Source organism: Nocardia sp. NPDC059691, from assembly GCF_042733915.1.
In the GTDB taxonomy this organism is placed as follows: Bacteria; Actinomycetota; Actinomycetes; order Mycobacteriales; family Mycobacteriaceae; genus Nocardia; species Nocardia sichangensis.
In genome coordinates this window covers 1-111,033 of record NZ_JBHWFB010000001.1, presented here as the reverse complement: position 1 = coordinate 111,033, position 111,033 = coordinate 1, and the positions used below count along the sequence as shown (strand labels likewise).

At 68.8% G+C, this 111,033-nt stretch carries 115 protein-coding genes and 1 riboswitch (1 of these 116 only partly in view); of the genes, 52 read left to right on the top strand and 63 right to left on the bottom strand.

The genetic code is table 11. From position 1 onward, the window contains the following. Together pta and ACFV2O_RS00570 are read left to right on the top strand one after the other, a co-directional pair. Window positions 1-806: the 3' portion of a phosphate acetyltransferase gene (pta, locus tag ACFV2O_RS00575; protein WP_379250086.1), read on the top strand. Its footprint begins 1,267 nt before the window's first position; only the last 806 of its 2,073 coding nucleotides appear in the window; the start codon falls outside the window, past its left edge; its stop codon occupies window positions 804-806. A 102-nt stretch (window positions 807-908) separates the two neighbouring features. After that, a complete protein-coding gene (locus ACFV2O_RS00570; RefSeq protein WP_379249138.1) occupies window positions 909-2,114 on the top strand; it encodes an acetate kinase in 1,206 nt (401 codons plus the stop codon). Here ACFV2O_RS00570 and ACFV2O_RS00565 read toward each other — a convergent pair. Genes ACFV2O_RS00565 through ACFV2O_RS00555 form a run of 3 tightly spaced genes read right to left on the bottom strand, consistent with a single transcriptional unit; the run spans window position 2,111 to window position 7,294 of the window. Continuing rightward, window positions 2,111-4,942 carry a tetratricopeptide repeat protein gene (locus tag ACFV2O_RS00565; RefSeq protein ID WP_379249136.1) on the bottom strand — a complete coding sequence of 944 codons (2,832 nt, stop codon included), beginning with the start codon at window positions 4,940-4,942 and terminating at the stop codon, window positions 2,111-2,113. The two genes, ACFV2O_RS00570 and ACFV2O_RS00565, sit on opposite strands and share 4 nt — an antisense overlap. A gap of 7 nt (window positions 4,943-4,949) precedes the next feature. After that, a complete protein-coding gene (locus tag ACFV2O_RS00560; RefSeq protein ID WP_379249134.1) occupies window positions 4,950-5,933 on the bottom strand; it encodes a glutamate ABC transporter substrate-binding protein in 984 nt (327 codons plus the stop codon). Next, window positions 5,930-7,294 carry a hypothetical protein gene (locus ACFV2O_RS00555; RefSeq protein ID WP_379249132.1) on the bottom strand — a complete coding sequence of 455 codons (1,365 nt, stop codon included), beginning with the start codon at window positions 7,292-7,294 and terminating at the stop codon, window positions 5,930-5,932. The genes ACFV2O_RS00560 and ACFV2O_RS00555 overlap by 4 nt, the downstream gene beginning before the upstream one ends. A gap of 186 nt (window positions 7,295-7,480) precedes the next feature. On the opposite strand from ACFV2O_RS00555, the gene ACFV2O_RS00550 reads away from it, so the two are divergent. After that, window positions 7,481-8,173 (top strand): NUDIX domain-containing protein, encoded by a 693-nt coding sequence (locus ACFV2O_RS00550; protein ID WP_379250084.1) that lies wholly within the window; start codon window positions 7,481-7,483, stop codon window positions 8,171-8,173. A 9-nt stretch (window positions 8,174-8,182) separates the two neighbouring features. Here the strand turns inward: ACFV2O_RS00550 and thiE are convergent, their stop codons facing one another. Then, window positions 8,183-8,881: a thiamine phosphate synthase gene (gene thiE, locus ACFV2O_RS00545; RefSeq protein ID WP_355071580.1), complete on the bottom strand. Its 699-nt coding sequence runs from the start codon at window positions 8,879-8,881 to the stop codon at window positions 8,183-8,185. A gap of 56 nt (window positions 8,882-8,937) precedes the next feature. On the opposite strand from thiE, the gene thiO reads away from it, so the two are divergent. Genes thiO through ACFV2O_RS00530 form a run of 3 tightly spaced genes read left to right on the top strand, consistent with a single transcriptional unit; the run spans window position 8,938 to window position 11,004 of the window. Beyond that, window positions 8,938-10,011: a glycine oxidase ThiO gene (gene thiO / locus ACFV2O_RS00540; protein WP_379249130.1), complete on the top strand. Its 1,074-nt coding sequence runs from the start codon at window positions 8,938-8,940 to the stop codon at window positions 10,009-10,011. Further along, complete coding sequence (gene thiS, locus ACFV2O_RS00535; RefSeq protein WP_355071584.1) at window positions 10,008-10,226, top strand: sulfur carrier protein ThiS; 219 nt, start codon at window positions 10,008-10,010, stop codon at window positions 10,224-10,226. The genes thiO and thiS overlap by 4 nt, the downstream gene beginning before the upstream one ends. Further along, the gene (locus tag ACFV2O_RS00530; RefSeq protein WP_379249128.1) at window positions 10,219-11,004 is read left to right on the top strand and encodes a thiazole synthase; all 786 of its coding nucleotides are present in this window, start codon (window positions 10,219-10,221) and stop codon (window positions 11,002-11,004) included. Before thiS ends, ACFV2O_RS00530 begins: the two co-directional genes overlap by 8 nt. Before the next feature lie 393 nt (window positions 11,005-11,397). Here the strand turns inward: ACFV2O_RS00530 and ACFV2O_RS00525 are convergent, their stop codons facing one another. Together ACFV2O_RS00525 and ACFV2O_RS00520 are read right to left on the bottom strand one after the other, a co-directional pair. Beyond that, entirely contained in the window at window positions 11,398-12,384 is a 987-nt protein-coding gene (locus tag ACFV2O_RS00525; RefSeq protein ID WP_379249126.1) for an aldo/keto reductase, read from the bottom strand. A 138-nt stretch (window positions 12,385-12,522) separates the two neighbouring features. Next, window positions 12,523-12,978 (bottom strand): DUF6194 family protein, encoded by a 456-nt coding sequence (locus tag ACFV2O_RS00520; RefSeq protein ID WP_364424621.1) that lies wholly within the window; start codon window positions 12,976-12,978, stop codon window positions 12,523-12,525. Between the two features lie 84 nt (window positions 12,979-13,062). Here ACFV2O_RS00520 and ACFV2O_RS00515 point away from each other — a divergent pair, with 84 nt between their 5' ends. The 4 genes from ACFV2O_RS00515 to ACFV2O_RS00500 all read left to right on the top strand — a co-directional run bounded on the left by ACFV2O_RS00515 (window position 13,063) and on the right by ACFV2O_RS00500 (window position 16,958). Next, window positions 13,063-13,755: a MerR family transcriptional regulator gene (locus ACFV2O_RS00515; RefSeq protein ID WP_379250082.1), complete on the top strand. Its 693-nt coding sequence runs from the start codon at window positions 13,063-13,065 to the stop codon at window positions 13,753-13,755. A 222-nt stretch (window positions 13,756-13,977) separates the two neighbouring features. Then, the gene (locus ACFV2O_RS00510) at window positions 13,978-14,922 is read left to right on the top strand and encodes an ATP-binding cassette domain-containing protein (protein WP_364424617.1); all 945 of its coding nucleotides are present in this window, start codon (window positions 13,978-13,980) and stop codon (window positions 14,920-14,922) included. After that, the gene (locus ACFV2O_RS00505; protein ID WP_379249124.1) at window positions 14,922-15,683 is read left to right on the top strand and encodes an ABC transporter permease; all 762 of its coding nucleotides are present in this window, start codon (window positions 14,922-14,924) and stop codon (window positions 15,681-15,683) included. The genes ACFV2O_RS00510 and ACFV2O_RS00505 overlap by 1 nt, the downstream gene beginning before the upstream one ends. A gap of 354 nt (window positions 15,684-16,037) precedes the next feature. Beyond that, window positions 16,038-16,958 carry an adenylate/guanylate cyclase domain-containing protein gene (locus ACFV2O_RS00500; RefSeq protein ID WP_379249122.1) on the top strand — a complete coding sequence of 307 codons (921 nt, stop codon included), beginning with the start codon at window positions 16,038-16,040 and terminating at the stop codon, window positions 16,956-16,958. Window positions 16,959-16,979: 21 nt separating this feature from the next. On the opposite strand, the gene ACFV2O_RS00495 is transcribed toward ACFV2O_RS00500, so the two are convergent. Continuing rightward, window positions 16,980-17,138 carry a hypothetical protein gene (locus ACFV2O_RS00495; RefSeq protein WP_356962800.1) on the bottom strand — a complete coding sequence of 53 codons (159 nt, stop codon included), beginning with the start codon at window positions 17,136-17,138 and terminating at the stop codon, window positions 16,980-16,982. A 181-nt stretch (window positions 17,139-17,319) separates the two neighbouring features. On the opposite strand from ACFV2O_RS00495, the gene ACFV2O_RS00490 reads away from it, so the two are divergent. Genes ACFV2O_RS00490 through ACFV2O_RS00460 form a run of 7 tightly spaced genes read left to right on the top strand, consistent with a single transcriptional unit; the run spans window position 17,320 to window position 26,396 of the window. Continuing rightward, window positions 17,320-19,035, top strand: coding sequence for an acyclic terpene utilization AtuA family protein (locus tag ACFV2O_RS00490; RefSeq protein ID WP_379249120.1), 1,716 nt, complete (start codon window positions 17,320-17,322; stop codon window positions 19,033-19,035). Beyond that, window positions 19,032-20,183, top strand: coding sequence for an acyl-CoA dehydrogenase family protein (locus ACFV2O_RS00485; protein WP_379249118.1), 1,152 nt, complete (start codon window positions 19,032-19,034; stop codon window positions 20,181-20,183). Before ACFV2O_RS00490 ends, ACFV2O_RS00485 begins: the two co-directional genes overlap by 4 nt. Next, a complete protein-coding gene (locus ACFV2O_RS00480) occupies window positions 20,180-21,778 on the top strand; it encodes a carboxyl transferase domain-containing protein (protein ID WP_355071600.1) in 1,599 nt (532 codons plus the stop codon). Before ACFV2O_RS00485 ends, ACFV2O_RS00480 begins: the two co-directional genes overlap by 4 nt. Window positions 21,779-21,783: 5 nt before the next feature. Then, a complete protein-coding gene (locus ACFV2O_RS00475; protein ID WP_379249116.1) occupies window positions 21,784-23,829 on the top strand; it encodes an acetyl/propionyl/methylcrotonyl-CoA carboxylase subunit alpha in 2,046 nt (681 codons plus the stop codon). Then, window positions 23,829-24,989, top strand: a complete 1,161-nt coding sequence (locus ACFV2O_RS00470; RefSeq protein ID WP_364424606.1) for an acyl-CoA dehydrogenase family protein — start codon at window positions 23,829-23,831, stop codon at window positions 24,987-24,989. Before ACFV2O_RS00475 ends, ACFV2O_RS00470 begins: the two co-directional genes overlap by 1 nt. Before the next feature lie 10 nt (window positions 24,990-24,999). Continuing rightward, window positions 25,000-25,776 (top strand): enoyl-CoA hydratase family protein, encoded by a 777-nt coding sequence (locus ACFV2O_RS00465; RefSeq protein WP_355071604.1) that lies wholly within the window; start codon window positions 25,000-25,002, stop codon window positions 25,774-25,776. 5 nt (window positions 25,777-25,781) lie between these two features. Then, window positions 25,782-26,396 (top strand): TetR/AcrR family transcriptional regulator, encoded by a 615-nt coding sequence (locus ACFV2O_RS00460; protein WP_355071605.1) that lies wholly within the window; start codon window positions 25,782-25,784, stop codon window positions 26,394-26,396. Here ACFV2O_RS00460 and ACFV2O_RS00455 read toward each other — a convergent pair. After that, a complete protein-coding gene (locus ACFV2O_RS00455) occupies window positions 26,367-27,716 on the bottom strand; it encodes a glycosyltransferase 87 family protein (RefSeq protein ID WP_379249113.1) in 1,350 nt (449 codons plus the stop codon). The two genes, ACFV2O_RS00460 and ACFV2O_RS00455, sit on opposite strands and share 30 nt — an antisense overlap. 318 nt (window positions 27,717-28,034) lie before the next feature. Next, complete coding sequence (locus ACFV2O_RS00450; RefSeq protein ID WP_379249111.1) at window positions 28,035-28,400, bottom strand: hypothetical protein; 366 nt, start codon at window positions 28,398-28,400, stop codon at window positions 28,035-28,037. A gap of 243 nt (window positions 28,401-28,643) precedes the next feature. Here ACFV2O_RS00450 and ACFV2O_RS00445 point away from each other — a divergent pair, with 243 nt between their 5' ends. After that, window positions 28,644-29,408 carry an SDR family oxidoreductase gene (locus ACFV2O_RS00445; protein WP_379249109.1) on the top strand — a complete coding sequence of 255 codons (765 nt, stop codon included), beginning with the start codon at window positions 28,644-28,646 and terminating at the stop codon, window positions 29,406-29,408. Window positions 29,409-29,560: 152 nt separating this feature from the next. Here ACFV2O_RS00445 and ACFV2O_RS00440 read toward each other — a convergent pair whose 3' ends face one another. Continuing rightward, window positions 29,561-31,861: a glycosyltransferase family 39 protein gene (locus ACFV2O_RS00440; protein ID WP_379249107.1), complete on the bottom strand. Its 2,301-nt coding sequence runs from the start codon at window positions 31,859-31,861 to the stop codon at window positions 29,561-29,563. After that, window positions 31,858-33,120 (bottom strand): glycosyltransferase, encoded by a 1,263-nt coding sequence (locus tag ACFV2O_RS00435; RefSeq protein WP_379249105.1) that lies wholly within the window; start codon window positions 33,118-33,120, stop codon window positions 31,858-31,860. The genes ACFV2O_RS00440 and ACFV2O_RS00435 overlap by 4 nt, the downstream gene beginning before the upstream one ends. A gap of 116 nt (window positions 33,121-33,236) precedes the next feature. On the opposite strand from ACFV2O_RS00435, the gene ACFV2O_RS00430 reads away from it, so the two are divergent. Then, a complete protein-coding gene (locus tag ACFV2O_RS00430) occupies window positions 33,237-33,983 on the top strand; it encodes a TetR/AcrR family transcriptional regulator (protein WP_355071614.1) in 747 nt (248 codons plus the stop codon). Window positions 33,984-34,124: 141 nt separating this feature from the next. Here the strand turns inward: ACFV2O_RS00430 and thiD are convergent, their stop codons facing one another. Further along, window positions 34,125-34,970, bottom strand: a complete 846-nt coding sequence (gene thiD, locus ACFV2O_RS00425) for a bifunctional hydroxymethylpyrimidine kinase/phosphomethylpyrimidine kinase (RefSeq protein ID WP_355071616.1) — start codon at window positions 34,968-34,970, stop codon at window positions 34,125-34,127. Window positions 34,971-35,060: 90 nt separating this feature from the next. Between thiD and ACFV2O_RS00420 the strand changes: the two genes are divergently transcribed. Continuing rightward, window positions 35,061-36,197: a GTP-binding protein gene (locus tag ACFV2O_RS00420; protein ID WP_379249102.1), complete on the top strand. Its 1,137-nt coding sequence runs from the start codon at window positions 35,061-35,063 to the stop codon at window positions 36,195-36,197. A gap of 44 nt (window positions 36,198-36,241) precedes the next feature. Here ACFV2O_RS00420 and ACFV2O_RS00415 read toward each other — a convergent pair whose 3' ends face one another. Together ACFV2O_RS00415 and ACFV2O_RS00410 are read right to left on the bottom strand one after the other, a co-directional pair. Continuing rightward, the gene (locus ACFV2O_RS00415; protein ID WP_379250152.1) at window positions 36,242-36,448 is read right to left on the bottom strand and encodes a hypothetical protein; all 207 of its coding nucleotides are present in this window, start codon (window positions 36,446-36,448) and stop codon (window positions 36,242-36,244) included. Between the two features lie 232 nt (window positions 36,449-36,680). Continuing rightward, entirely contained in the window at window positions 36,681-37,121 is a 441-nt protein-coding gene (locus ACFV2O_RS00410) for a hypothetical protein (RefSeq protein WP_364424584.1), read from the bottom strand. 638 nt (window positions 37,122-37,759) lie between these two features. On the opposite strand from ACFV2O_RS00410, the gene ACFV2O_RS00405 reads away from it, so the two are divergent. Continuing rightward, entirely contained in the window at window positions 37,760-38,086 is a 327-nt protein-coding gene (locus ACFV2O_RS00405) for a hypothetical protein (RefSeq protein WP_355071624.1), read from the top strand. On the opposite strand, the gene ACFV2O_RS00400 is transcribed toward ACFV2O_RS00405, so the two are convergent. From ACFV2O_RS00400 to ACFV2O_RS00385, 4 genes are all read right to left on the bottom strand, one after another. Then, the gene (locus ACFV2O_RS00400; protein WP_379249100.1) at window positions 38,081-39,520 is read right to left on the bottom strand and encodes a hypothetical protein; all 1,440 of its coding nucleotides are present in this window, start codon (window positions 39,518-39,520) and stop codon (window positions 38,081-38,083) included. The two genes, ACFV2O_RS00405 and ACFV2O_RS00400, sit on opposite strands and share 6 nt — an antisense overlap. A 101-nt stretch (window positions 39,521-39,621) precedes the next feature. Beyond that, window positions 39,622-39,915: a hypothetical protein gene (locus ACFV2O_RS00395; RefSeq protein ID WP_379249098.1), complete on the bottom strand. Its 294-nt coding sequence runs from the start codon at window positions 39,913-39,915 to the stop codon at window positions 39,622-39,624. A 326-nt stretch (window positions 39,916-40,241) separates the two neighbouring features. Then, window positions 40,242-40,610: a hypothetical protein gene (locus tag ACFV2O_RS00390; protein WP_379249096.1), complete on the bottom strand. Its 369-nt coding sequence runs from the start codon at window positions 40,608-40,610 to the stop codon at window positions 40,242-40,244. A 281-nt stretch (window positions 40,611-40,891) separates the two neighbouring features. Then, complete coding sequence (locus ACFV2O_RS00385) at window positions 40,892-41,083, bottom strand: hypothetical protein (protein ID WP_379249094.1); 192 nt, start codon at window positions 41,081-41,083, stop codon at window positions 40,892-40,894. Window positions 41,084-41,256: 173 nt separating this feature from the next. Between ACFV2O_RS00385 and ACFV2O_RS00380 the strand changes: the two genes are divergently transcribed. Further along, window positions 41,257-41,445: a hypothetical protein gene (locus tag ACFV2O_RS00380; protein WP_379249092.1), complete on the top strand. Its 189-nt coding sequence runs from the start codon at window positions 41,257-41,259 to the stop codon at window positions 41,443-41,445. Window positions 41,446-41,485: 40 nt separating this feature from the next. Here the strand turns inward: ACFV2O_RS00380 and ACFV2O_RS00375 are convergent, their stop codons facing one another. Continuing rightward, on the bottom strand, window positions 41,486-42,109 hold the full coding sequence (locus ACFV2O_RS00375; RefSeq protein WP_379249090.1) for an NAD(P)-dependent oxidoreductase: 624 nt from the start codon (window positions 42,107-42,109) through the stop codon (window positions 41,486-41,488). 106 nt (window positions 42,110-42,215) lie between these two features. Then, entirely contained in the window at window positions 42,216-43,298 is a 1,083-nt protein-coding gene (locus ACFV2O_RS00370; protein WP_379249088.1) for an epoxide hydrolase family protein, read from the bottom strand. An 86-nt stretch (window positions 43,299-43,384) separates the two neighbouring features. On the opposite strand from ACFV2O_RS00370, the gene ACFV2O_RS00365 reads away from it, so the two are divergent. Next, complete coding sequence (locus ACFV2O_RS00365) at window positions 43,385-44,029, top strand: TetR/AcrR family transcriptional regulator (RefSeq protein ID WP_379249086.1); 645 nt, start codon at window positions 43,385-43,387, stop codon at window positions 44,027-44,029. Window positions 44,030-44,091: 62 nt separating this feature from the next. After that, complete coding sequence (locus ACFV2O_RS00360) at window positions 44,092-44,499, top strand: VOC family protein (protein ID WP_379249084.1); 408 nt, start codon at window positions 44,092-44,094, stop codon at window positions 44,497-44,499. Between the two features lie 37 nt (window positions 44,500-44,536). Here the strand turns inward: ACFV2O_RS00360 and ACFV2O_RS00355 are convergent, their stop codons facing one another. Next, on the bottom strand, window positions 44,537-45,331 hold the full coding sequence (locus ACFV2O_RS00355; protein ID WP_379249082.1) for a thioesterase family protein: 795 nt from the start codon (window positions 45,329-45,331) through the stop codon (window positions 44,537-44,539). A 149-nt stretch (window positions 45,332-45,480) separates the two neighbouring features. After that, window positions 45,481-46,725, bottom strand: coding sequence for a KasA/KasB family beta-ketoacyl-ACP synthase (locus ACFV2O_RS00350; protein ID WP_379249080.1), 1,245 nt, complete (start codon window positions 46,723-46,725; stop codon window positions 45,481-45,483). Window positions 46,726-46,764: 39 nt separating this feature from the next. Here ACFV2O_RS00350 and ACFV2O_RS00345 point away from each other — a divergent pair, with 39 nt between their 5' ends. Then, a complete protein-coding gene (locus ACFV2O_RS00345; protein ID WP_379249066.1) occupies window positions 46,765-47,322 on the top strand; it encodes a TetR/AcrR family transcriptional regulator in 558 nt (185 codons plus the stop codon). 181 nt (window positions 47,323-47,503) lie between these two features. Here the strand turns inward: ACFV2O_RS00345 and ACFV2O_RS00340 are convergent, their stop codons facing one another. Beyond that, entirely contained in the window at window positions 47,504-47,965 is a 462-nt protein-coding gene (locus tag ACFV2O_RS00340; protein WP_379249064.1) for a MarR family winged helix-turn-helix transcriptional regulator, read from the bottom strand. Window positions 47,966-48,022: 57 nt separating this feature from the next. On the opposite strand from ACFV2O_RS00340, the gene ACFV2O_RS00335 reads away from it, so the two are divergent. Next, entirely contained in the window at window positions 48,023-48,424 is a 402-nt protein-coding gene (locus tag ACFV2O_RS00335) for a VOC family protein (RefSeq protein ID WP_379249062.1), read from the top strand. A 108-nt stretch (window positions 48,425-48,532) separates the two neighbouring features. On the opposite strand, the gene ACFV2O_RS00330 is transcribed toward ACFV2O_RS00335, so the two are convergent. The 9 genes from ACFV2O_RS00330 to ACFV2O_RS00290 form a co-directional block, all read right to left on the bottom strand. Then, window positions 48,533-49,018, bottom strand: coding sequence for a nitroreductase/quinone reductase family protein (locus tag ACFV2O_RS00330; RefSeq protein WP_379249060.1), 486 nt, complete (start codon window positions 49,016-49,018; stop codon window positions 48,533-48,535). 283 nt (window positions 49,019-49,301) lie between these two features. Further along, the gene (gene thiC / locus ACFV2O_RS00325; protein WP_379249058.1) at window positions 49,302-50,954 is read right to left on the bottom strand and encodes a phosphomethylpyrimidine synthase ThiC; all 1,653 of its coding nucleotides are present in this window, start codon (window positions 50,952-50,954) and stop codon (window positions 49,302-49,304) included. Next, a riboswitch (TPP riboswitch) is annotated at window positions 50,944-51,066 on the bottom strand. Its footprint overlaps the gene before it by 11 nt. Before the next feature lie 89 nt (window positions 51,067-51,155). Continuing rightward, entirely contained in the window at window positions 51,156-51,602 is a 447-nt protein-coding gene (locus tag ACFV2O_RS00320) for a hypothetical protein (protein ID WP_355071648.1), read from the bottom strand. 161 nt (window positions 51,603-51,763) lie between these two features. Continuing rightward, window positions 51,764-52,942, bottom strand: a complete 1,179-nt coding sequence (gene fahA / locus ACFV2O_RS00315) for a fumarylacetoacetase (RefSeq protein ID WP_379249056.1) — start codon at window positions 52,940-52,942, stop codon at window positions 51,764-51,766. After that, window positions 52,939-54,135, bottom strand: coding sequence for a homogentisate 1,2-dioxygenase (locus ACFV2O_RS00310; protein WP_379249054.1), 1,197 nt, complete (start codon window positions 54,133-54,135; stop codon window positions 52,939-52,941). The genes fahA and ACFV2O_RS00310 overlap by 4 nt, the downstream gene beginning before the upstream one ends. Before the next feature lie 65 nt (window positions 54,136-54,200). Next, on the bottom strand, window positions 54,201-54,827 hold the full coding sequence (locus tag ACFV2O_RS00305) for a TetR/AcrR family transcriptional regulator (RefSeq protein ID WP_355072123.1): 627 nt from the start codon (window positions 54,825-54,827) through the stop codon (window positions 54,201-54,203). 71 nt (window positions 54,828-54,898) lie between these two features. Next, window positions 54,899-55,729: an exodeoxyribonuclease III gene (locus ACFV2O_RS00300; RefSeq protein ID WP_356962759.1), complete on the bottom strand. Its 831-nt coding sequence runs from the start codon at window positions 55,727-55,729 to the stop codon at window positions 54,899-54,901. Window positions 55,730-55,761: 32 nt separating this feature from the next. Then, window positions 55,762-56,763: a GNAT family N-acetyltransferase gene (locus ACFV2O_RS00295; RefSeq protein WP_379249052.1), complete on the bottom strand. Its 1,002-nt coding sequence runs from the start codon at window positions 56,761-56,763 to the stop codon at window positions 55,762-55,764. Further along, window positions 56,753-57,343: a peptide deformylase gene (locus ACFV2O_RS00290; protein ID WP_355071656.1), complete on the bottom strand. Its 591-nt coding sequence runs from the start codon at window positions 57,341-57,343 to the stop codon at window positions 56,753-56,755. Before ACFV2O_RS00290 ends, ACFV2O_RS00295 begins: the two co-directional genes overlap by 11 nt. Window positions 57,344-57,524: 181 nt before the next feature. Between ACFV2O_RS00290 and ACFV2O_RS00285 the strand changes: the two genes are divergently transcribed. Next, entirely contained in the window at window positions 57,525-57,878 is a 354-nt protein-coding gene (locus tag ACFV2O_RS00285) for a DUF3263 domain-containing protein (protein WP_355071658.1), read from the top strand. A 53-nt stretch (window positions 57,879-57,931) separates the two neighbouring features. Here the strand turns inward: ACFV2O_RS00285 and ACFV2O_RS00280 are convergent, their stop codons facing one another. Further along, window positions 57,932-58,234, bottom strand: coding sequence for a hypothetical protein (locus ACFV2O_RS00280; protein WP_379249049.1), 303 nt, complete (start codon window positions 58,232-58,234; stop codon window positions 57,932-57,934). Here ACFV2O_RS00280 and ACFV2O_RS00275 point away from each other — a divergent pair. The 4 genes from ACFV2O_RS00275 (at window position 58,227) to ACFV2O_RS00260 (ending at window position 61,925) form a co-directional block, all read left to right on the top strand. Further along, the gene (locus ACFV2O_RS00275) at window positions 58,227-58,484 is read left to right on the top strand and encodes a LytR C-terminal domain-containing protein (protein ID WP_379249047.1); all 258 of its coding nucleotides are present in this window, start codon (window positions 58,227-58,229) and stop codon (window positions 58,482-58,484) included. The genes ACFV2O_RS00280 and ACFV2O_RS00275 overlap by 8 nt on opposite strands. 162 nt (window positions 58,485-58,646) lie before the next feature. Then, window positions 58,647-59,333 carry a superoxide dismutase family protein gene (locus ACFV2O_RS00270; RefSeq protein ID WP_355071662.1) on the top strand — a complete coding sequence of 229 codons (687 nt, stop codon included), beginning with the start codon at window positions 58,647-58,649 and terminating at the stop codon, window positions 59,331-59,333. 11 nt (window positions 59,334-59,344) lie between these two features. Beyond that, the gene (locus ACFV2O_RS00265; RefSeq protein ID WP_355071663.1) at window positions 59,345-60,490 is read left to right on the top strand and encodes a glutamate--cysteine ligase; all 1,146 of its coding nucleotides are present in this window, start codon (window positions 59,345-59,347) and stop codon (window positions 60,488-60,490) included. 76 nt (window positions 60,491-60,566) lie between these two features. After that, window positions 60,567-61,925 carry a DUF5933 domain-containing protein gene (locus tag ACFV2O_RS00260; protein WP_379249045.1) on the top strand — a complete coding sequence of 453 codons (1,359 nt, stop codon included), beginning with the start codon at window positions 60,567-60,569 and terminating at the stop codon, window positions 61,923-61,925. Window positions 61,926-61,939: 14 nt separating this feature from the next. Here the strand turns inward: ACFV2O_RS00260 and mnhG are convergent, their stop codons facing one another. From mnhG to ACFV2O_RS00195, 13 genes are all read right to left on the bottom strand, one after another. Further along, window positions 61,940-62,275 carry a monovalent cation/H(+) antiporter subunit G gene (gene mnhG / locus ACFV2O_RS00255; RefSeq protein WP_379249043.1) on the bottom strand — a complete coding sequence of 112 codons (336 nt, stop codon included), beginning with the start codon at window positions 62,273-62,275 and terminating at the stop codon, window positions 61,940-61,942. Next, the gene (locus ACFV2O_RS00250) at window positions 62,272-62,532 is read right to left on the bottom strand and encodes a monovalent cation/H+ antiporter complex subunit F (protein ID WP_356962749.1); all 261 of its coding nucleotides are present in this window, start codon (window positions 62,530-62,532) and stop codon (window positions 62,272-62,274) included. Before ACFV2O_RS00250 ends, mnhG begins: the two co-directional genes overlap by 4 nt. After that, on the bottom strand, window positions 62,529-63,095 hold the full coding sequence (locus tag ACFV2O_RS00245) for a Na+/H+ antiporter subunit E (protein ID WP_379249041.1): 567 nt from the start codon (window positions 63,093-63,095) through the stop codon (window positions 62,529-62,531). Before ACFV2O_RS00245 ends, ACFV2O_RS00250 begins: the two co-directional genes overlap by 4 nt. Further along, window positions 63,092-64,696, bottom strand: a complete 1,605-nt coding sequence (locus tag ACFV2O_RS00240) for a Na+/H+ antiporter subunit D (protein ID WP_379249039.1) — start codon at window positions 64,694-64,696, stop codon at window positions 63,092-63,094. The genes ACFV2O_RS00245 and ACFV2O_RS00240 overlap by 4 nt, the downstream gene beginning before the upstream one ends. Continuing rightward, the gene (locus tag ACFV2O_RS00235) at window positions 64,693-65,070 is read right to left on the bottom strand and encodes a Na(+)/H(+) antiporter subunit C (protein WP_364424538.1); all 378 of its coding nucleotides are present in this window, start codon (window positions 65,068-65,070) and stop codon (window positions 64,693-64,695) included. The genes ACFV2O_RS00240 and ACFV2O_RS00235 overlap by 4 nt, the downstream gene beginning before the upstream one ends. Further along, a complete protein-coding gene (locus ACFV2O_RS00230; RefSeq protein WP_379249037.1) occupies window positions 65,067-67,970 on the bottom strand; it encodes a Na+/H+ antiporter subunit A in 2,904 nt (967 codons plus the stop codon). Before ACFV2O_RS00230 ends, ACFV2O_RS00235 begins: the two co-directional genes overlap by 4 nt. Before the next feature lie 110 nt (window positions 67,971-68,080). After that, window positions 68,081-69,382 (bottom strand): hypothetical protein, encoded by a 1,302-nt coding sequence (locus tag ACFV2O_RS00225; protein WP_379249035.1) that lies wholly within the window; start codon window positions 69,380-69,382, stop codon window positions 68,081-68,083. Between the two features lie 131 nt (window positions 69,383-69,513). Then, window positions 69,514-71,778 carry an AAA family ATPase gene (locus ACFV2O_RS00220; protein ID WP_379249033.1) on the bottom strand — a complete coding sequence of 755 codons (2,265 nt, stop codon included), beginning with the start codon at window positions 71,776-71,778 and terminating at the stop codon, window positions 69,514-69,516. Between the two features lie 75 nt (window positions 71,779-71,853). Continuing rightward, window positions 71,854-72,288: a hypothetical protein gene (locus ACFV2O_RS00215; RefSeq protein WP_379249031.1), complete on the bottom strand. Its 435-nt coding sequence runs from the start codon at window positions 72,286-72,288 to the stop codon at window positions 71,854-71,856. A 73-nt stretch (window positions 72,289-72,361) separates the two neighbouring features. Beyond that, the gene (locus ACFV2O_RS00210) at window positions 72,362-72,715 is read right to left on the bottom strand and encodes a UBP-type zinc finger domain-containing protein (protein ID WP_379249029.1); all 354 of its coding nucleotides are present in this window, start codon (window positions 72,713-72,715) and stop codon (window positions 72,362-72,364) included. After that, window positions 72,712-74,202, bottom strand: coding sequence for an ATP-binding protein (locus ACFV2O_RS00205; RefSeq protein ID WP_379249027.1), 1,491 nt, complete (start codon window positions 74,200-74,202; stop codon window positions 72,712-72,714). The genes ACFV2O_RS00210 and ACFV2O_RS00205 overlap by 4 nt, the downstream gene beginning before the upstream one ends. A gap of 14 nt (window positions 74,203-74,216) precedes the next feature. Beyond that, the gene (locus ACFV2O_RS00200; RefSeq protein WP_379249025.1) at window positions 74,217-75,884 is read right to left on the bottom strand and encodes an FAD-dependent oxidoreductase; all 1,668 of its coding nucleotides are present in this window, start codon (window positions 75,882-75,884) and stop codon (window positions 74,217-74,219) included. Between the two features lie 53 nt (window positions 75,885-75,937). Then, entirely contained in the window at window positions 75,938-76,138 is a 201-nt protein-coding gene (locus ACFV2O_RS00195; RefSeq protein ID WP_355071685.1) for a hypothetical protein, read from the bottom strand. Window positions 76,139-76,346: 208 nt separating this feature from the next. On the opposite strand from ACFV2O_RS00195, the gene ACFV2O_RS00190 reads away from it, so the two are divergent. Continuing rightward, window positions 76,347-76,802 (top strand): SRPBCC family protein, encoded by a 456-nt coding sequence (locus ACFV2O_RS00190; RefSeq protein ID WP_356962737.1) that lies wholly within the window; start codon window positions 76,347-76,349, stop codon window positions 76,800-76,802. 63 nt (window positions 76,803-76,865) lie between these two features. On the opposite strand, the gene ACFV2O_RS00185 is transcribed toward ACFV2O_RS00190, so the two are convergent. Continuing rightward, window positions 76,866-77,894: a beta-ketoacyl-ACP synthase III gene (locus ACFV2O_RS00185; protein WP_355071688.1), complete on the bottom strand. Its 1,029-nt coding sequence runs from the start codon at window positions 77,892-77,894 to the stop codon at window positions 76,866-76,868. Window positions 77,895-78,113: 219 nt separating this feature from the next. Between ACFV2O_RS00185 and ACFV2O_RS00180 the strand changes: the two genes are divergently transcribed. The 7 genes from ACFV2O_RS00180 to ACFV2O_RS00150 all read left to right on the top strand — a co-directional run bounded on the left by ACFV2O_RS00180 (window position 78,114) and on the right by ACFV2O_RS00150 (window position 83,420). Further along, window positions 78,114-78,386 (top strand): GlsB/YeaQ/YmgE family stress response membrane protein, encoded by a 273-nt coding sequence (locus ACFV2O_RS00180; protein WP_356962735.1) that lies wholly within the window; start codon window positions 78,114-78,116, stop codon window positions 78,384-78,386. A 103-nt stretch (window positions 78,387-78,489) separates the two neighbouring features. Continuing rightward, complete coding sequence (locus tag ACFV2O_RS00175) at window positions 78,490-79,218, top strand: phosphatidylserine decarboxylase (RefSeq protein WP_379249022.1); 729 nt, start codon at window positions 78,490-78,492, stop codon at window positions 79,216-79,218. Continuing rightward, window positions 79,218-80,165, top strand: coding sequence for a CDP-alcohol phosphatidyltransferase family protein (locus ACFV2O_RS00170; protein ID WP_379249020.1), 948 nt, complete (start codon window positions 79,218-79,220; stop codon window positions 80,163-80,165). Before ACFV2O_RS00175 ends, ACFV2O_RS00170 begins: the two co-directional genes overlap by 1 nt. Window positions 80,166-80,311: 146 nt before the next feature. Then, window positions 80,312-81,226, top strand: a complete 915-nt coding sequence (locus ACFV2O_RS00165) for an RNA polymerase sigma-70 factor (protein ID WP_379249018.1) — start codon at window positions 80,312-80,314, stop codon at window positions 81,224-81,226. Window positions 81,227-81,308: 82 nt separating this feature from the next. Beyond that, window positions 81,309-82,397 carry an NAD(P)/FAD-dependent oxidoreductase gene (locus ACFV2O_RS00160; RefSeq protein ID WP_379249016.1) on the top strand — a complete coding sequence of 363 codons (1,089 nt, stop codon included), beginning with the start codon at window positions 81,309-81,311 and terminating at the stop codon, window positions 82,395-82,397. Between the two features lie 55 nt (window positions 82,398-82,452). Further along, on the top strand, window positions 82,453-83,178 hold the full coding sequence (locus tag ACFV2O_RS00155; RefSeq protein WP_379249014.1) for a Clp protease N-terminal domain-containing protein: 726 nt from the start codon (window positions 82,453-82,455) through the stop codon (window positions 83,176-83,178). Window positions 83,179-83,183: 5 nt separating this feature from the next. Further along, window positions 83,184-83,420, top strand: a complete 237-nt coding sequence (locus tag ACFV2O_RS00150) for a hypothetical protein (protein WP_379249012.1) — start codon at window positions 83,184-83,186, stop codon at window positions 83,418-83,420. Here the strand turns inward: ACFV2O_RS00150 and ACFV2O_RS00145 are convergent, their stop codons facing one another. Together ACFV2O_RS00145 and ACFV2O_RS00140 are read right to left on the bottom strand one after the other, a co-directional pair. Further along, the gene (locus ACFV2O_RS00145) at window positions 83,421-84,095 is read right to left on the bottom strand and encodes a suppressor of fused domain protein (RefSeq protein ID WP_379249010.1); all 675 of its coding nucleotides are present in this window, start codon (window positions 84,093-84,095) and stop codon (window positions 83,421-83,423) included. A gap of 59 nt (window positions 84,096-84,154) precedes the next feature. Beyond that, window positions 84,155-86,212 (bottom strand): NAD(+) synthase, encoded by a 2,058-nt coding sequence (locus ACFV2O_RS00140; RefSeq protein WP_364424508.1) that lies wholly within the window; start codon window positions 86,210-86,212, stop codon window positions 84,155-84,157. A 189-nt stretch (window positions 86,213-86,401) separates the two neighbouring features. Here ACFV2O_RS00140 and ACFV2O_RS00135 point away from each other — a divergent pair, with 189 nt between their 5' ends. Beyond that, window positions 86,402-86,695 carry a hypothetical protein gene (locus tag ACFV2O_RS00135; protein ID WP_355071706.1) on the top strand — a complete coding sequence of 98 codons (294 nt, stop codon included), beginning with the start codon at window positions 86,402-86,404 and terminating at the stop codon, window positions 86,693-86,695. A gap of 212 nt (window positions 86,696-86,907) precedes the next feature. Further along, window positions 86,908-88,533, top strand: a complete 1,626-nt coding sequence (groL, locus tag ACFV2O_RS00130; protein ID WP_355071708.1) for a chaperonin GroEL — start codon at window positions 86,908-86,910, stop codon at window positions 88,531-88,533. A 75-nt stretch (window positions 88,534-88,608) separates the two neighbouring features. Here groL and ACFV2O_RS00125 read toward each other — a convergent pair whose 3' ends face one another. Continuing rightward, complete coding sequence (locus ACFV2O_RS00125) at window positions 88,609-89,607, bottom strand: SMP-30/gluconolactonase/LRE family protein (RefSeq protein WP_379249007.1); 999 nt, start codon at window positions 89,605-89,607, stop codon at window positions 88,609-88,611. A gap of 122 nt (window positions 89,608-89,729) precedes the next feature. Here ACFV2O_RS00125 and ACFV2O_RS00120 point away from each other — a divergent pair, with 122 nt between their 5' ends. Continuing rightward, the gene (locus ACFV2O_RS00120) at window positions 89,730-90,182 is read left to right on the top strand and encodes a MarR family transcriptional regulator (protein WP_355071711.1); all 453 of its coding nucleotides are present in this window, start codon (window positions 89,730-89,732) and stop codon (window positions 90,180-90,182) included. Window positions 90,183-90,242: 60 nt separating this feature from the next. Here ACFV2O_RS00120 and ACFV2O_RS00115 read toward each other — a convergent pair whose 3' ends face one another. After that, the gene (locus ACFV2O_RS00115) at window positions 90,243-91,361 is read right to left on the bottom strand and encodes an MFS transporter (RefSeq protein ID WP_379249005.1); all 1,119 of its coding nucleotides are present in this window, start codon (window positions 91,359-91,361) and stop codon (window positions 90,243-90,245) included. Between the two features lie 100 nt (window positions 91,362-91,461). Here ACFV2O_RS00115 and ACFV2O_RS00110 point away from each other — a divergent pair, with 100 nt between their 5' ends. Beyond that, entirely contained in the window at window positions 91,462-91,782 is a 321-nt protein-coding gene (locus tag ACFV2O_RS00110) for a helix-turn-helix transcriptional regulator (RefSeq protein WP_355071715.1), read from the top strand. Window positions 91,783-91,795: 13 nt separating this feature from the next. Here the strand turns inward: ACFV2O_RS00110 and ACFV2O_RS00105 are convergent, their stop codons facing one another. Beyond that, window positions 91,796-92,479, bottom strand: coding sequence for a ZIP family metal transporter (locus tag ACFV2O_RS00105; protein ID WP_355071716.1), 684 nt, complete (start codon window positions 92,477-92,479; stop codon window positions 91,796-91,798). A 54-nt stretch (window positions 92,480-92,533) separates the two neighbouring features. On the opposite strand from ACFV2O_RS00105, the gene ACFV2O_RS00100 reads away from it, so the two are divergent. The 3 genes from ACFV2O_RS00100 (at window position 92,534) to ACFV2O_RS00090 (ending at window position 95,205) form a co-directional block, all read left to right on the top strand. Further along, on the top strand, window positions 92,534-93,358 hold the full coding sequence (locus ACFV2O_RS00100; RefSeq protein ID WP_379249002.1) for an HAD-IIA family hydrolase: 825 nt from the start codon (window positions 92,534-92,536) through the stop codon (window positions 93,356-93,358). A gap of 308 nt (window positions 93,359-93,666) precedes the next feature. After that, window positions 93,667-94,299, top strand: a complete 633-nt coding sequence (locus ACFV2O_RS00095; RefSeq protein ID WP_355071720.1) for a TetR/AcrR family transcriptional regulator — start codon at window positions 93,667-93,669, stop codon at window positions 94,297-94,299. A 48-nt stretch (window positions 94,300-94,347) separates the two neighbouring features. Beyond that, the gene (locus ACFV2O_RS00090; protein ID WP_379249000.1) at window positions 94,348-95,205 is read left to right on the top strand and encodes an alpha/beta fold hydrolase; all 858 of its coding nucleotides are present in this window, start codon (window positions 94,348-94,350) and stop codon (window positions 95,203-95,205) included. A 21-nt stretch (window positions 95,206-95,226) separates the two neighbouring features. Here the strand turns inward: ACFV2O_RS00090 and ACFV2O_RS00085 are convergent, their stop codons facing one another. After that, window positions 95,227-97,284: a prolyl oligopeptidase family protein gene (locus tag ACFV2O_RS00085; protein ID WP_379248998.1), complete on the bottom strand. Its 2,058-nt coding sequence runs from the start codon at window positions 97,282-97,284 to the stop codon at window positions 95,227-95,229. Between the two features lie 33 nt (window positions 97,285-97,317). After that, complete coding sequence (locus ACFV2O_RS00080; RefSeq protein ID WP_379248996.1) at window positions 97,318-97,860, bottom strand: hypothetical protein; 543 nt, start codon at window positions 97,858-97,860, stop codon at window positions 97,318-97,320. 222 nt (window positions 97,861-98,082) lie between these two features. On the opposite strand from ACFV2O_RS00080, the gene ACFV2O_RS00075 reads away from it, so the two are divergent. From ACFV2O_RS00075 to ACFV2O_RS00065, 3 genes are all read left to right on the top strand, one after another. Continuing rightward, window positions 98,083-99,057 (top strand): membrane dipeptidase, encoded by a 975-nt coding sequence (locus ACFV2O_RS00075; protein ID WP_355071725.1) that lies wholly within the window; start codon window positions 98,083-98,085, stop codon window positions 99,055-99,057. A 73-nt stretch (window positions 99,058-99,130) separates the two neighbouring features. Beyond that, window positions 99,131-100,534 carry a dihydrolipoyl dehydrogenase gene (gene lpdA, locus ACFV2O_RS00070; RefSeq protein ID WP_379248994.1) on the top strand — a complete coding sequence of 468 codons (1,404 nt, stop codon included), beginning with the start codon at window positions 99,131-99,133 and terminating at the stop codon, window positions 100,532-100,534. A gap of 126 nt (window positions 100,535-100,660) precedes the next feature. After that, window positions 100,661-101,368 (top strand): polysaccharide deacetylase family protein, encoded by a 708-nt coding sequence (locus ACFV2O_RS00065; RefSeq protein ID WP_379248992.1) that lies wholly within the window; start codon window positions 100,661-100,663, stop codon window positions 101,366-101,368. Between the two features lie 378 nt (window positions 101,369-101,746). Here ACFV2O_RS00065 and ACFV2O_RS00060 read toward each other — a convergent pair whose 3' ends face one another. Beyond that, the gene (locus ACFV2O_RS00060) at window positions 101,747-102,175 is read right to left on the bottom strand and encodes a PPOX class F420-dependent oxidoreductase (protein WP_379248990.1); all 429 of its coding nucleotides are present in this window, start codon (window positions 102,173-102,175) and stop codon (window positions 101,747-101,749) included. A 36-nt stretch (window positions 102,176-102,211) separates the two neighbouring features. After that, the gene (locus tag ACFV2O_RS00055) at window positions 102,212-102,610 is read right to left on the bottom strand and encodes a helix-turn-helix domain-containing protein (RefSeq protein ID WP_356962711.1); all 399 of its coding nucleotides are present in this window, start codon (window positions 102,608-102,610) and stop codon (window positions 102,212-102,214) included. Between the two features lie 96 nt (window positions 102,611-102,706). Between ACFV2O_RS00055 and ACFV2O_RS00050 the strand changes: the two genes are divergently transcribed. Continuing rightward, on the top strand, window positions 102,707-103,558 hold the full coding sequence (locus ACFV2O_RS00050; protein ID WP_364424486.1) for an SDR family oxidoreductase: 852 nt from the start codon (window positions 102,707-102,709) through the stop codon (window positions 103,556-103,558). A gap of 174 nt (window positions 103,559-103,732) precedes the next feature. Here the strand turns inward: ACFV2O_RS00050 and ACFV2O_RS00045 are convergent, their stop codons facing one another. Next, entirely contained in the window at window positions 103,733-104,110 is a 378-nt protein-coding gene (locus ACFV2O_RS00045) for a VOC family protein (protein ID WP_379248988.1), read from the bottom strand. A gap of 128 nt (window positions 104,111-104,238) precedes the next feature. Between ACFV2O_RS00045 and ACFV2O_RS00040 the strand changes: the two genes are divergently transcribed. Then, a complete protein-coding gene (locus tag ACFV2O_RS00040; protein WP_379248986.1) occupies window positions 104,239-105,015 on the top strand; it encodes a TetR/AcrR family transcriptional regulator C-terminal domain-containing protein in 777 nt (258 codons plus the stop codon). Here the strand turns inward: ACFV2O_RS00040 and ACFV2O_RS00035 are convergent. After that, window positions 105,012-105,545, bottom strand: a complete 534-nt coding sequence (locus ACFV2O_RS00035; protein WP_379250080.1) for a carboxymuconolactone decarboxylase family protein — start codon at window positions 105,543-105,545, stop codon at window positions 105,012-105,014. The two genes, ACFV2O_RS00040 and ACFV2O_RS00035, sit on opposite strands and share 4 nt — an antisense overlap. Window positions 105,546-105,773: 228 nt before the next feature. Between ACFV2O_RS00035 and ACFV2O_RS00030 the strand changes: the two genes are divergently transcribed. Beyond that, window positions 105,774-106,646: an NERD domain-containing protein gene (locus tag ACFV2O_RS00030; protein WP_356962705.1), complete on the top strand. Its 873-nt coding sequence runs from the start codon at window positions 105,774-105,776 to the stop codon at window positions 106,644-106,646. 4 nt (window positions 106,647-106,650) lie between these two features. Here the strand turns inward: ACFV2O_RS00030 and ACFV2O_RS00025 are convergent, their stop codons facing one another. The 5 genes from ACFV2O_RS00025 to urtB are packed head-to-tail and all read right to left on the bottom strand — an operon-like array spanning window position 106,651 to window position 110,917. Then, complete coding sequence (locus ACFV2O_RS00025) at window positions 106,651-107,352, bottom strand: GntR family transcriptional regulator (protein WP_379248984.1); 702 nt, start codon at window positions 107,350-107,352, stop codon at window positions 106,651-106,653. Window positions 107,353-107,360: 8 nt separating this feature from the next. Continuing rightward, window positions 107,361-108,053, bottom strand: coding sequence for an urea ABC transporter ATP-binding subunit UrtE (urtE, locus tag ACFV2O_RS00020; RefSeq protein WP_355071742.1), 693 nt, complete (start codon window positions 108,051-108,053; stop codon window positions 107,361-107,363). Further along, window positions 108,046-108,900, bottom strand: a complete 855-nt coding sequence (urtD, locus tag ACFV2O_RS00015) for an urea ABC transporter ATP-binding protein UrtD (protein ID WP_355071744.1) — start codon at window positions 108,898-108,900, stop codon at window positions 108,046-108,048. Before urtD ends, urtE begins: the two co-directional genes overlap by 8 nt. Beyond that, window positions 108,897-110,036 (bottom strand): urea ABC transporter permease subunit UrtC, encoded by a 1,140-nt coding sequence (gene urtC / locus ACFV2O_RS00010; RefSeq protein ID WP_379248981.1) that lies wholly within the window; start codon window positions 110,034-110,036, stop codon window positions 108,897-108,899. Before urtC ends, urtD begins: the two co-directional genes overlap by 4 nt. Further along, window positions 110,033-110,917: an urea ABC transporter permease subunit UrtB gene (gene urtB / locus ACFV2O_RS00005; RefSeq protein WP_379248979.1), complete on the bottom strand. Its 885-nt coding sequence runs from the start codon at window positions 110,915-110,917 to the stop codon at window positions 110,033-110,035. The genes urtC and urtB overlap by 4 nt, the downstream gene beginning before the upstream one ends. Between the last annotated feature and the right edge of the window lie 116 nt (window positions 110,918-111,033).

Genomic DNA, 111,033 nt, shown 5'->3' with positions numbered 1-111,033 from the left:
AACTCGGGGTGGACATCTCCGCCGCGCAGGTGCTCGACCCACGCAACTCCGGCTACCTGGACGAGTTCGCCGCCGAATACGCCGAACTGCGCAAACACAAGGGCATCACGCTGGAGCGCGCCCGCGAAACCGTCGCCGACATCTCGTATTTCGGCACCATGATGGTGTACAAGGGGATCGCCGACGGCATGGTCTCCGGCGCGGCGCACACCACGGCGCACACCGTCCGCCCGTCGCTGGAGATCATCAAAACGGTGGAAGGCGTCTCCACCGTCTCCAGCGTGTTCCTGATGTGCCTGGCCGACCGGGTGCTCGCGTACGGCGATTGCGCGGTCGTGCCGGATCCGACGGCGGAGCAGCTGGCCGATATCGCGATCTCGTCCGCGGCGACCGCCGACCGCTTCGGCATCGAGCCCCGGGTCGCGATGCTGTCGTACTCCACCGGCGAATCCGGTAGCGGGGCGGACGTGGACAAGGTGCGCGTCGCGACGAAGCTGGCGCGCGAGCGCGCACCGAAGTTGCCGGTGGAGGGGCCGATTCAATACGACGCCGCGATCGAACCGACCGTCGCCGACGCCAAGCTGCCCGATTCGGAAGTCGCCGGGCGCGCCACGGTGTTCGTGTTTCCCGACCTCAATACCGGCAACAACACCTACAAGGCGGTGCAGCGCAGCGCGGGCGCGATCGCGATCGGCCCGGTGCTGCAAGGTCTGCGCAAGCCGGTCAACGACCTGTCGCGCGGCGCGCTGGTGGCCGACATCGTCAACACCGTGGCGATCACCGCCATCCAGGCGCAGGACAGCTGATGGGTGCGTTCGCCGTCGCGGCGCGGGCGCGTCGCGGAACAAGCGCGTGGTGATCGTGGTTGCCGAGCGAGTGCGACGCGACCGCGGGACACGGGAGGCGTGATGAGCAAGAGGGCCGAGGGCATGGTGCTGGTGATCAATTCCGGCTCATCGTCCATCAAATACCAGCTGGTGGACCCGGATTCGGGCGTGGTCGCGGCCGCGGGCGTGGTCGAGCGGATCGGCGAGGACGACGGTGGGATCGAGCATCGCGCCGACGGCTCGACCACCGAGCGCCGCGAGCGGATCGCCGACCACGCCGCCGGGCTGCGACTGATCTTCGACACGTTCGCCGCGACGGGCCACGACTTGGTACGCGAAGGCGTGCGGGCGGTCGGGCACCGGGTGGTGCACGGCGGCGAGGTGTTCTACCGGCCCACCCTGATCGATGACGACGTGGTGGCCGCGATCAGCGAACTAGCCGCGCTGGCGCCGCTGCACAATCCGGCCAACGTCGCCGGGATCGAGAGCGCGCGGGCGCTGTTGCCGGGCGTGCCGCAGGTCGCGGTGTTCGACACGGCGTTCTTCCACGGCTTGCCCGCCGCCGCGAAGACCTACGCCATCGACGCCAAAGTGGCGGCCGCGCATGGCATTCGGAAGTACGGCTTCCACGGCACCTCGCACGAATACGTGTCCGGCTGCGCGGCCGACTTCCTCGGGCGTGACCCCGCCGAGCTGAACCAGATCGTCTTCCACCTCGGCAACGGCGCGTCGGCGTCGGCCATCCGCGGCGGTCGTCCGATCGATACCAGCATGGGCCTCACGCCGCTGGAAGGCCTGGTGATGGGCACCAGGTCCGGTGATCTCGATCCCGGCATCGTGGCGCATCTGGCGCGGTCGGCGCACCTGGACATCGATGCGATCGACACGCTGCTCAACCGGGATTCCGGGATCAAGGGCCTGTCCGGCGTGAACGACTTCCGCGAACTGCGCCGTCTCATCGACGGCGGGGACGAGGCCGCGCGGCTGGCCTACGACGTGTACATCCATCGGCTGCGGCGCTACCTCGGCGCGTACCTGATCGACTTGGGCGGCGTCGACGCGATCACCTTCACCGGAGGAGTCGGCGAGAACAGCCCACAGGTGCGGGCCGACGCCCTGGCCGGTCTCGGCGCGTTCGGCATCGAGGTGGATCCCGCGGCCAACACCGCGGAAAACCGTGCCGCGCGGCGTATCTCCCCGCCCGGCGCACCGGTCGCGGTGCTCGTGGTGCCGACCAACGAGGAACTGGCCATCGCCCGCGCCGCGCGGCACGTGGTCGACGGCTAGATCCAGGTCTTCGCGCGAATGAGGTTGGCCAGGTCGACGAGCGCGTAGCGATGCCCGCGGTTGGGCGCTCCGCGAGCCAGCGAGCGCAGGCCCGTCTCGGCGCCCGCGCGGAGTTCGCGTTCGGTGAACGGCGCGCCGAACAGTGTGGCATCGGGACGCTTCGGCGTGTTGCCCGCCTGGAGCCACGCGAGGGCCGCGCCGAGCACCAGCACCCGCATCTGCACCGCGCGACTCTCGCCCGCGGGCAGGCTCAGCATCCGAGACGCCGAGATGTGCAGGGTGGCCTCGTCGAGTTCGGCTATCGGCGCGGCGGTGAGCATCAGCAGCACCGCCGTCATCCGCGCGGTGGTGAAATGCCGTGACGCGGCGGGGACGGCGTCCAGCGCCTGCACGGCCTCGGCCACCCGCTCGTCCGCCGCCAGCTGCCTGGCCAGCCCGAAGGCGGCGCTCACCACGGTGCGGTCGGTGCGCCAGACGGTCTCGTAAGCTTGCTCGGCATAGCTGCGCCACTGTTCGGGATCCGGCGAATCCCAATGCTGAAGTATGAGTTCGGCCGTTGCGGCGAGCGCCAGCTGGGGGGCGAGTTCGCCGGGGAGCACCCGGAAGACCTCGTCGAAGTCGGTGAAGGCGCGCTCGTACTCCCGGTCGAGCAATTCGGCCATGCCCCGAAACCAGCTCACCCGCCACTCCCGTTCGGGCAGCCGCGCCAGCAAGTCCAGCACCGTGGCGGACTCGCGCAGATCGAGCCGCACGCGCGCCTCGGCGAGGGTGAGTTCCAGCTCGAGCGTCTCCGGGGCGTTGCCGGGATCGGCTTCGGCTCGCTCACGTGCGTGTCGCAGCGCCTCCAGCGCGTGGGCGGGCTCGGGATGCACGGCGGCCGAGAGCAGGGGCGCGGACGGGTCGGCCGGATCCAGCAGCGGAATCGGCAACGCCGCCACCACATCGCGGGCGTCGAGCAGGCTGCTGCGGGGGCGGCCGTCGGTGTAGGCGTCGGTTTGGCTGATCAATTCCTCGGTGCCGAAACTGGACCGCGGCGGCGTGAAGACGGTGGACAACTGCGGGTGTTCGGTCTCGGTCTCCAGCGCGAGGATCTCCCGCAGCACGCCCGACATCTGGGCGGACATCGCACGGGCGGAGGGAAAGCGGCGCTGCGGGTCCGGGTCGGTGGCGCACAGCAGCAGACGATGGAAACACTGGTAGCGAGCCAGCACCGGCTGGTCGGCGGGGTCGGGCAGGCCGTCGAGGTACCGTCCGTGCTCCGAAGGCATGTTCAAGGTGAGCACGGCCAGCGTGCGCCCCACGGTGTAGACGTCGGAGGCGACGGTCGGGCCCGTACGCGCGATCTCCGGCGCCTGGAACCCTCTGGTGCCGTAAAGGTTTCCGTACGCTTCGATGGTGGCGACGGCCCCGAGATCGATCAGTTTGACCTGGTCGTCGGTGACCATCACGTTGTCGGGCTTGAGGTCGTTGTAGGTCAGGCCGGTCGAGTGCAGGTAGTCCAGCGCGGGCAGGATCTCGAGCAGGTAGGCGATCGCCTCGGTGACCGGCATGCGCTTCGGGCGTTCGTAGGAGTCGAGGATGTCGCGCAGCGACCGGCCGCCGACGTACTCCATGACGATGTAGCCGACGGGTGTGCCGTCCGCGCCGGTGTGCTCGACGAAGTTGTAGATCTTGACGATGCTGGGGTGCGCCACCTCGGCGAGGAATTGGCGTTCGGCCATGGCGACTGCCTGCGCTTCGGCGTCACCGGCGTGCAGCAGGCCCTTCAGCACGACCCAGCGGTCGCTGACATTGCGGTCGATCGCCAGGTAGATCCAGCCGAGTCCGCCGTGCGCGATGCAGCCCTGGATCTCGTACTGTCCCGCCACCATGTCGCCCGGGTACAGCGTGGGGCGGAAGTCGAAGGGCGCCTCGCAGGTGGCGCAGGTGCCCGCCGTGGTCGCGGGCCGGGTCGCCGTCGCCCGGCCGACCGGTTTGCCGCAGCGCCAGCAGAATCGCCTGCCTTCGGAGACCACCGCGTTGGTGAGCACGGCGTCGCGGGGATCCGCGGGTGTCACCGTCGGGATCGGCACCAGACCGGCGCCCAGCCGCCGGACCGCAGGCCGGGTCCGCGCGGTGCGCACGCTGCGTCCGGAGGTGCGCTGCGGAGCCGACGCGGGTTCGGAATCCGTGCGTCGCGTCTGATCCGATGTCGCCGCGTACGCCGCCGTGCCCTGGGTTCCGCCCGGGTCCGGTGTCTCCTGCCTTTCGGCGGGGTCGCGTAGCCACGCGGCCGTGCTCGATGCCGTTTCCGGGCGGTTCACCTGCGATCGGGTCGCGTCCGAATCCGCCTCTTCCGCCGACTGTTCCGCATCGGCGGGCGGGGTTTCGCGTTCCGTGTCCGGTGGGTTGTCCCGCGTGGGCGGGCCATGCTGCTCCGCGCCGGTGCGGTCCGGTGTGTCGTCGGTGGACGAGGCCGATTCCCCGGCGTCGCGCACGGCAGGGTTCCGTGGGGTCTGCGCGTCCTCGGGCGGATCAATGTTCTCGACGCGGTTCAACGCGACTGTGCCGAACGAGGTCGCCGCACGACCGATCGGCGTTAACGTGGTGTGCTCGATTTCTTCGGCCGCAACCGTTTCCGGCTCGCCCGCACCCGCGCGCCGCCCCGTTCCCGTGGCGTGAGCCCCCAGTTGTCGCGGGTCCGCGTGGTCTCCACGCGACGGTTGCGCCACCGCCGCGTTCTGCTGCCGCCCGGCCGCGCTGGATCCACCCTCGAACACAGCGGCCGGGCCGGGCCCTACCGCGGCGTTCTCGTCCGGGTCGGGCTCGGGGGCCTGCCGTGTGCTCATCGACCCGTCAGTCCTGATACGTAGGGGCGGGTGGAGCGGGTACGGGGCCGAGGACGGTGAGATATTTCTGGTACAGCCCGACCCAGGTGCCGTCGTTGCGGATACGTTCCAGTGTGCCGTTGACGAAGCGGACCAGGTCGTCGTTGCCCTTGGTGATGCCGATGCCGTACGGCTCCTCGCTGATGCTGCCGCCGACCAGCTCGGTGTACGGGTCCTGCGCGGCCAGGCCGGCGAGCACGGCGTCGTCGGTGCTCACCGCGTCGACCTGGCGCTGTTGCAGCACAACCAGACAGTCGGCCCAGCTCGGCACGGTGAGGATGGTCGCGGCGGGCTGGTCGCGGCGCATGTGCTCCAGCGACGTGGTGCCCGAGACGATGCACACCCGTCGGCCCGCCAGATCGGCCAGGCTGCGGATCCCGGAGTTCTTCACCGCGAGCACCCGTTGGTTGGCGCGCAGATAGACGGTGGAGAACGTGACCTTCTCGCGGCGCTCGCAGTTGATCGTCATGGTCTTGGCGACCAGGTCGACGGTGCGGTTCTGCAACGCCGTCTCCCGCTCGGCGGAGCCGAGGCTGCGGAACTCGATCAGATCCGGGCTGCCGAGCAGATCGCGGGCCACTTCCCTGGCGATGTCGGCGTCGAAACCGACGATGGCGCCGGAGATCGGGTCACGGTAGCTGAACAGATTGCTGCCGGTGTCCAATCCGACGAGCAGCCTGCCGCGCGCCCGGATCGCGTCGATCGCCGCGCCGCGCGCGGCCGCGCCCGCTCCGGTCGGACGCAGGCTCGCGGTCGGGTCTCCACACCGCGACGTGCCCGGCGACGGCGGGACCGGCGAATCGGTGAGCACCGGAACGGCCCTGGCGGGCAACGGGGGATCGGTGTACTTCGGCGTCTTGCCCGACACCGGCGCGCCGGAATCGCTCGCACAGCCGCTCGCCAGCGTCACTACGACGAGAGTGGCCACCAGAATGCCGCGCGCGGATCTCATCGGTACTCCCGAAGCCGGGGCCAGATGCCCAGTCCGACATAGCCTGCCGCCAGTATGCCGAGCACCATCGCGCCCGCGCCCAGGAAGTCCAGGGTGCGGGCCGCACGGGAGATCCTGTCGCGCAGCGTGTCCCTGGTGGCGGCGATGCCTTGCTCCAGCGAACGGTCCAGCGCCTCCACCTGCACGGTGACGTCCGCCGAGCCAGGTCCGGTCGCCACCACGGCCGCGCTGTTGAAATCGCCCTTCGCCAGCGCGTCGTTCATGCGCTGGTGCGCCACCCGCCAGCGCGCCAGGGCAGGCACGGCATTGCGCATCTCGTTCGCCGCGGGCGCGGAGCCGGGATACTTGCCGATCAGATCGGCCAGCCGTTCGATGTCCGCGTCGTAGGTGCGGTCGTAGTCGCCGGTCGCGTCGCGGCGCACCAATTTCAAGGTCTCCGCGGCGCGCGCCTGCTGCACCAGGATGCGGCTCTCGGTCAACCGGGAGGAGGGCACCGCGCCGTCGTCGCGAGCGCTGATCATCGCCGCCGCCGACACCGAGCCCGCGATCACCGTCCACGCGAGCAGGATCAGCATGGCCGCCGACGCGAGCACCAGTCCCGGGTTGAGCACCCGCCGCCAGCGTCGCGCCAGATCGCGCTGGACCCAGACCAGCACGCCGAGGGTGAGCAGCAGCAGGCCGATCGCGGACCACGGCGGGCGCACGTGGTTGCGCTGCGCGGCGGTCACCGCCGCCGAGCGATGATTGTGCAGTTCCTCGGCCATCGGTAGCAGCGTCGTCTGCATCTGGTTGGAGGCCTCGCTCAAATACGCGGCGCCGACCGGATATCCGCTGCGATTGTTCGTCCGTGCGGTTTCCACCAGACCGGAGTACACCGGCAGGCCGGTGACTATGCCGGTGCGCAGCCGCGCATCCGGATCGGCCGCCGCGTCGGACTGGGTGACCAATTCCGCCGACGCTTCGCCCAGTGCCTGCGTGTAGCGATCCCGCACCGCCTGCGGCTCCAGCCCGCCGGAGATGAAGGCGGTGCTCGCCGCTGCGTCGGCGATCGACAGCGAAGTGTAGAGCCGGAGCGCGGAATGCGCGTCCGGTTCGGTGTCGCGCAGCAACACATCCAGGCCCTGCTGTCGGTCACCGACCGTCGCGGCGGTCATCGAGCCCGCGGCCAGGCACAACCCGATGAGCAGCAGCCCGAGCGCGATCAGCCGTCCCGGTGAGGAATTGGCGAACGAACGCAGATTGGTCAGGTCGAGACGTTCGCGCACCACCGCGACGCTCAGGCCGCCCGGATCGTCCCGACCGGCGGGCTCGGGCGCGGACGACGGCCGGAGTTCGGCCGTCGTCGGCTCGGAGCTAGCCATGTCCACCTCCCCAGTTTGGGCCGCGTACGCGGATTTCTCGACGGCTGGACCGGATATCCGATCGATCCGTGCGTGTTGGTGCGGAGTTTATTGTGGTCGTACGGGCGCCGCGGCGTGTGAAACACCCCCGATTGGGAGGAGACGGCGGTGAGGCGCTGCCCGCGGCTGGACGAGGATGGGTACGACATGCGTGGTGACGGTGACGGTTGGTCGCATGGCCCGGACGGATTGCGGCACTGGGGGCGCTTCGGCGCCGCCGGACTGCTGCTGCGCGCTCCGCTGGCCGATGGCGGTTCGGCGGTGCTGCTGCAACACCGCGCGCCGTGGAGTCATCAAGGCGGGACCTGGGCGTTGCCCGGCGGGGCGCGGGACAGTCACGAGACGCCCGTGCACGCGGCGGTCCGCGAGGCGTGGGAAGAGGCGGGCATCGATCCGGCCGACGTCCGGGTGCGCGGCGAGCGGGTGACAGCGTCGGCCCTGAGCGGCTGGACCTACACCACGGTCGTCGCCGACGCGGTGATGACGCTGCCGACCACCGGCAACCGCGAGAGCACCGAATTGGCCTGGGTTCCCGAGGACGACGTCGACGCCCGCCCGCTGCATCCCGGTTTCGCCGCGTCCTGGCCCACTCTGCGCGCCGCACCGGCGCGGGTGCTGCTCGCCGAACTCGGCGACGATCGAGCCGTCGCCGCCGCCCTGCCGCGCACGCTCGACCTCGCCGACCTCGGTTTCGTTTGGCTGCATTCGGATCCGGCCGGTCCGGGCGACTACGCCAGGATCGTCGACGAGCCGGGCGTGCAGGCCGCGGAGCCCGCGTCGAACGGGAACACGGCGGTGGAGACCGCGCTTTCCTTCACCCGCGGACAGGTGCTTTCCTGACCGCGGCGCTCACGCGTTCGCCAGCAGCGCCGTTTTCAGCTCACGCGCCGCGGCTTCCGGATCGCGTGCCTCGGTGATCGCGCGCACCACGACGACCCGCTTCGCCCCGGCTTCCAGCACCTGCGCCAGGTTCTCGGCGTTGATCCCGCCGATCGCGAACCAGGGCCGGGTGGGATGGGCGTCCGCGGTGGAGCGAACCAGTTCGGGGCCCGCCGCCTGCCTGCCGGGTTTGGTCGGGGTCGCCCAGATGGGGCCGGTGCAGAAGTAATCGATGTGCTCATCGATCGCGGCGAGCCCGGCCTGCGCGCGATTGTGCGTGGATCGTCCGATCACCACGTCGGGCCCGAGGATTCGGCGCGCGTACCAGGGCGGCAGGTCGCCTTGGCCGAGGTGCAGCACGTCGGCGGTGGCGGCGAGGGCGATGTCGGCGCGATCGTTCACCGCGACCAGCCCGCCGTGCCTGCGCGCGGCGGCCTTCAGTTCGGCCAGCGCGCCGAGCTCGGCCCTGGCCTCCAGCGGGCCGAACTCGGCCTCGCCCGGTGATCCTTTGTCCCTGAGCTGGATGATGTCGACTCCGCCTGCGAACGCGGCCTCGGCGAACTTGGCCAGATCGCCCTTCTCCCGGCGAGCGTCGGTGCACAGGTACAGCCGCGCGTTCGTCAGACGCTCCCGCGGCGAGGCGGGTCGATTGGGGTGGGAGGGTTGCACGCCTTCGACCGTAGCCGCGCTACCGTGGGATGCGAAACAGGAGGCAGGTGGATCGGATGCGGACTCTGGCCGTCGTCGGTGGCGGCGCCGTCGGGCTCGCCGTGGCCTGGCGGGCCGCCGAGGCCGGTTGGTCGGCCACCCTGTTCGATCCGGCTGTCGCCACCGGGGCCTCCTGGGTGGCCGGGGGCATGCTCGCACCGCTGTCGGAAGGCTGGCCCGGCGAGGATCGGGTGCTCGAATTCGGCGCAGCGTCGCTGGCCCGCTGGCCGGAATTCGCCGCCCGGCTGGCGGACGCGACCGGCGTCTCGGTTTTCGTGGCGGACGAGACCATGACCGTCGCGCTGGACGCGGCCGACGCGGCCGACCTGCGCACGGTGGCCGATTGGGTCGGCGGACGCGGGCACGATCTGCGCCTGCTGGACCGCGCCGGAGTGCGTGAGCGAGAACCCGGCCTGGCCAGGACGGTGCGCGCCGCGCTGCTCGCACCCGCCGAACCCGCGATCGACAACCGCAAGCTGGTCGCCGCGCTGCGGCAAGCCGCCGAGGCGGCCGGCGTGGTGGTGCGCGCCGAGTCCGTAGACTCGCTGACGGAACTTCCGCACGACCAAGTCGTGCTCGCCGCGGGAGCCGCGTCGGCGGCATTGTGGCCGGAGCTGCCGGTTCGCCCGGTCAAGGGCGAGATCCTGCGCCTGCGGCAACGGCCCGGCGTCGCGCCGGCGCCGCGCCGGGTGATCCGAGCCAGAGTGCACGGGCGCGCGGTCTACCTGGTGCCGCGCGCCGACGGAATCGTCGTCGGCGCCACGCAGTACGAGGCGGGTTTCGACACCGCGGTCACCGTCGCCGGCGTCCGCGACCTGATCGCCGACGCGGAGGCGGTGTTCCCCGGCATCGGCGAATACGAACTCGCCGAAGCGAGCGCCGGTTCCCGGCCGGGCAGCCCGGACAATCTGCCGTTGATCGGCCGGCTCACCGACCGGATCGTCGCGGCCACCGGGCACGGCCGCAACGGCATGCTGACCCTGCCGCTCACGGTGGACGCGGTGGCGAGCCTGCTCGGCGGGGCAATGCTGCCCGAAGCGGAAGTAGCCGACCCGCAACGCTTTTCGACGACTGTAGGAGGAATTCGATGACGCTGTCATCCGTCCCCATCGGTGTCACGGTGAACGGCGACGAGCACGAGTTCGCCGAGCCGCTCACCGTGCGCGAGTTGCTGGAGCGCCTCGGACTGCCGTGCCGGGGTGTCGCGCTCGCGGTGGACGGAGCCGTGTTCCCCAAGTCGCGCTGGGACGAACCGGTCGGGCGCGGCTGGCAGATCGAGGTGCTGACGGCGGTTCAAGGTGGCTGAGGCTGCGACGGAATCCGCGCGGGCCGACGCCCCGCTGCGGATCGCGGACCGGGAGTTCGGTTCCCGCCTGATCATGGGCACCGGCGGCGCGGAGAACCTCGCCGTGCTGGAGGAAGCGCTGATCGCCTCCGGCACCGAGTTGACCACCGTGGCCATGCGGCGCATCGACGCCGCGGGCGGCACTGGTGTGCTCGACCTGCTGAAACGTCTGGACATCGCGCCGCTGCCGAACACGGCGGGCTGTCGCACCGCGGCCGAGGCGGTGCTCACCGCGCAGCTGGCGCGTGAGGCGCTTGACACCAACTGGGTGAAGCTCGAGGTGGTCGCCGACGAGCGCACCCTGCTGCCGGACCCCGTCGAACTGCTCACCGCCGCGGAACAACTCGTCGACGACGGCTTCGTCGTGTTGCCCTACACCAACGACGACCCGGTCCTGGCTCGCCGTCTGGAGGAGACGGGTTGCGTGGCGGTGATGCCGCTGGGCGCGCCCATCGGCACCGGCCTCGGCATCGGCAACCCGCACAACATCGAGATGATCGTCGCCGACGCGAAGGTGCCGGTCATCCTGGACGCGGGCATCGGCACCGCGAGCGACGCCGCCCTCGCCATGGAACTCGGCTGCTCCGCGGTGTTGCTGGCCACCGCCGTCACCAGGGCGAAGCGCCCCGAGTTGATGGCTGCGGCGATGGCGGACGCGGTGCGCGCCGGATACACCGCGCGCCTGGCCGGGCGCATCCCGAAGCGCTTCTGGGCCCAGGCATCGTCTCCGGGGCTGTGAGGCGTCGGGCTCGAGTCCAGAGTCTCGGGATGTCGATGACGGCTTTCGGATTTCCTGAACAGGTGGCGACACGACGCATGTGGCGACACCACTCGACGGACGAGCCCGGTCAGCCGCGCTGGGGAGCGGCGGTCTCCGCAATACGAGAGCGAGGGTAGCCACGTCGGAGGTGCCGCGATCATTTGGCGGGACGCTGGTCACCCTGGGGCTCAGTCGATGACGAAAAGGGATTCGCGTCAAGCCGTATCGCGTGCTCGGCCCTCACTCCGTCGGCGACTGATGGCGGGCCAGTCGCCCCCGGATCCAGCCGTTGACGGAAGCGGGTCTCGCCACGTCGTAGCGGGGGGCCTGCCATCACTCGGTGGGCGAGTCCGGGCGCGCTGGGTTCGGGCCTCAGCCGTTGACGAAGGTGAGGTTCGTCGCGTCGTAGCGGTCGCCCGCCACTTGCTCCGGCGGGGCGGCGGCCTCGATGGCGGCGAGGTCGTCGGCGGACAGCTCGATGGTCAGCGCTGCGAGGTTCTCCTCCAGGTACCGTTGCCGCCTGGTGCCGGGAATCGGCACCACGTCCTCGCCCCGGTGCTGCACCCAGGCCAACGCGAGCTGGCCCGCGGTGACACCTTTCGCCGCGGCCAGCTCGTTCAGCTCGGCGACGATCGCCAGGTTCCGTTCGAGGTTGCCGTCGGCGAAGCGAGGCTGGCTGCGCCGCACGTCGTTGTCCGCCAGACCTTCCACCGAGTTGTACCGTCCGGTCAGGAATCCGCGCCCGAGCGGCGAGAAGGGGACCAGGCCGATGCCGAGTTCACGGCAGACCGGGAGGATCTCCGCCTCCAAATCGCGGGTCCACAACGACCACTCGCTCTGCAACGCGGCGATCGGATGCACCGCGTGCGCGCGCCGAATGGTGTCCGCGCCCGCCTCCGACAGCCCGAGGTGCCGGACCTTCCCGGCCTGTACCAGTTCGGCCATCGCGCCGACGGTCTCCTCGATCGGCACCTGCGGGTCCACCCGGTGCAGGTAGTAGAGGTCGATGTGGTCGACGCCCAGCCTGCGCAGCGATGCCTCGCATGCCTGTCGCACGTAGGCCGCGTCGCCGCGGATGTGCGTGGGCTCGCCCAAGCGGTTGGCGAAGCCGAATTTCGTGGCGAGCACCACCTCGTCTCGCCGCCCTGCGACGGCCCGCCCGATCAGCTCCTCGTTGTGCCCCGCGCCGTAGAAGTCGGCGGTGTCCAACAAAGTGACCCCCAGGTCGAGGGCATGGTGCAGCGTCGCGATCGACTGCTCGTCGTCCGCGGCGCCGTAGCCGTGACTCATACCCATGCACCCCAGGCCCTGCGCGGAAACCGTCAGCCCACCGAGCCGCCGACTCGAAATGTCGTTCATGCTGCTACCTCCTGCACTCGAATTCGTCGGCCCCGACGCTAGGTGCTGGAGCGCGCTCCATGTCAACCATTCCCGCGAGTGGCACATGGTCGAAGGTCTTCTCGCACTTCGCCGCAACCATGTGCCACTCGCGGCGCCTCAACGGCGCTCGTGGCGGGAGCGGGCGAGGTCGTAGGCGGTGCGGAGGAGGGTGCGGGTGGGCGCGGTGGTTCGGGGGCCGGGGTTGATGACTGCCAGCCAGGCGGCGGATGCGTAGACCGGGTGGGGGATCACCGTATCGGTTGCGCTCGGATTGTCGGGGGTGGAACGTTCGCGGGGAGTGTGGCCGGTCCAGTGGGTGAAGGCTTCTTTCCCGGCGGCGATGTTGACGCGGAACGCATCTGGGCGGTCCAAGTCCGAACTTTCGTCGCCGGGATAGTTCTTCGTCACGATCGTCGCGAAGGGCTGGGTCGCCTTCGGTATCACCCCGTCCGGTGAGTAGTAGAAGAAGGTATCGCCCCAGCTGATCTCCGGTGAGCCGTCGCCGGGGCCGGGGCTGAGGGTGAGGACTCCGTCGAGGGTGGAGACGAAGCCGATGATCTCGTCGATGGTCACGTATTCCAGCGTTTCATTAAGGTGCTTGTGGAGACTTCGAGCAGGAGACGCATGGCAAATGGCGTGACAAGTCGCAACTCCACGATGCGCACGGCTGATGTGGCGCTGCGGGTCGGGTACTCCGTGCAGCAGATCCGCAACCTCGAACGCGACGGTGTGCTGCCGACGGCGATACGCACTGCGACCGGCTACCGCAGGTACGGCGAGGTGCATGTGCGTTCCGCACTCGCCTATCGAGCGCTGGCGGCGGGCGTCGGCCCCGTCGAGGCCAAGCGCATCGTTCGCGCCGTCCACGAGGGACCGGTACCTCAGGTACTGGCTCTGCTCGACGCGGCACATGCCCGGCTGGACCGGGAACGCACCGATCTGGCACTCGCCAAGCGGGCGGCGGAGGTGATCTCCGCCGAGCCGATCGCCGACGCGCGCCCTTCGGATGCGATGAGCGTCGCCGAACTCGCTGCCGCGCTGGGCGTGCGCCCGTCGACACTGCGGCATTGGGACGCGGAGGGACTCGTCGTCCCGGATCGCGCGACCACGCAGCGCACGCGGCAGTACTCTCCCACCCAGGTCCGGGATGCCCGGATCGTCCATCAGCTCCGCAGAGCGGGGTACCGCGTCGACACGCTGAAGACCTTGATGTCCGACCTGCCGCGCGGCCACCGATCCGATGACGTCGAGGCGGCGCTGGCGGCTCGGGACGCGAGCATCGCGGCTCGATCTCGCGCCCTGCTCGACGCGGCCGCCGCGCTCGCCGCCGTGTTCGCCCTCGCGGTGTAAACGCCTGTGATCCTGCCGCTCCGAACATCGGCAGCGCTGCGCGATCCGAGTGCGATCCCCGGTTACATCGCTCCGCTGCTGCGCGTCGCCGAACTACTCGGCCGTTGAGACTTCGGCCTCGACCCTTAAGGGATCCTGTTTCCCGTCCTCATCCTCGAGGATGATCCAACTCGGCACTAATTACCGACGCGCGCGCCCGCGATTTGGGGAATGCTGGGCGGCATGATCGAGCTGAAAGGCCTCACCAAGCACTACGGGCAGACCGTAGCGGTGCAGGATCTGACCTTCACCGTTCGCCCCGGGCAGGTAACGGGGTTCCTCGGACCGAACGGCGCGGGCAAATCGACCACCATGCGCATGATCCTCGGCTTGGACAAGCCCACCGCGGGCACCGCCTTGATCAAAGGCAGGCCGTACCACGAGCTGGACCATCCGCTGCGCACCGTCGGGGCGCTGCTGGACGCCAAGTGGGTGCATCCGAACCGGTCGGCGCGGGCTCATCTGGAGTGGATGGCCGCCTCCAACGACATCGCCAAGTCCCGGGTGGAGGAGGTGCTGCGGCTGGTCGGCCTGTCCGAGGTGGCGGGCAAGTCGGCGGGCGGCTTCTCGCTCGGCATGTCGCAGCGGCTCGGCCTGGCCGGCGCGCTGCTGGGCGACCCGGAGGTGCTGCTGTTCGACGAGCCGGTGAACGGCCTCGATCCGGAGGGCATCCTGTGGATCCGCCGCTTCATGCAGCGGCTGGCCGCCGAGGGCCGTACGGTGCTGGTCTCCAGCCATCTGCTGTCGGAGATGGCGCAGACCGCCGAGCACCTGGTTGTGATCGGGCGCGGCAAGCTGATCTCGGATTCCACCACCCAGGAGTTCATCGAACGCGCCTCGGAGCAGACGGTCCGGGTGCGCAGCCCGCAGCTCGACCAGCTGCGCAGCGTGCTCACCTCCAACGGCATGACCGTCAGGGAGGACGGCGCGAGTGCCGACGGCCCCGCGCTCATGGTGGCGGGCGTCTCCAGTGACGCGGTGGGCAAGCTCGCGGGCGAGAACAGCATCACGCTGTTCGAGTTGGCCCCGCAGCGCGCGTCGCTGGAAGAGGCGTTCATGCGGATGACCGGCGGCGCGGTGGAGTACCACGGCGAAGGCTTCGATCAGGTGATGGGAGGTGCGCTCTGATGGGCGTGCTGGCAGCGGAACGAATCAAGCTCACCTCGACCAGGTCGCCCTGGTGGTGCTCGGCGATCGTCATCGCCCTCGCGCTGGGCATGGCCGCCTTGCTCGCCTCGGTGGCGCGCGCGTCCTACGGCAAGGAAGGCGCGATCGACCTGACGGTCTCCACCGCGGTGGCCGGGATCAGCGGTTTCGGCGTGATGGTCCTGATGATCATGGCCACCCTGACCGTGACCAGCGAATATCGCTTCGGCATCATCCGGACCACGTTCCAGGCGACGCCGCACCGGGCCAAGGTCATCCTGACCAAGGCCGGGCTGGTCAGCGTGTACGGCGCGCTGCTGACCATCGCCTTGGCCTTCGTCGCCTACGTGGTGGCGAAAGCGATCAGCGGGCCGGACGCGGGCGCGGCGCTCACGCTGTCCAGCGCGGCCGACTGGCGCGAGGTCTACTCCATCCCGATCTACGCGTTCCTGTGCGTCGTCCTCGCGGTCGGCGTCGGCGTGCTGGTGCGGCAATCCGCCGCCGCGATCTCGCTGATCGTGCTGTGGCCGCTGCTCATCGAGGGGCTGCTCGGTGCGTTCGGCAGCTTCGGGCGCAATGTCACCCCGTTCCTGCCGTTCGCGAACGCGAACCATTTCATGAGCGCCTTCCCGTCCACGGCCAACTGGCACTGGGGACCATGGGGCAGCCTGCTCTACTTCACCGTCTTCGTCGCGATCGTCTTCGTCGCGTCGCTGGTCGTGGTGAACCAGCGCGACGCTTGAGACGAGCTCCCTTGACGACCCGAGTCGCCTTCCCTCGCCACTCGGGTTGACGGTGCGCCGACCTTGTCGGGAGGTCCGGCGCTCCCCCCACCGCCCGTCACTGCCCGGCGGACGGTGCCCTGATCGGCCCGGTGCGAACCCTCGCGCCGGGCCGATCGTGCGTGTGAACATCGAGGAAACTATGCCCCTTGCCGGTTCCGAGACCCCTTCTCGCCCGGGTAGCCTCGGTGCAGCAACCAGCTCGTTATCCAATGCCGGGCCCGACGGTGTGCTCGCTGAGGTTCGCAGCGGAGGTGGCACATGGTGATGATCGGTAACCTGCCGACGTCGGATCGGCTGAGATACCCTCGGGGCGTGCATGAAACACCTTCCGGCGGCGCCGAGCCGGGGTCGGGGCCGGAGGCCGAGGGAGGGGTACCGCCCGAGGTGGTCATTCCGTTGGAGCCGTCCGATTCGGACGATGCTCCCCGCCGTTCCGGCGGGTTACGGCGTGGCCAGATATCCGCGCTGGTGAACGCGGCGAATCAGCGGGCGGACCTGATCGGCGTGCTGCGCAGGGCACGGCAGCAGCTGCCGGGTGATCCCGCTTTCGGCGACCCGCTGTCGGTTTCCGGGCCCGGCGGTGCGCGAGCGGTCGCGCGCGCGGCGGACAAACTGGTCGGCGACGCACCGAGCGCCGCTCGGGAGATCGGCTTCGGCGCCTTGCAGGTCTGGCAGGCCGCCCTGGAGCGGATGGGACGCGGCAAAGGTAGCCAAGAAGTAACTGTTATGTTCACCGATCTGGTGGCCTTCTCGCGCTGGTCGCTGTCGGCCGGTGACGAGGCCACCCTGGAACTGCTGCGCAAGGTGGCCAAGGCCATCGAGCCGCCGATCGCCGAGCGGGGCGGCCACGTGGTCAAGCGCATGGGCGACGGGGTCATGGCGGTGTTCCCTTCGGCCGACCGGGCGGTGCGCGCCGCCGTGACCGCCAAGCGCAACCTGGCCGACGTGCAGGTGCGCGGCTATACCCCGCAGATGCGGATCGGTTTGCACACCGGTTCTCCGCGTGAGATCGGGGGCGACTGGCTCGGGGTGGACGTCACCATCGCGGCCCGGGTCATGGAGGCGGGCGGCAACGGCAACACCATGCTGTCGGAGGCCACGCTCCTGGGGCTGCGGCCGGAGACGCTGGCGGAGCTGGGCTTGGCGGCCAAGCCGTATCGCCGCAGCTTCTTCGCGGCGCCACTCAACGGTGTCCCCGACGACCTGCGAATCTTCCGGTTGTCGAGGGGCTGAGCGGCTGCCTCTCCGCTCGATCTATCCGAGCCACCAGGCCAGCGCGCCGCCCGCCGCGAGGGCGGCGCAGACGGCGAGCGCGATGGACAGCGGCCGGGCCGTCCTCCAGGTGGTGTAAACGCCGCCGAGCAGGAAGCCCGCCAGGGCGAACAGAACGATCACGGTGACGTCGCTGGACACGGTGCCATCTTGCTCCAGCCCACTCGGTCTCCCGGTGGCCGGGGCGGCGGGGCGGCAATTAACAAGCACGCATGCTTGCTTTTTTCTGACCCCGGTGTGATGCTGGTCGCGGAACGCGGACTTCACGGGTGCGGCATGCGGCTCATCCTGACGGTTCGCCGTACAGGAGGCATTCCCGCTGATGAGTATGCTGGCCGCCGACCCGGACGTGCTCCGGATCGGCAACTGTTCCGGCTTCTACGGCGACCGGCTCGGCGCCATGCGCGAGATGCTGGAAGGGGGACAGCTCGACGTCCTCACCGGCGACTATCTCGCCGAACTCACCATGCTGATTCTCGGCCGGGACCGGATGAAGGACCCGGACCTCGGCTACGCCAAGACCTTCGTCAAGCAGATCGAGGACTGCCTCGGGCTGGCGCTCGAACGCAACGTGCGCATCGTGGCGAACGCGGGCGGCCTGAACCCGGCCGGTCTGGCGCAGCGTCTGCGCAAGGTTGCCGCCGACCTCGGATTGGACGCCAAGATCGCGCACGTCGAGGGTGACGATCTCCTCGCGCGCGCCGGTGATCTCGGCTTCGGCGCGCCGCTGACCGCCAACGCCTACCTCGGCGCGTGGGGCATCGTCGAATGCCTGAACGCGGGCGCGGACATCGTGGTCACCGGCCGGGTCACCGACGCTTCGGTGATCGTCGGCCCCGCCGCCGCGCACTTCGGCTGGAGCCGAACGGATTACGACCGCCTGGCCGGCGCGGTTGTGGCCGGGCACGTCATCGAGTGCGGCACCCAGGCCACCGGCGGCAACTACGCCTTCTTCACCGAGCTCGCCGATCTGGGCAGGCCGGGTTTCCCGATCGCGGAGATCCGCGCCGACGGCGGCAGCGTCATCACCAAACACGCGGGCACCGGCGGCGCGGTCACGGTCGACACGGTCGAGGCCCAGCTCATGTACGAGATCCAGGGAGCGCGCTATGCCGGGCCCGACGTCACCTCCCGCCTGGACACCATCCGGCTCGACCAGGACGGCCCGGACCGGGTGCGGATCAGCGGCGTCACCGGTGAGGCCCCGCCGCCCCGGCTCAAGGTCTCGCTGAACACCATCGGCGGCTTCCGCAACGAGATGGAATTCGTGCTCACCGGTCTGGACATCGAAGCGAAAGCGGAACTGGCGCAACGGCAACTGGAGTCCTGGCTGCCGAGCCGACCGTCCGAGCTGACCTGGACCTTGGCCCGCCTGGACCGCCCGGACGCCGACACCGAGGAGCAGGCCAGCGCACTGCTGCGCTGCGTGGTGCGCGACCCGGACCCGAACAAGGTCGGGCGCGCCTTCTCCAACGTCGCGGTGGAGCTGGCGCTGGCCAGCTATCCGGGGTGCAGCTTCACCACCTTGCCGGGCAACGGTTCCCCTTACGGCGTGTTCACGCCCGGGTTCGTCGACGCCGCCGAAGTGCCGCACACGGCGGTGCTGCCCGACGGCGCCCGCGTCGAGATCGCCCCGGCGACGGAGACGGCCGAACTCGCCGCCGTCGACGAGCCGCCCGCTCCGGAACCGCTGCCCGCCGGGGAAACGCGCCGCGTGCCGCTGGGAACCGTCGCGCTGGCACGCAGCGGTGACAAAGGCGGTGACGCGAATATCGGTGTGTGGGTGCGCACCGACGAGCAATGGCGCTGGCTGGTGCACACGCTCACCGTGGAGCGCATCAAAGAACTACTCCCGGAAGTGGTTTCGCTGACCGTCACCCGGCATGTCCTGCCCAATCTGCGGGCGCTGAACTTCATCATCGAAGGCCTGCTCGGCCAGGGCGTGGCCTATCAGGCCCGCTTCGACCCGCAGGCCAAGGGACTCGGCGAATGGCTGCGGTCTCGTCACCTCGACATTCCAGTGGAGCTGCTGACATGACGAAACTCTGGGAAACGCCGGAACGACGCGAATTGCGATCCACGGTGCGCGGATTCGTGGAACGCGAGATCCTGCCGTACCTGGACGGCTGGGAGCGCGCCGGTGAGATCCCGCGCGAACTGCACAAGAAGGCGGGCGCGCTCGGCCTGCTCGGCGTGCAGTTCCCGGAATCCGCGGGTGGTTCCGGCGGCGACGGCGTTGACGCGATGATCGTCTGCGAGGAGATGCACCAGGCCGGTGCGTCCGGCGGGTTGTTCGCCTCCCTGTTCACCTGCGGCATCTCCGTGCCGCACATCATCGCCTCGGGCAACGCCGACCAGATCGAGCGCTGGGTGAAGCCGACGCTGGCGGGCGAGAGGATCGGATCGCTCGCGATCACCGAGCCCGGCGGCGGCTCCGACGTCGGGCACCTCACCACCACCGCGCGCCGCGACGGCGACCACTACATCGTCAACGGCGCCAAGACCTACATCACCTCCGGCGTCCGCGCCGACTTCGTGGTCACCGCGGTGCGCACCGGCGGGCCTGGCTCCGGCGGCATCTCGCTGCTCATCGTCGACAAGGACACGCCGGGCTTCACGGTCAGCCGCAAGCTGGACAAGATGGGCTGGCTGGCCTCCGACACCGCCGAACTGTCCTACGTCGACGTCCGGGTGCCGGTGGAGAACCTGGTCGGCCCGGAGAACTCCGGCTTCTACCAGATCGCGGGCGCGTTCGTCAGCGAGCGCGTCGGGCTGGCGGTGCAGGCGTATTCCAGCGCGCAGCGTTGCCTGGAACTGACGCTGGAGTGGGTGCGCAATCGCGAGACCTTCGGCCGCCCGCTGATCAGCAGGCAGGCGGTGCAGAACACGGTCACCGAGATGGCGCGTCGGATCGATGTGGCCCGCGTCTACACCCGGGATGTGGTGCAGCGCAGCGCCGAAGGCGAGACCGACCTGATCGCCGAGGTGTGTTTCGCGAAGAACACCGCGGTGGAAGCGGGCGAGTGGGTGGCCAACCAGGCCGTCCAGTTGTTCGGCGGCCTCGGTTACATGCGCGAATCCGAGATCGAGCGCCAGTACCGGGATATGCGCATCCTCGGCATCGGCGGCGGCACTACCGAAATACTGACCGGACTGGCGGCGAAGCGATTGGGGTACCAGTCATGACCATTCTGCGCAGCACCTTGGACACCGCCGCGCCCGAGTACGAGGCGGCCGCGGAGGCGATGACGGCCAAGCTCGCCGAGGTCGACGCGGAGTTCGCCAAGGCCATCGCGGGCGGTGGGCCGGACAAGCTGGCGCGGCATCGCAAGCGCGGCAAGCTGACCGCGCGCGAGCGCATCGAACTGCTCGTCGACGAGGACTCGCCGTTCCTGGAGTTGTGCCCGCTGGCGGGCTGGGGCAGCGAATTCCACGTCGGCGGCAGCACCATCGCGGGCATCGGCATCGTGGAGGGCGTCGAGTGCATGATCGTCGCGCCCGATCCGACCGTGCGCGGCGGCACCTCGAACCCGTGGACGCTGCGCAAGACGTTGCGGATCAACGACATCGTGCGGGAGAACCGGCTGCCGGTGATCTCGCTGGTGGAATCCGGCGGCGCGGATCTGCCCACACAGAAGGAGGTCTTCGTCCCCGGCGGCCGGATGTTCCGCGACCTCACCCAGGCGTCGGCGGCGGGTATCCCGACCATCGCGCTGGTGTTCGGCAACTCCACCGCGGGCGGCGCGTACATACCAGGCATGTCCGATCACGTGGTGATGATCAAGGAGCGCTCCAAGGTGTTCCTCGGCGGTCCGCCGCTGGTCAAGATGGCCACCGGTGAGGAATCCGACGACGAATCCCTCGGCGGAGCGGACATGCACGCGCGGATCTCCGGCCTGGCGGATTACTACGCCGTGGACGAGCAGGACGCGATCCGCATCGGCCGCTCCATCGTCAAGCGGCTGAACTGGCGCAAGCAGGGGCCCGCCCCGCGCGCCGAGGTGATCGAACCGCTCTACGACCCGGAGGATCTGCTCGGCATCGTGCCGTCGGATCTGAAGATCCCGTTCGATCCGCGCGAGGTGATCGCCCGCATCGTGGACGGCTCGGATTTCGACGAGTTCAAGCCGCTCTACGGCAGCAGCCTTGTCACCGGATGGGCCGAGCTGCACGGTTACCCGGTCGGCATCCTGGCCAACGCGCGCGGTGTGCTGTTCTCCGAAGAATCGCAGAAGGCCACGCAGTTCATCCAGCTGGCCAACAAGTCGAACACCCCGCTGCTGTTCCTGCACAACACCACCGGCTACATGGTCGGCAAGGAGTACGAGCAGAAGGGCATCATCAAGCACGGCGCGATGATGATCAACGCCGTCTCCAATTCGAAGGTGCCGCACATCTCGGTGCTGATGGGCGCGTCCTACGGCGCGGGCCACTACGGCATGTGCGGCCGGGCCTATGACCCGCGCTTCGTCTTCGCCTGGCCCAGTGCGAAATCCGCCGTCATGGGCGGTGCGCAGCTGGCGGGCGTCATCTCGATCGTCGGCCGTGCCGCCGCAGAGGCGAAGGGCCTGCCGTTCGACGAGGAGGCCGACGCCGGGATGCGCGCCATGGTGGAGGCGCAGATCGAGGCCGAATCGCTGGCGATGTTCATGTCCGGGCGGCTCTACGACGACGGCGTCATCGACCCGCGCGACACCCGCACCGTGTTGGGAATGTCCCTGTCGGCCATTCACAACGCCCCGATCAAAGGCGCCGACGGCTTCGGCGTCTTCCGAATGTGAGGCCGATGATGACTGCATCGCAGAGCGATTCGATGAGGCGCGGCGGCCGGGTGACGGGCGGGCTCACGAATGTCCTTGTCGCCAACCGTGGCGAAATCGCCCGCCGGGTCTTCGCGACCTGCCGCAGGATGGGTCTCGGCACCGTCGCGGTGTACTCCGACGCGGATGCCGCCGCGCCGCATGTCATCGAGGCGGACGCCGCGGTGCGCCTGCCCGGCAACACGCCCGCGGAGACCTATCTGCGCGGTGAGCTGATCATCGAGGCCGCGGTCGCCGCTGGCGCCGATGCCATCCATCCTGGATACGGATTCCTCTCCGAGAACGCCGAATTCGCCAAGGCCGTGCTCGACGCCGGGCTGGTCTGGATCGGGCCGCCTGTCGAGGCGATCGAGCAGATGGGCTCGAAGGTCGCCGCGAAGAAGATGATGGACGCCGCGGGCGTGCCGGTGCTCGCCGAACTGGACCCGGCCGAGGTCACCGAGGCGCACCTGCCGGTGCTGATCAAGGCGTCCGCCGGTGGCGGCGGACGCGGCATGCGCGTGGTCCGCGAGCTGGCCGAGCTGACTTCGCAGATCGAGGCCGCCCGGCGCGAGGCGGAATCCGCCTTCGGCGATCCGACGGTCTTCTGCGAGCGCTACCTCGAGACCGGCAGGCATATCGAAGTCCAGGTGATGGCCGACACGCACGGCACGATCTGGGCGGTCGGCGAGCGTGAGTGCTCGATCCAGCGCCGCCACCAGAAGGTGATCGAGGAGGCTCCGTCGCCGCTGGTGGAGCGCACCGAGGGCATGCGGGCGCGGCTGTTCGAGGCGGCGCGGCTGGCGGCGGGCGCGATCGGCTACATCGGCGCGGGCACCGTCGAGTTCCTCGCCGACGAGCAAGGCGAGTTCTTCTTCCTGGAGATGAACACCCGCCTGCAAGTGGAGCATCCGGTCACCGAGTGCACCACCGGGCTGGATCTGGTGCGCCTGCAACTGGACGTCGCCGCGGGCTCCGTGTTGCCCGCGGAACCGCCTGCCATGCACGGGCATTCGATCGAGGTCCGGCTCTACGCCGAAGATCCGGCACACGACTGGCAGCCGCAGAGCGGCACCGTGCACCGGATAGATATCCCGTCGGTGCTCACCGAGTTCGACCTGCTGGACCGCCCGGGCGTGCGGCTCGACACAGGCGTGGTGGACGGCTCGGTGGTCGGCGTGCACTACGACCCGATGTTGGCCAAGGTCATCTCCTACGCCGAAACGCGCGGCGAGGCAGCACGATTGCTGGCTTCGGCGCTGCACCGCGCGAAGATCCACGGCCTGGTCACCAACCGCGACCTGCTGGTGCGCGTGCTGCGTCATCCGGCGTTCCTGGCGGGTGACACCGACACCGCGTTCTTCACCACGCATGGGCTGGCCGCCCTGGCCGCGCCGCTGGCGTCGGAGTCCGACGAGGCGCTGTCCATCGTGGCCGCCGCACTCGCCGACGCCGCCGCCAACCGGGGCAGCGCGCGGGTGGGCGGCGGGCTGCCCAGCGGGTGGCGCAATCTCCCCTCGCAGTCACAGCGCAAGTCCTACGAAAGCCGCGCTACCGGAACGCACGAGGTGGGTTACCGGTTCGGCCGGACCGCCGTCACCGTGGACGGTCACGACGGTCTCGTTCTCGTCGAGTCGGCTCCCGATCGCGTCGTGCTGTCGGTTCCGGGTGAGCGCGGCCCGGTGCGCAGGCAGTTCGAGATCGCCCGCTACGGCGACCAGGTCTACGTCGACTCGCCGCTCGGCCCGGTGGCTCTGCGCAGGCTGCCGCGTTTCAGCGATCCGGCCGACCAGGTGGCCACCGGTTCTCTGCTCGCGCCCATGCCGGGCAACGTGATCCGGCTCGGCGCGGAGGTCGGCAACCACGTCGAACAGGGCCAGCCGATCCTGTGGCTGGAGGCGATGAAGATGGAGCACACCATCGCCGCGCCCGCCGCGGGCGTGCTCAGCGCCGTCAACGTCACCGTCGGCCAGCAGGTCGACGTCGGCGCCGTGCTCGCGGTCGTCGAACCCGTAGAAACCCAGGAGAACTGATGACCTTCATCGAAACCGACGAGCAGAAGGCGCTGCGGGCCGCCGTCGCCGCGCTGGCCACGAAGTACAACTACCGCGACTACGTGCTGCCGAAGGCGCGCAAGAGCGAGCCGCTGGACGAATTGTGGCAGGAGGCGGGCAAACTCGGGTTCCTCGGCGTGAACCTGCCGGAGGAATACGGTGGCGGCGGCGCGGGCATGTACGAGCTGTCGCTGGTGATGGAGGAGCTGTCCGCGCAGGGCGCGGGCCTGCTGCTGATGGTGGTGTCCCCGGCCATCTGCGGCACCATCATCACCAAGTACGGCACCGACGAGCAGAAGCGGGAATGGCTGCCCAAGCTCGCCGACGGCTCTGGAAAGATGGTGTTCGGCATCACCGAGCCCGACGCCGGCTCCAACTCCCACCAGATCACCACCACCGCGCGCCGCGACGGTGACGACTGGATCCTCAACGGCCGCAAGATCTTCATCTCCGGCGTTGACCAGGCCGAGGCCGTGCTGATCGTGGCCCGCACATCCGACCACAAGACCGGCAAGCTCAAGCCCGCCCTGTTCATCGTGCCGACCGACGCCGAAGGCTTCACCAAGACGGCGCAGGAGATGGACATCATCGAGCCCGATCACCAGTACAACCTGTTCCTCGACGACGTCCGGCTGCCGTCCACCGCGCTGGTCGGCAAGGAGGACGCGGCGTTGATGCAGTTGTTCGCGGGCCTGAACCCGGAGCGGATCATGGGCGCCGCGATGGCCGTCGGCATGGGTCGCTACGCCATCGAACGCGCGGTGGAATACGCCAAGGAGCGCACGGTGTGGAAGACGCCGATCGGTGCGCACCAGGGCATCTCGCATCCGCTGGCGCAGGTGAAGGTCGAAGTGGAGCTGGCGAAGCTGATGATGCAGAAGGCCGCGACCCTCTACGACGCGGGCGACGAGATGGGCGCCGCCGAGGCCGCCAACATGGCGAAATACGCGGCCGCGGAAGCCAGCATCAAGGCGCTCGACCAGGCCGTCCAGACCCACGGCGGCTCCGGCCTGACCAAGGACGTCGGACTGGCCGCCATGCTCGCCGCCGCTCGCATCGGCCGCATCGCGCCGGTGAGCCGGGAAATGGTCTTGAACTTCGTCGCCCAGTACTCGCTGGGCCTGCCGAAGTCGTACTGAGAGGACGCGCATGACCGAGACGGCTCCGTTCGTCCGCTACGAGGTGAGCGGCGGCGTGGCGACGCTCACCTTCGACTCGCCGCACAACCGCAACGCGCTGTCGTCCAAGCTGGTCGCCGAGCTGCTGCGCGGACTCGACGACGCCGCCGACGACGAGAAGGTGCGCGTCGTCGTGCTCGCGCACACCGGCAACACCTTCTGCGCTGGCGCCGATCTGAGCGAGGCGAGCGACGCCGATCCGGCCGTGGCCGCCGACGAGCGCACCCGGGTCATGATCGGCGTGCTGCGCAGGCTGGTGGAGATCCCGAAGCCGGTGATCGCGCGGATCGACGGCAACGTGCGGGCGGGCGGCATGGGCATCGTGGCCGGTTGCGACATCGTCGTGGCCGGGCCGGGCAGCAGTTTCGCGCTCACCGAGGTGCGGATCGGGCTGGCGCCGTTCATGATCTCGCTGACCCTGCTTCCCAGGCTCGATCCGCGCGCGGCCAGCCGGTACTACCTGACCGGCGAGAAGTTCGACGCCGCCGTCGCCGAGCAGATCGGCTTGGTCACGGTGACCGCCGACGACCCGGCCGCCGAGGTGGCGCGGCTGTGTGGGGAAGTGCGCAAGGGCTCCCCGCAGGGGCTGGCCGAGGCCAAGCGGTTGGTCAACGCGGGCATCCTCGCGGAGTTCGACGCCTCCGCCGAGGAGCTCGCGCGGCGTTCGGCGAGCTTCTTCGGCACCCCCGAAGTGCACGAGGGCATGCTGGCCTTTTTGCAGCGCCGACCGCCGAGCTGGGCAGAATAACGACCATGGCGACACCCCACGAACCCAAGCAGGACCGCAGCCGAGCCACCCGGCAGCGCCTGCTCGAGGCGACCATCGACTGTCTGGCCGAGATGGGCTGGGCGGCCGCGACGGTCGCGGTCGTCGCCGAACGGGCCGGGGTGTCGCGTGGCGCGGCGCAGCATCACTTTCCCACCAGGGAGGATCTGATCACCGCCGCGCTGGAGTTCATGTTCGACACGCGCAGCGGGCAGGCGGTGCAAGAGGCGTCGTCGCTGGGGGAGCTGGGCGACGGCGTCGGCCGTACGGAGGCGGTGGTGGCGGGGCTGGTCGAGTCGTACACCAGTCCGCTGTTCAAAGCCGCGTTGCAGGTGTGGACGCACGCCGCCGCCGACCCGGTGCTGCGCGAACGCATCGTCCCGCTGGAAGCCCGCTTCGGTCGCGCGTCGCACCGTCGCGCGATCGAGGCCCTCGGCGTGGACGACTCCGATCCGGTCACCCATCACCTGGTCCAGGCGACCTTGGACATGGCCCGCGGCCTGGGGTTGGCCGACGTCCTCACCGACGACTCGGCCCGCCGCAAGCGCATAGTCGAGCAATGGGCCGCCACGCTACACGCCGCTTTGCACGCTCCTCGCTGATCGGGAGTCCGCGATCGGCGATCTCGGCGCGCTCAGCAGCAGGACTATGGCGGCGACCATGGCGGCGAGGGTGAGCAGAGCGTAGGAGTTGCCGACCAGGAATTGCACGACGGTCCAGTGGAATTCCCGGCCGTTGGTCTGGGGTACGAACCAGATCAGGCCTTGCGGAAGCAGCGGCAGCGTCTGATCCCATGTTCCGATCGAGTCGACTTGCATCGGCCACGCGAAGGCGAACAGTGCGATCGTGGTGACCGCGGCGATGCCTGCCGTCCGCGCCCGTGGGGAGAGTGCGTGCACAGCCCAGACGAGCGCGGGCACCGCCCACACCCAATAGTGCGTCCAGGAGATCGGTGAGCACAGCAGCGCCACACCGGCGGCGAGCAGGACGCCGAGCATCTCGTCTCCCCGCTGGTAGGCGATCCGCGCGGCGGCCAACCCGGCCAGCCCGAGCCCGCCGGCGCCGAAGAGCCACAGCACGTGGCTGTCCCACGTGGTCCATTGCAGGCGGCCGAGCACACCGTTGAGCGACTGATTCTGCACGTACGCGAAGCCGATCCGGTTCTGCGACGCCACGGTCGAGGTCCAGAACTGGATCGCCTCGGTCGGCCGATACCAGAGCCCGGCCGCGACCGTGGCCGCGAACGCGCCCATCGCGGCGGCGGCGGCCTTGAATTGTCGGGTGATCATCAGATAGACGACGAACACCGCGGGCGTCAGCTTGATGCCGGTGGCGATACCGATGAGGATGCCGCGACTCCGGCGGTGTTTCGGCGTGGCCAGGTCGACCAAGACCATCGCCATCAGGATCATGCTGATCTGCCCGAAGCGGAAGGTCTGCTGCACCGGCTCGAGCCACAGCGCGGCGCTGCCGACGGCGAGCGTCATCACCGTCATGCCGAGTCCACGCCGATACCGCGTCAGCACAGCGGTGCACCACACGCTGACATACAGGGAGATCAGCGTCGTGACCACCATGCCGGTGCCGATGTAGTTGATCGGGAACCGCGCCAATTCGGCGCAGATCCACGCGGCGAAGACGGGATAGAGAAACGGCAGGAACATCGGGCCGCGGGCGGTGTACAACTGATCCGGGTGCAGGGCAGCGGCCTTGCCGCCCCACATGTAGACCTGCAGATCTATTTGGTGCCAGTACATTTCCCAGTTCGGCCGCAAGAACAGCAGCCAGGCCGCCAGGGAGATCGCGGTGAACACGATGGCCGCGCCCAGGGCGAGTGCGGCTCGTGGCGGTCGGCTACGCGCGGTCGATAGTTCCGTCGCCTGCGCGACAACGACAGTTGTCGCCGGTGCGACAGTTGCCATGAACTTTCCTTCATCAGATGACGATCGATCGGCGGAACCGTTGCCGGACAACATGATCGGCGCGGTCCCGAGGGCAACGCTGAAACCGTGAGCTCGTCTAACGATACGGCTACTACCAAAGTAGTATTACCATTAGGAAATGTAACATGTGTCACTTTTGGCCTCCCTGTGTGGGAAGCGCCGCTTACCGGGTCCCGATGTCCCGGTGCATGTGATCGCGTGGATCGGTAGGGGCGCGACAGACAACTCGCGCCCCTGATGTTCAACGAATTCGCTTAGGGCTCTTCCGAACTCGGCGCGCTCATGCGCTGTGCCCGATCAGCACAATCCTTGCTGCTCGAGGCGCCCGGAATCGATGGCGTAGGAGGAGGCTCCGATGGCGGCGCCGATCAGGCCGACGATGATCGCGCCGGGGATCGCGCCGACGAAGAAGACGGGCAAGCCGACCAGCGCGCCGATGGCGGCGCCGATCGCCGCGCCGATTCCCGTGCGCAGTTCGATCGTGTCGCCGGGCGGCAGGCACGCCTTGATGTAGGTCACCTGCGGGGCCTCGCTGGTCGCCGCGGCGATCGGTTCGGTGCGATCGACGGGCGCGGCCGACGCGGTGGCGGCGAATCCGACGGTGAGCGCGGTTGCGACCAGTGCGCTGACCACCGTCACGGCCAGCTTCATGAAAGCGTTCAACTGTTTCCCTGAATGTTCGCGGTGGACACGTGACCTGATGCGCTCCGGGTTCCCGCTCCGGAACGTGCGCTGTCACGCATCCGATCATCATCGCTGGAGTCTTGCGGTGTGCCAAGACCTGACGCTCGAATAGCCTGCGCCGGTGACAACTCCGAGCGTCTTCGCGTCGATGTCACACTCGCCGGCGTCGCGTCGTCCTTCCTGTGAACGCGAAACGACGCAGCGACACAAGGAGTGAGGACCATGGCGAAGGGCACGAAGATCGCGGTAGCGGGCGCGACCGGGCGGCTGGGCAGGCACGTGGTGGATGTGCTGAACGAGCAGGGGCACGACGTGGTCGCCTTCTCCCGGGCCGACGGTGTCGACATCGAGACCGGGCGGGGCCTGGTCGATGCGCTGGACGGTGTGCGCGTCGTGATCGACGTTTCCAGCACGCCGTCCCCGGACCGGGAGGTGGCGACGGCCTTCTTCACCGCGACCGCGCGCAATCTGCACGAAGCGGGACAGAAGGCAGGGGTCGAGCGACTGGTGGTGGCGTCGATCATCGGCATCGACGGCACCACCGCCGGGTACAACGCGGCCAAGCTGGCCCACGAGCGAGCGCTGCTGGAAGGGCCGCTGCCGGTGCAGATCCTGCGTGCGGCGCAGTTCCACGAACTGGTCGAGCTGATGATGGGGTGGGGCACCCAGGGGGACACCGCCTACCTGGCCGAGATGCGCACCCAATTGGTCGCCGCGCGTACCGTCGCCGAGGAACTCGTCCGCCTCGCGCTCGCTCCCGAGATCACCACGGCTCCTTTCCCGGAAATCGCGGGCCCGCAACCGGAAACGATGGCCGGCGCCGCAACCCTGCTTGCCGCCCGCCATGGCGCGCCCGCACACGTCGTCGAGGTGAGCGACCAGGACAATCCCGACCGTGAGGTGTACGAAAACGGTGGACTTCTCCCCGGCCCGCACGCCAAGCTCGCAGGCCCGACGTTCGCCGAGTGGATCGAGTCCGGCCGGTAGCCACCCGGAGGCATCGAAAACGCGGTCCGCACCGGCGCCGAGGTATGACGCCGGTGCGGATGCGGTGTTCAGCGAGTGCAGGGAATGCGCTGAACACTGGAAGGCGATGCGGCCCCGAGGGATGCAGGGCGACAGGGCAGCATCGCGTGGTTTCAGTGGGTGGCGGTCAGGTCGTACAAGGCGACCCCGTCCACCTGGATGGCGGTGAAGTTCTCCTCGACCCACTGCGTGATCTGCGCACTGGGGGAGGAGCTGGACGAACCGGGCCCGCCACGGCCGCCGCCGACGAAGTAGTGGATCTTCCCTTCGGCGACGTACTGCTGGAACTGCTCCAGCGTCGGCGAGGGGTCACTGCCGTTGAAGCCGCCGATCGGCATCACCGGAAGTTCGGTGGCCAACTGCAAGCCCGCGGCGCTGTTCGAGCCGATGGCCGCGGCCACCCAGGTGTAGTCGCCGCCGTTCTGCTCGAGCAGGGACACGATCTGCGCGCTCGGTTCGCTCGCCCCGAGGAGGCCGCCCATCCCACCGCCGCCATTGGGACCAGGACCGCCGTCTCCGGGCATGCCGCCCGTTCCCTGCGGGAACACCGTGCCGTCCGGTGTCTGCCCGCCGGGTGCGGTGCCTTGCGGCGCGGTGCCGGGCGGGAAACCCGGCGGTGTCCCCGCGCCGTCAGGAGCTTGCCCGTCGGGCGGGAAGCCGGGCGGCATACCCGTGTTGTCGGGGGCCTGCCCGTTGGGCGTGGCGCCCTGGCGTCCGCCGCTCGGTGTCCGGCCGCCGGGTGCGGTGCCTTGCGGTCCAGACCCCGGAAGTCGGCTGCCCGGCTGTGGAATTCGGCCGTCCGTGCCCTGCGGCCCCGGCGAACCTCCGGCTGTCGGTGTGCTACCCGGTGCTTGCGCGGCGCCGTCGCGGCCCGTGCTCGTTCCGTTCTGCATGCGGCGACCCATGCCGGGCATGCCTTCGCCCCACGGTGGCCGCCCGCGCATCGCGACGTTCGGCCCCGCCGAAGGAATCGAACCGGCGTGTGGCGTCGCGATGGTATCGACGGCATAGGCCACGGGCCCGGCCAGGAAAGTGAACGCGACCGCCAGCGCCGACACCACGGCCGGCTTGCGCGGCGCGGGAACGAGCACGGCGAGTGTCGCGAGCACGCCGACGACCAGCACCGTCCAGCGCAGCCACGACTGCCATTCCGGACTGCGCGACAACAGCATCCAGGCGGTCGCCGTGGTGAGACCCACCGCGAGGGCCGACGCCAGCCGCACCCACGGCCGATGCCGCCCCCGCCACGCCAGGACCGCGCCCGCACCGACCAGCGCGGCGATGGCCGGAGCCAGGGCGACGGTGTAGTACTGGTGGAAGATCCCGGCCATGAAGCTGAACACCAGCCCGGTCGCCAGCAGCCATCCGCCCCAGAGGACGAGCGAAGCGCGCTGCCGGTCGGTACGAGCCGCTTTGCCGCGCAAGAGGATTCCGACGACCAGCGCGACCAGCGCGGCGGGGATCAACCACGCGATCTGACCGCCCTGTGCCGGTTCGAACATCCGCGTGATGCCGGTTTCCCCCCACATCCCGTTGCCGCCCGGCGGCAGCTCACCGCCGCCAGGTACGACGCTGCCGCGCTCGTCGCCGTTGAGCCGGCCGAGCCCGTTGTAGCCGAGGGTGAGTTCCAGGATGGAGTTCTCGTGCGAGCCGCCGATCCACGGACGGGACGAGGCGGGCCACAACTCCACCGCGAGCAGCCACCAGCCCGCGGCCAGCACCATCGCGGCCCCGGCCGCGAAGAGTTGCAGGACGCGCTTGCCGAGCTTCGGCGGGCCCGCGAGCAGATAGGTCAGCGCGAGCGCCGGAACCACCAGCAGCACCTGCAATTGTTTGGTGAGGAAGCCGAATCCGATCAGCGCGCCGGTCAGCACCAGCCAACGCCAGCGGCCGTCCTCTACCGCCCGGGTCATCGCCCAGGCGGCGGCGATCATCAAGAACACCAAGAGCGCTTCGGGATTGTTGAAGCGGAACATCAACGCCGCGACCGGCGTCACCGCCAGCGCCAACCCGGCGAGCAATCCGGCCGCGGGCCCGAACGGCCTGCGCACCGTCGCCCACAGCAGTGCCACGCTCGCCACGCCGAGCAGCACCTCCGGCACCAGGATGCTCCAGCTGCCCAGCCCGAAGGCCCGCACCGAAAGCTCCATCAACCACAGCGAGGCGGGTGGCTTGTCCACGGTGATCGAGTTGGCCGCGTCGGAGGACCCGAAGAAGAACGCCTTCCACGACACCGAGCCCGCCTGCACCGCGGCGGAATAGAACGAATTCGCCCACCCGTTGGCGCTCAGGTTGCACAGATAGGCCACCGCCGTGCCGAGCAGCAGCGCCGCCAGCGCCGGAAACTCCCAGTTCCTTCTGGTCCGAGGCCGCGGTTCGGCCGCGACCGGTTGCGCGGTCGGAGTCGCCGTCATCGACGAACCTCCGCGGCGAGCCCCGATGCGTTCGACGCACGATCGCCTCCGCTGTCGCGGAACACCCAGCGCAGCCCGACGAACCGCAGCAGCGTCGCCACCAGATTGGCCGCCACCAGCACGAACAGTTCCAGATGCACCGAGGAGTCCGGCGCCCACCGATGCAGCGCGAACAACGAACCGCTGGTGAGCGCCAGCCCGATGCCGAAGATCACCAAACCCTGGAACTGGTGCGACACGGCCCCGTTCGAGCCGCGCACGCCGAAGGTGAAGGCCCGGTTGGCCGCCGTGTTGCCCACCGCCGTGATCAGTAGGGCGGCGAAGTTCGCCACTTGCGCGCCGGTCAATGGTTGCAGGGCCACGTAGAGCAGCAGGTAGGCCAGCGTGCTCAACACACCAACGATCGCGAACCGCACCAGCTGACCCACCATACCCAGCGGCACCCCGGGCACCAGCGGTTCCCGGCCCACCGAGCGGCGCAGTTCCTCCAGCGGCAGCGCGCCGGTCGCCAGCGCCCGACCCAGCCGCCAGATGCCGAGCAGGTCCTTGCGGGCGGTGTCGATGATGTCGACGCGGCTGTCCGGGTCATCGATCCAGTCCACCGGGACCTCGTGAATCCGCAGACCCGCCCGCTCGGCGAGCACCAGCAATTCGGTGTCGAAGAACCATTCCCCGTCGTGCACCAGCGGCAGCAGGCGGCGCGCCACCTCGGTGCGCATCGCCTTGAAGCCGCACTGCGCGTCGGAGAAGTGCGCGCGCAGCGAGGCCTTCAGCAGCAGGTTGTAGCAGCGCGAGATGATCTCGCGCTTGGGTCCGCGCACCACGCGGGACGCGGCGTCGAGCCGGGTGCCGATGGCCAGGTCCGAATGCCCGGTGATCAGCGGCGCGACCAGCGGGAGCAAGGCGTTCAGGTCGGTGGACAGGTCGACGTCCATGTAGGCGACCACCTGCGCGTCCGAGTGTTCCCACACCGCGCGCAGCGCCCGACCACGCCCCTTGGCGGACAGGTGGACGACGCGCACATCGTCCAATTCCTCCGCGAGGAGCTGGGCGACCTGGAGCGTGGCGTCGGTGCTCGCGTTGTCGGCGACCGTGATGCGCGCCGGGAACGGGAACCCCTCGCGCAGGTGGGCGTGCAGTCTGCGCACGCACACGCCGAGGTCGGTCTCTTCGTTGTAGACGGGTATCACCACGTCCAGCACGGGCGCGCCCGTGGTCTCGGTCCGTTCCGTCGCCGCGACGGTGGAAGTCTCGGTCATGCGAACCAGACTCGACGGCCACACTGCCACCGGGCTGGGCCTCAGCTGTGAGGTTCCTGGTAGCTCGGGATCGCCGGGTGGATGCCCGGCGGACGCCCGGTTATCGGGGCTGCTCGGTGCAGGTAGCATCCGGATTCGTGATGCTGCGCGGCCGGACGGAAGACGACCAGCCGCCGAAACGCGTGGACGCCCGCACCGAGCGCTGGCGCGAGCATCGCAGAAAGGTGCGCGAGGAGTTCGTGGACGCGGCGTTCCGCGCCCTCGACAAATTCGGCCCCGCCGTCAGCATGGGCGACATCGCCAAGGAGGCGGGCGCGGCCAAGCCGAAGCTGTATCGCCATTTCGAGGACAAGACCGACCTCTACAACGCGATCGTGGACCGGGTTCGCGACCTGCTCTGGGAACAGGTCATGACCAGCTTCGACCTGACCGGCGACTCGGCCGGTGACCTGGTGCGCCGCGCCGCGTCCGAATACGTGCTGGTGGTCTCGCGGCAGCCGAACGTCTTCCGGTTCATGCTGCACAGCCACTTCACGCAACGGTCCGACGACGCCGATCGCGCGCTGCAATCGGCCAGGCAGTCCGCCCGGCGCGCCGCCGAGCTGTTCGCAGGCGTAGTGGACGACGAGTCGGTGCGGATCGAAAACGTGCAGCTGGTGATCTATTCGATCTTCGGCGCGGTGGCCTCGGCCACCGATTGGTGGCTGGGAGTGAACCGGCTGGAGCCGCCCGCCATGACGGCCGAGCAGTTCGCCGACTATCTGAGCGAGACCATCTTCGCGCTGGTGGCGGCGAGCGCTCGGCTGCACGGCATCGCCATCGCGGCCGATCGTCCGCTGCACCTCGCTTTTTCCACGTTGTGACCGGAGCGCCCCCCGGGCCGGGCGCCGAGGTCGTGCCGCGTCCACGCCGAACGTCGTTGTTCCGATCGCCTCGCCGTTGAAGCCATCCGTGTCGGCGACGTCATCAGTATCGCAGCGCCCACCGACAAGAAATGGCGCCGATCAGCTCCGGTGCAACCGCCACAGCGGGGACACCGGCCCATGGCCCGCGCCGAGATCGTAGGACGCGGCCAAGCAGCGGTAGGTCCACTCCTTGGCGAACTCGACCGCTTCGGGCACCGGATAGCCGTGGGCGAGCGCGCAGGCGATCGCGGCGGCCAGCGTGTCGCCGCCGCCGTGGTCGTTGCCGGTCGCGATGCGCGGCGCGGTGAACTCGAGGAATTGCTCGCCGTCGAACAGCAGGTCGGCGCTGTATTCGGAGGAACGCAGATGCCCGCCCTTGACGATCGCCCACCGCGGTCCCAACTTGTGCAGCGCCTCGGCCGCGCGCCGCGCCGAATCGTCGTCCGCTACCTCGATGCCCGTGAGCAGGCGGACCTCGTCCAGGTTCGGCGTCACGACGGTCGCGAGCGGAATCAGGGTGTTGCGCAGCGCGTCCAGCGCTTCGGCGTGCAGCAGCGGGTCGCCGTGCATCGAGGCCGCCACCGGATCGACGACCAGCGGAATCTCGCCATCGCGGCCGATGCCGACCTCCCGGCACACCTCCGCGACCGCCTCGATGATCGCGGTCGAGGCCAGCATGCCGGTCTTCGCGGCGCCGACGCCGATGTCCCCGGCGACCGAGCGCACCTGAGCGGCTACGACCTGCGGCGGAATCTCGTGGAAACCGCTGACGCCCACCGTGTTCTGCACGGTGACCGCCGCGACCGCGACCAGGGCGTGCACGCCGCACAGCGCCATGGTGCGGGTATCGGCTTGGATTCCGGCGCCTCCGCCGGAATCGGTACCGGCGATGGTGAGCGCCCGGACGGGGGTCTGCCCCTCGGCGGGCAATGGCAGCAATTTCACGACCCAAACCCTACGGCGACGTCGTTCTCCCGCTACGGGCAACCGGACCCGCCCGGTGGGCGTAAAATGAAAATCGTTATCATTAACTTCATGGACTCCGACCTGCTTCCCGTCACCGTGCTGTCCGGCTTCCTCGGTGCGGGCAAGACGACGCTGCTCAACCACATCCTCGCCAACCGGGAGGGCCGCCGGGTCGCGGTCATCGTCAACGACATGAGTGAGGTGAACATCGACGCCGCGCTGGTCGCGGGCCAAGGCCACCTCGACCGCACCGAAGAGAAGCTGGTCGAACTGACCAACGGCTGCATCTGCTGCACCCTGCGCGAGGACCTGATCGAGGCGGTGGCCCGGCTCGCTCGCGCGGGACGGTTCGATCAGCTGGTGATCGAGTCCACCGGCATCTCCGAGCCGATGCCGGTGGCCGCGACCTTCGACTGGGAGTTCGAGGACGGGTTCCGGCTCGGCGATGTCGCCCGGCTGGACACCATGGTGACCGTGGTCGACGCCTCGACCTTCCTCGCGGAAGTGGCGCGCGGCCAAGCGCTGGCCGAGCGGAATCTGGAAGCGGGGGAGGGCGACGCGCGCACCATCGCCGACCTCCTGGTGGATCAGGTCGAGTTCGCCGACGTCGTGCTCGTCAACAAGACCGACCTGGTGGGCGTCGCGGCGGCGGGTGCGGTGGAGGCCACGGTGCGCAGGCTCAATCCGCGCGCGCACGTGCTGCGCACCACTAACGGTGTGGTCGACCTGCGCGAGGTGCTCGACACCGGCCGCTACAACCCGCTGGTCGCCGCGGCGGCCGAGGGTTGGGCGGAGGAACTCGCAGGCGGCCACACGCCGGAGACCGAGGAGTACGGCATCCGCAGCCTCACCTACACCGCCGACCGGCCGTTCCATCCACTGCGCCTTTCCGACGCGCTGGAGCGGTTGCGCGGCCTGTTGCGCAGCAAAGGATTCTGCTGGATCGCGAGCCGCTCGCCGCTGGCCGCCGTGTGGTCGCAAGCGGGACCGAACCTGGTGTTCGAACCCGCCGCCTGGTGGTCGTCGCTGGAGGTGCCGCCAGGGCAGGAGATCGTGTTCATCGGGGTGAAGCTGGATTGCGCGAAGGTGCGCGCGTTGTTGGACGAAGCCCTGCTCACCGACGCGGAGTTCGCCGCGGGCCCTGGCGCTTGGGCCGAGTATCCAGATCCTCTCCCGGCCTGGGATGAACTGCACGAGCACATGTGAGCGCTGCGTCGACCCACACGTCTCTGTGCCGCCGCATCACGCGCTCAGTTCGAGATACCGGGCGCCTGGCGAAGGTAGGTGGTGTCGGTCAGTTGCTCGATCATGAAGTCGGCGATGTCGGCCCGCCCCGGCGCGACGAACGCGGGATCAGCGGAGGTCAGCGTGAAGAACCGGAACAACTCCTCGCGACTGATCTCCGGAAACTCTCGCAGACGCGCCAACTCCTCGGCCGCGAACACCTGCGTCGCCACGAAACCTGACCTCCAACACGCCGACCAACCTCATCGGCAGCCAAGCCAAGCACCTACCACACCCGCCCGCAGCCCGAACCAATCACAACGCCATCGCTGCTGGTCCAGCCATATGTGTTGTTTTTCGCGCGATTACTACCGGGACCCCCTTACGCCGGTCCCTCAAGGGGGTTGTACGGGCCTCAGTGCCCCATTCATACTCTGAAAGTGAATGGGGCACTGGACTGGCTCCTTACCCGACTTTGAACGATCCCGTGACAGCGGGCGTTTCGCAATCAGTCTTTCCGAGATACATCGTGCCGGTCAGAGATCCCATTACTTCACCGGAGCCGGTCGTATCGGTAAATGAGTCCTTCCATGTGGTATCGGGGGCAAACACCGGTACGGCGTGATCAAACGTATGGCTGCCACTCAGGCCATTGTGCAGATTCTGCCAGCCGAACTTCATCACACCCCCGGTGATTGGCCCCATACTTGAAACGAACTGAAATTTGAACGTGACGCGACCATTTCCCTGATCGACGGCCGACCACGTTGCCTGTCCACATTTCGCTGGGGCTGCGGCCGAAATTCCAGTTCCTGATGCCAAGGTTGCAGCCGAGATAACAGCTACTGCGGCGATCCGCCTGAATTTAGCAGAGCTGAGCGCGAGAGTAGCGAATTTGTTGTACATGGTGTGTCCCCCTGTGTCCGTGTCGGTACATCAACTAAACGCGAATCCCCCGCGTTCGACATCCCCCTTTGGATGCGAGAGCACGAGAGATTCTGTCATTTGTTTAGATGCACTTGCGACGCAACAGGTTCCACGTAAATTTGTAATCTGCATCACACCTTATGCCTGTGTCGTCCGCCGGACCGACTCCAGGGCTGGGCCAAAGTCGTAACCCTTTCGGGTTGACCCGCTGAATCGGATTGTGGCATATCGTGGGTTACGGTGCAGACGCATCCGTTCGGCCGACCTACCATCGCAGACTCGAATCCGACGAGCGTATCTGACCGTGGTGTTCACCGCGCTGGCTGTGGCTTGCTTCGTAACTAACTCAGGTGCCACGCTCGGTCCACGCCCACGAGCGCTCGCCTTTACCGAAACGTTCGTCAGGGCCTATCGTGGATGCTCGACACGGCAGAAACAACACGAAGGAAGTATTTGACATGCCGGAATTCAGCGGACCTATGTACATATCACCCAACCCGCCCTCGCGTCGTTCCGGCCCGCAAAGCCCACAACACGCAGCAGCACAATTGGGGGTACCCATCGCCCTACCGGCGAGGCCCGAGCCCTTCTCAATAAGCATATACGGACGAAATCAGATGCCGCGGTCAGTTACCATCCGCAGCAGCCTGTCATCTGTATTCGTCGAAACCTACCTCATCGACGACAGCGACACGGTGGCGGATTTCGCCGCCCGTGCGTTGAGCAGATTTGCCCCCGACGCCGGATTGGACTACCTCGACCAAATATCAGCAAAAGCAATCGCCGTCGAGGCTGCGCTCACTATCGACAACGTCACCTACCCTGGTATGGAAATCACCCACCGCGACTTCGTGGTCCGATCCGCAGCAATCGACAACACTCGAATGGTCGCGGTGTGTAGCCTGTCAGGCCCCTCGCCAAAACTCACTTGGACCCAATCATGAACATTGAGCAAGGCGGTAATTTTTTTGACCGTGAGGACGTTGAAGAACCGCTGATCCGCTCCGCGAAACGATGTTCACGATGCCGGAACAACTCGGGCCAAGATCCGAAATCTGTGGTGATCGTTCCGAATAGGGGTTCCCGTAGAACTCGCCGAATTTCGGGCGGATTTGAGCTTTCGTGGCGAACGGCGAGGTGGAAGAGGGCTTGTAAAACACCCTAGCGTTCGCGTGGTTCCCCATTGGCACTGACGCCTGCGAGGAGTGGTGGTTGCTGCTGCTCCTGTAGGGCTGGGTTCGGGAGGTCCAGGGTCCAGGCGGGGCGTGTGCGTTCGCTGCTGGGATTGCGGCGCGTGGTGGCTGTTGGAAGGCTGGTGGCGAACATCGGTTGACCGCTGGTCGGAGTCGGGGTGTTGGTGGTGTGCGCGACCGATGGGCTGGCGGTGGTGGTTGTTGTTTGGGGTTCCAGTCCGCGGCGTGGGTTTTGTCGGGTGTCGGGGTGGTTGGTGCGGCAGTGGCGGTCCCGTCCGATGGTGTCGAGGCGGGGGCTGCTGTGTTCTTGTCGGGGGAGGCAGTTGCTGCGCCGGTTTTGTCTGCGGGATCGTTCGTGGCGGGTTGGTCCGAGATGGCGCTGGTGTGGTGGGTGACTTGATCGACGGTGGTGACGAGTTTGGTGACCGAGTCGGTGACCTCGGCGATGGCTTCGCCTCCGTCTTTGACCAGCTCGCCGGCGTCCTTGAGGAACTCCCCGCCGCTCTCGATCAGGTTCGGGATGGTGCCGGTGATACTGCCGACCGCTTTGATCAGGTCGCTGATATCACCGGGCCGCCATTCCCCGGGCTTGCCTTTGTCGGAGGTCTGCGCTGCGGCGCCTGTGTTGGAGTCGCCCGTGTTAGATGCGCCGTTGTTCGATTTGCTGGCGTCGGCGGCTTTCGTGTCCGTCGACATCGGTGTCGATGTGGGTGAAGTCGCCGCGGGCGTGGTCGTCTTGTTCGGGTCGGCTTGGGCGCTCCCGGTCAGCTGGGATATCGGAGACGCAGGCGCCGACGCGGCTGCGAGGGCCGAGACGTCGGTGTTGGCCTGCTCGATCTTGGTCAGGGCGGTGGTCTGGACATCGAGCATCTCGTTGAGCGCGGTCGACACCGCGCTTTGGTGGGTGCGTAACTGTTCGGGGCTGCCGGTGCCGGTGACCGCCCAGTCCTCCGCGACGGTGAAGCCGGCGATAGTGGCGTCGGTGACCTTGTCCAGCAACGTTTTCCGATAGCCAGTCAGCAGGTCACCGCCGTCGGTCAAGGTTTGCGCGAGTGCTTTGATCTGCTGGGCGGCTTTCGTGGCTTGGTCGCGGTCCCCGGCGACGCGATCGTAGGCCGCGTAGTAGGCATCGCCCTGCCAGTAACTGCCTGCGTCACGGATCCGGGTGACGGCGTACTCGACCAAGGCCATACATTCGGTACTGCGACGCTGCATTTCATTACCGGCCTCGCCCAGCTGCCACGACCGGACCTGCGACAGTGTCGGTGTCGGTGTGGACCCTGACCTCACGAGACACCACCGAGAGCGCCGATTCCGTCGGCGAACACGCCATCGACCACCTGCAACCTCGAAGCGCTCGCCTCCACGAGTGTCGCCACTTCGGTCCACCCCGCGGCCATCTGTGACCAGACCTGCGCCGCGACACACCCCGCGGTGAGCCCGGCCTGTGCCAGGACCGAGCTGGGAAGCGCCACATCGATGTCGGAAGTGTCGGCCTGTGTTCGGATCGCCTCGATCCCGACACCGATATCGCTCATCGAACCGGCCAACACCCGCAGTTGTTCAGGATCTACCCACACTTCGTGTCCCCTCTCACCATCGAACGACAACGGCGGTAACTGTGAGTCGGAATCTGCTGTACAGCAGTAGATTCCGATCCACAAATGCTACGAATGGTTGTCCGCCGCACTGTTGTCTATGCACGGTTGGACGCGGTGTCGGCCTGATCGGTTCCACTTGAACGCGATGCTCGGGTGTCGCATAGCTCACAGCGAATCGGTGGAACCGATCCGGTCCCACCGCCGTCGAAGTGTGGGTTCCGGGGTTCCCGACTCGCCGAACTTCGGGCGGATTTGAGGTTCCGCGGCAAACGACGAGGTGGAAGCCCTGGTCACGGCTCCTCCTGCTACGGGTGCAAAAGAGGCCGATCGAAAGGCCCAAAATGCGACTTGACCACGACGTCTTGCTCGGCGAGCTTCTCGGCGTCTTTGCGGTTGTAGGCCCGGCCGGTTCCCTCGATCTTCTCTTCGGAGTGCCCGTTGGCCGGCGTGCCGTTCTTGACCTTGTCGCAGCGCACCGTGACCGTGACCTTCTTCGGTTTGCGCTGCCCCGGCGAAAGCCCCTCCGTGATCAGTTGAACCTGCGTGGCGGCGGTCATGGCGGGCAGCTGGTAGGCCGTAGGCGCGGCAGCCGCTACCGCGGTGTCCGCGAAACCGGCGGTGAACGGCACAGCCACCGCGAAAGCGATCGTCGATGCCAGTCGTGTGCTTGTCATGTAATCCCCCGTCTGCTCTCGACCCTCATCCAGCGGAAACCCCTCCACCGAACGGCGATCTGTCCTGATATGGCGACGGCCGTCGAATCCCAGCCCCGACTAGAAGAACCCGGAGTCGTTGTCCGTCAATAAGTTTGGACGGCACGGCCGGGACAACGGTTCCACCACTGCTCGAGATTCTGAGTGATCTGGACCATGTTTGCCTGGCCCCGCGGCTCAGGAGCTACATGGCGATGTCGCCGAACAGGTCGAGCTGCTCACTGCCGGTGAGCGCGAGGCGGTTACGCGGGCGCCGCGGCGCCGCCGAGCAGGTCGCGGTCGGGTGCTTGCTGCCCGAGGCGGGCGGCGACGACCGCGGGTGGGAGGCCTTCCCGCAGCATGCGTTGTTCGGCGGTGGCGCGCAGCGTGCCGGGGAAGATGTCGAGGCCGGCGTCGGCGCCGACGGCGCGGATGGCGGCGTCGACGGCGCGCACGGCCAGCCGCCGGTGCGGGGCGAGACCGACACCGCCACCGCGCGACGCATTTCGCCGTGGTCCCGGACGAAGTGTCCGATGCCGGGCGCTCTACGTGCAGCAGACCGCCACCAACCTCATCAGCGGACTTCGCTCCGCCTCGGCGGAGGTGGATGGGCTCATGTCCAGTTGGCGTGGCGGTGCAGGCGGCGCGGACGCGGCAGGAGATCGTGTTCATCGGGGTGAAGCTGGATTGCGCGAAGGTGCGCGCGTTGTTGGACGAAGCCCTGCTCACCGACGCGGAGTTCGCCGCGGGCCCGGGCGCTTGGGCCGAGTATCCCGATCCCTTCCCGGTGTGGGGTGACCTGCACGAGCACGCCTGATGGCTGTGTCGCTCCGCCTCGGCGTCGCCGGATGACGTGCTCAGTTCGAGATGCCGGGCGCCTGGCGAAGGTAGGTGGTGTCGGTCAGTTGCTCGATCATGAAGTCGGCGATGTCGGCGCGGGCGATCTTCAGGGTGAGTCCGCGCTCGCCCGCCGGGAATCCGCGCCGGTAGCTGCCGGTGGCCGGTCCGTCGGTGAACGCGCTCGGCCGCACGATCGTCCAGTCCAGGTCGCTGGCCAGGACGTACTCCTCCTGCTCGACGTGGTCGGCATAGGCCGGGCGCAGCAGCAAGCCGAACATCACGTACTTCCACAGGAAGTTCAGGTTGCCCTTGCTGTCGCCCACGCCGAGCGTCGTCTGGCAGATCAGCCGTTTCACGCCCGTGCGCCGCATCGCGTCGATGATCGCTTTGGTGCCGCCCGCCCGGACCACGCCCTTGCGGCCGTTGCCGAGCGAGATCAGCACCGCCTCCTGTCCCTCCACCGCGCGTTGCACCGAATCGGTGTCCAGCACATCGCCTTCCACGACGCGCAGCCGCTCGTGCCGCTGCGTGACGCTCGCGGCGCTGCGGGTGAAGGCCGTCACCTCGTGGCCCTCCCGCAGCGCCCGCTCGACGACGAGACGCCCGACGGTACCGGTGGCTCCGAAGACCGCGATTCGCATGGTTTCTCTCCTTGTTCGAAAGCTGTTGTGCTGTTGATGAATCCAGTACATCAGCGGGAATCGAGACGAACCATGGCCGCGACTCTCGATGCCATAAGCGACTGTCTCAGCGCAGCTTCGCGAAGAACTCCGTGATCTCCTCCGTCATGAGCGCGGGCGCCACATGGTGCAGGTAATGGGTGAACACATCGTGCGTGCGCCACGAGACGATGTTGTGATCGCGCTCGGCGAAGCGCCGGATGCCGTGGAAATCGCCGGAGGAGCCGCACAGCGCGAGCGGAACCGTGGTCGGCGCGGTGGGGTGCTCGGCCTTGTCCTTCTCGAAGTAGTGCCGGATCGCCGAGCCCGCGGTGCCGGTGAGCCAGTGGATCGCGATATTGGTCAGCACGAAGTCGTCGTCCAGATCCGGGCCGAGCAGTTGGCCGTTCCAGCCGACCAATCCGGCGGGCGAATCCGTGATCGCGTGCGCCAGCGTCTGCGGCTGCTGGGATTGCAGCACGTTGAAGCCCATCTTGTTCTTCACGAACCAGTCCAGGGTGGCCAGCGACCGCTGCTCGTCCTCGTCGAGATCGGCCAGTTCGGCCGGGTCGCCGGACGGGAACGAGTACACCTGCGCGACGTGCACGCCGACGACGTTCTCCGGAGCCACCCGCCCGAGTTCCGGCGAGATCTGCGATCCGCCGTCGTTGCCCACCGCGCCGTAGCGGGCGTAGCCGAGCCGCCGCATCAACTCGGCCCAGGCGCGGGCGATGCGAGCGTCGTTCCAGCCCGCCTCGGTGGTGGGGCCGGAGAAGCCGTATCCCGGTACCGAAGGGATCACCAGATCGAATCCGGCCGTGGTGAGCGGCTCGATGACGCCGACGAACTCGACGAAAGTGCCGGGCCAGCCGTGCGTGAGGATCAGCGGGAACGCGTCCTCCTGTGCGGATTTCACGTGCAGGAAATGGATGTTCTGACCGTCGATCTCGGTGGTGAACTGCGGGTAGGCGTTCAGCGCGTTCTCGACCGCGCGCCAGTCGAACCCGTCGCGCCAGTAATCGACCAGGTGGCGCACGCGCTCGACGCTCACCCCATAGGTGTCGCCCGAGCCGGGGATCTGCTGAGCCCACCGGGTACGTGCGAGCCGGTCGCGCAGATCGTCCAGCTCGGCCTGGTCGACGTCGATGCGGAAGGGGGTGATCGCGGTCATGTCCTGCTCCTAGTGAAACGGAATGCTCTGTTCTGTTTCAACCGTAACAGAACGGATCATTCCGTTTCAAGTGCTACGCTGAATTCATGCCGAGAACATCCGACGCCCCAGCTCAGAAGGGTCTGCCCGGCCGCAAGGCGCAGGCGGCCCGCAACGACGGCTTGATCCTGGAGGCCGCCCGCGTGGTCTTCCTCGCCGACGCGACGGCCCCGATCTCCGCCGTCGCCGAACGCGCGGGCGTCGGGATCAGCGCGCTCTACCGCCGCTATCCGAGCAAGGAAGTGCTGCTGCGCACGCTCTGCCATGACGGTCTGCGCCGATACAACGAGGAGGCCGAAGCGGCGCTGGAGGATTCGGACGGATGGCGCGGACTCGTCGGCTTCTTGGAGCGCGTGGTGGACGCGGACGTGCATTCCCTCGCCGTGCACCTCGCGGGCACGTTCACTCCCGACGAATGGATCCTCCCCGACGTCCTGCGCTCCGGCGAGGCGACCGAGGAGCTCGTGCGCCGCGCCCACGCCACCGGCAAGCTGCGTCCCGACGTCACCCCGCAGGACCTCGGCCTGATCCTGGAATCCTGCGCGGCGGTCGCGGTGCCCGACCCCGAGCGCACCGTCCAGTTGCGTCGCCGCGTGCTCGCGATGCTCGTCGCCGGACTGAGCTCCGACGGCGAACTCCCCGGCCCACCGCCCGCGCCGGACGAGTTCTCCTGGCGGTGGGCACGGCGATGAATTTCCCGGGGTGAACCGGTCCGCACTGGTACGAATACCGCAGTCCGCCGAAAGGAAGTGCCGTGAACTGGACACTCGAGGTCGTGATCGTGCCCGTGTCGGACATCGACCGAGCCAAGCGGTTCTACGCGGAGCAACTGGGCTTCGCCGTCGACCACGACACGAAGATCGCCGAGGGCGTGCGCATAGTGCAGCTCACCCCGCCCGGCTCGGGCTGCTCGATCGTGATCGGCAAGGGTGCGGTGCCGGACATGCGCCCCGGATCCCAACAAGGCCTCCAGTTGGTAGTCAACGACCTGCGCAAAGCCCATGAGGAACTGACTTCCCGCGGCGTCGAGCTCACCGAAATCCAAGTCCTCGGCGAAAACCCGACCCCCATGCCCGACCCCTTGGACAACGTCGGATTCTTCTTCTTCACCGACCCGGACGGCAACGGCTGGGCCGTCCAACAGATCTCGACCCGTCCGTGAACGCGGCGGTGACGAACGCCGAGTGGGTCTGCCTCGGTTATCGGTTGCCGAGGAAGAGGGTTTGCGTGCTGCGGCCCAAGGGACCCTTTTCGTCGTAGAGCGCTGATTCCGCCATACCTATGCCATGGGGTTGGGGGTAGGTGACGGCGTCGAGGCAGACCCATTCGCCCGCCGGCTGGCGGTACAGGGTGACGGTCAGGTCGGTGTTGATGAAAAGGTACTTCGACCAGTCCAGGACCGCGCTCACGCCGTTGCCGGAATCCGCGGCCGCGAGGGTGCGCTCCAGCGGGCTCGGGTCGGTGCCCGCGACGATCGGGTGCTTGATCCTGATCCAGCAGATCGCCGGGCCTGGTTCGGAGAAGGATCCGCTGACGAAGCGGTAATCGATGGCCGTGTGGAACCCGATCGGCTGGGTGGACGGGAACGGCTCGGGCGCGTCCGCCTGCTCCGGGCCGGGGCGTGAGCCCGTCGGCAAGAAGCGTTCCGGCAGCGGCAATTCCGGCTCGGCCAGCTTGAATCGCCACGCATTCGCCCGCATCACCGGCCCGCGCTCGGTCGACAGTGTCGCCTCGATGAGTTCGACGCTGCGACCGGGACGCGCGACGCGCGCCTGCGCGCTGAGCGGTTCCAACGGCACCGGGCCGAGGATCTCGACGGCGACCCGGCCGACCTGGAACCCGGGCCGTGGCTCGCACCGCTCGATCACGTGCGCGAGCAGCGCCGACGGTGGACCGGCGTGCTGGGCGTCCGGCGACCAGGGGCCACGGGTGAACTCGGTCGAGATGAATCGGTCCGGCCGATCGGGATCGGGTAGGTAGAAGGCGTCAGTCATGACCGTGCCTCGCCCGCGGTGGGCTCAGTGCGCGCCCGCGCGCGGTGTCCTCGGTTGCTTCGCTGACGCTCGCTCACGTCGCTGTCCATCCTTCGGGCCGATCGGTCGCTTGCACAACGACGGTAACCCGCCCCGGAACGGGCTCGGGATCAGACCCGGCCGAACGCGAGCGCGACGTTGTGCCCGCCGAAACCGAACGAGTTGTTCAGTGCGAAATCGATGTGTTGAGTCCGTGGCGCGCCCGCGACGACGTCGAGATCGATCTCCGGATCGAGGTTGTCGAGGTTCAACGTCGGCGGGACGACCTGATCCCGCAGGGTGAGCATGGTGACGAGCGATTCCAACGCGCCGACCGCCCCGATCGAGTGACCCAGCGCGGATTTCGGAGCGTAGACCGAGGCGTCGGGCGCGACGGAGGTGATCGCGTTGGCTTCCGAGGCGTCGCCGATGGAGGTCGACGTAGCGTGGGCGTTCACATGCTGGATATCCGAAGCCCGCAGTCCTGCGGTTTCGATGGCCTTGCGCATCGCGCGGGCAGCGCCGAGCCCTTCCGGCTCGGAGGCGACGATGTGATAGGCGTCGGAGGTGATGCCCGCGCCGAGCACCCGCCCGTGCACGGTCGCGCCGCGCGCGCGTGCGTGCCGCTCCGATTCGAGCACCAGCAGCGCGCCCGCCTCGCCGAAGACGAACCCGTCGCGGTCCCGGTCGAACGGACGGGACGCGCGTTCCGGTTCGTCGTTGCGGGTGCTCATGGCGCGCATCATGGCGAAGCTCGCGATGGGCACGGCGTCGATGTGTCCTTCGACCCCGCCCGTCACCACTACGTCCGCCTCGCCGGTGGTGATCAGCCGCCAGGCGTGCGCGATCGCCTCCGACCCCGACGAACATGCCGAGACAGGAGCGAAAACTCCTGCTCTGGCACCGATTTCGAGCCCGACGGTGGCGGCGGGACCGTTCGGCATCACCATCGGCACCGACATCGGCGACACCTTGCGGTAGCCGCCCGCGCGCATCGCGTCGACCGCGGAGATCAGCGCGTCACCACCGCCGAGTCCGGTGCCGATCGCCACCGCCAAGCGTTCGCCGTCCACCTCGGGCGCGCCCGCCGCGCGCCAGACCCGGCGGCCGAGCACCAGGGCCATCTGCTCGACGTAGGAATGCCTGCGCTGTTCGACCCGGGACAGTTCCCCGCCGGGCTGTGACTTCAACTTGCCGCCGATGCGGACCGGCAGGTCGTACTCGGCCACGAAATCGTCATCCAACGCGCCGATCCCGCTGTGCCCCGCCAGCAAACCGGACCAGGTCGTATCCATGTCGTCGGCCAGCGACGTGGTCGCCGCGTATCCGGTGACCACGACCGAATTCCGAGTTTCTGAAGCGATTGTTACAGTCACGATGTCATGAATACCTGTACCGATCGCTACAGTCAACCCATGGCCCGCCCCCTCGACCACGCCAAACGCGCCGAACTGCTCGCCGCCGTCGTGCGCTACATCGCCGATCACGGTCTCGCGGACCTGTCGCTGCGCCCGCTGGCCGCCGAACTCGGCACCAGCTCCCGCATGCTGATCTACTACTTCACGACCAAGGAGGAATTGCTGGTCCAAGCGCTGGCGACGCAGCGCCCCGACATCGCGGCGATGTTCGCCGACATCGGTGACGCTGCGGAACTGCGCGACAGGCTGTGGGATTTCTGGACCGCGAACGCCTCGGGCGGCGGCCGCACCAGCGTCAGGGTGATGCTTCAGGTGCTCGGCGCGGCCTGTGCGCCGCGCAGTCCGTATGCCGATTACGCCAACTCGGCCATCGCGATCTTCGTCTCGGCGCTGGCCGACGGGCTGCGCGTCATCGATTCCATTGACGACCCGGAAATTGTCGCCACACTGCTGATTTCGGGTCTGCGCGGAATTCTGCAAGACCGGCTGATCACCGGCGAGGTCGAGCGCACCGATCGCGCGGCCCGCCGTCTGATCGAACAGACGGTGCTCTGAACAGTTTTATCGGCGCATCGGCGGTGGGCAGAGTCCGAGCCGTCGTGCGGTCGGTGGCGGTGGAATCTGGTAGCGACGCTGCTGCTCGGCACGGCCGCGGCCCGCGCGTGCGACTCGCTCTGCGACGAGGGCGGGGTGATCAGATCGCTCGCCTCGCCCGGATCGTCTCGCGCGGAGGCGATCACTCGGTGCGTGACCCCGGGTACGCGTGCGCGAAGAGGCGTTCGAGCATCGCATGCAGCTGCTCCCGCTCCGCAGGGTCGAGCGGGGCGAGGATCTCGTCGCCGACCCGACCGGCTTCGCGATCGAGGGAACGCAACGCGGTACGGCCGGTTCGGGTGAGGCGCACGGTGATGCGGCGACGGTCGCGCTCGTCCCGCGCCCGTTCCACCTGACCGGCGGCTTCGAGTTCGTCGACGATCTTGGTCACGTCGCTGGGGTGGATGACCAGGCGCTCGGCCAAGTCCCGCTGGGCGTGCGGGCCGAAATCGGCGAGCGCCGCGAGGATCGCCATGTGCCACAGGCGCATGCCGCGCGCGGCGAGGCGGTCGGCGAACCCGGTGCGCGCGGCCTTGCCGACCCGCGACAGGAGGTAGATGTCGAGGCCGAGCAGGCTCGGTGGGAGTGCGCGTCCGGTATCCATCGACCTATTGTAGGGGCAAACATACAATAGGTCAGCACCAACTAATTGGAGATCACCGTGGACGCGCTACATCCGAGACTCCTGGTCACCCGCTTCGCCGAATGCTTCGAGTTCTACGCGGCGGTGCTGCCCGAGCTGATCGGGGCGACCCTGGTCAAGGGAACCGCCGCCGGTCCATACGCGAACTGGGACGTCGCGGACCAAGGCGTACTAGTGCTCTTCGACCGCGCCGCGATGGCGGAGGTCATCGGCACGTCTACGCTGCTTGCCGCACCGTCGCAGGACACGGTGATGTTCGTCTGCCGAGTGCCCGACGTCGACGCGGGCGCGAAGCTGTGCGCCGACCACGGCGCGACCGTTGTCGCGGGCCCAACCGACCGCCCACAATGGGGCCCCGGTCTGCGCACCGCACACCTGCGCGACCCGGAGGGCACACTGATCGAACTTCAGTCGTACTGAGTACTCGAAGATCAGACGCGTAATGCGGTGAGCGGCACCAACGACCTGCCGCGCCTCAGACGGAGTGGCCGCCGCCGGGCGGTTGCCTGCGCGGGCGCCGGCCGTGAGCTAGCCTGCGGATTCGACCCGGAAGACCGGGTATTGGTCGGCGATCCGCGCGAACTCATCGAACGGAGCGGTGCGGTCGATCGGAAAGTGTGGGCGGGCCCCGGGAGCGACGGCAAGGTAGCGGCGCAGGATCGGCGCCCGTTCCCCCGCCTCCACCTCGGTGAGCAGTACCGCTTCGCGGCCGCGCCGGTGTAAGAACGCCCGGCCGTGAGCCGCGTAGACGTTGCGCACCCACCCCGCGTCCCGGCCCAGCATCGACACCAGATATCGCTGACCCTCGTACTCGGCGACCACGATCGGCAGCGTCACCGGACGCCCGGTGCGCCGACCGGCCACTTCGAGAGTCATGGCATAGCCAGGGGATAGCACACCCGCCGAATACATCCACTCCGAAGCGCGGTTCAGCACCCGGGCGAACATCCCCGGCCGGTTATCCCGATACATCCAGCGTTTCGCGGCATAAAGCAGATCCCGCACGCTGTCCATACACCTCACCTACCTCGTGTGCGCCAGCAGCACCGCAAACATTACGGAAGGTCTGCCGCCACCGCGGCTGTCCCACTGCGACACCGACCCCACACGGCACACAGCATTCGAAGTCAGTACCGTCCCGCCGCGCGCCCCCTCCTCGGCGCTGGGGGGGGCGGCGGGGGGGGCTTTGGCGACCCCCGGCCCGGAGGGCGCGGTGGCGGGGCGGGGGCCCGATCGCAGACACCCCCCCCCCCCCCCACCCCGCCTCGACGCCGTCGCGGCGCGCGGCGGGTGGCGATTACGAGACCACGGGCAGGTAGACGGCGTTGCCGTGGCTGGCGAACTCGGCGGACTTCTCCGCCATGCCCGCCTGCAGCGCCTCTGCGTCGTTCAAGCCCTGGCGCTCGGCGTATTCGCGCACGTCCGCGGAGATCCGCATCGAGCAGAACTTGGGGCCGCACATGGAGCAGAAGTGTGCGGTCTTGGCGGGTTCGGCGGGCAGGGTCTCGTCGTGGTACTCGCGCGCGGTGTCCGGGTCGAGGGACAGCGCGAACTGGTCGCGCCAGCGGAATTCGAAGCGGGCCTGGGACAGCGCGTCGTCGCGCTGCTGTGCGTGCGGATGGCCCTTGGCCAGGTCGGCGGCGTGTGCGGCGATCTTGTAGGTGATCACGCCGACCTTCACGTCGTCGCGGTTGGGCAGGCCGAGGTGTTCCTTCGGCGTGACGTAGCAGAGCATGGCGGTGCCCGCCTGCGCGATGATGGCGGCGCCGATCGCGGAGGTGATGTGGTCGTAGGCGGGGGCGATGTCGGTGGCGAGCGGGCCGAGGGTGTAGAACGGAGCCTCCTCGCACAGCTCCTCCTCGAGCCGCACGTTCTCCACGATCTTGTGCATGGGCACGTGCCCCGGACCCTCGATCATCACCTGCACGCCATGGGATTTCGCGATCTTGGTCAATTCGCCAAGGGTGCGCAGTTCCGCGAACTGCGCCTCGTCGTTGGCGTCGGCGATGGAGCCGGGCCGCAGGCCGTCACCGAGGGAGAACGTGACGTCGTAGCGGGCCAGGATCTCGCAGAGCTCCGCGAAGTGCGTGTAGAGGAACGATTCCTGGTGATGCGCGAGGCACCAGGCCGCCATGATGGATCCGCCGCGCGAGACGATGCCGGTCACCCGCTTGGCGGTCAGCGGAATGTAGCGCAGCAGCACGCCCGCGTGGACGGTCATGTAGTCGACGCCCTGTTCGCACTGCTCGATCACAGTGTCCCGGTAGATTTCCCAGGTCAGCGCGGTCGGGTCGCCGTTCACCTTCTCCAGCGCCTGGTAGATCGGCACGGTGCCGACCGGGACGGGGGAGTTGCGCAGAATCCACTCGCGGGTCTCGTGGATGTTCTTGCCGGTGGACAGGTCCATGATGGTATCCGCGCCCCAGCGGGTGGCCCACACCATCTTCTCCACCTCCTCGGCGATCGAGGAGGACACGGCCGAGTTGCCGATGTTCGCATTGATCTTGACCAGGAACTTCTTGCCGATGATGGTCGGCTCGAGCTCCGGATGCTTGTGGTTGGCGGGGATCACCGCGCGGCCTGCGGCGACCTCCTCGCGCACCGATTCCGGCGAGACGCCTTCCCGCGCGGCGATGAAACGCATCTCCGGCGTGACGATGCCCTCGCGGGCCCAGGCGAGCTGAGTACGCGGGCCCTTCCCCTCGGGTCTGGTCCACGTGTCGCGCAGTTTCGGTAGACCGCCTTCGAGATCGATCGTCGCCGACTCGTCGGTGTACGGGCCCGACGTGTCGTAGACGTCGAAGTGCTCGCCATTGGTCAGATTGATCCGGCGCACCGGAATGCGCAGGTCATCGACTTCGAGATAGTGCTTGACGCTGCCCTCGATGGGGCCGGTGGTGACGCTGTCGACGGGTGCGGATCCGCCGTCGGACGCAGCGGCGCGTGCCATTTTTCCTCCCTACGCCGGCATTACCCGGTCAGGTTCATACGGTCGACAGCCCTGACGCCTCTCGGCTAGCCGTCCTCTCAGCCCGCTGGTGCGAGCCCCCGTTGGTTTGTGAAATTTTCCCGCCCGACCATACCCGGACCCGCCGAGCGTCTGCCCGGCGATTCGGCTGATCGAGTGAAGACGCAGGCAGCGGCGTTGGGATCAGGCGTCTTCCGCTGGCTGCGGGGTGGCCGAATGTCCCGGCGCGCCGTGGGTGCGGCGAGCTTCTTTCATCTCGGCCTCGTAGATGTGGCGGCGGCCGTCGAGCAGTTCGTCGCGGGCGGCGCGCTCGATGTCGCGGAACAGGTCGTAGTAACCGTCGTCGTATTCCTCGATGATCTGGAATGTCCAGCGTCCGGCCAACACGTTGCGCCCGATCAACTCGGCGGAGATCCGATCGGCGATGTGCGCGTGACCCGCCGCGCGGAACAGCTCCACCGCTATGTCGAGCGCCAGATCGGCCCCGCCGGTCAGTTGGTGGAAGGAGTACAGGTGGCCGCGGGCGCGTTCGACGATCTCCAGGGCCTCCGAGAGTTTGCCGGTGGCGGCGACGGTGCCGTCGTCGACGCCATCGGGGCGGCGGTGCTGAGCGGCCGGGCGATCGGTCATGACCTCGCTCCTTGTCCGGAGGATGGGTGCGGCCGTGAACTCCGCGGTCCGGCCGGGCAGCGGAGATCGAGGCGCTCGGGTAGCGGCGTACCCGGAGAACGCCGTTCTCAAGCGCGGCTGGCGTCGAACCCGGGTATCCGGTGGGACGAGACCGAACGTGTTCAGCGCGGGTGTGCTGGCAGGATCCGGCCGGTGACCTCGCCCAATCCGATCCTGGCCGAACCCGGGCCCGGGGCCGATGCCGTGATCGTCACCGCGTCGCCGTCCTCGAGAAAGGTGCGTTGCTGATCGTTGACCGATACCGGCCTGCTGCCGCCCCAGGACAACTCGATGAACGATCCGCGCTGGCCGGGTTCGGGACCGGAGATGGTGCCAGAGGCGTACAGGTCCCCGGTGCGCGTCGATGCGCCGTTCGCGGTGAGATGAGCCAGCATCTGCGCCGGTGACCAGTACATCCGGGAGTAGGGCGGGTAAGTGACCGGTTGTCCGTTCCACGTCACGGTGAGTTCGATGTCCAGGCCCCAGTGCTCGGTGCCGAGCAGGTAGGGCAGGGGCGCGGGTGACTGCTCGGGCAGCGGTATCCGCGCCGACTCCAAGGCAGCCAGCGGCGTGATCCACGGCGATATCGAGGTCGCGAACGACTTGCCGAGGAACGGGCCCAGCGGCTGGTACTCCCAGGCCTGGATGTCGCGGGCGGACCAATCGTTGACCAGCGCGACGCCGAAGACCCGGTCGGCGAACTCATCGATCTCCACCGGTACGCCGAGCCGCGATCCGACGCCGATCACGAATCCGAGCTCGGCTTCGATGTCCAGCCGCCGCGACGGGCCGAAATCCGGTGCGCCGGAGTCTGTTCCGCGCTGCCCGCAGGGACGCGCCACATCGGTGCCGGACACCACCACGGTGCCCGCCCGCCCGTGATAACCGACCGGCAGGTGGCGCCAATTCGGCAGTAGCGGGTCGCCGTCCGGCCGGAACAGGCGGCCGAGGTTCGTCGCGTGGTCGATGCTGGCGTAGAAGTCCACGTAATCACCGACACGCACGGGCAGCCGCAACACCACGTCGGACAGCCGATGCACCGCGGCGTGGTCCAGTTCGCCGTCGACCGCCGCGCGAATCCGGTCGCGCACCGCGCGCCAGCGCACGGGGCCCTGTGCAAGGAAGGCGTTCAGGCTCGGTTCGGCGAAAACCGAATCATCGAGCAGCACAGCCAAATCGATGACATGTTCGCCGAGCCGCACCCCCACGCGGGGGCCTTCTCCGGTCGGCGCGAACACCCCGTAGGGCAGGTTGTCCGGACCGAACAGCGACTCCGGCGCTACCTCCACCTCGGTCCTCACGCGGGGCCCCGCCCCGACCAGCTCCACGCATAGGTCGGGTCCTCGCAGGCCAGCGCGCCTTCGCCGAGCTCCAGCGGGCGAAAGGTGTCCACCATGACGGCCAGCTCGTCGAAGTACTCGATGCCGATGCTGTTTTCGTACGCGCCGGGCTGTGGACCGTGGGCGTAACCGCCGGGGTGCACCGACACCGAGCCTTGCGTGATTCCGGAGCCTTTACGCGCTTCGTAATTGCCGCCGCAATAGAACATGACCTCGTCGGAATCGACGTTGGAGTGGTAGTACGGCACCGGGATCGACAGCGGGTGGTAGTCCACTTTGCGCGGAACGAAATTGCAGACGACGAAGTTGCCGCCCTCGAACGCCTGATGGACCGGCGGCGGCTGATGGATACGGCCGGTGATCGGTTCGAAGTCGGCGATATTGAAGGTGAACGGATACAGGCAGCCGTCCCAGCCGACCACGTCGAACGGGTGCGCGGCGTAGACCATCCGCGTGCCGACGACCTGGCCGCCGGGGCGGTGCTTGACCAGCACTTCCACTTCGGTGCCGGTAGCGCTGATGGTCTCGGTGGGTCCGTGCAGGTCGCGCTCGCAATACGGGGCGTGTTCGAGCAACTGGCCGAACTTCGACAGATAGCGCTTGGGCGGCGTGATGTGACCTGTCGCTTCGATCGCGTACGCCCGCAAAGGTTCCGGGCCGGTGGGCCGCCAACGGTGTGTGGTGGCACGCGGGATGAGCACCTGATCGCCCTGCCGTGCGGGCAGCGCGCCGAACACGGTCTCCACCACCGCCGCGCCCGACTCCACATAGACCAGCTCGTCGCCGATCGCGTTGCGGTACAGCGGCGAACCGCCTTTCGCGACCACATAGGAGATGCGCACGTCCGCGTTGCCCAGCAGCAAGCGGCGCCCGGTCACCGGATCGGTCTCCGCCGGGATGTCGCCGGGGAACAGCGTGTGCAGGCGCAGATGGCGGTGACGCAGCGGATGGTTCGGCGTGGTCCGCTGATCGGGCAGCTCCCAGACCGTCGAATCGACCAGTGCAGGCGGCAGGCCACGGTGATAGAGCAGGGAGGAGTCGCCGGAGAAGCCCTCCTCGCCCATCAGCTCCTCGTAGTAGAGCCGCCCCTGCTCGTCACGATGCTGGGTGTGCCGCTTCGGCGGTACCGCACCCACTTGCCGATAGAACGCCATGACCGTTCCTCCGCCAGCCGGTGGTCGGGTAGTTGATCACCATCGTAGTGCGGCCGAATCCCCGATCAGGCGTTTCGCATGGCTCGGTAGACCGCGGCCCCGACGAACGCGCCGAGATCCGCCGGTGTCCAGCCGTCCTGGTCCGCGAGCAGCGCGCGTACGGCGGCCTCGCCCGCGGAGACCCACTGCTCCACCAGCACCGGCAACTTGTGCTCGGCGTCCGCCGTGCCCCAGGCGCGCAGCGTCGGGCGCAGGAGTTTGGTACAGCGCTCGATGACGAGCGCGCGCCCGCGCCCGAATGAATTCGCGACGGCGGGGTCGGGATTGCCGTAGACCAGCCGCCAGGCGTCCGGCCGGCTCGCGGCCTTCGTCAGCAGAGCGCGGAATCCCTGGACGAACACGGTTTCGTCGGCGTCGACGTCCCGTGGCTTCATCACCTCGAGTACGCCGCTGACCAGGTAGCCCTCCTCGCGCTGGATCAGCGCCTCGATCAGCTCGACGCGATCGGCGAAGCAGGCGTAGACCACCGGCCTGGTCACCTTCATCCGCTCCGCGATGGCGGCCATGGTGACCGCGGCGATGCCGTTCTCCACGGCGATGGCGAGCGCGGTGTCGAGCACCTGCGGACGGCGGCGCTCCGGGCCGAGATGCTGTGCGCGCTGCCGTTGCCGCACGGCCGGGTCGGCGCCCATGCCGCTCAGCCTGCCGCCGGTGGCCCGGTTACCGCTGCTGCGGCGGGGGAAAGGCGGCTGCGCCGGGCGGGTCACGAGCGCCCGGGTTCGTCGGCGAACTCGGCGATCACCGGGGCGTGGTCGCTGGCGCCCTTGCCCTTTCGCGCCTCACGATCGACCGTCGCGTCCGATACGGTGGCGGCGAGCGCAGGAGAGGCGAGGATGAAATCGATGCGCATCCCCTCTTTTCGCGGGAAGCGCAGCTGGGTGTAGTCCCAGTAGGTGTAGACGCCCGGTCCCGGCGCGAACGGACGCATGACATCCGCGAATCCGGCGTCCACGACGGCCTGGAAGGCGTCGCGCTCCGGCTGCGACGTGTGCGTCTTCTCGGCGAAGTACTCCACGGACCACACATCGTCGTCGGTCGGCGCGATGTTCCAGTCGCCCACCAGCGCGATCTTGGCCTGCGGGTCGTCGGCCAGCCAGCGCGCGCCGTTGTCACGCAGGGCGGCAAGCCATTCCAGTTTGTAGGCGTAGTGCGGGTCGCCCAGCATACGGCCGTTGGGCACGTACAGGCTCCACACCCGCACGCCGCCACAGGTCGCCCCGATCGCGCGGGACTCGACGACCGGCGTGCTGATCAGCGACTCACCCGCGTCCTTGTCGAAGCCGGGCTGGCCGGGAAAGGCGAGCTCGACGTCGGAGAGACCGACGCGGGAGACGATCGCCACCCCATTCCACTGGTTGATCCCCAGGTGGGCGACTTCGTAGCCCAGTTCGTCGAAGCGCTCGAACGGGAACTGGTCGTCGCGGCACTTGGTCTCCTGGATGGCCAGCACGTCGATGTCCTGGCGGTCGAGCCAGTCCGCGACGCGGTCGAGCCGGGAGCGAATGGAGTTGACATTCCAGGTGGCGAGACGCACTGCGGCCTTCCTTCGGGGGTGACAGGTCTGTTCTACCGCAGGCCGCCGGGCCCGGCGAGCGGTTCCGGCGCGGCGTAGCGATAGGTGTGGTGTTCGATGAAGCCCAGTTCGCGGTACATCGCGCGGGCCGGCTCGTTGGTGGCTTCCACCTGGAGATAGGCGTGCGTCGCGCCGCGGTCGCGGCCCCAGCGGATCAGTTCGGCGCAGACCAGCGAGCCGAGCCCGTGCCTGCGGTGCGCGGCGGCGACGGCCACGCAGGTGAGGCCGATCCAGCGGCGTCGGTCCGGGGCGGTGGTGAGTGCGCCGCGGCCGATCGCGATGGGACGCGGCAGGCCGAGCGAGGCGAAGCCGAGTTCACCGTTCAGGACCGCGGTCAGTACCTCGGGATCGGGCGCGGGAATCGTCCGCGCGCCGGGTTCCTCGCCGTCGTAGCGGTGCGTCTCCAGCCAGTCGGCGTCGGGAGCGGGCGCGATCCGCACCATCGAAGGGCCTTGGGGCAGCACGAAATTGTCGATATCGAGAGCCAGCATGGCCGTCTCTCGCCAGCTGTGCCAGCCGGGCGGCACCGGGGCCAGCCGATCGGGCAGCGCGAGCTGCACAGGCAGGCCCTGCGCGGTGTACCACTCGCCGATCCGGTGCAGCGTCTCCGCCGACACGGTGGCGGGTCCCTCGGAGCTGCCCAGCGGCACAGCGGAATTCGCGCGCCCGGTGTATCCGTTGCCCGCGCGCGCCAGCCAGCCGTCGATCCACGCGTGTTCGACGCCCGGCCAGCCATAGGCGGCCGCGGCCTCCAGCGCGCGGATCTCTCTGATGCGAATCGGCCTCGGCCCGATGGCTTTCAGCGCGACGACGCGCTCCGGCGCCACCGAGACGAGCTCGCCGCCCGCGCCGCGCACGGTCGGCGGGTCCAGGGAGACGAGTTCGCCGATCAGGTCGGTCAGCGGTTGTGGATAACCCGCGGGCAGCTGATAGCGCAGCACCACGCGGCGGCCGAGCGGGATATCGGGCAGGCCGGCGGCGGGGTCAGTCGTCATGCCCGAACGGGTCGGGGTCGGTGCCGGGCAGCCAGCTCAGACCCGGTGTGCCCCAGCCGTTGCGTTTGATCGCCTTCTTGGCGGCCCGCGCGTTCCGTCCGATCAGCACGTCCACGTAGAGGAACCCGTCCAGATGCCCGACCTCGTGCTGGAGCATGCGGGCGAAGAAACCCTTGCCCTCCACCTCCACCGGCTCGCCGTTCTCGTCGGTGCCGGTCACCTTCGCCCATTCGGCGCGACCGGTGGGGAACTGCTCCCCGGGCACCGACAGACAGCCTTCCTCGTCGTCGTCCGGGTCGGGCATGGTCTCCGGGATCTCCGAGGTCTCCAGGACCGGATTGACCACCACCCCGCGTCGGCGGGTCGCGGTGCCGTCCGCGCCGAGGTCGGGGCAGTCGTAGACGAACAGGCGAAGCGGAACGCCGACCTGGTTGGCGGCGAGCCCGACGCCGTGCGCGGCGTCGAGCGTTTCGTACATGTCCGCGATGAGCGGAGCCAATTCCTCCGGCGATCGAGTGACCCGCTCGGTCGGGTTGTGCAGAACCGGGTCGCCGACGATCACGATCGGGAGGATTGCCATGGGCCAATTATTGCCGTGGGCGCCACGTCACAGCTTCCCGGGTGCCGAAGTGGAGACCGCGACTACCGGCCGGTAGGGAACACGCCGCGCTGCGGGCCCGGCGATTCCTCGCGCGCGTGGTTGAATGTTCCGCGACGTACAAGCACCATTTTCGTCTGGTGGTCACTCGGCGAGGAGCGAGATGGACGGCGCAGCGGCACGGAATCTTTCCGCGACCCACAACGGCCCTTCCGCGAGCGAAGATGGCACGACGGAGCACGCTTCGGCCGAACAGGCCGACGGTGCCGGACTGAGCCGTCGCGAACTCGACATCCTGGCCTTCGAGCGGCAGTGGTGGAAGTACGCCGGGGCCAAGGAAGAGGCGATCCGCGAGCTGTTCGCCATGTCGCCGACCCGGTACTACCAGGTGCTGAACGCGGTGGTCGATCGGCAGGAGGCGCTGGCGGCCGACCCGATGCTGGTCAAGCGGCTGCGCAGGCTGCGAGCGAGCAGGCAGAAGGCGCGCGCGGCGCGGCGGCTCGGATTCCAGGTCTGACCCGGCGATGCGGACCCGGACCCGTCCCGTGCGACTAGGCTCGCGAAGGTGAGCTACCCGAACCCCACCTCCGGTGGGCCACCGTTGCGTGCCCTGGCGATGGTGCTGATCGCGTTGGCCATCGTCTTCGCCGGTCTCGGGGCGATGTCGCTGTCGAGTTCCGACGCCGACACCGACGCCTCGGGGACCAGCGCATCGCCGACCTCGAGCGCGAGCGCCGCGCCGCAGGTCCCGGCGAGCACCACCGCGCCCAAGGCGCCGACCTCGTCCACCGCGGTGGCGACCGTGACGCCGACCAGTGCCGCCGCGTCGACCACCACCACGGCGGCGCGTTCGGTCCCGGTGCGCGTGCTCAACAACAGCATGGTGGCCGGACTCGCGGCGAAAACGGCAGGCCAGCTAGAGGCGAGCGGCTGGACGATCGCGGAAACGGGCAACTACCCGGGCTCGAACATCGCCAAAACCACGGTGTACTACGGCGATTCGTCCGGCGACAAGGAGGCCGCGCAGGCCATCGCGGACCAGCTCGGCGCGTCGGTGGCACCGAAGTCGAGTGCGATCGGGGATACCGCGCCGGGTGTAACGGTGATCGTCACGGGTAACTGACCCATATGTGGCCGCTGGTCGCACGCCCGGACCAGCGAACACGCGTGAGGGCGCGCCGCCCTGTCGGGGGCACGGCGGGACGGCGTGGCATCATCTTGTCCGGTAACGAACGTGTCCACCCGCCCTTACTCGTAAACTCGGTACTCGTAAAGGAGTTCCCCGATGGCCCCGTCCACAACTCGACGCCCGTCCTGGCGGACTGTGACCCCGGTGCTCGCGGTCGCGGTCTTCGGCCTCGCCGCATGCTCGAACAGCCAGGAGTCGAGTGACGTCCAGGGAACGACCCCGCCGGTGTGGAGCGGGTCGCCCGCTCCGGCCGGGCAGTCGAGCACCGAGCACGGTGGCTCGCCGAACGCCGAGCAGGGCGTGAACGTGCAGCTGAAGGACCCCTCGGGCGCCTCGGTCGGCACCGCGAACTTCGCCAAGGACGGCAACCACCTGCAGCTCACCGTCGAGGCGCACGGCCTGCGCCCCGGCTTCCACGGCCTGCACGTGCACCAGGTCGGCAAGTGCGAGCCGAACTCCGTCGCGCCGACCGGCGGCCCGGCGGGCGACTTCCTGTCCGCCGGTGGTCACCTGCAGGTCGGCAGCGCCAACGCGCATCCGGCCAGCGGCGATCTGACCTCGCTCGAGGTGCGCGGCGACGGCGTCGCCAAGCTGATCACCACCACCGACGCGGTGACGCTGGACGACGTGAAGGGCAAGGCCCTCATCATCCACGCCGACGCCGACAACTTCGGCAACATTCCCAACCGTTACTCCCGTGCCGATGGCGTCGCGGGTCCCGATGAGACGACCCTAGCGACGGGCGACGCGGGCGGCCGTGTCGCTTGTGGCGTGATCCAATAGCGCGGTGGCATATGGCCGGGGCAGGAATCGAACACGTTCCCTTCGATGGTTCGCCCCGGCCCACCATCGGGGTCGAATGGGAGATCGCCTTGGTCGACAAGGTGACCCGCGACCTGTCGAATACCGCCGCGGCGGTATTCGATTCACTCGGTGAGCTCCGTGCCCACGACGGCACACCCCAGGTCACCAAGGAATTGCTGCGCAACACCGTCGAACTCGTCACCGGGGTGCACGAGACCGTCGGCGCGGCGGTGGAGGACCTCACCGGCACGATGAACACGGTGCGCCGCGCGGCCGAGCAGCTCGGTGTCGACTTGTTCTGCGCGGGCACCCATCCGTTCGCGCAATGGTCGGCCCAGCAGCTGACCCGATCGGAGCACTACGACGAGCTGATCGAGCGCACCCAGTGGTGGGGTCGCCAGATGATGATCTGGGGCGTGCACGTGCACGTCGGAGTCTCCCACCGCGACAAGGTTTTTCCGATCCTCAACTCGTTGCTGCTGTCGTATCCGCATCTGCTCGCGCTGTCGGCGGGCTCGCCGATGTGGTCGGGATCGGACACCGGCTACGCGAGCAATCGGACGCTCATGTTCCAGCAGTTGCCGACCGCGGGCCTGCCGTTCCAGTTCGAGAACTGGACCCAGTTCGAGCATTTCGTGCACGATCAGATCAAGACCGGTGTCTTCACGCAGCTCGGCGGCATGCACTGGGACATCCGCCCGGCGCCGAAGTGGGGCACCATCGAGGTCCGGGTGTGCGACGGGATCTCCACGCGCGCTGAACTCGCCGCGATGGCCGCGCTCATCCATTGCCTCATCGTCGACCTCGACCGCCGCGTCGAGAACGGCGAGGAACTGCCCACCCTGCCGCCGTGGCACGTGCAGGAGAACAAGTGGCGCGCCGCACGTTACGGGCTGGATGCGATCATCATCACCGACGCCGACAGCAACGAGCGGTTGGTCACCGACGACCTGGCGGATCTGCTGAACCGGCTGGAGCCGACGGCGGCGCGGCTGGGCTGCGCGGACGAACTCGCCCTGGTCGCCGAGATCCCCAAGCGGGGAGCCTCTTACCAGCGGCAGCGCCGGGTTGCCGCGGCGTCGCAGGGAGATCTGGTCGCGGTGGTGGACGCGCTGGTCGAGGAGCTGAAACAGTAGCGATCGGCCGCGTATAGGTCGGTTGCTGTTCAGCTGGCCAGGGGGATGACGTTCACCCCGCGTTTACTATGGTCGGATGCTTGTCGAATACCCGGGTTCCAGAGCAGGAAGCGCGGTCTCGCGCCGTCGCGTACCGCGGACTCGGATCCGGGTCGTCGCGGCGGTGGCCGCGGTGCCGGTCCTGCTGATCGTGTTGCAGGGCGTCGCCGTCTGGCAGGGATTCGAAGGCCCCCTGGAGAGCTTGGGGCGGGACTACATCGGCACACCGAAATCGATGTCGGTGCCGTGGGCCGGACTGGTCCTTGCGCTGGTGGGCATTTCGGCCCGTCGCAGGCTGGTCGCGGTGGGTGTCGCGGCTGCCATCGATGTGGCGTGGGCCGGTGTCCGCTTGCTGGCGGGAGAGCCGTTCGCGATCGGGAACGGCCCCGTGATCGTGCTGACCGGCTTGGCGCTGGTGGCCTGGCTGCGCTGGTCCGGAACCGAACGGCGGGACGCGCTGCACGCCGCCGCGCTCGGCGCGCTGCTCGTCCTGGCCACCAAGGTCGGCGATGTCTGGTTGCACGTCACCGTGATCGGCAGACCGACGGTGCTCGACGAATACGTGATCCTGGCCGACCATGCGCTGGGCGATCCGTCGTGGGTGCTCGGGCGGGCGGTGGACACGCTCGGGCCGGTGGTCTACGCGGTGCTGCACTGGGTCTACATCGAGCTGCCCGTGGCGGCGATCGTCGTGGCCGTGTGGCAGCTGCGCCGAGTGGTGTCGTCGGGCCGGTGGCCGTCGCATTACCTGGTGCGCACCTTCCTGGTGCTCGGCTTGATCGGTCCCTTGGTGTACGTCCTCTTCCCGGTGGTCGGTCCGATGTTCGCGTACGGCCCGGACGGCAACGGGCTGCAATTGGGCAACTACTGGCCGGGGGTGGTGCCGCCGATCGATCGCAACCCGCTGCCGCTGCCGTTCGACGCGCCGGTTCCACGCAACTGCATGCCCTCGATGCACACCGCCTGGGCGCTGTCGGTGTTCCTGCACACCCGCCGCGACGGCGACGGCGAGCCTGCTCCGCGCTGGCTGCGCTGGGGCGGCGCGTTCTGGCTGCTGGCCACCCTCACCGCCACCCTCGGCTTCGGCTACCACTACGGCGTAGACCTGGTCGCGGGCGCGGTGCTGTGCCTCACCATCGAATCGGCGCTGCGCGCACCGGAGCGCGGCTGGGGATGGTTCCGGATCCGGTTGGTCGGCGCAGGCGCGGTCGTGCTGGCCACGCTGCTGCTGTCCTACCGGTACCTCGCCGTGCCGATGGCCGAGTATCCGGTGCTCGCGGGCACGGTCGTGCTCGGACTGCTGGCCGGACTGGCCGCGGCGTTCCACGCGACGTGGTTCGCGACCGCGCGGCAGCCGGAGCGGGCCGTCCGCGAGGTCGAGCCCGTCGCGCGCTGAGGCCGGTCACGCGGCTAATCGACGTCGTCGTCGCGCATCTCGTTGACGCGCAACAGGCCGTCGCGGTGGCGCTGCTCGCGGTAGGCGGTGCGGCCGATCAGGTGGGCGATCACCGGGGCGGTCAGCAGGGTGAACAGCCCGACCAGCACCAGCATCCAGACGTTGCCGTGTCCGCCCAGCTGGATCGCGGCGCCCGCCAGCACCAGGATCAGCCCGATGACCTGTGGCTTGGTGGCGGCGTGCATCCGGGTCAGCGTGTCGGGAAAGCGCACGATCCCGATCGCCGCCGTGAGCGCCAGCGTCGAGCCGAACAGGATCAGGGTGCCCGCGAGCACGTGCCAGAGGCTCATGTGTCGTCCCGCACTCGGAATCGGGACACCGCGGCCGAGCCGAGGAACCCGACCAGCGCCAGCGCGACGATCGCGGGTACCACGGTGGTGTCGGCGCTGTAGGCCGCCCAGACGGCCAGCCCGGAGGCGGCGATGGCGATCAGCGAGTCGATGCCGACCACCCGGTCCAGCGTGCTCGGCCCCATGACGACGCGATACGTGGTGATCAGTGCCGCCGCGGTCAGGATGACGGCGGCGAGGACGGCGACGACGGTCACGATGTCACCTCCGGGGGAGAGGGCGGCCGGGAGTGCGGCCATCCGGTCGGGCGTTCGAACGTTTCGATCAGCAGGCGTTCCAGCCGCCGGGTGGTCCGGAAGAACTTGTCGACCGCCGCATCGCTGCCGACGTCGAGAACGTGCACGTAGACGACGCAGCGCCTACGGTCGATCTCCAGCACCATGGTGCCGGGGATCAGGTTGAGCAGGTCGGCCCACAGCACCAGCACCAGATCCGATCTCGTGCCGGAGTACACGCGCAGCACGCCCGACACCGGGGTCTGCTTCGGGCGGATCGCGAGCCAGGCGACCTGAAGACTCGACTCCAGCGCGTAATACGCGCTCGCCACGATCAGTTCGGGCAGGGGAAACGGGTTCAGCCGCCCGGACACCGGCACGCGCGGCAGCGGCAGCGCCACCATGATCAGCGCGGCGACCGCCAGCCCGCCCAGTACATTCGCGAGGCTCAGATCGCCCCACAGGGCCAGCCAGACCACGGTGAGCCATACGAGGATGCCGACGCGGACGGTCGTGTCGCGCCCCCGGCCCCGCTCGGCGCTCATCGTGGGCTCCCCGGCGATTCGCCCAGCACCGCACCGATGTACACGCCGGGATCGCGCAGGTCCACCGCGGCGCGGTCGGCGATCGTGAGGATCGGCCCCGCCAGCACCGTCAGGCACAGCCCCACCGTCACCAGCGCCGCGGTGGACAGCACCATCAGCGGCGGCATGCGGCCGGGATCGGTGCGCTCGTCGTAGTGCACGTCGGTCGCTTCCTCGATCAGCGTCGGCGGCCTGGCCGCGGTGAGATGGCCCTCCGGCGCGTCCTCGCGGGGCCGCCAGAACGCTTTGCTCCATACCCTGGCGACGGTGTAGAGCGTGAGCAGGCTGGTGAGCACGGCGCCGCCGACCAGCACCCAGGCCAGCACGCTGCCGCGTTCGGCGCCCGCCCGCAACAGCGCGACCTTGCCGATGAACCCGGAGAACGGCGGTATCCCACCGAGATTCAGCGCCGGGACGAGGAACAGCACGGCCAGCAGCGGGCTGGCCGCGGCGAGCCCGCCCAGCCTGCGCAGCGAGGTGGATCCGGCTTGCCGCTCGATCAGTCCCGCCACCAGGAACAGCGTGGTCTGCACCAGAATGTGGTGCGCCACGTAGAACACCGCGCCCGACAGCCCGGCCGCGTTGGCGAGGCCGACGCCGAACACCATGTATCCGATGTGACTGACCAGCGTGAACGACAGCAGACGGCGGATGTCGCTCTGTGCGATGGCGCCGAGGATGCCGATGAGCATGGTGAGCAGGCCCGCCACCAGCAGCACCGAGTCGAAGCCGCCGTCGGGGAACAGCAGCGAGTGGGTCCGGATGATCGCGTACACGCCGACTTTGGTGAGCAGACCGGCGAACACGGCGGTGACCGGCGCCGGGGCGGTCGGATAGGAGTCGGGCAGCCAGTTCGACAGCGGGAAGACCGCCGCCTTGATACCGAACGCCACCAGCAGCACCGCGAAGATCGCCGTGCGCGTGCCTTCCGGCACGGCGCCGAACCGGACCGCGAGCTGGGCGAGATTCAGCGTTCCGGTGGCCGCGTAGGTGAGCCCGATGCCGGCGAGGAAGATCAGCGACGAGACCGACGAGACCATCACGTAGGCCACGCCCGCGCGGATGCGTTCGGTGGTCGCGCCTACGGTGAGCAGCACGAACGACGCCGCGAGCAGGATCTCGAAGCCGACGAAGAGGTTGAACAGGTCACCGGCCAGGAACGCGGCCGAAACACCGGCGGTGAGCACCAGATACGTGGGCCGGTAGATCGAGGTGGGCTGCCGCTCGTCGCCGTCGCGGATGTTCTGGCCCGCGCCGTAGAGGTTGACCGACAGCAGCACGATGGACGAGACCAGCAGCATCGCCGCCGACAGCCGGTCCACCACCAGCGTGATGCCGATCGGCGCTGCCCAGTCGCCCACCTGCAACGCGGTGGTGCCGTCCCGGTCGACCAGGAAAAGCAGCAACCCGCAGATCACCACGACAGCGGTGAGCGCCCCGACGCTGACCGCGCTCTGGATGCGCGGCCTGCGGCCGAAGACGAGCGTGGCCGCCGCGCCGAGCAGGGGGACGAGCACCGGCAGCGGCGTGAGAACCGGCAGCAGGCCGGGCGAGAGGTTCACGTCTCCGGGTCCTCTCCGGCGCGACGCCGGGCGACATCCACGTCCTCTTGGTCGTTGGCGACGTCGTCGCTGGTGGTGAGCATGTAGGCGCGGTAGGCGAGGGCGAGCACGAATGCCGCGATGCCCATGGTGATCACGATGGCGGTGAGCACCATCGCCTGGGCGAGCGGGTCGGCCATCTCCTCGGTGTCGGCCGTGCCGCGGATGGGCGGTTTGCCGCGACCGCCGCCCGCGGTGAGGATCAGCAGGTTCACCGCGTTGCCGAACAGGATCAGCCCGAGCAGCATCTTCGACACGGCGCGTTCCAGGAGCAGGTATACCCCGCACGCGACGAGGATGCCGATCACCACCAATAGGGTCAGATTCGCGGTCACGTCGCGGAACCTCCGTTCGCCGAGGGGGTATCGGCGTCGGCCAGCTCGCTGTCCAGGCGCGCGCCGAGACTGCGCAGCACGTCCAGCACCAGGCCGACCACGATGAGGTAGACGCCGAGATCGAACAGCAGCGCGGTGACCACCTTGACGTGCCCGATCACCGGCAGCGAAACCTCGATGATCGCCGAGGACAGCGGCGGCGCGCCGAGCAGCAGCGACGAGACGGCAGTGCCCGCGGCCAAGGTGAGGCCGGCGCCGAGGATATGGCCCGCGTCGACGGGCAGCGCCTCACCCAATTCGTAGCGGCCGCCCGCGAGGTACCGCAGGGTCAGCGCGAGCCCAGCGGTGAGCCCGCCCGCGAACCCGCCGCCGGGCGCGTTGTGGCCGGAGAAGAAGAAGTAGACCGACAGCACCATGATGGTCGGGAACACCAGCCGCGTGGTGATCTGCAGGACCATCGAGCGTTGGGCCCGGGCCACCAATCGGCCCGCGGGCAGCCAGCTGACCAGCTCCGGATCGTAGTCGGGAGAGTCCGTCGCGCGCGGCGCGCTGCCGAAGCGCCTGCTGCGGAACACCAAAGAGGCCACCCCCGTCGCGGCGACGACGAGCACCGAGATCTCACCGAGGGTGTCCCACGCCCGCAGGTCGACGAGCAGGACGTTGACGGCGTTCTTCCCCCCGCCGAATTCGTAGGCGGCATCGGGAATTCTGAGCCAGACGGGTTCGGCGGTGCGGGCCGCCACGGCGAACCCGGCCAGGACCGCGACCACCGTCCCGGTCCCGACGGCCAGGACCGCTCTGCGCAGCTTGAACGCGGCCGTCCGGCTCGGCTCGATCGTCGCGGGGAAAGCGCGCAGCACCAGCACGAAGATGACCAGCGTGAGCGTCTCCACCAGGAATTGGGTCAGCGCGAGGTCGGGCGCGCCGTGCAGCGCGAAGATCACGCCGCTGCCGTATCCGGTCACCCCGACGACCAGCACGCTCGCGAGCCGGTTGCGCAGCACCGTCGCGGCGAGCGCGCTCACCGCCATGATCGCGCCGATGGCCGCTTGCAGCGGCGAGTCCCACAACCGCAGCGTGACTCCGGTGCGGGTGCCGAGGGCGAGCAGGACGGTCGGCAGGACGATGAGCGTGACCAGGATCGCGGCTTGGCTCAGCGGCAGCGACCCGCGCTGCACCGCGCCGGTCATCCGCAGCGAGAGGGTGTCCATCGCGCGCAGCGTGGCGTCGTAGGCGCGGTCGGCGTTGCCGAGGCGCGGGTGCGCCGATTCGGCGAAGCGGCCGCGCAGCCGCCACAACACGACGCCGACCGCGACGATCAACAGTGTCGACGCGAGCGCGGCATCGAAACCGTGCCACAGCGCCAGATGCGAAAACGGAACGGCGGCCAGCGTTTCGGCGTAGGGGCGCAATCGTGCGTCGAGCCAGGACGGGGCGAGACCGGCCGCGAGGCTCGCGACGGCGAGGATCACCGGTGCCGCGAGGAACAAAGCACCCGGCGGATGCCAGCGGAGACGACGCTCGGCTTCCGGCTGATCTTCGGCGACGGGTACTTCGCTCGGGTGGTGGGCGACGGGCGTGGCGCCTGCCGCGGGTTCCGGCTCGCGGTCCTTGTCCGCGAAAGCGCCCCAGACGAACCTGATGCTGTAGCCGACGGTCAGCATCGACCCGAGCACCACTCCGGTGAACACCGCGCCGCGTACGGGCGCGGTGAGCACGTCCGCGTCCAGTACGGCGTTCAGCGCGCTTTCTTTGCCGACGAAGCCGAGCAGCGGCGGTATGCCCGCCATGCTGAGCGCGGCCAGGACCGCGGTGGCGCACAGCACGGGAGCCCGACGGCCGAGCCCGGACAAGCGGCGCAGATCGCGCGTGCCCGCACCGTGGTCGATGATCCCGACCACCAGGAACAGGCACGCCTTGAACAGCGCGTGCGCGACGACCAGCGCGACTCCGGCCAGCGCGGCATCGGGTGTGCCGATGCCGACCAGCACGATCAGGAATCCCAGCTGGCTCACCGTGCCGAAGGCCAGCACCAGTTTCAGATCCACCACCTGGAGCGAGCGCAGCCCGGCCAGCAGCATCGAGGCGAGGCCGAGGGTCAGCACCAGCGGATGCCACACGGGGTTCTGCGCGAACGCCGGTGCCAGGCGCGCGATCAGGTACACGCCGGCTTTCACCATCGCCGCGGCATGCAGGTACGCGCTCACCGGGGTCGGTGCGGCCATCGCGCCGGGCAGCCAGAAATGCAAGGGCACCACGGCGGATTTGGTGAGCGCGCCCACCAGGATCAGGGCCACCGCGACATTCACCGCGGTCCCGCTCGGGTTGGTCCCGGAAAGGAGATCCGACAGCAGATAGCTGCCGTTCACGGTGCCGAGCACGACGATGCCCGTCAGCATCGCCAGCCCACCCGCTCCGGTCACCAGCAGCGCCTGGATCGCGGCCCTTCGGCTGGCCGCCTGCTCGGCGTTGTGACCGATCAGCAAGAACGACAGCACCGTTGTCGCTTCCCAGAACACATAGAGCAGGAGCATGTTGTCGCTGGTGACCAGCCCGAACATGGCGCCGGCGAACGCGACCAGCTCGGCGGCGAACACCCCGAGCCGCGGCTCGTCGTCCTCGAAGTACCGGGCGCAGTAGATCAGCACCAGCGCCCCGATGCCCAGTACGAGCGCGCACAATACCGCCGCGAGGGTGTCGAAGCGCAGATCGATGTTCAGGGCGATGCTCGGCGCCCAGGTCAGCCGAACTCGCTGCGGCTCGGACCAATTCGCGATCACCCAGGCGAAGCCGCCGAGCGGGACCACAGCCAGTAGAAAGAATGCGTTGCGCCCCAGTGCCCGCACCCACAGCGGAGCCACCAGGGCGGCCGCGGCATGAGCGAGCAGGATTGCGAGCAAACTTCACTCCGTCGGGTAGGGGCGGCGGGGTGTCCGGCACAAGCCTACGGAAAGCGTGCTTTTTCCGTGGAAGGGCTGAGTATGGTGTCCGTCATCCGCCCGAACCGAAGCTATATGTCCGCTAATGATTCGCTCTCTGGTTGCCCATTTGGTTGCGGCCTACTGCGTGGCCGTAATTTACGCAGCATGACGAGCCCGACGGCGCTGCCGATGACGATGGCGAGCGCGGTGCCGCCCGGGGTCGCGTCGTGCGCCGCCACGTCCTCGCGCCAGTCCTTGACGCGGTCCGGCATCACCGAGACCGCCGACGGCAGATACAGCGCGCTGAGCGCGAGTACGCCGCTGGGCGCGTAGTGCGGCCGCGCGGTGCCGCAGCAGTACCCCGCCGTCAACGCGATGACCCCGCTGATCACCGCGAACGCGACGGTGCTCGCGGATGTCGAGGTGACGAGGGCGAATACCGAGATGCCCGTCAACAGCAGGATGGCGAGAGCGGTCGACGGGATCCTGACGCCGATGACGAGTCCGGCCGCGGTCAGCGCGATGAGCACCGTGGAGGTCCAGCCGGGCCGCACCGCGTAACCCACGGCGTCGACCGCCGCGGTCAGGCTCACGGCCAGGTACACACCGGTGCCGTCGCGGCCGGGCAGCAGCATGGCGGCCGCGGTCGCGCTGACGATCGTCGCCGCGACGACGATGACGATCTCGACCGCGTGACTCTCCCCCGGCAGTTTGCTGTACTGCCTGCCCAGCCATTCGGTGCCGGCCAGGACCACCAGCGCGAGCACCATGGCGGCGAGGATCGGCGTCACCGGCAGCGCGATCGCCATGTGCGGCTCCTTCGCGTCCTCGGTTCGCTTCCAGTTGTGCAAGGTGCTGATCATCAGCAGGACCAAGCTCACGCCGATCATCCAGCGCGTCGGGGTCTCCAGGACCGCGTACGGATCCGCGTTGATGTTCAGCAGGCCGGCGAGATCGCCGAAACCGAAGAAGCCGACGCCGCCCACCGCGAACGCCGCGGCGGGCAAGGGTCTGCGCAGCACCACCGCGCCGAGCCCGCCGAGCAGCACGGCGGCGCAGATCGAGTCGATGTAGTTCTGCGTGGTCAGTATCTCGGCCGTGGCCACGTGGCGTCCGGTGAAGTGGTTGATCAGCTGCGCCAGCGCGGCGGCGGTGGCCGTCGCCCACCCGGTCAGCGGTCGCGAGGTGGTGGCGACCAGCACGGCGACCGCCACGGCGACGATCACGCCCAGCGCCGCGCTGCGCGGCACGCTGTTGAGCAGCCCGGCGATCCGGTACGACGTGGCTTGCCCCTGTGTGTTGACGGTGACCGGCAGGAACAGCGTCACGCCCGCGACCGCGGCTCCGGTGAAGGCCGTGGTCGCGTCGACAATGTCGCCGACCCTGCGCACGGTTGTCGAACATACCCGTGGTGGTGACGTGATCTTGTGATTGCCGACGATTCGCCCGAAAATGTCTCCGGTGCGAAAAAGGCAACAAGAGCCGGATTGCCGGAGATTGTCCGAATCGGGTCGAGTGTGATCTACCCGCGGCTGTCGGCGTAGCGGCGCAGTGTGTCGATCTGCGACGGATCCAGCGAGGGCCGCACCACCGTCTTGGCGGCCAGCACATCGGCGGCGGTGACGTCGGCCGCGTGTACGTCCCGGCGCATCGCCGCGAGCGCGGACTCGCGCAGCAGCGCGGCGCAGTCGGCGGCGGAGTAGCCGTCCAGTTCCTCCGCGAGCGCGTCGAGGTCGACATCGTCGGCCAGCGGCACCGCGCGGCCCGCGGTGCGCAGGATCTCCCGGCGGGCGGCGGCGTCCGGCGGCGGCACGAACACCAGCCGTTCGAGCCTGCCCGGGCGCAGCAGCGCCGGATCGATCAGCTCCGGCCGGTTGGTCGCGCCCAGCACCACCACGTCGCGCAGCGGCTCCACGCCGTCGAGTTCGGTGAGCAGCGCCGCGACCACCCGATCGCCCACGCCCGCGTCGGCGCTCTGGCCGCGGCGCGGGGCCAGCGCGTCCACCTCATCGAGGAAGATCAGCGAGGGTGCGGAATCCCGGGCCCGCTGGAATAATTCGCGCACCGCGCGCTCCGACGAGCCGACCCACCGGTCCAGCAGTTCGGCGCCCTTGACCGCGTGCACGCTGAGCTGACCGGTACCGGCCAGCGCGCGCACCAGGAAGGTCTTGCCGCAGCCGGGCGGGCCGTAGAGCAGCACCCCGCGCGGCGGCTCGATGCCGAGGCGGGCGAAGGAGTCCGGGTGCTTCAGCGGCCACAGCACCGCCTCGGTGAGCGCCTGCTTGGTTTCCGCCATATCGCCGACGTCATCGAGGCTCAGGCTGCCGATGGCGAGTTCCTCCATGCCCGAGCGTGACAGCGGCCGGATGACCTCGAGCGCGCCGAGCAGGTCGGATTGGGTGAGTTGCGGCTCGCCGTGCTCTCTGGCCCGCGACGCCGCACGCAACGCCGCCTCCCGGCACAGCGCCGCCAGATCGGACACCACGAATCCGGGTGTGCGCGAGGCGATCTCGTCGAGTTCCAGCTCCGCGGTCGGCACCCGGCGCAGCAGGTACTCCAGCAGCGCCTTGCGCACGCCCGCGGTGGGCAACGGCAGCGCGAGTTCGCGATCGCACAGGTCGGGGGCGCGCAGGCGCTGGTCGACGCCTGCCGGGTGCGCGGTGGTCGCCAGGAACGCGACGCAGGGACCCGCGATCGCGGCGCGCAGCTGGTCGAGGATGAGTGTGGCGACGGGTTCGGGGTCGGCGGGCAGCAGCGCGTCGATGTCGGTGATCAGCAGGACGCCGCCCCTGCCGCAGCCGATATCGGCCACCGCCTCGGCGACCTCGCGCAGCCGCGCACCGCTCTCGGCCGCGCCGATGCTGGGGCCGTCCAGCTCCACCAGTCGCCGCGATCCCGCGACCGCACGTGCCAGCGTGGCTTTGCCGACGCCGGCCGGGCCGGTGATCAGCACGCCGAGATGAGGTCGTGCGCCCAGCGTGCGCAACAGCTCGGGCTCGTCCAACGCCAGGCTGAGCCACTCCTCGAGCTTCGCGGCCTGGCTGCGCCCGCCCGCCAGGACTTCGACCGAGACGCTCTGCATGTCGACGGCCGCCGTGGCCCGGACCATCGCGGCGCCGTTGTTACCCGCGGCCGTGTCGAACGCGGCGGCTTCGGTGGCGGCCCGCGAGGCCTCGCCCACCGGGATCGGGGTTCCGGCCCAGGCCAGATCGGCGGCGTCCCGCGCGGCGACCGCGCCCGCGCCCCAGCTCACCGCGGTATTCGGTTGCACGCTCACCGGCCCGCGCGGATCGGTGCCGGTGACGGTGAGCAATTCCGTGGTCCAGGCGATGCCGAAGGTGCGCGACAGTGCCTGGGTGGCCGCCGTGGAGCTGATGTCGGGGCCGAGATCGCGCGGCAGCAGGGAGACCGCGTCACCGACGGTGACGACCTTCCCCAGCAGCGCCTGCCGCAGTGTCGCGGCCGGGATCGTGCGGGTGGCGTGCACCGAACCGCTCACCGTGATCTGTTTCGCGCCGTAGACGGTCGCGGGGGAGACCACCACCGTCGCATCCTCGCGCAGCCCGGCGTTGGACAGCGTGACGTCATCGAGCAGGGCTACCCCGGCGGGCGTGCCCTGGCGCGCGACGCCGACCACCGCGGCCGTGCGCCGGGAGCCGACCAGCATGATTCCGTCCCATTCCCGCAACCCCAGCGCGGTCAGCGCCTCCGGATGCAGCCGGACCACCCCGCGCCGGGCATCGGCGGCCGAAGGGTTCAGACGGGCGGTGAGTGCCAGTTCTGCCACTGTGCCATTCTGCCGCGCGGCCCCGCGTTCGGTCACGGTCCGCCGTCCGGGAATGGTGGACGACGACGCTTTCGGCTATTTCTTGACGAGTCCAGCGGCGGTCGCGACCGACTTGTCGGCGACGCTCGGCGCCAGGCACACCAGTTTGGCCGTGCCGAGCGCGACGTTCGGGCTGCCGTCGAACGGGCCGCCCGGGTTCTCCGCCAGGATCTGCTCGATCAGGACCTTCTCTTCGTCGGTGTCGAGCTTGCGGAACTCACCGCAGGTGGTGCTCGACGCCGGACCGAGCGCGGGGTCGCGCTGCTTCGTCGTGGTGGGGGCGTCCGTATCCGCCGGGCCGCTCGGTGTCGCGGTGCCGGGAGCGGTCGTCGTGCGGGCGGCCGAGGCGGCCGCGGTCACGGAGCCCTGGCGCAATCCGTTCGCGTCGGTGGACTCGTCCCCTCCGCCGCAGCCTGCCAGCAGGAAACCCACCGTCCCGGCGATCAGGACGATGGCGGAAGTTCGTTTCATACCGATGCTTTCCCGGGTGGATCGTGGCGCCGGAGGCCCCGGCGTCGGCAGCAGCGTACCGGTTCCGGCGGCATCAGTGGATGTGTGCCTGCCAATCCCCGGGAACCCGCTCGCGCGGGCCGGGGACGCCCTGATCGGCGGGATGACTGTGCGGTGGCGCCAATTCCGGTCCGCCGCTGAACATCTCTTCGGTTTCGAAGTTGTAGTACCAGTCCTCACCCGGCTCGAAGCTCTGGATGAACGGGTGACCGGTGCTCTTGGCGTGCGCGGTGGCGTGCTGCGCGGGGGAGGTGTCACAGCAGCCGATATGCCCGCACTGGGCGCACCGGCGCAGATGCACCCACCAGCCGGAGTGCTGCTCGCACTCCGCGCAACCCGGCCCACTGGGCGGTACCGCGGGATCGATGCCCGCGAGCTGCTCGGTCATGACTGTCCTTCCGTGTCGGTTCCGGCTCGATCCTGTTCTGGGCGGTGCAGCGGCAGCCAGACGGTGAACTTGGTGTCGCCCGGCTCCGATTCCACCCTGATGTCGCCGTTGTGTTTCTTGACCACGATGCGGAACGAGATATCCAGCCCCAGTCCGGTGCCCTCGCCCATCGGCTTGGTGGTGAAGAACGGCTCGAAGACCCGGTTGCGGGCCTCCGGCGCGATGCCAGGCCCGGTGTCGCCGATCTCCACGACCGCGCAGTCGTTCTCTTTCCTGGTGCGAATGGTCAGCGTGCCCTCACCGTTCATCGCGTACACCGCGTTGTCGATGAGATTGGTCCACACCTGGTTGAGTTCGGCCGCGTAGCACGGCACTTCCGGCAGCGTCCGGTCGTACTCCTTGACCACGTGCACGCCGTCGCCGATCTTGCGGCTGAGCATCACCAAGGTGCTGTCCAGCAGCTCGTGGATGTCGACCACCTGGAACGGGGCGCGGTCCATCTGCGAGTACTGCTTCGCGGCGCCCACCAGCGCGGAGATGCGCGTCGTCGAGTCGGCGATCTCGTTCATCAGCAGCTCGGTCTCGATGGTGTAGTTCAACCAGCGGATGGCCCCTTGGAACACCTGCTCCGGCGAGCCGTCCAGGGTGGCGGCCACCCGCTCCAGCCAGTCGGTGTCGAACCCGGCCTGCACGAAGTTCGGCGCGAGGTTCCAGCCGTCGGCGATCCCGTGGTCCTCCAGCCATTCGCCGAGCACGTCCTCGCGATCGGCGGCTTCCAGCGGCGTCAGCTCCGGCGCCTTCGCGACCTGGGCGGCGGCCTCCTCCTGCAGGCGCACCAAGGAACCCAAGGACGACGGATCGAACTTGCCCTCCGCCATCATGGCGAGCTTGTGCCGCATGCCCGCGACCCGCTCGCGCAGGCCCGCGGTGGCGCGCACCGCGGCGGCGGCCGGGTTGTTGAGCTCGTGGGTGAGGCCGGCCGACAGCGAACCCAGCGCGAGCAGTCGTTCGCGCTCACCGATGCGCGCGTTGGTGTTGCGGTTGCCGAAGAACACCCCTTCGAGCAGGTGCACGGCCATCGGGAACCACTCGTGCATCATCCGGGCGAAGATCTCGGCGTCCAGCACGAAGAACCGCGCCGGCCGCGTCACCTGCATCGTCCCGCTGTAGGTCTGGTCGACCTTGTCGCCGATGTAGGACATCCAAGCGCCCGCGTAGGCGCCGTGATGCTCGGTGCGTACCAATTCGATCTCCGCGCCGCCGGACTGCTTGGTGAGGATCAGCTCGCCATCCATCAACACGTAGAAACAGGTGGCCGGTTCGCCTTCGCGGAAGACGACACCGGGTTCGATCGTCTCGATCCGGCCGTCGGCGCACAGCCATTCCAGCTGCTCGTCGTTCAGCTTCTCGAACAGGAACAAGGTGCGCAGCTCGGCGGGGTCGCACACCGACCTGCTGCTGCGGTCCGCGGTCTGGTTCGAAGTCATCTGCGGCCTCCTGGTTACGCGAGATAGCGGTGCACGAGCATGACGGCCATGGCGCCCTCGCCGACGGCGGAGGCGACGCGCTTGGCCGACTCGGCGTGCACGTCGCCCGCCACGAAGACGCCGGGCACGCTGGTTTCGAGGTGATGCGGTGGCCGGGATAGCTCCCAGCCCGCGGGGCGCGCGCTCTCGACCATCAGGTCGGGCCCGGCGAGCACGTAACCTGCGTCGTCACGGATGACGACGCCGTCGAGCCAATCGGTCTGCGGCGCCGCGCCGATGAACAGGAACAGCCGCTCCGCGTCGGCCTTCTCCTCCGCGCCGGACTTGTTGTTGCGCAGCACGATCTGCTGGAGGTGATCGTCACCGTCGGCGGCGATCACCTCGGTGTTGGTGTGCACCTCGATGTTCGCGATCTGCGCGATCTGCTGGATGAGGTAGTGCGACATGGACTGTTCCAGCGAATCGGCCCGGACCACCAGGTGCACGGTGCGCGCGTTGCGGGACAGGAACACTGCGGCCTGACCGGCGGAGTTCGCCCCGCCGACGATGTAGACCTCGTGATCGGCGCACTCGGACGCTTCGGTCATCGCCGATCCGTAGTAGACGCCGCGCCCGGTGAAGTCGTCGACGCCCGGCGCCGGGTGGCGGCGGTAGTCGACGCCGGTCGCGATGATCACGGTGTGCGCGCACAGTCTGCCGCCGTCGGCGAACCGCACGGTGCGCGCGGACCCGTTCACCTCCAGCCCCACCACCTCGCGCGTGGTGATCACTTCGGCGCCGAATTTCGCCGCCTGCCGCCGGGCCCGGTCGGCCAGCTGCGCCCCGGACAAGCCGTCGGGGAAGCCGAGATAGTTCTCGATGCGCGAACTCTGCCCCGCTTGGCCGCCGGTGGCGGTCCGCTCCACGAGCACGGTGCGCAGACCCTCGGACGCGCCGTAGACCGCCGCACCTAGACCGGCGGGACCGCCGCCCACCACGATCAGGTCGTAGAACTCGCCCGCCGGGTCGACGGTCAGGCCGACGTTCTGGGCCAGTTCGCTGTCGGTGGGCTGCACGAGCGCGTCGCCCGCGGAAGTGATCACCACCGGACAGCGCTCCGGGTCGGCGCCCGCCGCTTCCAGCAGGCGCGCGCCCTCGGGCTCGTCGGCCAGGTACCACCGGTAGGGGAGCTGGTTGCGGGCGAGGAATTCCCGCACCTGCGACGACCGCGGCGACCAGCGATTGCCGACCACCTTGGTCTCGGTGACGGGCCGATGCTCGCTGCTGCGCCAGGCGTCGAGCAGCCCGTCGAGCACGGGATAGAGCTTCTCCTCCGGCGGGTCCCACGGTTTGAGCAGATAGTGGTCGAGGTCGATGACGTTGATCGCGTCGATCGCGGCATTGGTGTCGGCGTAGGCGGTCAGCAGCACGCGGCGCGCGTAGGGGTGCAGGTCCATCGCCTGCTCGAGGAATTCGATGCCGTCCATGCCCGGCATCCGATAGTCGGCGATCAACACGGCGACCGGCTGCCCGCGCAGCTTCATCTCACGCAGCGCGTCCAGGGCCTGCGGACCCGATTCCGCGCGCAGAATCCGGTAATCGGCGCCGTAGCGGCGGCGCAGGTCGCGGACGACCGCCCGGGAGACGCCCGGGTCGTCGTCGACGCTCAGGATGGCCGGTTTCGTGGCAGCGGGTGAAGTCACCTGTCGAGTATGGAGCCTCGCGGCGCGGTCTGTCGTGGGCGTTCGCCGAGGGCTCAGAGCCGATGGTGCAAGACGAAATCGAGCTCACGCGGGGTGAGCAGACGCTCCAGACGTTCTTCCTGCGCGGCCCCGCGAACACTACGTGGCGGAAAGACCGACGCGCCGTGCGCTTTTCGTCCGTCCACCGGCTCGATGGCGGGAAGCAGCGGAACCGGGTCCGCCGGTCGACGATGGAGCAGGGAGCGCAGTTTCACGGCCGATCACCTCACGTTGGGACGCCGAAATGTTGGAGGCGGTGTCTGTGCTTCATGTATCTGTTATTGTGCGCCGATCATTACACCGGCCGGTGCGCGAGTAGCGAAAATGTGACGCAACTGTCGGCGCGTTTAAAATGTGCGCGACTCGTCACATCGCGTTCGGACGGATGGTCGTCGGTCCGTCGCTCGTATCCCGGAGGCAGCGTTGCCGAAAAATCTCGAAGCCAGCATCGACATCTCCGCGCCCCCGGAGCAGGTGTGGGCGGTGATCTCCGATCTGAAGCGGATGCGGGAGTTCAGTCCGCAGTGCGTGCGCATGGTGCCGCTCGGCTCGCTCGCGGCGGGCACCTGGACGTTGAACCTCAATCGCGACGGCAAGAAATTCTGGCCGACCACGTCCCGCATCGTGCGGTTCGAGCCGAACCAGGCGTTCGCGTTCCGGATCACCGAGAACCGGACGGTGTGGAGCTACACCTTGGAGCCGACCGAGTCCGGCACGCGGCTGATCGAGCGGCGGGACGTGCCCAACGGAACCACCTGGTTCTCCCGCAAGGCGATCGAGGCCGCGCTCGGCGGCGAGATCCCGTTCGAGGAGGCGTTGGTGCGCGGCATGAACGAGACGCTGGGCAAGGTCAAGGCGGCGGTCGAAGCCGGCGCCTGAGCGCGGTGCTCGCCGCGGCCGGTGCACGAGATGTCGTGACCCGGCCGCGGCGAGTGGGAGCGGTTACTTCCAGTTCGGCAGGTTCACGACCTGAGCGGCGTAGGACAGGCCCGCGCCGAACGCGATGAGCAGCGCCGTGTCGCCCGGCTTCGACTCACCCTTGCGCAACAACGCCTCCATGGCCAGCGGGATCGAGGCGGCCGAGGTGTTGCCCGCCTCCTCGATGTCGTTGGCGAGCGCGCAGTGCTCGGGCAGCTTCAGCACCCTGGCCATGATCTCGATGATCCGGCCGTTGGCCTGGTGCGGGATCATCGCGTCCAGGTCCTCGGGAGACAGGCCCGCGCGGTCGATGGCGTCGCGGCACACCTTCTCCAGCGAGTGCGCGGCCCACCGGAACACCGCGGTGCCCTCCATGGCCAGATAGGGCCGCACCGCGTCCAGGCCCTTCTCGTCGATCTCGTGGAAGAACTCCATCCAGTCCTTGTCCTGCCGGATGGCGTGGTGCTGGGTGCCGTCCGAGCCCCATACGGTGGGGCCGATGCCCGGCTCGTCGGAGGGGCCGACGATCACCGCGCCCGCGCCGTCGGCGAAGAGGAAGGCGGTGGAACGGTCCTTCGGGTTGACCGTGTTCGTCAGCTTCTCCACGCCGATCACGAGGACGTGCGAAGCGGTGCCCGCCCGGACCAGATCCGACGCCAGCGCGATCGAGTGGCAAAAGCCCGCGCACCCGGCCGAGACGTCGAAGGCGGCGGAGCCGTTCATGCCGAGTTCGGTGGCGATGCGCGGGGCGGCGGCCGGCGTCAGCAACAGGTGGGTGGATGTAGCAACGATCACGCAATCGACTTGGTCGACCGCGATACCGGAGGATTCCAGCGCGCCGCGCGCGGCCGCGACGCTCATGCTCTGGATCGTCTCCGACTCGTCGGCGAACCGGCGGGTTCTGATTCCCGACCTGGTCCTGATCCACTCGTCGCTGGAGTTGATCGGGCCGGCCACCTCGTCGTTGGTGACCACTCGAGCAGGGCGGTAAACGCCGAGCCCGAGGATCGCCGTGTGCTCAGCGCCGGTGGTCTGGGCGATTCGAGCAGCCATCTGCGTCTCCTATGTACCTGCGGCGACGCCGCCGGGGGTGCCCCGAAGCATCGAAATCGGTCCCTCATCAGCCACTGTCCATTGGCGAACAGACATGAGGCTTCCTCATATTAGCTTGAAAGTCGCTCATCTGCCGCGCGTATTCCGACAATCGGTGGGTATCACGTCGAAGCACGCCACTGCTGCACGAGGCGTGGCCCAACTGAATGCGAGGACACCATGCTCGGTCTCGGGATTATCGGATGGATCATCATCGGCGGTCTTGCCGGATGGATCGCGAGCAAGTTCATGAAGACGGACGCCCAACAGGGCATCTTGCTCAATATTGTCGTCGGGGTGGTCGGCGGTCTGCTCGGTGGGTTCCTGCTGAAGCTGCTCGGAGTCGACGTCGAGGGTGGCGGCCTTTGGTTCAGCTTCTTCACCTGTCTGGGCGGTGCCGTCATCCTGTTGTTCCTGGTTCGACTGGTCACCGGCGCCCGAGTCAGGTCCTGACCCCGCGTGCCACAGGCTCCTTTCCCGTAAGGTGTGAACGCTTGCGCCGGTCCTATCGTCGATACGGCGCAAACCGTCTGCATCGAGCACGAAAGAGGAGCCTGTGGCCCGCCGTCCCACCCCGCCCGGCACGCCTGAACGCACCGGAGTCGGCCACGTCGTCGATCTGGTCCGCAACGCGATCCCTCCGTTGCATCCCGCCGGGCTTCCGTTCGTCGCCGCACCCTTGGCGGTCGCCGTGGTCGGCGGCAAGCGCAAATGGGTGCGGCGCACCGGATTCTTCGCCGCCGCGGCCTGTGCGACCTTCTTCCGTCACCCGCGTCGCGTGCCGCCGAACCGGCCGGGCGTCGTGGTCGCCCCGGCGGATGGCGAGATCGCCTTGGTCGACACGGCCGCTCCCCCCGCCGAGCTGGGTCTCGGCGACGCGCCGCTGCCGCGCGTGAGCATCTTCCTGTCCGTGCTGGACGTCCACGTGCAGCGCACACCGGTCTCCGGCGTCGTGCGCACCGTGCTGCATCAGCCCGGCCAATTCCGCTCCGCCGACCTGCCCGAGGCGAGCTCGGTGAACGAGCGCAACAGCATGGTGCTCCAGACGCCGGAGGGCGACCAGGTCGTCGTGGTGCAGATCGCCGGGCTGCTCGCGCGCCGGATCGTCTGCGACGCCCAGGTCGGCGACGTGCTGACCATCGCCGACACCTACGGCCTGATCCGCTTCGGCTCGCGGGTCGACACCTACTTCCCGGCGGGCACCGAACTGCTCGTGCAGCCCGGCCAGCGCACCATCGGCGGCGAGACAGTGCTCGCCGTGCTCGGCACATCCGCTGACGCGTGATGGAAGCGGCGGTATCCACCCAGCGGCGCAGGCGGCGGTCCGTCCGCCTGCTGCCGAGCATCGTCACCATCCTGGCGCTGTGCGCCGGTCTGTCGGCGGTGAAGTTCGGCCTGGACGGCAAACTCGGTATCGCGCTGGCCATGATCGGCGCGGCGGCCGTGCTGGACACCCTCGACGGCAGGCTGGCCAGAATGCTCGACGCAACCACGAAGATGGGCGCCGAGCTGGACTCGTTGTCGGATGCCATCTCCTTCGGCGTCGCCCCCGCGTTGGTGCTGTACGTGACTCTGCTCAGCAGCAACAGCGTCGGCTGGATCGTCGCGCTGCTGTTCGCCGTCAGCATCGTGCTGCGCCTGGCCCGGTTCAACACCCTGATGGACGACGACACCCGGCCGGATTGGTCGCGGGAGTACTTCGTCGGTGTGCCCGCTCCGGCGGGCGCGCTCATCGCGATGGTGCCGGTGGCCCTGTTCGTGCAGTTCGGCGACGGCTGGTGGGTCGGCTTCTACGAGGTCGCGGCGTGGACGGTGTTCTCGGCCGCGCTGTGCGTCAGCACCATCCCGACGCTGGCCATGAAATCGGTGTCGGTGGCTCCGCAGGCCGCGGCCGGGCTGCTGGTGCTGGTCGCGCTCGCCGCCGCGGCGCTGGTCACGTATCCGATCGTGCTGCTGCTGGTGCTGGTCGCGTTGTATCTGGGCCACATCCCGTTCGCCTGGCATTCCCAGCGCTGGGTGGCCGCGCGTCCGGAGACCTGGACGCACAAACCCGCCGAGCGGCGTGCGCAACGACGGGCGGACCGGCGGCTGCCCGCCATCCGTCGTCCGGCGATTCCGCGTCCGACCATCCCGCGTCCGGCGATCCGCGGCTCGGCCCGGCTGCGGCTGCGCCGGCCTGGGGCGAAGCAACGCCAGAACGGTGATGGGCCGCCGCGCGCGGGTCTCTCGTAGCTCTTTCGGGCGACAACTGGTTTCGTGAGTACATGGGTAACTCGTCGGGCACGCCCAAACCAGCAGCGGCACTGAACGCAAGACCTGAACGCAAATCTCGCGTCACCCAGCCTGTACGGCCTGAAGACCCGGAGAGGCGGGAATGCGTGCGGGAATTCGAGGGGCATCGACCGCGCTTGTTCGCGCTCGCTTATCGGATGCTCGGCTCGGCGAGTGAGGCCGAGGACGCGGTGCAGGAGACCTATCTGCGCTGGGACGGCGCCGACCGCGGCGGTATCCGCTCCGCCGAGGCCTGGCTGACCACCGCGCTGGTGAATCTGTGCCGCACCTGGCTCGTTTCGGCGCGGGCCCGGCGGGAGAGCTACGTCGGGCCGTGGCTGCCCGAACCGGTGCCGACCGCGCGTGGCGAGCTCGGACCGCTGGAGACCGTCGAGGAGCGCGAACAGGTCTCGCTCGCGCTGCTGACCGCGCTGGAGCGGCTGACCCCGATCGAACGCGCGGTCTTCGTGCTGCGCGAGGCGTTCGGATACGCGCACCGCGAGATCGCCGACATGCTCGATATCACCGAGACGAACTCGCAGCAGATCTTCCGCAGGGCGGCCCTGCGCGTACGAGAGGGCCGCCCCCGCTTCGGTATCACGCCCGACCATGCCCGCGAGTTGATCGAGCGGTTCCTGAAGGCGGCGCGCGACGGCGACGTCGCGTCGCTGGAGCGGATGCTCGCCGCCGACGTGAGCGCGACGGCCGACGGCGGCGGCAAGGTGAACGCGGCGCGCCGTCCCGTGCGAGGTGCGGCGCAGGTGGCGCGGTACCTCGTCGGGCTCATGCGCTGGGAGGTGCCCGGCATGCGGCTGGTCGTGGAGGAGGTCAACGGCGCGCCCGCCGCGGTCGCACGGGTGAACGGTGCGCCGCTGCTCGTGGTCGCGGTGGACGTCGCCGACGGCGCGGTCACCGCGCTGCGGTTGATCGTGAATCCGGACAAGCTCGCCTATTTCGCCGGGGCGAGCGGGTCGGCGGGCGCGGTGGGCACAATGCCGGACCGGCTTCGCCGTCCGCTGTGACGCGCTTCACGGCACCGGTCTGTCAGGGATCGGGGCCCTGTCCGGTCTGAGTGTTGATGGCCGATCGAAAGGAGCCTCAGCAATGACCGGACAGCATCGGATCGTCGTTCTCGGCGCGGGGTACGCGGGACTGGCGGCGGCCCGCAGGCTCGCTCGCACGGCGCGGGACGCTCGGATCACCGTGGTGGACGCGCACGCGTCCTTCGTCGAGCGGGTACGGCTGCATCAGCAGGCGGCCGGGCAGCGGATCGCGGCATGGGATCTGCGGGAATCGCTGGAAAGCAAGGGCATCGGCTTCGTGCAGGCCCTGGCGACGGAGATCGATACGGTCGCGCGTCGGGTGGTGCTCGACACTGCGCCCGCACTCGATTACGACACTTTGATCTACGCCCTCGGTAGCGTCGCCGATCTCGCGAGCGTCCCCGGCGTCGCCGAACACGCCTTTTCGGTCGCCACGCAGGAAGACGTGCGCGGTCTGGCCGTGGCGGGCGGACCGGTGGCGATCGTCGGCGCCGGAGCCACCGGCATCGAGCTGGCGGCGGAACTGGCCGAATCGCATCCGGAGTCCCGGGTGGTGCTGCTCGGGTCGGAGGAGCCGGGCGCCTGGCTGTCGGCGCGGGCGCAGGCGCACATCACGCGGACGCTCGAGCGACTCGGAGTCGAGATCCGGTCCGGCGCCAAGGTGATCGAGGTGACAGCCGAGGGGCCGCGCTTGGCCGACGGCTCACTGGTTGCGGCCGCCGCGACGGTGTGGACCACCGGTTTCCGGGTGCCCGACCTCGCCGCCCGCTCCGGTCTGGCGGTGGATCCCGACGGTCGCGTGCTCACCGACGCGACCTTGCGTTCGGTGTCGCACCCGGACGTTTTCGCCGCAGGTGACGCCGCCGTGGTCGCGGGGCCGGGCGGACGCGAACTGCGCATGGCGTGTGCCACGGCGCTGCCGACCGGCAAGCACGCGGCGGACTCCGCCGTCGCCCTGATGCGCGGTCGTGAGCCGAAGGGGCTGCGGTTCCGCTATGTGCTCCAGTGCCTCAGCCTGGGTCGCGGAGACGGGGTCGTCCAAGCGGTGCGCGCCGACGACGCACCGGCCAGGACGGTGCTGACCGGGCGCACGGCCGCGTGGGTGAAGGAACGCATCGTGCGCGGCGCGGCCTGGTCTGCGCGTCCGTGAGTCGCATCGTCAACTAACGGTTGACGGTAGGTCATCGTCAACTTATGGTTGACGCATGACCGAACAATTCCGCCTCGACGACCTGATCGACGGCATCAAGAAAGCCCGTCCCGACAATGTGCTCGAACAACTGTCCGACGCCGTCGTCGTGGCGAATCACCTGGGTGAAGTGGCCGACCACCTGATCGGCCACTTCGTGGACCAAGCCCGGCGCTCCGGCGCCTCGTGGACCGATATCGGCGCCAGCATGGGCGTCACCAAGCAGGCCGCGCAGAAGCGGTTCGTGCCCAAGGTGCCCGATCCGGCCGCCGCGGCGGCCATGGACCCGAACGCGGGCTTCGCCCGTTTCACCCCGCGAGCGCGGGCGGTCGTGATGGCGGCGCAGGAGGCCGCGCGTACCGCGGGCAATCGGGAGATCTCCCTCGGGCACATGGTGCTGGGGTTGCTCACCGAACCCCAAGGTCTCGCGGTGCACGAACTCGTCAACCAGGGCGTGTCCGTCGACGTGATCTCCGCCGCCGCTTCCGCGTCGTTGCCGCAGGCCGAGGGGGACGTCCCCGCGTTGATCCCGTTCGGCGCTGAGGCCAAGAAGGTCCTGGAACTCACCTTCCGTGAGGCGCTTCGGCTGGGGCACAACTACATCGGCACCGAGCACATGCTGCTGGCGCTGCTGGAACAGGAGAACGGCGCCGGTCTGCTCAGTGATCTCGGCGTCGACAAGGCGAGCGCCGAAGCCCATCTGGGCGAGCTGCTCGCGGTTATCAAGACCGAGAAGTCCTGATTCCGATGGGCGACGGGAAGTTCCGTGCGCGGACCGCGCTCGCCCTCGCGGTGCTCTTGCTGGTGATCGGCGTGGCCCGGCGATCGGTTGCCGCGCACGAGATTCGCAACGTCGTCAACGGATTGCGGTGCGCGCACGCCGCGCGGGCGCGCCATCGCAGGGCGCTGCGCACGCGGGGAGCCGGTATCCGCGGACCACGCCCGGCCGTTCCGATCGCACACCGCGCGACGCGGGCGGCGTGATCACCCTCGTCCGGCCAGGCCGCCGCCCCATCGGGGCCAGAGGGCTTGCGGTTTCGGCTCGGGAACCAACGGTTCGCGATGGATGTCGGTGACGAACAGGGGTAGTCGCGGTTCCAGCTCGGCGAGCAGTGCGAGGGCGCGCCCGCCTTGCGCCGCGCGGTATTCCCGCATGGTCAACCCGACGATCTGCAGGAACAACACGCGGCCGTGCGGGCTGTCGATGGCGCCCAGTTCCGGGTCCGTCGTGAAGCAGACCGCGTGATTGGTGCAGTCCGCGTGGCCGGCCGCGATCGGCCCGTTCGTCTTGATGGTGTGCCCCGGTTCGAACCACTTGCCGGACTGGAAGACGTAGTGGGCGAGGTTCTGCATGAAGTTCGTCGGCCACACGGGCGGTTCGGTGTCCTCGGGCCCGCGCGCCAAGCGGAAGGTGAACTCGAAGCCCCAGCCGGACTCCGCCGGGTTGTCCCACTCCTTCTCGTACAGCTCGGTCATCCCATAACTGACGTAGTGCCAGTGCGGCACCGGATCGGTGCGTGAGTAGGCGCTGATCCCGTCGAGAGGGTCGGACCCGCCCAGCGACCACGGGTGGTCGGAGGCCCAATGGAAGGGTTCGATGTCGCCGTACAGCGGCCGCAACGCACCGTCGATGGCATCCCAGCCGGATCTCTCACTCACGCAGCCACCATAGGCAGGGGTGCGTCGGGCCCTATCCGGGGCGTCGGACACCGCGCCGGTCAGGCATCCGGCACGTTGCGGGCGAGCTCGTCCAGCCAGGCGGCCGCGGACGCGTCGCTCGGCGCGCGCCAGTCGCCGCGCGGCGAGAGCGAGCCGCCGGAGCCGACCTTCGGCGCGTTCGGCAGCGTCGAGCGCTTGAACTGGCTGGTCTGCACGAAGCGGCGCAGGAACTCGCCCAGCCAGTGCTTGACGGTGGCGAGGTCGTAGGCGTTGCGCTGGTCGGCGGGGACCAGATCGGGCCAGCGGCCGGTCGCCGGATCGGACCAGGCGTGCCAGGCCAGGTAGGCGATACGGCTGGGCAGGTAGCCGAAGCGCAACAGGTAATAGAGGTGGAAGTCCTGCAATTCGTACGGGCCGACGGTCGCCTCGGAACTCTGGGCCGGCGCGGAGGAGTCCTCGTGCGGAATCAGCTCCGGCGAGATCTCGGTGCGCAGGATCGACGAGAGCACCTCGTTCGCTTCGGCGCCGAACTGCTCGGTGTCCACCGCCCAGGCGATCAGGTACTTGATCAGCGTCTTGGGCACCGACGCGTTCACGCTGTAGTGCGCCATGTGGTCGCCGACGCCGAACGTGCACCAGCCCAGCGCGAGTTCGCTGAGGTCGCCGGTGCCGACCACCAGCGCGCCGTGCATATTGGCCAGCCGGAACAGGTGCGAGGTCCGCTCGCCCGCCTGCACGTTCTCGTAGGTGATGTCGTACACCGGCGCGCCGTCGGCGGCCGGATGGCCGAGGTCGCGCAGCATCTGCGTCGCCGATGGAGTGATGTCGATCTCGCGCGCCGTGACGCCGAGGGCGGCCATCAGGCGGTGCGCGTCGGTCCTGGTCCTGGTGCTGGTCGCGAAGCCGGGCATGGTGTAGGCGAGCACGTTCTCCCGGGGCAGGCCGAGCCGGTCCATTGTCTTGGCCGCCACGATCAGCGCCTGCGTGGAGTCCAAGCCGCCGGAGACCCCGATCACCACGCGCTGCGTGCCGGTGGCGCGCAATCGCGTGCTCAAGCCCTCCACCTGGATGTGGTGCACCTCGGCGCAGCGCTCGTTGCGCAAGGCGGGGTCGGCGGGGACGTAGGGGAAGCGCGCGAGCTCGCGCTCCAGCGCGACCGGGGCCTCGGGGACGGGCAGCCGCACGTCGATGTGCCGCAGCGAGGTCAGCCGGTCGCGGTGGTCGTGCACGTTGTCGGCGAAGCTGGTGGTGCGCAGCCGGTCCGCGGCGAGGCGGCGCAGGTCCAGGTCGGCGGTGACCAGCTGGGGATGATCGGAGAACCGCTCGCCCTCCGCGAGCAGGTCGCCGTTCTCGCAGATCAACGCCTGGCCGTCCCAGGCGAGGTCGGTGGTCGACTCGCCGGTCCCCGCGGCGGAGTACAGGTATGCCGCGAGATAGCGCGCCGAATGCGAGGTGCACAGCGACCGCCGGTAGTCCGCCTTGCCGATCACGATGTTGCTCGCGGACAGGTTGATCAGCACGGTCGCCCCGGCCAGCGCGGCGAAGCCGCTGGGCGGCAACGGAACCCAGCCGTCCTCACAGATCTCCAGGTGGAAGACGAAGTCGTCCAGATTGCTCGCGCGGAACAACAGGTCGGATCCGAACGGCGCCCGGTGCCCGGCGACGGTGACGTGATCCTCCAGCGCCTCCCGCGCCGCCGCGAACTGACGCTTCTCGTAGAACTCCCGATAGTTCGGCAAGTAGCTCTTCGGCGCCACGCCGAGCACGATGCCCCGGCAGATCACGATCGCGCAGTTGAACAACCGGTGGTGCACCCGCAGCGGCGCGCCCACCACGAGCACCGTGTCGATGTCCGTACTCGCCGCGACCACCCTGGCGAGCGCCGCCTCCACCGCCGCGTCCAGCGCGTCCTGGTGGAACAGGTCGTCGGCGGTGTAGGAGGAGAGGCCCAGCTCGGGGAACACCGTGAGCACCGCCCCGGCCGCCGCGGCTTGCGTGGCCAGCTCGACGGTCTGTTCCACGTTGTAGGCGGGGTCGGCCACCCGGATCCGGGGCACCGCGACCGCCACCCGGGCGAAGCCGTGCCGGTAGAGCGAATCGAACGGCAGGTCGTCCACCCGCGTCCCCTTCCGGGCTGAGGTTGATCATGGTCCACCCGGAATCTACGCCGCCCCGGCCGCCTCGGCGCGGTGCCTAGTTCACCCTGTCCCCAGGAGGGGTGCTGTGACCTGCGCTTTCATCGTCGGCGCCGGGCGGCGCGAATCGTCCGGCCGAAGATGTGAACCACTGGCGGCTAAGCTATAGCAATGGCGGATGAAACGGATTCCGACCTAATAGCGGGGGAACGGCGCGCAGATCTGCTGCGCGCGCTTTCGTATGTGTCCACCGAGTCCCAACCGGACGGCAGCTACGTGGTGAACGGCGACCTGCCGCCCGACGTCGCCCCGCCGTTCATTCGCGCGATCATGCGGGTGGAGGCGGAGTTGCTGCTGCACGACGCCGAGCTCGTCACCGTCGAGGACGGCGAGCCCCGCACGCCGGAGGAACGCCGTACCGACGCGTTCGTCGCGCTGGTGCTCCGTGTCGACGACCGCCCCTAGCCCGCGCGGACCTTGCACTCGGCACCCCTGAGTGCTAAAAATGCTTTTGGCACTCTCGACCTGTGAGTGCCAGGTCGGGACGGTGAGACCGGGTTCCCTAGACACCCTCGGTCGTCCGTCGCGGGCACCGAACCTGGCCAGCGTAACTGGGGCGACCCAACCGGCGGTCGTCCTGTGTGTCAGCCATACACATGGAGGATCTCAACAACGCCATGGCCAAGACAATTGCGTATGACGAAGAGGCCCGCCGCGGCCTCGAGCGGGGTCTGAACAGCCTCGCCGACGCGGTCAAGGTGACGCTGGGCCCCAAGGGTCGCAACGTTGTCCTGGAGAAGAAGTGGGGCGCCCCCACGATCACCAACGATGGTGTGTCCATCGCCAAGGAGATCGAGCTGGAGGACCCGTACGAGAAGATCGGCGCCGAGCTGGTCAAGGAAGTCGCCAAGAAGACCGACGACGTCGCGGGCGACGGCACCACCACCGCGACCGTGCTCGCCCAGGCGCTGGTGCGCGAGGGCCTGCGCAACGTCGCGGCCGGCGCGAACCCGCTGGGCCTGAAGCGCGGCATCGAGAAGGCCGTCGAGGCCGTCACCGCCAAGCTGCTCGACACCGCCAAGGAGGTCGAGACCAAGGAGCAGATCGCCGCCACCGCCGGTATCTCGGCAGGCGACGCGTCCATCGGTGAGCTGATCGCCGAGGCCATGGACAAGGTCGGCAAGGAAGGCGTCATCACCGTCGAGGAGAGCAACACCTTCGGTCTCCAGCTGGAGCTCACCGAGGGCATGCGCTTCGACAAGGGCTACATCTCCGGCTACTTCGTCACCGACCCGGAGCGTCAGGAAGCGGTCCTCGAGGATCCGTACATCCTGCTGGTCGGCTCGAAGGTCTCCACCGTCAAGGACCTGCTGCCGCTGCTGGAGAAGGTCATCCAGGCGGGCAAGCCGCTGCTGATCATCGCCGAGGACGTCGAGGGCGAGGCCCTGTCCACCCTGGTGGTCAACAAGATCCGCGGCACCTTCAAGTCGGTCGCCGTGAAGGCTCCCGGCTTCGGTGACCGCCGCAAGGCTCAGCTGGCCGACATCGCCATCCTGACCGGTGGCGAGGTCATCAGCGAAGAGGTCGGCCTGTCGCTGGAGAACGCCGGCGTCGAGCTGCTCGGCCAGGCGCGCAAGGTCGTCGTCACCAAGGACGAGACCACCATCGTCGAGGGCGCGGGCGACGCGGAGGCGATCAAGGGCCGGGTCGCGCAGATCCGTACCGAGATCGAGAACTCCGACTCGGACTACGACCGGGAGAAGCTGCAGGAGCGTCTGGCCAAGCTGGCCGGCGGTGTCGCGGTGATCAAGGCGGGCGCGGCCACCGAGGTGGAGCTCAAGGAGCGCAAGCACCGCATCGAGGACGCCGTCCGCAACGCGAAGGCTGCCGTGGAGGAGGGCATCGTCGCCGGTGGTGGCGTGGCCCTGCTGCAGTCGGCTCCGGCGCTGGAGGAGCTGAAGCTCACCGGTGACGAGGCCACCGGCGCGAACATCGTGAAGGTCGCGCTGTCGGCTCCGCTGAAGCAGATCGCGTTCAACGCGGGCCTCGAGCCCGGCGTGGTCGCCGAGAAGGTCGCCAACCTGCCCGCGGGTCACGGCCTGAACGCCGACTCGGGCGAGTACGAGGACCTGCTGGCCGCCGGTGTCGCCGACCCGGTCAAGGTCACCCGTTCGGCGCTGCAGAACGCGGCCTCGATCGCGGCTCTGTTCCTGACCACGGAGGCCGTTGTCGCCGACAAGCCGGAGAAGGCCGCCGCTCCCGCCGGCGACCCGACCGGTGGCATGGGCGGCATGGACTTCTGAGTCCGGCCACCCGGCAACACATTTCGAACCGGAAGCCGGTCCACCGCGAGGTGGGCCGGCTTCCGGCGTTCCGGGTCAGATTCCGTCGAGAGTGACGACGGTGAAAGGCGTCTTCGGGGTGCCGGGGCCCATCGGGCCGCCCTTGTCGAATTGGGAGGAGACGATCAGGATCCGGTCACCGGCACGGGCCAGGGTGGTGGGGATGGACAGGGCTTCGTTGGTGCGTTGCTGCGCGAGCGTGGCCGTGGCGCCGTCGTCGGAGAGGGTCCAGCGGCTGATGGTGTTTGTCGTGTTGTGCGCGGCCCACAGGGTGTCGTCGCGCAGTTCCAGTCCGTCGCCCTGACGCAGATCGCCACCGCGCAAGGCCACCTTGCGGATCGGATTCGGGTCCGGAGTCAACGCGATGCGGTACAAGTCGCCGCGCGGCATGTCGACCGTGAGCAGATAGCGGCCTGCCGGATCGGCGACGATGCCGTTGAGGCTGAAGCCGCCCGGCTCGATCGGCGGCAGCGCGGAGTGCAGGTCGAACCGCGGGGTCAGCTCGGCTCGCCCACCCTGCGCTCTGGCGGCGGCCAGTTGATCAGGTGTCACGCGATAGACGAGCGCACGTGTGCTGTCGGTCAGATACGCCGTGCCGTCCGGGGTGATGGCGAGATCGTTTACGAAGCGGGGCTCGCTTCCGGGCACGGTGAAGTCGGCGAGCAGCGCGCGGGTCGCGATGTCGTACACCGCGACGCCGGTTGTCGAGTCGATCACCCACAGCCGTCCGGCCGCGTCGACTTTCAAGCCGTTGGCGGTCTTGTGGCTGTTCGCGCCTTCGGGCAGGAAAACCTCGGCTCGGTGCGCGTTTTGCGTCGCGCGATAGACGGCGCCGGTGGTGTAGGAGCCGACGTAGCTGTCTCCGGTCCGCGCGTCCACCGCGATGCCCTCGGGGTAGGCCCGGTCGCCCGGCAGCTCGTAGGCGGTGTGGACGGCAGTGTTCGGTTCGTCGCTGGTGCCGCAGGCGACGAGCGGGAGGCAGGCGCTGGCTGCGGCCAGGCTCGACAGCAGGCGGAGGGGTAGTGCGTGGGGCATCGATTACCTCTTAGAGATCATGCATTCAAAAGTGCTCACATCAAGAATCCGGCTCGAATTTAAGTTAGAACTCTAATATCAGTCAAGACTGAAACAAGAAGACGTGCGGATACCATGCGCTTATGACGTCGATGCCCGCCGCCGAACGGATCGGCTCGTACCTCAAACGGGCCGAGCAGTCCCTCAATACGGCCAAGAACGCCGCGTTGAAACCGGCGGGCGTCACCGTGCCCCAATACGCCGCACTGCTGTTCCTCGCCGAGAATCCCGGTATCTCCGCCGCCGCCCTGGCCCGGCTCTGCGGCGTCACCCCGCCCTCGATGAACACCGTGCTCGGCAATCTGCAGGACCGCGGGCTCATCGAGCGCACCCCGCACCCGTGGCACAAGAACGTCCTGGAGACCACGTTGACCGAGAAGGGCGCGGCCGTCATGCGCGACGCGGACGCCCGCGCCGTCCGAGTCGAACGCGCCTTGGCCGAAGAATTCACCGACGCCGAGCGAGCCTCCTTGCAGGACTTGCTGACTCGCTGTGCCGACCGATTGGACTCGATCCGCCCCGGCCCTGCCGCTTAGTCGCCGGTAGCGGGGCACGCGGTATGGCGAGTGCCCCGCCCGATCCCTGCGACGGGTAGCTCATGCCGGAACTGGAGCCCTGGTGGGGGATTGGGTCTTCTGGAGGGCGAGGGCGAGGGCGAGGCATGCGATGAGCGTGGAGGTCCACGGAAGCCACTGGCTGCCGGAGGAATCCAGCACGGTCGCACCGATGATCGATCCGATGCCCGCGCCGAGATAGATGGCCGATCCGTTCAGGCCGAGGGCGACGGTGGGCGCGTCATGGGCGATGCCGAACAGCCGATGCTGTTGCGGAACCAGGATCGCCGAACCGAACAGCCCGGTGATGGCGAGCACCACGAACACCGCCCACGCGACATGGACGGCCACGCCGAGCAGCGCGAGGCCGATCAGTGCGCCCGCGAGTCCCACCGTCAGCGTGCGCTGCGGGCCGTAGCGGTCGACCGCCCGCCCGGCCTGCGCGTTGCCGATCACCTGGCCGATGCCCATGGCCAGCAACAGCCAGGCGAGCATGCTCTGCGGCACCGATGCCGCGACCACCACGGGCAGGTAGACGATGGTGGTGTAGACGGCGGTGATCTGCGTTGTCGTCACGATCAGCACCCGCAGCACCGGCGGACGGGTCAGCACGCCGATCCGGGCGCGCAGTCCCGTGCTCGGCAGGGTCACCCGTGGCAGTAGCAATACCAGCAGCGCGGCGATGGCTCCGCCGAGCGCGATGCCCCACAGCACGCCGCGCCAGCCGATCCAGCGCTCGGCGAAGATGCCGATCGGCACGCCCGCGACGCTGGACAGCGTGATGCCCGCCGTCACGATCGCCAGTGCCCGCCCCCGATGGGCTTCATCGGCGACGACGCCGGCGACGGCGTACGCGTTGGCCTGGAAGGCCGCCGCCCCGATGGCCGCGACGACGCGCGCCGCGGCCATGACGCCGAAGCTCTCCCCGGCGGCCTGCCCGATCATGCCGACCACGAAGAGCGCGGCGCCGCCACCGAGCAGCACGCGGCGATCCCAGGACCCGGTCGCCGCCGCGATCAGCGGTGCGGCGATGGCGTAGGTCCAGGCGAAGATCGTGGTCAGCTGCCCGGCGGTGGACACGGAGACGTGCAGATCGGCGGCGATCAGCGGAAGCAGGCCGCTGAGTACGAAGCCGTCGGTGCCGAGCACGAAAGTGCCCACGGCGAGCGGGAGGAGCGACCGGTAAAGATTATTTGATGGTTGTCGAAACATCATAGGATGAGCGTGAGATACAATTCGATCGTTGTCAAATGATCGGGGAATGGAGATGCGTACGCTGCCGCAGCCGAGTACCGCCGACATCGATCTGGTCCGCGTGCTGAGCGCGCTCGCCGACCCGGTGCGCCTGGAACTGGTGCGCGCGCTCGCCGGGGAACGGGAACCGTTGAGCTGCAATGTCCGAGAGTTCGACGTGGAGATCACGGCGGCCACCGCCTCGCACCACTGGAAGGTGCTGCGGGACGCGGGCGTCACGATGACGTTCGTCTCCGGCCGCAATCGGCTGGTCGCGCTACGGCGCGAAGATCTGAATCAGCGCTTCCCCGGCCTGCTGGACGCGGTCATCAGCGGCGCGCGGCGCTGACGACCGCCGCCGGTCAGCGCAAGATGAAAGCCACGAGAAACCCCGCCGCCGTGGCCATTCCGACCCACCAGCCGCCTTCTCGGTAGGCCTCCGGCATCAGTGAGTCGGCCAGCACCGCGATCGTGGCACCGCCGGCGAACGCTTGCACCGCGCCGATGTGGGTCTCGGACAAGTTGTCCGACAACGCGTTTCCGAGCATCGTGACCAGTACGAGCACCGCGCCGGTCGCCGTCCACAGCCAGAGGGCGCGGTGCCGCGCCACGCCGTGCTGGTCGCGCATCAGCGCGGCTCCGCTGATCGCCTCGGGCACGTTGCCCACGGCCACTGCCACCAGCAGCACCAGTCCGCCGCCACCGGTCAGTGTGACGCCGAGCGCCGTGTTCTCCGGGACGCCGTCCAGCACCGCGCCCAGCATCAGCGCCCAGCCGAGCGCGCGGGGACCGAGCTTGTTCTCGATGAGGTGATCGGCCACCACGTAGACCCCCGCGCCCGCGAGCAGCGCGATCGCGGCGATCGTCGCGTTCTGGCGAAAGGCGGGCTCGAACAGCTCGGTGGACACCGCCGCGATCATCGTGCCCGCGCCGAAGGCCATCAGGGAGGCGAGCACCGCCTTGGGCAGTTGCCACCGCGACCCGATGGCAGCGCCCAAGACCAGCGGTACGGCCGTGCCGAGTCCGTAGAGCAGCGCCTTCATCATGGGAACACCCTAAGTCGGCATGCCGGGCCATCGGGTCGGTCGTACGCTGAAGCCATGCCTGACCGCGTCCGGATCCGAGGCGTGCTCTACGACATCGACGGCGTCCTGGTGACCTCCTGGCGGGAGATCGCGGGCGCCGCCGCAGCGGTGCGCCGGATCCGGGAGAGCGGACTGCGCCGGGCGTTTCTGACCAACACCACTTCGCGTACCTGTGCCGAGATCGCGGAACGCCTGTGCGGCACGGGTATCGAGGTCGAACCCGCCGAGATCGTCACCGCCGCAAGACTCACCGCCGAGTTCGTGCGCGGGCGCTACCCCGGCGCCGCCGTCTGGGTGCTCAACCACGGCGACATCGATGCCGACCTCGCCGGTCTCCGGCTCGACGAGGAACGTCCGGACGTGGTCGTGATCGGCGGCGCGGGAGCGGAATTCACCCATGCCGCACTGAGTCGAGTGGCGGAACTGATGCTGGACGGCGTGCCCGTAGTCGCCATGCACAGCGGACTGACCTGGGCGACCGCGGACGGATTGCGTATCGACGCGGGGGCGTATCTGCCCGGCTTGGAGGCGGCGGGCAATGCCCGCATCGAGGTGGTGGGCAAGCCCGCGGCCCCCGGTTTCCGGACCGCCGCGGGGCTGATGCGCCTCGAGCCGGCGGAGGTAGTGATGATCGGTGACGATCTGTACTCGGATGTGCTTGCGGCGCAGGACGTCGGGTTGACCGGCGTGCTGGTGCGCACCGGCAAATTCCGGCCGGGCGTGCTGGCGTCGGCCGACCGCGCGCCGGATCACGTCATCGATTCCGTGGTCGATCTGCCGGAATTGCTGGGCGGTTCGGTGGGAGCCGGCGAACTCGCCGTAACCGACGAATCGGAATGAAACAAAAAATTCTACAGTTTCCCTCTAAAATTGCCCGCAAGCGCGACGCTGCTAGGTATCGTCTGTTCCGGCAAATAGCCAGTGACAAGAAATCTCCTACGGCCCAGATCGGAGTTGCCGAATGCTCGATCCGTGGAAAAGAGTGCTTGTGCGCAAGCTACTATGGTCGCCGGGCTTCTGTCCGGCGACCATTTGATGAGGTAGCAACTGCTCAGCCAACTTTCGGCTAACCATAGATTGGTCGAGGGTTGTAACGAAGGGCCCGATCCGTGACGATGAGTTCGGGCCCTTCTGTATTGTCTGCCCCAATGTCACAGGATGCGAATACGGGTCGAATGTATGCCGGGCAACCCGTGGAGGACCGGCAACGTCAGCGGCGTGCGCGTTTTCTGGAGTCAGGCCTGACGGTCTTCGCGCGGGACGGCTACGCCAACAGTTCGGTCGGCGCCATATGCAAGGACGCCGGACTCTCCTCGCGACAGTTCTACGAGGAGTTCACCGGTCGCGAGTCCCTGCTCCTAGAGCTGTACGAGCAGATCGACCGGGAGTCGCGGGACGCCGTGAAGAAGGCGTTGGACGCGAAGTCCGGCGCGAAGGCCCTGGACGTCATCGACGCCGCGGTTCGCGCCTACGTCGAATCCATCGGTTCCGATCCGCGCAAGGCGCGCGTCGCCCTGGTGGAAGTGGTCGGCGCGGGCCCGAAGGTGGAAAAGTTCCGTCTCGCGGTGCGCCGGGAGTGGGGTTCGCTGCTGGCCGGCGCCGCCGAAGACGCCGCCCTGCACGGTGAGATACCCGCGGGCGACTACGAAATGCGGATGCTCGCCATCATCGGCGGTGTCAACTATGTGGTCGACTCGTGGAGCGGCGCGGAGCCGCGCCCGCCGCTCGACGACGTGATCCGGGTGCTCAGCAGGGTGATCATCGGCGCGGTCCGCGCATAGCGTCCCGGCCTGCGGGATCGGGCGCGATGAGCACGGTAACGTGCGGGGATGCAAACAGTTCCGATCCAGATGCCGGACGGCACAACGGTCCCGGTGCGGTTGATCCCCGCCGGGGGCCCGCACCGGCACGCGGTGGGTCCGGACACGCCGCGACCGGTGCTGGTGATCGTGCCCGGGCTCGGCGTTCCGGGGGGCTACTACGAACTGTTCGCCTCGGGACTGGCCGCGCGCGGGTTCGACGTGGCCATCGGCGAGCTGCGCGGCAACGGCGACAGCAGGCCGAAGCCGAGCTCCGCCAGCACCTTCGGCTACCACGAACTGGTCTCGGTGGACTTCCCGGCGATCTTCGAGGTGGTCCGCGAGCAGTTCCCGGACTGCACGCCGTACCTGCTCGGTCACAGCATGGGCGGCCAGCTCGGCGTCATGTACGCCGCGCGCGTCCGTGGCAGGCTCGGCGGGCTGATCCTGGTCGCCTCCGGCACCCCCTATTACCGTGGCTATCGGGGACTTTCGGGGCCGGGCATGCTGGTCGGCACCGCGGCGATCTCGCTGACGGCCAACCTGGCCGGCTTCTGGCCCGGTGACCGTGTCTCGATGGGTTTCGGCCGCCAGTCCAAAGTGCTGATCTCCGACTGGGCCCGGCTGGCGCGCACCGGCAGGTTCGTTCCGGTCGGCGCGGACATCGACTACGAGGAGCGCATCGCGCGGCTGAAACTCCCGGTGCTGTCCATCACGATCACCGGCGACGACCTCACCCCGCCCAGCTCCGCCGAGCACCTGCTGGAGAAACTGCCCAACGCGGAGGTGACGCGCTGGCGCCAGCCGGAACCGTTAGGTCACAACGGTTGGATCCGGCAGTACACCAGCACCGTCGACCAGATCGAGAAGTGGTTGCGCGACCGCTGAGCGTTGCTCCGCGTCGATCCGTCAGCCGCGTCGTTCGATCAGCATCTGGGTGAAGAACTCGTAGATCAGCGCCGCCTGGAAGGCCGACTGCTTGTTGTCGGCCGCGCCGCCGTGGCCGCCTTCGATGTTCTCGTGGTACCAGAACTCGTGGCCCTGCTCCTCGAGCAGGGCGGCCATCTTGCGGGCATGGCCGGGGTGCACCCGGTCGTCCCTGGTCGAGGTAGTGAGCAGGATCGGCGGGTAGGCGCGGTCGGCGCGCGCGTTCTGGTAGGGCGAGTACTTGCCGATGTACTCCCATTCCTCCGGCTTGTCCGGGTCGCCGTACTCGGCCATCCACGAAGCGCCCGCGAGCAGCAGGTGGTAGCGCTTCATGTCCAGCAGCGGCACCTGGCAGACGATGGCGCCGAACAATTCGGGGTAGCGGGTCAGCATCACACCCATGAGCAGTCCGCCGTTGCTGCCGCCCACCGCGCCGAGCTGGTCCGCGGTGGTGATACCGCGCGCGACGAGGTCTTTCGCGATCGAGGAGAAGTCCTCGTAAACCTTGTGCCGGTTCGCTTTCTGCACCGAGGTGTGCCACTGCGGTCCGTACTCGCCGCCGCCACGGATGTTCGTCATCACCCACGTCCCGCCGCGCTCCAACCAGCCCATGCCGGACGCGCCGCTGTATGCGGGGGTTCGGGACACTTCGAAACCGCCGTAGCCGGACATCACCGTCGGCCCCGGCGCGTCCTTCCGGTCGCGATGGCGGATCACGAAGTACGGCACCGGCGTGCCGTCGTCGGATGTGGCGAAGAACTGCTCGGTCTCCACCCCGTCGGCGTCGAAGAATCCGGGTTCCTGTTTGAGCCGCTCGGTGCGCCCACCGACGGCACTGGCCAGCAGCGTCGCCGGGGTGGTGAAGCCGCTGGTGTTGAGCATGAACTCGTCGCCGCTCTCCAGCGGGTCGAGATTGAGGACGCTGGTGGTGGCCATCGGCGGGGTATCGGCAAGCGGCTCGCGGCGCCAGCCGTCGGATCCCGGCGTCAGCACGTAGAGCTTGGTCTGCACGTCCTCGAGCGTGACCAGCAGCAGGTGGTTCTCGGTCCAGCCGTAGCCGTGCAGCGAGGTGTGCGCGTCCGGGGTGAAGATCACCTCGAATTCCCGTGCGCCGGAGAGGAACTTCTCGAAGTCGATGGCCAGCAGCGCGCCCGCGGGATAACTCCTGCCGCCGACCTCCCACGGCGACTTCAGCCGCACCAGCAGCCAGTCCTTGTACCAGGACTCACTGGCGTCGGTGGGGATGTCGAGGTGCCGCAGGGCGCCGTCGTCCTCCAACAGGTAGACCTCTTCGTTGAAGAAGTCGGTGGCGCGGCCGACGTAGTGCCGTTCGTAACCCGGCGTGCGGTCGTAACCCGCCGAGACGGCGACATCGCCGCTCTCGCCCTCGAAAACGGTGGTCGCCTCCTCCAGCGCGGTACCGCGCCGCCAGCGTTTCGCGATGCGCGGATATCCCGAATCGGTCAGTGTGCCGGGGCCGAAGTCGGTGCCCACGTACACCGAGTCGATGTCGATCCAGCGGATCTCCGACTTGGCCTCGGGCAGGAAGAACCCGCCATCGGCCGGATCGAGGAACACCCTGCGCTCCATGTCGAACTCGCGGACCACCTTCGCGTCCGCGCCGCCGCGCGACAGGCTGATCAGCGCGCGGGACTGTTCCGGGCGCAGCACCGCCGCGCCGCCCCACACCCAGTTCTCGTCCTCGTCGGCGGCCACCGCGTCCAGGTCGATCAGCACGTCCCAGTCCGGCGCGTCCTCGGCGTACTCGGCGAACGTGGTGCGCCGCCAAAGGCCGCGCGGGTGCTGGGCGTCCCGCCAGAAGTTGTAGAGCCAGGGGCCGCGGCGGGACGGGTAGGCGATCTTGGTGTCGGTGTCGAGCATGTCGAGGATGCGCCGCTCCAGGTCGCGGAAGCGATCGGAGTCGGCGAACCGGGCGTGCACGACCGTGTTGTGCGCGCGAGCCCAGTCCAGAGCGCGCTCGCCGGTCACTTCTTCCAGCCAGAGGTAGGGATCGGTCACATTCCGCTCAACGCCGCTCATCCCCACATTGTTGCCGAGCCGCGCGGCGCGGGGTCACCAGGAGTGCGCTACATCGATCACGATGCGCGATCCGCTGCCCGGCCCGGCCAGGGTGGACACCTGGAACGGCAATCGCGCGCGCGTGCCCAATCCGACGGTGGTCTGACCTTCGAAGGAACCGGCCCAGGCCACCTGGCGGAAGGTCCGGTAGTCCCGCACGTCGGCGAGTTCGGCCCGATTCGCGGGGGTGTAGGTGGGGCTGAACGCGTCGTCGTAGGCCGGGGCGTAGACGGCGATGCTCAGGAACGCGCCGCCGCGCAGCGCGACGGGTGCGCCCGAGCCATCCATGACCACTCGCTCGACGTAGCCGACGTGATAACCGGTCACCGGACCGGCGATGTCGAGTACCAAGCGGTCGAAGCAGTCGTGCCGTCCGGCGCGGATCCCGGTCAGCGGCGTGAGCGTCCGGGCTCGGCTCACCTTGGGTATCGAACCCCAGCCGGAGGCGCACTCCGGGGCGGCGGAAGCCGGGGCGGGGGCGACGAAAAGACCGGCGAGGGTCACGAAGGAGACGAACAGGAGAAGCAAGCGACGCATGGTCGCACCGCCTTCGGGCACAGGAGGGATTGATGTATAACATGCATCGGTCCAGGTGGATGCCTCGTTACCGGCGGATGAGGGCGAAAAGTGTTGGCGGTCGCGGCAACTAGGTCACGGCGCGGCGGCACGGCGGCTCGGCGTTCGCTGCGCGCCTGTGCTCGCTCGGCGCCAACAGTAGGATCGCTGCTCCGAGGCTGGATCCGACCAGGAGGTTCGAGGTTGCCACCCTTTCTCTGGGAACAGCACTGCTGTCTGCCGCTGTCGCCCGCCGCGCGCATCGGCGACCTCGCGCGCTACCCGGCCGGATCGTATCTGTCGGTGAACGTCGGCTACTCCCGGCAATCGACCGCGGACTCCATGGCGCTGCTGGATCGATTCCGCCGGGATGCCATGGCGGACGGTCGGTTCCGCCTCGTCGAGACCGTGGCGGACATCGGGGCCGCGGACACCATCGCGCTGGCCTTCGATCTGGAGGATGCTGGGCCGCTGGGCGGCGACCTGGACAACGTCGCTCGCTTCTACGACCTCGGCGTGCGGTCGTTGCTGCCCGCCTACAACCACGCCAACGCCGCGGGCTGCGGCTGCCTGGACACCGAGGACACCGGGCTCACCGGTTACGGGCGCGATCTCGTTCACGCGTTGAACGAAGTCGGCATGTTCGCCGACGGTTCGCACTGTTCCCGGCGCACCGGGCTGGAGCTGGCCGAGCTGAGCGTCGTCCCGATGATCTACAGCCACTCCAATTTCGCCGCGCTGTGGGACCATCCGCGCAACATCACCGACGACCAAGCGCGCGCCTGCGCCGCGACCGGCGGTGTCATCGGCATCAACGGCGTCGGCATCTTCCTCGGCCGCAACGCGCCCCACGAGCGCGCCGAGCGGATCGCGGCGATGGCCCGCCACATCGAGTACGGCGTCGAGCTCGTCGGGATCGAACACATCGGCATAGGTTCGGACTACTCCTTCGACGCCGACGACTTCAACGCCGAACTACAGCAGAACCCCGAGGCCTTCTCCGAGGCGTACACCCAATGGGGGCCCCTCCACTGGACTCCACCCGAAGACCTCCTCGGCCCCTCCGAAGTCCCCACCCTCGACGCGGCCCTCTCCCAGCGCGGCTTCACCTCCGCCGACCGAGCCGCGATCTTCGGTGAAAACTTCCGCCGCGTCGCCCGTCAGGTCTGGCGTAGCTGACGGGTGTGGCCCACGCCTCACTGTGGTGGGGGATGGGTGGGTGAACTACCCGCTGCGGAGTTAGGCTCGGGTCGTGACTTCCCACTACGATGTCGTCGTTCTCGGCGCTGGTCCCGGCGGATACGTCGCCGCGATCCGCGCCGCTCAACTCGGCCTGCGAACAGCGATCGTCGAGCAGAAATACTGGGGTGGTGTGTGCCTCAACGTCGGCTGCATCCCGTCCAAGGCGCTGCTGCGCAACGCCGAGCTCGCCCACATCTTCACCAAGGAGGCGAAGACCTTCGGCATCTCCGGTGAGGTGAACTTCGACTTCGGGGTCGCCTTCGACCGCAGCCGCAAGGTCGCCGACGGCCGGGTCAAGGGCGTCCACTTCCTGATGAAGAAGAACAAGATCGACGAGTTCGACGGCAAGGGCACCTTCACCGGCCCGAACTCGCTCTCGGTCGAGCTCACCAAGGGCGGCGCCGAGTCGATCACCTTCGACAACGCGATCATCGCGGCGGGTACCGTCACCAAGCTGCTGCCCGGCACTCAGCTCAGCGCCAACGTGGTCACCTACGAGGAGCAGATCCTCACCCGTGACCTGCCCGGCTCGATCCTCATCGTCGGCGCCGGCGCGATCGGCATGGAGTTCGGCTACGTCCTGAAGAACTACGGCGTCGACGTGCGCATCGTGGAGTTCCTCGATCGCGCGTTGCCGAACGAGGACGCGGACGTCTCCAAGGAGATCACCAAGCAGTACAAGAAGCTCGGCATCACCATCACCACCGGTGCGGCCGTGCAGTCCATCGAGGACGACGGCGCCAAGGTCACCGTCGCGATCAAGGACAACAAGACCGGGTCGATCGAGACCGTCACCGTGGACAAGGTGCTGCAGGCCGTCGGCTTCGCCCCGCGCGTCGACGGCTACGGCCTGGAGACCACGGGCGTCGTGGTCACCGATCGGGGCGCGATCGGGATCGACGACTACATGCGCACCAACGTGCCGCACATCTACGCGATCGGCGACGTCACCGGGAAATTGCAGCTCGCGCACGTCGCGGAGGCCCAAGGCGTGGTCGCGGCCGAGACCATCGCGGGTGCGGAGACCGTTCCCCTCGGCGACTACCGGATGATGCCGCGCGCCACCTTCTGCCAGCCGCAGGTCGCCAGCTTCGGCCTGACCGAGCAGCAGGCCCGTGACGAGGGCTACGACGTGAAGGTCGCGACCTTCCCGTTCACCGCGAACGGCAAGGCCCACGGCCTCGGCGACCCGACCGGTTTCGTCAAGCTCGTCGCCGACGCCAAGTACGGCGAGCTGATCGGCGGGCACCTCATCGGCCCGGACGTCTCCGAACTGCTGCCCGAACTCACCCTCGCGCAGAAGTGGGACCTGACGGTCAACGAGCTGACCCGCAACGTCCACACTCACCCGACGCTCAGCGAGGCCCTCCAGGAAGCCTTCCACGGCTTGGCCGGCCACATGATCAACTTCTGATCCCTTCGCGTCGAAGGGCGTGCGGTCGATGATCGCACGCCCTTTTTCGCTGTCCGGCAAAGGTTTCCGCGCCGGTAGGGCCGTCGGCGGTCGGCATCGGTGCGAGCGTTCTGCTATACAGCGTGCATGTTTCGCAGGTGGCTGATCGGAAGTGTGCCGGTGCTCGTCGTGGTGGTGCTGCTGGGGACGGGCACCTTCTACCTGATGAAGGCGCGCACCTTCCAGTTGGCCGGTCACGTGGTCAGCCGGGTGGATACCGACGCGCGGGTAGTCGCGCTGACCTTGGACGACGGGCCGTCCGATCGCGCGCCCGAGGTGCTGAAAGTCCTCGCCGACGCGCAGATTCCGGCGACCTTCTACCTGAACGGGCGTGATCTCGCCGAACACCCGGAGTACGGCCGGGCGATCGCCGCGGCGGGCCACGAGATCGGCAATCACACCTATTCGCATCGGCGGATGGTCTTCGTGACGCCCGGCACGGTCCGTGACGAAGTGGAGCGCACGGACGCCGAGATCATGCAGACGGGCTACGTGGGCCCGATCACCTTCCGTCCGCCTTACGGCAAGAAGTTGTGGGTGCTGCCGCATTACCTCGCCGAGCACGACCGCGTCACCGTGACCTGGGACGTCGAGCCCGATTCCGGCCGGGCGGGCGTGACCGCGGACGACATCGTCGCCGAGACGCTCGGCAAGGTCCGCCCCGGGTCGATCGTTCTGCTGCATGTCATGCACGGGAACGCCGAGCCCTCGATCGCCGCCATCCCGCGCATTGTCACCGAATTGCGTGCCGCGGGATACCAATTCGTCACGGTGTCCGATCTCATGTCCCGCTGATCCGAACGGCCCGGCGCACGGCCGTCGTCGACGGCGGTCGATGCGCGGGGCTGCTGGGCGACGGCGGATTTCGCAGCCCGCGCCGACCGGGAGCCGGGGCCGATCGGTCGGCGCGGCGAGGTCCGGTCGGCGGTGCGCATCAGCCGCCGCGAGGTGGGGCGGGGCACGGCGTATCCGCTACTGCTACGCGCGCCCACGCCCCGATCCGGCGTCTGTTCTGGCCACCCAGTCGTGGGCGCTCTCGGCCCGGCTCGGGTAGCCGGACGGGCCGCCGTGCTTCGCCTTGTGCGGGGCAAGTGGGCTATGCCCGCGCGGCCGCAGGCGCCGACGGAGGCGATGCGCCGGAGCGTCGGTGTTCGTGGCGCAGGATTCGTTCGGCTACCCGGCGGCCGGGAGCATGCCGTAGGCGTGAGTCGGGGTGAACAGCACCAAGGCGCGGCGGTCGGTGACCATCGCGTTGCGGTATTCGTCCCAGTCGGGGTGCTCGCCGGTGGCGGTGCGGTAGTAGTCGACGAGTGCGTCGACGGTGGGGTCGTCCGGCTCGGCGGCGACGGGGGTGAGTTCGACCGTGCCTTCGAGGACGGCATACGCGAAGAAATCGTCGCGGGTCACGTGCAGCGCCGCCCACGGGTCCCGGACGAGGTTGTAGTACTTCGCCCGGTCGGCGGTGATGGAGATGCGAATGCGGCCATCCGCGCCCACGACGTGCAGCACGTTGGACAGTTGCGGTCGTCCGTTGCGGCGGATCGTGGTGAGTACGGACCTGCGGTGGTCGCGGGCGAAATCGACTGCGGCGGCGAGTTCCATGCCCGTGTAACCCGCGGTGACGCTGGTCTCTTCCCGTCAGTCGCGGTGGTAGGCGGCCTGCGCCTCGCGCACGCGCGGCATGTTGGTTTCCAGTACCCGGATGAGCGCCTCCAAGCGGTCGGCCACCTCGACACCCAGGTCGGTGAGGGTGTACTCGACCCGGGGCGGAATGGTTTCCTGCACCTCGCGGTGCACCATGCCGTCGCGTTCCAGGGCCTGCAGGGTCTGCGACAGCATGCGCTCGCTGACGCCGTCGACCCGCCGCCGCAAGGCGCTGAACCGGTACGGCCCCTCGCGCAGCGCGACGAGCGCCAGCGTGCCCCAACGACTGGCGACGTTCTGCAGGACCGGCCGCGACGTGCAGTTCCGGGCGAAGACGTCGGCTTCCAGCGTGGGATCGTCGGCGTCCGCCGAGGCAATGCGCTGGGTGGACATACTTCGATAGTACCCAACTTGACCATAGTGGCTACAAGGTGCATAGTGCTTACGAATAGTTAGTGCTATTCGAACATGCCGAACTTGGAGGTAGTCATGACCGTCGCGGTGACCGGGGCCAGTGGACAGCTCGGCCGGCTCGTAGTGGACGCGCTGTTGAAGGTGGGATCGACACCGGTCGTGGCGATCGTGCGCGACCCGGCGAAGGTGGCCGACCTGGCCGAGCGTGGCGTGGACGTCCGGCAGGCCGACTACGACGACGCGGCCGCGCTGGACCGGGCGCTCGCGGGTGTCGACCGGGTGCTGCTGGTTTCCGGTAACGAGTTCGGCGCGCGCGTGGCGCAGCACACCAACGTCATTCGCGCCGCTGAGCGGGCCGGTGTGGAATTGCTCGCCTACACCAGCATTCCCGGCGCGACCGACAATCCGCTCATTCTCGCGCAGGAACACAAGGGCACCGAAGCGGTGCTCGCCGAATCGGCTGTGCCGCACACAGTGCTGCGCAACGGGTGGTACTGGGAGAACTACCTGGGCGGTCTGGCGCACGCGGTGGAGTCCGGCGTGCTGCACGGCGCGGCGGGTGAAGGTCGCGTGGCGGGCGCGGCGCGGGCAGACTACGCCGAAGCCGCCGCCCGGGTGCTGACCACCGACGGCCACGCGGGCCGGGTATACGAACTCGGCGGCGACGACCGGCTCACCTATGCCGAACTGGCCGAGGCGATCTCGGAGGCATCGGGCAAGCCGGTGCGCTACGAGAACCTTCCGCAGGCCGACTATGCGGCCGGTTTGACCGGGGCGGGACTGCCCGCCCAGTTCGCCGAGGCACTCGCCGACGCCGACGCCGGTATCGCACAAGGCATCCTCGACGTCCGCTCCGGCGACCTGGCGCGACTGCTCGGCCGCCCGGCGACTCCCGCCGTCGACGTCTTCCGCGCTGCGCTCGCCTGACGCCATCCGAGCCGCTCCGGGCAGGAGCGAAGCGAGACCGGGCATGAGCTGTTCGCGGCCCGGCTCGCATCCGAATGACCGCCGCGTCCGCGGCGAAGTCGCCAGCGGCGGTCGCTCGGACGCGAGCCACAACGGGGCTGCGAACACCCAGCGCCGAAGGCCTGGAAAACCAACTCAGACCCACTGCACCAATTGGATGATGATCCCGTTCGGATCGCTCATCTGGAAGTACCGCTCGCCCCACTCCTCGGTTTCGATGGGCGTCACGATCGGCACGCCCTCGGCTCGCAGCCGGGCGTATTCGGCATCGATGTCGTCGACGACGAAGACGACGAGCAGGCCTTCGCCCGCGCTGCCCGCCGCGCTCCGCGGTTTGAAGCTCGCCAGTCCGGTGCGCAGGTAGATGACGTTCAGTCCGGCGTCGCCGCGCTCCAGCGAGACGAACCCGTCGGCCGACATCTTCTCCTCGAAGCCGAGGTGCTCGACGAGGAACCGCGCCGAGGCGGCCGGGTCGGGGACGTTGAGCGAGATGGCGGAAGCGGTGATGTGCATGGGCCCTCCTCGGCGGCAAAACTCCGTACTAAGTACACTGTACTTTGTACGGAGTTGATGGGCGGCGCGCATTATGAGGTGCGTCACATCGATACCATCGGGAAGCGAGGCGGTTGAGGAGGCGAGCGATGAGACAGCCGAAGGAGCGCAGCGGCGCCGGTGACCCGGTGCGCACGCTGGAATTGCTGTGGCGGATTCCGTCGGAGCCGGGCACCGGCCGGGGGCCGAAACAGCGCAGCAGCGTCGATGCGGTCGTCGCCGCCGCGATCGAGATCGCCGACGTGGAGGGAATCGCAGCGGTCACGATGCGTGCGGTCGCCAACCGGCTCGGCCTGACCCCCATGGCCACCTACACCTATGTGCCGGGCAAATCCGAACTGATCGACCTGATGCTGGACACGGTGTACGCGCGGATGGAGCGCGCCGACCTCACCGGTCTGCCCTGGCGCGAGCGGGTCGCCCGGATCGCCGCCGAGAACCGCGCCCTGCTGGCCCGTCATCCGTGGGTGGCGTATCTGCCGACCACCCGGCCACCACTCGGGCCGGGCCTCGCCGCGAAATACGACCACGAGCTGGAGGCCTTCGCGGACCTCGGCCTCGACGACCTGGCGATGGACGCCGCTCTGACCTTCGTGCTCGGCTTCGTCACGTCCGTCGCCCGCATCGCCATCGACAGCGCGCGGGCGGCGGCCGACAGCGCCATGTCCGACGGTCAGTGGTGGGAGCGGGCCGCGCCGGTGCTGGCGCAGGTCTTCGACGCGCGGCGGTACCCGCTCGCCGCGCGCGTCGGGACAGCCGCGGGCCAGGCGCACGACGCCGCCTACAGCGCCGACCATGCCTACGAATTCGGGTTGACGCTGGTGCTGGACGGTCTGGCCCGCCGTATCGAGGGCCCGTCCGACTAGAGGCCGTCGCGTTGGATGCGCAGGGCGGTGATCGTGGCGGCCAGCCCGTCGTATTGGTTGATCAGCAGGACGATCTCGATCAGGCTGCGCTCGTCGTAGTGCTTCGCCAGCTCGGCCCAGGTGTCGTCGTCGAGGTCACGGGTCTCCACCAGCTGATCCACGGCGGCCAGCAGCGCGCGGTGCTTGTCCGACCACTCCGCCGCCTCGGGGCCTTTGCGCAGCCGCTCCAGGATTTCGCTCGTCACCCCGGCGCGCCGGCCGAGCCGGATGTGATGGTCCATCTCGTACTCGCACCCGCGCAGGTGTGCGACCCGGAGAATGACCAGCTCGGACTCGTGGCGGGGCAGCCGCCCGCCTGGCATGAGCTTGCCCGAGAAGTGCAGCCAACCGCGGAACAGGCCGCGGGTGCGGCCCAGCGTGCTGAACAAATGGGCGTCGTGGGTGCCCGCGGCGCGGGAGAGCACCTGCCAGACAACCCAATTGAGCGCCCCGAGTTCCCGGAGCCGTCCGGGCGAGATGCGTGGTTGCAGCGCTGAAACCATGCCGGTTGCCACCTCCGCGTGGTCTGTGCGGCCGGCGTCGGTGCCGACCGAGATGAGAGCCTACTTGGCAGTATCCCGCCCGGCGCGCCACCATTCTTTTGCTTTCCAGTGGTTTTCAGCGGGGTACCCCGTCATCATCAGTACCGGTGCGGGTCGCCGCGGCCGCAGCGCGTTTCCGCGGCGTCAGGTGTGGACAACAGGTCGTCAGGGGAAAAGATGCTGGTGAGGATCAGGCCGGGAGCGGAGCTGTCCGGCGCTGAGCGGGAATTCGTCGCGTGCCTGCGGTCGTATCCGACGACCGGCCTCGCCGTGATAGATCTCGAGGCGGACAACCGGCGTGTCGACGCGGTGGTGTGGACCCCGCGCGGGTTGACCGTGCTGGAGGTGCACGGGTTCCAGCGCAGGCAGAGCGGCATCCTGAGCACACCGGCCGAAGGGCCGTGGACGATCAGCGACGCGCCGGTGGAGCTGGACGACCCGGAGAACGGAAGCCCCGCCGAGCGCGTGGAACACGGCATCTACGCGGTCAAGCACATGCTCCAGCGCGCGTTGCAGGACCCGGGACACATCAGCGGCGCCGTCGTGCTCGTCCCCTTCCGCGGCGCCGTGGTGCGCCCGGCGCGCACGAATCTGCGTCCGGGGTTGGACGTGGTCGTCGGGAATGTCACCGACGCGACCGAACTACGCATCTACCTGGAGGGTTTCTCCGCGGGACCGCGCGACTGGACCGCGGACCGGGTGATCGGCGCGTGCGGCGCGCTCGGCCTGGCGGAAATCGCGCCGTCCCGCGCGGAGCTCCTCGAGGCGGGCTTCGAGGAGAACGCGCCGGAACCGGTCACCACCATCCCGCGCACACCGAAGCCGCGAGTCGAGCCGACGGCGGGCGTCGCGACGAAAAGCCAGGCCTATGCGGGCTGGTCCGTCATCGTGATCGCCGTTGTCGGGGTCCTGTTCGTGCTCGGCGTGATCGCCACCGCGTTGGCGCACGATTCGGCCCAGCCGATCCCGGCGACCGGCACGACGAGCCCGACGCCGTCGCCGCCGGCGTACCGGCCCACCCAGTGCTACCCCTTCCAGCAGCACTGCTGAACGGTCAATCCCGCACGGCACGGCCCAGTTTGGTCAGGCGCATGGCGTACTGCGCTCGGGCCAGCACGTGCGTTCGCGAGGTGTCGATATGGGCGGTGAGCGTCGCCAACGCCGCGTCCACCGCACCGGACACCAGGTGTTCGGCGATCGCGATGTGCTCGGCGGTCATCGTGGCGATGCGTTCCGGAGTCGGCATGTCCAGCGTGCGCACCGGACGCACCCGGACGTGCACGGCGGTGAGCGCGTCGGCGAGCGCGGCGTTGCCCGCGGCTGCGAGCAGGGTGGTGTGGAAGTGTTCGTCGGCGGCCACCAGCGCGGGGCCCGGTTCGGGTGGAGCGTCGCGCAGTGCGCGCCAGGTGTCGAGTTCTGTGCGCACGAGATCCAGATCGTGCGTGGGCGCCTCGCCGGGCGGGGCCACGCGTTGCATGCCCCTGGCTTCCAGTACGAGCCGCAACTCGTAGAGGTGATCGAGTTCGTCGAGCCGGGGACGGTACGGGTAGAGGCCGTCGGCGAGCCGCTCGACCAGTCCGTCCGCTTGCAGTCGCGCCAGCGCCTCGCGCACCGGCGTGCGCGACACGCCGTACGCCTCGGCGAGGCGTTCTTCGCCGAGCCGTTCGGTCGGCACGATGGCTCCGGTGGCCAGATCCCGGCGCAACGAGTCGTACACCTGCTCGCGCAACGGAATCCGGCCCCTGTCGCGGGCCACGGCGGCGCTCAGATCGCCATCGCCGAGCGGACTTCGCGCTCGGCGCCCGCCCCACCCGCGCCCGTGGAGGTCACCCGGCCCGATCGCAGCACGTAGTAGCGCTGCGCCGCCTGCAATGCGAAGCCGATGTGCTGTTCGACCAGCAGCACGCTCAGCCCGCCGCGCCGGGTGAGATCGATGATGGTGCGCTCGATCTCGGCGACCACCGACGGCTGGATGCCCTCGGTCGGCTCGTCCAGGATGAGCAGCTTCGGCTCGGTGATCAGCGCCCGCGCGATGGCGAGTTGCTGGCGCTGGCCACCGGACAGCAGGCCCGCCTTCCGGGTGAGCAGCTCGCGCAGCGCGGGAAACAGGTCCAGCGATTCATCGATCAACGCCTTGCCCCGTTTGCGGCCGTCGGCGACCACTTGCAGATTCTCCGCTGTGGTCAATTGCGGGAAACTTTGCTGTCCCTGCGGCACATACGCGATCCCGCGGCGCACGCGGCGCGACGGCGACAGTTTGGTGATGGTCTCCCCGTCGAACTCGATCCGGCCCGACTTCGTGCCGATCAGCCCGACGGCGGTGCGCAGCAACGTGGTCTTCCCCGCGCCGTTGTGCCCCATGATGGCGACCACGCTGTCGTCCGGGACGGTCACCGAGACGCCGTGGATCACCTCGGTGCGGCCGTAACCGGAGTGGATATCCGTGAGTTCAAGCATCACTGTCCCCTTTCTGGGGTGACTCCGGGCTCGGCGCGATCGACGCGTCCTCCAGCTCGGTCCCGACGGCCGCTGCGGTGCCCAGGTAGACCTCCTGGACTTTCGGGTCCGCCTGCACCTGTTCGACGGTTCCCTCGCTGAGCACCTTGCCGCCGGCCAGGACGGTGACCGAGGTGGCGAAGGCGCGCATGAAATCCATGTCGTGCTCGACCACGACGACCACCCGGTCGCCGCCGATGCGGCGCAACAGATTGCCGGTTTCCTCGCGCTCCTCGGCGCTCATCCCGGCCACCGGTTCGTCCAACAGCAGCACCGACGCGTTCTGCACCAGCAGCATGCCGATCTCCAGCCATTGCTTCTGCCCGTGTGCGAGCACCCCTGCGGGTTTGTCGCGCAGGTCGGCAAGGCCGGTGGTCTCCAGCGCCTCCTCGATCGCGGGCAGCACCGTCTTGCGGCGGCGCAGCATGGTGAGCGCCGAACGGCCGGCGCCCGCGGCGATGTCGAGGTTCTGCAGCACGCTGAGCTGCTCGAACACGCTCGCGGTCTGGAACGTTCGCCCGACACCGAGCCTGGCGATCCGGTGTACCTTCTGGCCGAGCAGTTCCACGCCGGTCTTCTGCGCGGAGCCGGTCGCCGGGACCAGTCCGGTGATCGCGTCGATGAGCGTCGTCTTACCCGCCCCGTTGGGGCCGATGAGGAAGCGCAGATCGCCCTGCAACACCGTCAGATCGACGTCGGTGACGGCCTTGAAACCGTCGAAACTCACGGAGAGACCGCGGATCTCGAGGTACTCGCTGGACATGCCTGCGTTGCCGCCGAGCTTCGGTTCGTGCGTCGTCTCGGTCATCGCGATTCCACCTTCTCCGTCGCGGGTTCCGGCAGCGCCTCGACCACCACCGTCGCGGGTGCCGGCGCGGAACGCCTGTTGTCCAGCAGGCCTTTCAGCATCGGCCACAATCCGGCCAGACCCGCCGGAACGAAACCGACCACCACGATGAACAGCACGCCTTGCAGATACGTCCACCCCGAGGGGAACTCCTCCGACAGCGCCGTCTGCGCCCACGCCACGCCGATCGCGCCCAGCACCGGCCCGAGCAGCGTGGTCCGGCCGCCGATCGCGACGCCGATGAGGAACGCGATGGACGGGACGACGCCGATGTCGGCGGGGGAGATGATGCCGACGATCGGGGTGAACAGCGCGCCTGCGATGCCCGCGAAGAACGCGGCGACCACGTAGGCGACGATCTTGACGTTCGCCGGATCGTAGCCCAGGAAACGTACCCGTTCCTCCTGATCGCGCACCGCGACGAGCAACTCGCCGTAGCGGCTGTGCATCAACTGCCGCACCAGCGCGACCACCACCAGCAGCGCGGCCGCGGCGAAGAAGAACAGCATGCGCCGGTTGACCGGGTCGGACAGCTTGAACCCGAAGAACGCGCGGAAATCCGACAGGCCGGTGAACCCGCCGATGCTCTGCTGACCGGTCAGCAGGATGGCCAGCGCGGCGGCCAGCGCCTGGCTGAGGATGGCGAAGTAGGCGCCCTTCACGCGGCGCTTGAAGACGCCGTAGCCCAGCACCGCGGCGATCAGAGCGGGCAGCACGAGGATGCCGATCAGCGCAACCGGAGCCGACGCGAACGGCTTCCAGAACGAGGGCAATTCGCGAATGCCCGCGATCTCCATGAACTCCGGCACGTCGTTGCCCAGCCGGGCGGCGTCGGCCATCTGCAGGTGCATGGCCATGATGTAGGCGCCGATGCCGAAGAACACACCTTGTCCCAGGGTGAGCATTCCGCCTCGGCCCCAAGCCAATCCGATGCCGACCGCGACGATCGCGAAGCACAGGAACTTCGCAAGTAGGTTGAGCCGGAAATCGCTGAGCAGGGCGGGCGCGACCGCGAACAACAGAACGGCGGCGACGGCGAATCCGGCCAGCGCGCCGAGCGAGGAGTGTGCGCGCCACCGTTGTATCAGCGTGGTCATGCCAGGCTCCTTGTCCGGACGGTGAACAGACCCTGCGGGCGGACCTGCAGGAAGATCACGATGACGACGAAGACGATGACCTTCGCGATGGACGCGGTGGTCGAGTATTCGATGTAGGAATTGAGCAGCCCGAGCGCGAACGCCGCGATCACCGTGCCTTTGATCTGACCGAGCCCGCCGATGACCACCACGAGGAACGCGTCGATCAGGTAACTCTGGCCGATGGTCGGGCTGGTCGAGCCGATCAGCGTCAGCGCCACACCGGCCACGCCCGCCAGGCCCGAGCCGATGAAGAACGTGCTGATATCCGTGAAACGACTGGATACGCCGGAGGTTTCGGCCAGGCCGCGATTCTGCACCACCGCTCGGATACGGCGGCCCAGCGGCGTCGTCTTGAGCACCGCGGCCAGCGCGGTCACCGCGACCACCGCGAGGACCAGGATGAAGATGCGCGTCTTCGGCACCACCGCGCCCAGGATCGTGACGCCGCCGCTGAGCCATTCCGGCGCGATCACGTTCTTGGCGGGTGCGCCGAAGATGTCGCGGGCCAATTGTTGCAGCACCAGCCCGACACCGAAGGTGACCAGCAGGGTGTCCAGCGGCCGGTCGTACATCCAGCGGATCAGGCCCATCTCCAACGCGGCGCCCAACAGTCCGCCGACGAGGAAACCGATCAGCAAGGAGACGACGAGCGAGACGCCCGCCGACGAGATCACCTTCTGCACAACATAAGTGGTGTAACAACCGGCCATGATGAACTCGCCGTGCGCCATGTTGATCACGCCCATCTGACCGAACGTCAGCGAGAGACCGAGTGCGGCGAGCAAGAGAATGGATCCCAGACTCAGCCCGGTGAAGAGCTGTCCGATCACAACATCCATGGGAAGGCTCCTGTGTTTGTTTCTCCAGCGCCTGCGGCACTGGGTGTTCGCGGCCCTCTTTTTGCTAGCCTTTTGGCGCCCCCCCCGTTCTACATAGTAGCGGAAACCGCGGCCCC

Coding starts and splice junctions, on each gene's coding strand:
- ACFV2O_RS00570 (WP_379249138.1), top strand. CDS start 909: ATGAGCAAGAGGGCCGAGGGCATGGTGCTGGTGATCAATTCCGGCTCA.
- ACFV2O_RS00565 (WP_379249136.1), bottom strand. CDS start 4,942: ATGAGCACACGGCAGGCCCCCGAGCCCGACCCGGACGAGAACGCCGCG.
- ACFV2O_RS00560 (WP_379249134.1), bottom strand. CDS start 5,933: ATGAGATCCGCGCGCGGCATTCTGGTGGCCACTCTCGTCGTAGTGACG.
- ACFV2O_RS00555 (WP_379249132.1), bottom strand. CDS start 7,294: ATGGCTAGCTCCGAGCCGACGACGGCCGAACTCCGGCCGTCGTCCGCG.
- ACFV2O_RS00550 (WP_379250084.1), top strand. CDS start 7,481: ATGCGTGGTGACGGTGACGGTTGGTCGCATGGCCCGGACGGATTGCGG.
- thiO (WP_379249130.1), top strand. CDS start 8,938: ATGCGGACTCTGGCCGTCGTCGGTGGCGGCGCCGTCGGGCTCGCCGTG.
- thiS (WP_355071584.1), top strand. CDS start 10,008: ATGACGCTGTCATCCGTCCCCATCGGTGTCACGGTGAACGGCGACGAG.
- ACFV2O_RS00525 (WP_379249126.1), bottom strand. CDS start 12,384: ATGAACGACATTTCGAGTCGGCGGCTCGGTGGGCTGACGGTTTCCGCG.
- ACFV2O_RS00515 (WP_379250082.1), top strand. CDS start 13,063: ATGCGCACGGCTGATGTGGCGCTGCGGGTCGGGTACTCCGTGCAGCAG.
- ACFV2O_RS00510 (WP_364424617.1), top strand. CDS start 13,978: ATGATCGAGCTGAAAGGCCTCACCAAGCACTACGGGCAGACCGTAGCG.
- ACFV2O_RS00505 (WP_379249124.1), top strand. CDS start 14,922: ATGGGCGTGCTGGCAGCGGAACGAATCAAGCTCACCTCGACCAGGTCG.
- ACFV2O_RS00490 (WP_379249120.1), top strand. CDS start 17,320: ATGAGTATGCTGGCCGCCGACCCGGACGTGCTCCGGATCGGCAACTGT.
- ACFV2O_RS00485 (WP_379249118.1), top strand. CDS start 19,032: ATGACGAAACTCTGGGAAACGCCGGAACGACGCGAATTGCGATCCACG.
- ACFV2O_RS00480 (WP_355071600.1), top strand. CDS start 20,180: ATGACCATTCTGCGCAGCACCTTGGACACCGCCGCGCCCGAGTACGAG.
- ACFV2O_RS00475 (WP_379249116.1), top strand. CDS start 21,784: ATGATGACTGCATCGCAGAGCGATTCGATGAGGCGCGGCGGCCGGGTG.
- ACFV2O_RS00470 (WP_364424606.1), top strand. CDS start 23,829: ATGACCTTCATCGAAACCGACGAGCAGAAGGCGCTGCGGGCCGCCGTC.
- ACFV2O_RS00465 (WP_355071604.1), top strand. CDS start 25,000: ATGACCGAGACGGCTCCGTTCGTCCGCTACGAGGTGAGCGGCGGCGTG.
- ACFV2O_RS00460 (WP_355071605.1), top strand. CDS start 25,782: ATGGCGACACCCCACGAACCCAAGCAGGACCGCAGCCGAGCCACCCGG.
- ACFV2O_RS00455 (WP_379249113.1), bottom strand. CDS start 27,716: ATGGCAACTGTCGCACCGGCGACAACTGTCGTTGTCGCGCAGGCGACG.
- ACFV2O_RS00445 (WP_379249109.1), top strand. CDS start 28,644: ATGGCGAAGGGCACGAAGATCGCGGTAGCGGGCGCGACCGGGCGGCTG.
- ACFV2O_RS00440 (WP_379249107.1), bottom strand. CDS start 31,861: ATGACGGCGACTCCGACCGCGCAACCGGTCGCGGCCGAACCGCGGCCT.
- ACFV2O_RS00435 (WP_379249105.1), bottom strand. CDS start 33,120: ATGACCGAGACTTCCACCGTCGCGGCGACGGAACGGACCGAGACCACG.
- ACFV2O_RS00420 (WP_379249102.1), top strand. CDS start 35,061: ATGGACTCCGACCTGCTTCCCGTCACCGTGCTGTCCGGCTTCCTCGGT.
- ACFV2O_RS00410 (WP_364424584.1), bottom strand. CDS start 37,121: ATGTACAACAAATTCGCTACTCTCGCGCTCAGCTCTGCTAAATTCAGG.
- ACFV2O_RS00405 (WP_355071624.1), top strand. CDS start 37,760: ATGCCGCGGTCAGTTACCATCCGCAGCAGCCTGTCATCTGTATTCGTC.
- ACFV2O_RS00390 (WP_379249096.1), bottom strand. CDS start 40,610: ATGACAAGCACACGACTGGCATCGACGATCGCTTTCGCGGTGGCTGTG.
- ACFV2O_RS00375 (WP_379249090.1), bottom strand. CDS start 42,109: ATGCGAATCGCGGTCTTCGGAGCCACCGGTACCGTCGGGCGTCTCGTC.
- ACFV2O_RS00370 (WP_379249088.1), bottom strand. CDS start 43,298: ATGACCGCGATCACCCCCTTCCGCATCGACGTCGACCAGGCCGAGCTG.
- ACFV2O_RS00365 (WP_379249086.1), top strand. CDS start 43,385: ATGCCGAGAACATCCGACGCCCCAGCTCAGAAGGGTCTGCCCGGCCGC.
- ACFV2O_RS00355 (WP_379249082.1), bottom strand. CDS start 45,331: ATGACTGACGCCTTCTACCTACCCGATCCCGATCGGCCGGACCGATTC.
- ACFV2O_RS00345 (WP_379249066.1), top strand. CDS start 46,765: ATGGCCCGCCCCCTCGACCACGCCAAACGCGCCGAACTGCTCGCCGCC.
- ACFV2O_RS00340 (WP_379249064.1), bottom strand. CDS start 47,965: ATGGATACCGGACGCGCACTCCCACCGAGCCTGCTCGGCCTCGACATC.
- ACFV2O_RS00330 (WP_379249060.1), bottom strand. CDS start 49,018: ATGGACAGCGTGCGGGATCTGCTTTATGCCGCGAAACGCTGGATGTAT.
- thiC (WP_379249058.1), bottom strand. CDS start 50,954: ATGGCACGCGCCGCTGCGTCCGACGGCGGATCCGCACCCGTCGACAGC.
- ACFV2O_RS00320 (WP_355071648.1), bottom strand. CDS start 51,602: ATGACCGATCGCCCGGCCGCTCAGCACCGCCGCCCCGATGGCGTCGAC.
- ACFV2O_RS00310 (WP_379249054.1), bottom strand. CDS start 54,135: ATGGCGTTCTATCGGCAAGTGGGTGCGGTACCGCCGAAGCGGCACACC.
- ACFV2O_RS00305 (WP_355072123.1), bottom strand. CDS start 54,827: ATGGGCGCCGACCCGGCCGTGCGGCAACGGCAGCGCGCACAGCATCTC.
- ACFV2O_RS00295 (WP_379249052.1), bottom strand. CDS start 56,763: ATGACGACTGACCCCGCCGCCGGCCTGCCCGATATCCCGCTCGGCCGC.
- ACFV2O_RS00290 (WP_355071656.1), bottom strand. CDS start 57,343: ATGGCAATCCTCCCGATCGTGATCGTCGGCGACCCGGTTCTGCACAAC.
- ACFV2O_RS00285 (WP_355071658.1), top strand. CDS start 57,525: ATGGACGGCGCAGCGGCACGGAATCTTTCCGCGACCCACAACGGCCCT.
- ACFV2O_RS00270 (WP_355071662.1), top strand. CDS start 58,647: ATGGCCCCGTCCACAACTCGACGCCCGTCCTGGCGGACTGTGACCCCG.
- ACFV2O_RS00265 (WP_355071663.1), top strand. CDS start 59,345: ATGGCCGGGGCAGGAATCGAACACGTTCCCTTCGATGGTTCGCCCCGG.
- ACFV2O_RS00260 (WP_379249045.1), top strand. CDS start 60,567: ATGCTTGTCGAATACCCGGGTTCCAGAGCAGGAAGCGCGGTCTCGCGC.
- mnhG (WP_379249043.1), bottom strand. CDS start 62,275: ATGAGCCTCTGGCACGTGCTCGCGGGCACCCTGATCCTGTTCGGCTCG.
- ACFV2O_RS00245 (WP_379249041.1), bottom strand. CDS start 63,095: ATGAGCGCCGAGCGGGGCCGGGGGCGCGACACGACCGTCCGCGTCGGC.
- ACFV2O_RS00215 (WP_379249031.1), bottom strand. CDS start 72,288: ATGAAACGAACTTCCGCCATCGTCCTGATCGCCGGGACGGTGGGTTTC.
- ACFV2O_RS00210 (WP_379249029.1), bottom strand. CDS start 72,715: ATGACCGAGCAGCTCGCGGGCATCGATCCCGCGGTACCGCCCAGTGGG.
- ACFV2O_RS00205 (WP_379249027.1), bottom strand. CDS start 74,202: ATGACTTCGAACCAGACCGCGGACCGCAGCAGCAGGTCGGTGTGCGAC.
- ACFV2O_RS00185 (WP_355071688.1), bottom strand. CDS start 77,894: ATGGCTGCTCGAATCGCCCAGACCACCGGCGCTGAGCACACGGCGATC.
- ACFV2O_RS00180 (WP_356962735.1), top strand. CDS start 78,114: ATGCTCGGTCTCGGGATTATCGGATGGATCATCATCGGCGGTCTTGCC.
- ACFV2O_RS00170 (WP_379249020.1), top strand. CDS start 79,218: ATGGAAGCGGCGGTATCCACCCAGCGGCGCAGGCGGCGGTCCGTCCGC.
- ACFV2O_RS00160 (WP_379249016.1), top strand. CDS start 81,309: ATGACCGGACAGCATCGGATCGTCGTTCTCGGCGCGGGGTACGCGGGA.
- ACFV2O_RS00155 (WP_379249014.1), top strand. CDS start 82,453: ATGACCGAACAATTCCGCCTCGACGACCTGATCGACGGCATCAAGAAA.
- ACFV2O_RS00150 (WP_379249012.1), top strand. CDS start 83,184: ATGGGCGACGGGAAGTTCCGTGCGCGGACCGCGCTCGCCCTCGCGGTG.
- ACFV2O_RS00135 (WP_355071706.1), top strand. CDS start 86,402: ATGGCGGATGAAACGGATTCCGACCTAATAGCGGGGGAACGGCGCGCA.
- groL (WP_355071708.1), top strand. CDS start 86,908: ATGGCCAAGACAATTGCGTATGACGAAGAGGCCCGCCGCGGCCTCGAG.
- ACFV2O_RS00125 (WP_379249007.1), bottom strand. CDS start 89,607: ATGCCCCACGCACTACCCCTCCGCCTGCTGTCGAGCCTGGCCGCAGCC.
- ACFV2O_RS00120 (WP_355071711.1), top strand. CDS start 89,730: ATGACGTCGATGCCCGCCGCCGAACGGATCGGCTCGTACCTCAAACGG.
- ACFV2O_RS00110 (WP_355071715.1), top strand. CDS start 91,462: ATGGAGATGCGTACGCTGCCGCAGCCGAGTACCGCCGACATCGATCTG.
- ACFV2O_RS00105 (WP_355071716.1), bottom strand. CDS start 92,479: ATGATGAAGGCGCTGCTCTACGGACTCGGCACGGCCGTACCGCTGGTC.
- ACFV2O_RS00100 (WP_379249002.1), top strand. CDS start 92,534: ATGCCTGACCGCGTCCGGATCCGAGGCGTGCTCTACGACATCGACGGC.
- ACFV2O_RS00095 (WP_355071720.1), top strand. CDS start 93,667: ATGTCACAGGATGCGAATACGGGTCGAATGTATGCCGGGCAACCCGTG.
- ACFV2O_RS00090 (WP_379249000.1), top strand. CDS start 94,348: ATGCAAACAGTTCCGATCCAGATGCCGGACGGCACAACGGTCCCGGTG.
- ACFV2O_RS00085 (WP_379248998.1), bottom strand. CDS start 97,284: ATGAGCGGCGTTGAGCGGAATGTGACCGATCCCTACCTCTGGCTGGAA.
- ACFV2O_RS00080 (WP_379248996.1), bottom strand. CDS start 97,860: ATGCGTCGCTTGCTTCTCCTGTTCGTCTCCTTCGTGACCCTCGCCGGT.
- ACFV2O_RS00065 (WP_379248992.1), top strand. CDS start 100,661: ATGTTTCGCAGGTGGCTGATCGGAAGTGTGCCGGTGCTCGTCGTGGTG.
- ACFV2O_RS00060 (WP_379248990.1), bottom strand. CDS start 102,175: ATGGAACTCGCCGCCGCAGTCGATTTCGCCCGCGACCACCGCAGGTCC.
- ACFV2O_RS00055 (WP_356962711.1), bottom strand. CDS start 102,610: ATGTCCACCCAGCGCATTGCCTCGGCGGACGCCGACGATCCCACGCTG.
- ACFV2O_RS00050 (WP_364424486.1), top strand. CDS start 102,707: ATGACCGTCGCGGTGACCGGGGCCAGTGGACAGCTCGGCCGGCTCGTA.
- ACFV2O_RS00045 (WP_379248988.1), bottom strand. CDS start 104,110: ATGCACATCACCGCTTCCGCCATCTCGCTCAACGTCCCCGACCCGGCC.
- ACFV2O_RS00040 (WP_379248986.1), top strand. CDS start 104,239: ATGAGACAGCCGAAGGAGCGCAGCGGCGCCGGTGACCCGGTGCGCACG.
- ACFV2O_RS00030 (WP_356962705.1), top strand. CDS start 105,774: ATGCTGGTGAGGATCAGGCCGGGAGCGGAGCTGTCCGGCGCTGAGCGG.
- urtE (WP_355071742.1), bottom strand. CDS start 108,053: ATGCTTGAACTCACGGATATCCACTCCGGTTACGGCCGCACCGAGGTG.
- urtD (WP_355071744.1), bottom strand. CDS start 108,900: ATGACCGAGACGACGCACGAACCGAAGCTCGGCGGCAACGCAGGCATG.
- urtC (WP_379248981.1), bottom strand. CDS start 110,036: ATGACCACGCTGATACAACGGTGGCGCGCACACTCCTCGCTCGGCGCG.
- urtB (WP_379248979.1), bottom strand. CDS start 110,917: ATGGATGTTGTGATCGGACAGCTCTTCACCGGGCTGAGTCTGGGATCC.